Source organism: Macrococcus brunensis (assembly GCF_004359615.1).
GTDB lineage: Bacteria > Bacillota > Bacilli > Staphylococcales > Staphylococcaceae > Macrococcus > Macrococcus brunensis.
Window position 1 is genome coordinate 1 of the sequence record NZ_SCWA01000007.1, and the last position, 101,316, is coordinate 101,316.

Annotated in this window: 112 protein-coding genes, 1 tRNA gene, 1 rRNA gene, 4 pseudogenes and 2 riboswitches; of the genes and pseudogenes, 22 read left to right on the forward strand and 96 right to left on the reverse strand. The window is 41.8% G+C overall.

What is annotated here, in order from left to right:
* From ERX27_RS04830 to ERX27_RS04840, 3 genes are all read right to left on the reverse strand, one after another.
* Positions 1–198, reverse strand: a 16S ribosomal RNA gene (locus ERX27_RS04830); the annotation flags it as partial.
* A 439-nt stretch (positions 199–637) separates the two neighbouring features.
* The gene (locus tag ERX27_RS04835) at positions 638–1,303 is read right to left on the reverse strand and encodes a KinB-signaling pathway activation protein (protein WP_133431708.1); all 666 of its coding nucleotides are present in this window, start codon (positions 1,301–1,303) and stop codon (positions 638–640) included.
* Positions 1,304–1,315: 12 nt separating this feature from the next.
* Positions 1,316–2,344, reverse strand: a complete 1,029-nt coding sequence (locus ERX27_RS04840) for a P-loop NTPase (RefSeq protein WP_420844993.1) — start codon at positions 2,342–2,344, stop codon at positions 1,316–1,318.
* A 163-nt stretch (positions 2,345–2,507) separates the two neighbouring features.
* Between ERX27_RS04840 and ERX27_RS04845 the strand changes: the two genes are divergently transcribed.
* Entirely contained in the window at positions 2,508–3,968 is a 1,461-nt protein-coding gene (locus ERX27_RS04845) for an alpha-amylase (RefSeq protein WP_133431710.1), read from the forward strand.
* Between the two features lie 78 nt (positions 3,969–4,046).
* Here ERX27_RS04845 and ERX27_RS04850 read toward each other — a convergent pair whose 3' ends face one another.
* The 9 genes from ERX27_RS04850 to ERX27_RS04890 form a co-directional block, all read right to left on the reverse strand.
* Entirely contained in the window at positions 4,047–4,517 is a 471-nt protein-coding gene (locus tag ERX27_RS04850; RefSeq protein ID WP_133431711.1) for a SepA family multidrug efflux transporter, read from the reverse strand.
* Between the two features lie 12 nt (positions 4,518–4,529).
* Positions 4,530–6,059: an amidohydrolase gene (locus ERX27_RS04855; RefSeq protein WP_133431712.1), complete on the reverse strand. Its 1,530-nt coding sequence runs from the start codon at positions 6,057–6,059 to the stop codon at positions 4,530–4,532.
* Positions 6,060–6,124: 65 nt separating this feature from the next.
* Positions 6,125–7,006, reverse strand: coding sequence for a KPN_02809 family neutral zinc metallopeptidase (gene ypfJ, locus ERX27_RS04860; protein ID WP_133431713.1), 882 nt, complete (start codon positions 7,004–7,006; stop codon positions 6,125–6,127).
* Between the two features lie 94 nt (positions 7,007–7,100).
* Positions 7,101–8,162, reverse strand: a complete 1,062-nt coding sequence (locus tag ERX27_RS04865; protein WP_133431714.1) for an efflux RND transporter periplasmic adaptor subunit — start codon at positions 8,160–8,162, stop codon at positions 7,101–7,103.
* A 41-nt stretch (positions 8,163–8,203) separates the two neighbouring features.
* On the reverse strand, positions 8,204–8,434 hold the full coding sequence (locus tag ERX27_RS04870) for a hypothetical protein (protein WP_133431715.1): 231 nt from the start codon (positions 8,432–8,434) through the stop codon (positions 8,204–8,206).
* 8 nt (positions 8,435–8,442) lie between these two features.
* Positions 8,443–9,630: a UTP--glucose-1-phosphate uridylyltransferase gene (locus tag ERX27_RS04875; RefSeq protein ID WP_133431716.1), complete on the reverse strand. Its 1,188-nt coding sequence runs from the start codon at positions 9,628–9,630 to the stop codon at positions 8,443–8,445.
* Between the two features lie 31 nt (positions 9,631–9,661).
* Positions 9,662–10,165: a metal-dependent hydrolase gene (locus ERX27_RS04880; protein WP_133431717.1), complete on the reverse strand. Its 504-nt coding sequence runs from the start codon at positions 10,163–10,165 to the stop codon at positions 9,662–9,664.
* Positions 10,162–10,848 (reverse strand): DNA alkylation repair protein, encoded by a 687-nt coding sequence (locus tag ERX27_RS04885; protein WP_133431718.1) that lies wholly within the window; start codon positions 10,846–10,848, stop codon positions 10,162–10,164. Before ERX27_RS04885 ends, ERX27_RS04880 begins: the two co-directional genes overlap by 4 nt.
* Positions 10,845–11,438 carry a hypothetical protein gene (locus tag ERX27_RS04890; RefSeq protein WP_133431719.1) on the reverse strand — a complete coding sequence of 198 codons (594 nt, stop codon included), beginning with the start codon at positions 11,436–11,438 and terminating at the stop codon, positions 10,845–10,847. The genes ERX27_RS04885 and ERX27_RS04890 overlap by 4 nt, the downstream gene beginning before the upstream one ends.
* Positions 11,439–11,603: 165 nt before the next feature.
* On the opposite strand from ERX27_RS04890, the gene ERX27_RS04895 reads away from it, so the two are divergent.
* Genes ERX27_RS04895 through ERX27_RS04905 form a run of 3 tightly spaced genes read left to right on the forward strand, consistent with a single transcriptional unit; the run spans position 11,604 to position 12,954 of the window.
* Positions 11,604–11,864: a SunI/YnzG family protein gene (locus ERX27_RS04895; RefSeq protein ID WP_133431720.1), complete on the forward strand. Its 261-nt coding sequence runs from the start codon at positions 11,604–11,606 to the stop codon at positions 11,862–11,864.
* Positions 11,865–11,916: 52 nt separating this feature from the next.
* Positions 11,917–12,624: an SDR family NAD(P)-dependent oxidoreductase gene (locus tag ERX27_RS04900; protein ID WP_133431721.1), complete on the forward strand. Its 708-nt coding sequence runs from the start codon at positions 11,917–11,919 to the stop codon at positions 12,622–12,624.
* Positions 12,625–12,636: 12 nt separating this feature from the next.
* Positions 12,637–12,954, forward strand: a complete 318-nt coding sequence (locus ERX27_RS04905) for a heme oxygenase (protein ID WP_133431722.1) — start codon at positions 12,637–12,639, stop codon at positions 12,952–12,954.
* 36 nt (positions 12,955–12,990) lie between these two features.
* Here ERX27_RS04905 and ERX27_RS04910 read toward each other — a convergent pair whose 3' ends face one another.
* From ERX27_RS04910 to ERX27_RS04920, 3 genes are all read right to left on the reverse strand, one after another.
* On the reverse strand, positions 12,991–14,337 hold the full coding sequence (locus tag ERX27_RS04910; protein ID WP_133431723.1) for a YjiH family protein: 1,347 nt from the start codon (positions 14,335–14,337) through the stop codon (positions 12,991–12,993).
* Between the two features lie 115 nt (positions 14,338–14,452).
* Positions 14,453–15,928, reverse strand: a complete 1,476-nt coding sequence (locus tag ERX27_RS04915; protein WP_133431724.1) for a BCCT family transporter — start codon at positions 15,926–15,928, stop codon at positions 14,453–14,455.
* A gap of 83 nt (positions 15,929–16,011) precedes the next feature.
* Positions 16,012–16,623, reverse strand: a complete 612-nt coding sequence (locus tag ERX27_RS04920) for a tetratricopeptide repeat protein (RefSeq protein ID WP_133431725.1) — start codon at positions 16,621–16,623, stop codon at positions 16,012–16,014.
* A gap of 97 nt (positions 16,624–16,720) precedes the next feature.
* On the opposite strand from ERX27_RS04920, the gene ERX27_RS04925 reads away from it, so the two are divergent.
* Positions 16,721–17,848: an MFS transporter gene (locus ERX27_RS04925; protein ID WP_133431726.1), complete on the forward strand. Its 1,128-nt coding sequence runs from the start codon at positions 16,721–16,723 to the stop codon at positions 17,846–17,848.
* A 27-nt stretch (positions 17,849–17,875) separates the two neighbouring features.
* On the opposite strand, the gene ERX27_RS04930 is transcribed toward ERX27_RS04925, so the two are convergent.
* The 3 genes from ERX27_RS04930 to chrA form a co-directional block, all read right to left on the reverse strand.
* Positions 17,876–18,625 (reverse strand): class I SAM-dependent methyltransferase, encoded by a 750-nt coding sequence (locus tag ERX27_RS04930; protein ID WP_133431727.1) that lies wholly within the window; start codon positions 18,623–18,625, stop codon positions 17,876–17,878.
* 22 nt (positions 18,626–18,647) lie between these two features.
* On the reverse strand, positions 18,648–19,673 hold the full coding sequence (locus ERX27_RS04935) for a S66 family peptidase (protein WP_133431728.1): 1,026 nt from the start codon (positions 19,671–19,673) through the stop codon (positions 18,648–18,650).
* Between the two features lie 95 nt (positions 19,674–19,768).
* Positions 19,769–20,914, reverse strand: coding sequence for a chromate efflux transporter (gene chrA / locus ERX27_RS04940; RefSeq protein WP_133431729.1), 1,146 nt, complete (start codon positions 20,912–20,914; stop codon positions 19,769–19,771).
* A 162-nt stretch (positions 20,915–21,076) separates the two neighbouring features.
* Between chrA and ERX27_RS04945 the strand changes: the two genes are divergently transcribed.
* The gene (locus ERX27_RS04945) at positions 21,077–21,592 is read left to right on the forward strand and encodes a DUF402 domain-containing protein (RefSeq protein WP_165983088.1); all 516 of its coding nucleotides are present in this window, start codon (positions 21,077–21,079) and stop codon (positions 21,590–21,592) included.
* A gap of 34 nt (positions 21,593–21,626) precedes the next feature.
* Here the strand turns inward: ERX27_RS04945 and ERX27_RS04950 are convergent, their stop codons facing one another.
* The 4 genes from ERX27_RS04950 to ERX27_RS04965 all read right to left on the reverse strand — a co-directional run bounded on the left by ERX27_RS04950 (position 21,627) and on the right by ERX27_RS04965 (position 24,089).
* The gene (locus ERX27_RS04950; RefSeq protein WP_133431731.1) at positions 21,627–22,016 is read right to left on the reverse strand and encodes a hypothetical protein; all 390 of its coding nucleotides are present in this window, start codon (positions 22,014–22,016) and stop codon (positions 21,627–21,629) included.
* 28 nt (positions 22,017–22,044) lie between these two features.
* Entirely contained in the window at positions 22,045–23,277 is a 1,233-nt protein-coding gene (locus ERX27_RS04955) for an aminopeptidase (protein ID WP_133431732.1), read from the reverse strand.
* 86 nt (positions 23,278–23,363) lie between these two features.
* Positions 23,364–23,582, reverse strand: a complete 219-nt coding sequence (copZ, locus tag ERX27_RS04960; protein ID WP_133431733.1) for a copper chaperone CopZ — start codon at positions 23,580–23,582, stop codon at positions 23,364–23,366.
* A gap of 42 nt (positions 23,583–23,624) precedes the next feature.
* On the reverse strand, positions 23,625–24,089 hold the full coding sequence (locus ERX27_RS04965; protein ID WP_165983089.1) for a GyrI-like domain-containing protein: 465 nt from the start codon (positions 24,087–24,089) through the stop codon (positions 23,625–23,627).
* A 103-nt stretch (positions 24,090–24,192) separates the two neighbouring features.
* Between ERX27_RS04965 and ERX27_RS04970 the strand changes: the two genes are divergently transcribed.
* The 4 genes from ERX27_RS04970 (at position 24,193) to ERX27_RS04985 (ending at position 26,874) form a co-directional block, all read left to right on the forward strand.
* Positions 24,193–24,912 carry an ABC transporter ATP-binding protein gene (locus ERX27_RS04970; protein WP_133431735.1) on the forward strand — a complete coding sequence of 240 codons (720 nt, stop codon included), beginning with the start codon at positions 24,193–24,195 and terminating at the stop codon, positions 24,910–24,912.
* The gene (locus ERX27_RS04975; RefSeq protein ID WP_133431736.1) at positions 24,909–26,027 is read left to right on the forward strand and encodes an ABC transporter permease; all 1,119 of its coding nucleotides are present in this window, start codon (positions 24,909–24,911) and stop codon (positions 26,025–26,027) included. The genes ERX27_RS04970 and ERX27_RS04975 overlap by 4 nt, the downstream gene beginning before the upstream one ends.
* A 195-nt stretch (positions 26,028–26,222) precedes the next feature.
* Complete coding sequence (locus tag ERX27_RS04980; protein ID WP_133431737.1) at positions 26,223–26,453, forward strand: cold-shock protein; 231 nt, start codon at positions 26,223–26,225, stop codon at positions 26,451–26,453.
* A 220-nt stretch (positions 26,454–26,673) separates the two neighbouring features.
* Positions 26,674–26,874 (forward strand): cold-shock protein, encoded by a 201-nt coding sequence (locus tag ERX27_RS04985; RefSeq protein WP_133417978.1) that lies wholly within the window; start codon positions 26,674–26,676, stop codon positions 26,872–26,874.
* Between the two features lie 232 nt (positions 26,875–27,106).
* On the opposite strand, the gene ERX27_RS04990 is transcribed toward ERX27_RS04985, so the two are convergent.
* The 10 genes from ERX27_RS04990 to ERX27_RS05035 form a co-directional block, all read right to left on the reverse strand.
* Complete coding sequence (locus ERX27_RS04990; protein ID WP_133431738.1) at positions 27,107–28,234, reverse strand: MFS transporter; 1,128 nt, start codon at positions 28,232–28,234, stop codon at positions 27,107–27,109.
* Positions 28,235–28,317: 83 nt separating this feature from the next.
* Complete coding sequence (gene arsC / locus ERX27_RS04995; RefSeq protein ID WP_133431739.1) at positions 28,318–28,719, reverse strand: arsenate reductase (thioredoxin); 402 nt, start codon at positions 28,717–28,719, stop codon at positions 28,318–28,320.
* A 3-nt stretch (positions 28,720–28,722) separates the two neighbouring features.
* A complete protein-coding gene (locus tag ERX27_RS05000) occupies positions 28,723–30,015 on the reverse strand; it encodes an arsenic transporter (RefSeq protein ID WP_133431740.1) in 1,293 nt (430 codons plus the stop codon).
* Positions 30,012–30,332, reverse strand: coding sequence for an ArsR/SmtB family transcription factor (locus ERX27_RS05005; protein WP_133431741.1), 321 nt, complete (start codon positions 30,330–30,332; stop codon positions 30,012–30,014). Before ERX27_RS05005 ends, ERX27_RS05000 begins: the two co-directional genes overlap by 4 nt.
* A 99-nt stretch (positions 30,333–30,431) precedes the next feature.
* On the reverse strand, positions 30,432–31,031 hold the full coding sequence (locus tag ERX27_RS05010; RefSeq protein WP_133431742.1) for a response regulator transcription factor: 600 nt from the start codon (positions 31,029–31,031) through the stop codon (positions 30,432–30,434).
* A gap of 3 nt (positions 31,032–31,034) precedes the next feature.
* Entirely contained in the window at positions 31,035–32,096 is a 1,062-nt protein-coding gene (locus tag ERX27_RS05015) for a sensor histidine kinase (protein WP_133431743.1), read from the reverse strand.
* Positions 32,093–32,833 carry an ABC transporter permease gene (locus ERX27_RS05020; protein ID WP_239035207.1) on the reverse strand — a complete coding sequence of 247 codons (741 nt, stop codon included), beginning with the start codon at positions 32,831–32,833 and terminating at the stop codon, positions 32,093–32,095. The genes ERX27_RS05015 and ERX27_RS05020 overlap by 4 nt, the downstream gene beginning before the upstream one ends.
* Positions 32,820–33,677 (reverse strand): ABC transporter ATP-binding protein, encoded by an 858-nt coding sequence (locus ERX27_RS05025; RefSeq protein ID WP_133431745.1) that lies wholly within the window; start codon positions 33,675–33,677, stop codon positions 32,820–32,822. Before ERX27_RS05025 ends, ERX27_RS05020 begins: the two co-directional genes overlap by 14 nt.
* Positions 33,678–33,786: 109 nt before the next feature.
* Complete coding sequence (locus ERX27_RS05030) at positions 33,787–34,224, reverse strand: VOC family protein (protein WP_133431746.1); 438 nt, start codon at positions 34,222–34,224, stop codon at positions 33,787–33,789.
* Between the two features lie 59 nt (positions 34,225–34,283).
* Positions 34,284–34,661 (reverse strand): VOC family protein, encoded by a 378-nt coding sequence (locus tag ERX27_RS05035; RefSeq protein ID WP_165983090.1) that lies wholly within the window; start codon positions 34,659–34,661, stop codon positions 34,284–34,286.
* A 127-nt stretch (positions 34,662–34,788) separates the two neighbouring features.
* Between ERX27_RS05035 and ERX27_RS05040 the strand changes: the two genes are divergently transcribed.
* Positions 34,789–35,727, forward strand: a complete 939-nt coding sequence (locus tag ERX27_RS05040) for a DMT family transporter (RefSeq protein WP_165983091.1) — start codon at positions 34,789–34,791, stop codon at positions 35,725–35,727.
* A gap of 26 nt (positions 35,728–35,753) precedes the next feature.
* On the opposite strand, the gene lepB is transcribed toward ERX27_RS05040, so the two are convergent.
* The 4 genes from lepB to ERX27_RS05055 all read right to left on the reverse strand — a co-directional run bounded on the left by lepB (position 35,754) and on the right by ERX27_RS05055 (position 38,854).
* Positions 35,754–36,314, reverse strand: coding sequence for a signal peptidase I (lepB, locus tag ERX27_RS05045; RefSeq protein ID WP_239035655.1), 561 nt, complete (start codon positions 36,312–36,314; stop codon positions 35,754–35,756).
* Positions 36,315–36,419: 105 nt separating this feature from the next.
* Positions 36,420–36,992, reverse strand: coding sequence for an SDR family oxidoreductase (locus tag ERX27_RS05050; RefSeq protein ID WP_165983092.1), 573 nt, complete (start codon positions 36,990–36,992; stop codon positions 36,420–36,422).
* Positions 36,968–37,147, reverse strand: coding sequence for a hypothetical protein (locus ERX27_RS11385; RefSeq protein WP_165983093.1), 180 nt, complete (start codon positions 37,145–37,147; stop codon positions 36,968–36,970). Before ERX27_RS11385 ends, ERX27_RS05050 begins: the two co-directional genes overlap by 25 nt.
* A 66-nt stretch (positions 37,148–37,213) precedes the next feature.
* Positions 37,214–38,854: an alpha-keto acid decarboxylase family protein gene (locus ERX27_RS05055; protein WP_133431750.1), complete on the reverse strand. Its 1,641-nt coding sequence runs from the start codon at positions 38,852–38,854 to the stop codon at positions 37,214–37,216.
* Between the two features lie 136 nt (positions 38,855–38,990).
* Between ERX27_RS05055 and ERX27_RS05060 the strand changes: the two genes are divergently transcribed.
* Positions 38,991–39,437, forward strand: a complete 447-nt coding sequence (locus tag ERX27_RS05060; protein ID WP_133431751.1) for a MarR family winged helix-turn-helix transcriptional regulator — start codon at positions 38,991–38,993, stop codon at positions 39,435–39,437.
* Between the two features lie 163 nt (positions 39,438–39,600).
* Here ERX27_RS05060 and ERX27_RS05065 read toward each other — a convergent pair whose 3' ends face one another.
* The 6 genes from ERX27_RS05065 to ERX27_RS05090 all read right to left on the reverse strand — a co-directional run bounded on the left by ERX27_RS05065 (position 39,601) and on the right by ERX27_RS05090 (position 42,874).
* Entirely contained in the window at positions 39,601–40,029 is a 429-nt protein-coding gene (locus ERX27_RS05065) for a VOC family protein (protein ID WP_133431752.1), read from the reverse strand.
* A gap of 79 nt (positions 40,030–40,108) precedes the next feature.
* Positions 40,109–40,489 (reverse strand): VOC family protein, encoded by a 381-nt coding sequence (locus ERX27_RS05070; protein WP_133431753.1) that lies wholly within the window; start codon positions 40,487–40,489, stop codon positions 40,109–40,111.
* A 62-nt stretch (positions 40,490–40,551) separates the two neighbouring features.
* Positions 40,552–41,193, reverse strand: coding sequence for an endonuclease III domain-containing protein (locus ERX27_RS05075; protein WP_133431754.1), 642 nt, complete (start codon positions 41,191–41,193; stop codon positions 40,552–40,554).
* A complete protein-coding gene (locus tag ERX27_RS05080; RefSeq protein ID WP_208001756.1) occupies positions 41,190–41,714 on the reverse strand; it encodes a GNAT family N-acetyltransferase in 525 nt (174 codons plus the stop codon). Before ERX27_RS05080 ends, ERX27_RS05075 begins: the two co-directional genes overlap by 4 nt.
* A complete protein-coding gene (locus ERX27_RS05085) occupies positions 41,680–42,051 on the reverse strand; it encodes an NIPSNAP family protein (RefSeq protein ID WP_133431756.1) in 372 nt (123 codons plus the stop codon). The genes ERX27_RS05080 and ERX27_RS05085 overlap by 35 nt, the downstream gene beginning before the upstream one ends.
* Positions 42,052–42,112: 61 nt before the next feature.
* Positions 42,113–42,874, reverse strand: coding sequence for a MerR family transcriptional regulator (locus ERX27_RS05090; RefSeq protein WP_133431757.1), 762 nt, complete (start codon positions 42,872–42,874; stop codon positions 42,113–42,115).
* Positions 42,875–43,039: 165 nt separating this feature from the next.
* Here ERX27_RS05090 and ERX27_RS05095 point away from each other — a divergent pair, with 165 nt between their 5' ends.
* Positions 43,040–44,482 (forward strand): LPXTG cell wall anchor domain-containing protein, encoded by a 1,443-nt coding sequence (locus ERX27_RS05095; RefSeq protein ID WP_165983094.1) that lies wholly within the window; start codon positions 43,040–43,042, stop codon positions 44,480–44,482.
* Between the two features lie 45 nt (positions 44,483–44,527).
* On the opposite strand, the gene ERX27_RS05100 is transcribed toward ERX27_RS05095, so the two are convergent.
* Both ERX27_RS05100 and ERX27_RS05105 read right to left on the reverse strand, forming a co-directional pair.
* Positions 44,528–45,028, reverse strand: coding sequence for a GNAT family N-acetyltransferase (locus ERX27_RS05100; protein ID WP_165983095.1), 501 nt, complete (start codon positions 45,026–45,028; stop codon positions 44,528–44,530).
* 113 nt (positions 45,029–45,141) lie between these two features.
* On the reverse strand, positions 45,142–46,359 hold the full coding sequence (locus tag ERX27_RS05105) for an MDR family MFS transporter (protein ID WP_133431760.1): 1,218 nt from the start codon (positions 46,357–46,359) through the stop codon (positions 45,142–45,144).
* A gap of 92 nt (positions 46,360–46,451) precedes the next feature.
* Between ERX27_RS05105 and ERX27_RS05110 the strand changes: the two genes are divergently transcribed.
* Positions 46,452–48,053, forward strand: coding sequence for an ABC transporter substrate-binding protein (locus ERX27_RS05110; protein ID WP_133431761.1), 1,602 nt, complete (start codon positions 46,452–46,454; stop codon positions 48,051–48,053).
* Positions 48,054–48,081: 28 nt separating this feature from the next.
* Here the strand turns inward: ERX27_RS05110 and ERX27_RS05115 are convergent, their stop codons facing one another.
* From ERX27_RS05115 to ERX27_RS05170, 13 genes and pseudogenes are all read right to left on the reverse strand, one after another.
* A complete protein-coding gene (locus ERX27_RS05115) occupies positions 48,082–49,413 on the reverse strand; it encodes an APC family permease (RefSeq protein WP_133431762.1) in 1,332 nt (443 codons plus the stop codon).
* Between the two features lie 157 nt (positions 49,414–49,570).
* Positions 49,571–50,374, reverse strand: coding sequence for a pyruvate, water dikinase regulatory protein (locus ERX27_RS05120; protein WP_243715866.1), 804 nt, complete (start codon positions 50,372–50,374; stop codon positions 49,571–49,573).
* A gap of 11 nt (positions 50,375–50,385) precedes the next feature.
* Positions 50,386–52,977 carry a pyruvate, phosphate dikinase gene (ppdK, locus tag ERX27_RS05125; protein ID WP_133431763.1) on the reverse strand — a complete coding sequence of 864 codons (2,592 nt, stop codon included), beginning with the start codon at positions 52,975–52,977 and terminating at the stop codon, positions 50,386–50,388.
* A gap of 305 nt (positions 52,978–53,282) precedes the next feature.
* Positions 53,283–53,777, reverse strand: coding sequence for a kinase (locus ERX27_RS05130; RefSeq protein ID WP_133431764.1), 495 nt, complete (start codon positions 53,775–53,777; stop codon positions 53,283–53,285).
* A 2-nt stretch (positions 53,778–53,779) separates the two neighbouring features.
* On the reverse strand, positions 53,780–54,361 hold the full coding sequence (locus ERX27_RS05135; RefSeq protein ID WP_133431765.1) for a nucleotidyltransferase domain-containing protein: 582 nt from the start codon (positions 54,359–54,361) through the stop codon (positions 53,780–53,782).
* A 221-nt stretch (positions 54,362–54,582) separates the two neighbouring features.
* On the reverse strand, positions 54,583–54,771 hold the full coding sequence (locus ERX27_RS05140) for a hypothetical protein (RefSeq protein ID WP_133431766.1): 189 nt from the start codon (positions 54,769–54,771) through the stop codon (positions 54,583–54,585).
* 34 nt (positions 54,772–54,805) lie between these two features.
* Positions 54,806–55,207: a hypothetical protein gene (locus ERX27_RS05145; RefSeq protein WP_133431767.1), complete on the reverse strand. Its 402-nt coding sequence runs from the start codon at positions 55,205–55,207 to the stop codon at positions 54,806–54,808.
* A 76-nt stretch (positions 55,208–55,283) separates the two neighbouring features.
* On the reverse strand, positions 55,284–55,976 hold the full coding sequence (locus ERX27_RS05150; RefSeq protein ID WP_133431768.1) for a hypothetical protein: 693 nt from the start codon (positions 55,974–55,976) through the stop codon (positions 55,284–55,286).
* Entirely contained in the window at positions 55,969–56,844 is an 876-nt protein-coding gene (locus ERX27_RS05155; protein ID WP_133431769.1) for an ABC transporter ATP-binding protein, read from the reverse strand. Before ERX27_RS05155 ends, ERX27_RS05150 begins: the two co-directional genes overlap by 8 nt.
* The gene (locus ERX27_RS05160; RefSeq protein ID WP_133431770.1) at positions 56,844–57,218 is read right to left on the reverse strand and encodes a GntR family transcriptional regulator; all 375 of its coding nucleotides are present in this window, start codon (positions 57,216–57,218) and stop codon (positions 56,844–56,846) included. Before ERX27_RS05160 ends, ERX27_RS05155 begins: the two co-directional genes overlap by 1 nt.
* 98 nt (positions 57,219–57,316) lie before the next feature.
* A pseudogene (locus tag ERX27_RS11495) lies at positions 57,317–57,487 on the reverse strand (osmotically inducible protein C); the annotation flags it as partial.
* A 207-nt stretch (positions 57,488–57,694) separates the two neighbouring features.
* Positions 57,695–59,302, reverse strand: coding sequence for a MutS-related protein (locus tag ERX27_RS05165; protein ID WP_165983096.1), 1,608 nt, complete (start codon positions 59,300–59,302; stop codon positions 57,695–57,697).
* Positions 59,303–59,399: 97 nt separating this feature from the next.
* Positions 59,400–59,681, reverse strand: coding sequence for a GNAT family N-acetyltransferase (locus ERX27_RS05170; RefSeq protein ID WP_133431772.1), 282 nt, complete (start codon positions 59,679–59,681; stop codon positions 59,400–59,402).
* Between the two features lie 336 nt (positions 59,682–60,017).
* On the opposite strand from ERX27_RS05170, the gene ERX27_RS05175 reads away from it, so the two are divergent.
* Positions 60,018–60,782: a glucose 1-dehydrogenase gene (locus ERX27_RS05175; protein WP_133431773.1), complete on the forward strand. Its 765-nt coding sequence runs from the start codon at positions 60,018–60,020 to the stop codon at positions 60,780–60,782.
* A gap of 43 nt (positions 60,783–60,825) precedes the next feature.
* Here ERX27_RS05175 and ERX27_RS05180 read toward each other — a convergent pair whose 3' ends face one another.
* The 19 genes from ERX27_RS05180 to rpsN form a co-directional block, all read right to left on the reverse strand.
* A complete protein-coding gene (locus ERX27_RS05180; protein WP_208001757.1) occupies positions 60,826–61,494 on the reverse strand; it encodes an NAD(P)H-dependent oxidoreductase in 669 nt (222 codons plus the stop codon).
* Between the two features lie 83 nt (positions 61,495–61,577).
* Positions 61,578–62,417: a DegV family protein gene (locus ERX27_RS05185; RefSeq protein WP_133431775.1), complete on the reverse strand. Its 840-nt coding sequence runs from the start codon at positions 62,415–62,417 to the stop codon at positions 61,578–61,580.
* A gap of 324 nt (positions 62,418–62,741) precedes the next feature.
* Complete coding sequence (locus ERX27_RS05190; protein WP_133431776.1) at positions 62,742–63,089, reverse strand: SdpI family protein; 348 nt, start codon at positions 63,087–63,089, stop codon at positions 62,742–62,744.
* 11 nt (positions 63,090–63,100) lie between these two features.
* Complete coding sequence (locus ERX27_RS05195; RefSeq protein WP_341777585.1) at positions 63,101–63,532, reverse strand: GNAT family N-acetyltransferase; 432 nt, start codon at positions 63,530–63,532, stop codon at positions 63,101–63,103.
* 204 nt (positions 63,533–63,736) lie between these two features.
* On the reverse strand, positions 63,737–65,044 hold the full coding sequence (locus ERX27_RS05200) for a hemolysin family protein (protein WP_133431777.1): 1,308 nt from the start codon (positions 65,042–65,044) through the stop codon (positions 63,737–63,739).
* Between the two features lie 12 nt (positions 65,045–65,056).
* Entirely contained in the window at positions 65,057–65,437 is a 381-nt protein-coding gene (locus ERX27_RS05205; RefSeq protein WP_133431778.1) for a MerR family transcriptional regulator, read from the reverse strand.
* Positions 65,438–65,507: 70 nt separating this feature from the next.
* Positions 65,508–65,936, reverse strand: a complete 429-nt coding sequence (locus ERX27_RS05210) for a GNAT family N-acetyltransferase (RefSeq protein WP_133431779.1) — start codon at positions 65,934–65,936, stop codon at positions 65,508–65,510.
* Positions 65,937–66,033: 97 nt separating this feature from the next.
* Positions 66,034–68,115 carry an ATP-dependent Clp protease ATP-binding subunit gene (locus tag ERX27_RS05215; RefSeq protein WP_133431780.1) on the reverse strand — a complete coding sequence of 694 codons (2,082 nt, stop codon included), beginning with the start codon at positions 68,113–68,115 and terminating at the stop codon, positions 66,034–66,036.
* A 158-nt stretch (positions 68,116–68,273) separates the two neighbouring features.
* Positions 68,274–69,449, reverse strand: a complete 1,176-nt coding sequence (locus ERX27_RS05220) for an aminotransferase class I/II-fold pyridoxal phosphate-dependent enzyme (protein WP_133431781.1) — start codon at positions 69,447–69,449, stop codon at positions 68,274–68,276.
* A 15-nt stretch (positions 69,450–69,464) separates the two neighbouring features.
* Positions 69,465–70,727 carry a diaminopimelate decarboxylase gene (lysA, locus tag ERX27_RS05225; protein WP_133431782.1) on the reverse strand — a complete coding sequence of 421 codons (1,263 nt, stop codon included), beginning with the start codon at positions 70,725–70,727 and terminating at the stop codon, positions 69,465–69,467.
* Entirely contained in the window at positions 70,728–71,792 is a 1,065-nt protein-coding gene (locus ERX27_RS05230; protein WP_133431783.1) for an alanine racemase, read from the reverse strand.
* Positions 71,789–72,934: a M20 metallopeptidase family protein gene (locus ERX27_RS05235; RefSeq protein WP_133431784.1), complete on the reverse strand. Its 1,146-nt coding sequence runs from the start codon at positions 72,932–72,934 to the stop codon at positions 71,789–71,791. The genes ERX27_RS05230 and ERX27_RS05235 overlap by 4 nt, the downstream gene beginning before the upstream one ends.
* A 14-nt stretch (positions 72,935–72,948) precedes the next feature.
* Entirely contained in the window at positions 72,949–73,665 is a 717-nt protein-coding gene (gene dapD, locus ERX27_RS05240) for a 2,3,4,5-tetrahydropyridine-2,6-dicarboxylate N-acetyltransferase (RefSeq protein WP_424960612.1), read from the reverse strand.
* A 14-nt stretch (positions 73,666–73,679) separates the two neighbouring features.
* A complete protein-coding gene (gene dapB, locus ERX27_RS05245; RefSeq protein ID WP_133431786.1) occupies positions 73,680–74,399 on the reverse strand; it encodes a 4-hydroxy-tetrahydrodipicolinate reductase in 720 nt (239 codons plus the stop codon).
* The gene (dapA, locus tag ERX27_RS05250) at positions 74,399–75,277 is read right to left on the reverse strand and encodes a 4-hydroxy-tetrahydrodipicolinate synthase (protein WP_133431787.1); all 879 of its coding nucleotides are present in this window, start codon (positions 75,275–75,277) and stop codon (positions 74,399–74,401) included. The genes dapB and dapA overlap by 1 nt, the downstream gene beginning before the upstream one ends.
* The gene (locus ERX27_RS05255; RefSeq protein ID WP_133431788.1) at positions 75,277–76,266 is read right to left on the reverse strand and encodes an aspartate-semialdehyde dehydrogenase; all 990 of its coding nucleotides are present in this window, start codon (positions 76,264–76,266) and stop codon (positions 75,277–75,279) included. Before ERX27_RS05255 ends, dapA begins: the two co-directional genes overlap by 1 nt.
* 27 nt (positions 76,267–76,293) lie before the next feature.
* Entirely contained in the window at positions 76,294–77,496 is a 1,203-nt protein-coding gene (locus ERX27_RS05260; RefSeq protein ID WP_133431789.1) for an aspartate kinase, read from the reverse strand.
* A 70-nt stretch (positions 77,497–77,566) separates the two neighbouring features.
* Positions 77,567–77,743, reverse strand: a riboswitch (Lysine riboswitch).
* A 36-nt stretch (positions 77,744–77,779) separates the two neighbouring features.
* Positions 77,780–78,124 (reverse strand): hypothetical protein, encoded by a 345-nt coding sequence (locus ERX27_RS11390; protein ID WP_165983097.1) that lies wholly within the window; start codon positions 78,122–78,124, stop codon positions 77,780–77,782.
* The gene (gene rpsN / locus ERX27_RS05265; RefSeq protein WP_133431790.1) at positions 78,102–78,371 is read right to left on the reverse strand and encodes a 30S ribosomal protein S14; all 270 of its coding nucleotides are present in this window, start codon (positions 78,369–78,371) and stop codon (positions 78,102–78,104) included. The genes ERX27_RS11390 and rpsN overlap by 23 nt, the downstream gene beginning before the upstream one ends.
* 465 nt (positions 78,372–78,836) lie before the next feature.
* On the opposite strand from rpsN, the gene ERX27_RS05270 reads away from it, so the two are divergent.
* Positions 78,837–80,474 (forward strand): FAD-binding dehydrogenase, encoded by a 1,638-nt coding sequence (locus ERX27_RS05270; RefSeq protein ID WP_133431791.1) that lies wholly within the window; start codon positions 78,837–78,839, stop codon positions 80,472–80,474.
* 61 nt (positions 80,475–80,535) lie between these two features.
* Here the strand turns inward: ERX27_RS05270 and ERX27_RS05275 are convergent, their stop codons facing one another.
* The 6 genes from ERX27_RS05275 to ERX27_RS05300 all read right to left on the reverse strand — a co-directional run bounded on the left by ERX27_RS05275 (position 80,536) and on the right by ERX27_RS05300 (position 83,474).
* Positions 80,536–80,916, reverse strand: coding sequence for a hypothetical protein (locus ERX27_RS05275; protein WP_133431792.1), 381 nt, complete (start codon positions 80,914–80,916; stop codon positions 80,536–80,538).
* A complete protein-coding gene (locus tag ERX27_RS05280) occupies positions 80,906–81,307 on the reverse strand; it encodes an NUDIX hydrolase (RefSeq protein WP_165983098.1) in 402 nt (133 codons plus the stop codon). The genes ERX27_RS05275 and ERX27_RS05280 overlap by 11 nt, the downstream gene beginning before the upstream one ends.
* Positions 81,308–81,382: 75 nt before the next feature.
* Positions 81,383–81,453, reverse strand: a tRNA-Thr gene (locus ERX27_RS05285).
* A gap of 28 nt (positions 81,454–81,481) precedes the next feature.
* On the reverse strand, positions 81,482–81,781 hold the full coding sequence (locus ERX27_RS05290) for a DUF3784 domain-containing protein (RefSeq protein ID WP_133431794.1): 300 nt from the start codon (positions 81,779–81,781) through the stop codon (positions 81,482–81,484).
* Positions 81,778–82,263 carry a peptide-methionine (S)-S-oxide reductase gene (locus ERX27_RS05295; RefSeq protein ID WP_133431795.1) on the reverse strand — a complete coding sequence of 162 codons (486 nt, stop codon included), beginning with the start codon at positions 82,261–82,263 and terminating at the stop codon, positions 81,778–81,780. The genes ERX27_RS05290 and ERX27_RS05295 overlap by 4 nt, the downstream gene beginning before the upstream one ends.
* Before the next feature lie 68 nt (positions 82,264–82,331).
* Positions 82,332–83,474, reverse strand: coding sequence for a 5-methyltetrahydropteroyltriglutamate--homocysteine S-methyltransferase (locus tag ERX27_RS05300; RefSeq protein ID WP_133431796.1), 1,143 nt, complete (start codon positions 83,472–83,474; stop codon positions 82,332–82,334).
* Between the two features lie 489 nt (positions 83,475–83,963).
* Positions 83,964–84,059: riboswitch (SAM riboswitch) on the forward strand.
* A gap of 63 nt (positions 84,060–84,122) precedes the next feature.
* Here ERX27_RS05300 and ERX27_RS05305 point away from each other — a divergent pair.
* Positions 84,123–85,397, forward strand: a complete 1,275-nt coding sequence (locus tag ERX27_RS05305; protein WP_133431797.1) for an O-acetylhomoserine aminocarboxypropyltransferase/cysteine synthase family protein — start codon at positions 84,123–84,125, stop codon at positions 85,395–85,397.
* The gene (locus ERX27_RS05310) at positions 85,398–86,261 is read left to right on the forward strand and encodes a homoserine O-acetyltransferase/O-succinyltransferase family protein (RefSeq protein WP_133431798.1); all 864 of its coding nucleotides are present in this window, start codon (positions 85,398–85,400) and stop codon (positions 86,259–86,261) included.
* 40 nt (positions 86,262–86,301) lie between these two features.
* Here ERX27_RS05310 and ERX27_RS05315 read toward each other — a convergent pair whose 3' ends face one another.
* Entirely contained in the window at positions 86,302–87,510 is a 1,209-nt protein-coding gene (locus tag ERX27_RS05315) for an NADH:flavin oxidoreductase/NADH oxidase family protein (RefSeq protein WP_133431799.1), read from the reverse strand.
* Positions 87,511–87,719: 209 nt separating this feature from the next.
* Here ERX27_RS05315 and ERX27_RS05320 point away from each other — a divergent pair, with 209 nt between their 5' ends.
* On the forward strand, positions 87,720–88,010 hold the full coding sequence (locus ERX27_RS05320; RefSeq protein WP_133431800.1) for a PH domain-containing protein: 291 nt from the start codon (positions 87,720–87,722) through the stop codon (positions 88,008–88,010).
* A 55-nt stretch (positions 88,011–88,065) separates the two neighbouring features.
* On the opposite strand, the gene ERX27_RS05325 is transcribed toward ERX27_RS05320, so the two are convergent.
* From ERX27_RS05325 to ERX27_RS05355, 7 genes and pseudogenes are all read right to left on the reverse strand, one after another.
* Positions 88,066–89,094, reverse strand: coding sequence for a S66 family peptidase (locus tag ERX27_RS05325; protein WP_133431801.1), 1,029 nt, complete (start codon positions 89,092–89,094; stop codon positions 88,066–88,068).
* Positions 89,095–89,164: 70 nt separating this feature from the next.
* On the reverse strand, positions 89,165–91,552 hold the full coding sequence (locus tag ERX27_RS05330; protein WP_208001758.1) for a heavy metal translocating P-type ATPase: 2,388 nt from the start codon (positions 91,550–91,552) through the stop codon (positions 89,165–89,167).
* Positions 91,553–91,852, reverse strand: coding sequence for a metal-sensing transcriptional repressor (locus tag ERX27_RS05335; protein ID WP_133431803.1), 300 nt, complete (start codon positions 91,850–91,852; stop codon positions 91,553–91,555).
* Between the two features lie 86 nt (positions 91,853–91,938).
* The gene (locus ERX27_RS05340) at positions 91,939–92,430 is read right to left on the reverse strand and encodes a GNAT family N-acetyltransferase (RefSeq protein ID WP_133431804.1); all 492 of its coding nucleotides are present in this window, start codon (positions 92,428–92,430) and stop codon (positions 91,939–91,941) included.
* Between the two features lie 2 nt (positions 92,431–92,432).
* Positions 92,433–93,227, reverse strand: coding sequence for an alpha/beta hydrolase (locus ERX27_RS05345; RefSeq protein ID WP_243715867.1), 795 nt, complete (start codon positions 93,225–93,227; stop codon positions 92,433–92,435).
* Positions 93,178–93,303 (reverse strand): DUF2316 family protein, encoded by a 126-nt coding sequence (locus ERX27_RS11500; protein ID WP_133431806.1) that lies wholly within the window; start codon positions 93,301–93,303, stop codon positions 93,178–93,180. The genes ERX27_RS05345 and ERX27_RS11500 overlap by 50 nt, the downstream gene beginning before the upstream one ends.
* Positions 93,304–93,610: 307 nt before the next feature.
* Positions 93,611–94,741: pseudogene (locus ERX27_RS05355) on the reverse strand (SulP family inorganic anion transporter); the annotation flags it as partial.
* Between the two features lie 139 nt (positions 94,742–94,880).
* Between ERX27_RS05355 and brnQ the strand changes: the two are divergent.
* From brnQ to ERX27_RS05370, 3 genes are all read left to right on the forward strand, one after another.
* Positions 94,881–96,227 (forward strand): branched-chain amino acid transport system II carrier protein, encoded by a 1,347-nt coding sequence (gene brnQ / locus ERX27_RS05360; protein WP_481817043.1) that lies wholly within the window; start codon positions 94,881–94,883, stop codon positions 96,225–96,227.
* 76 nt (positions 96,228–96,303) lie between these two features.
* Positions 96,304–96,819, forward strand: a complete 516-nt coding sequence (locus ERX27_RS05365; RefSeq protein ID WP_133431809.1) for an NAD(P)H-dependent oxidoreductase — start codon at positions 96,304–96,306, stop codon at positions 96,817–96,819.
* 67 nt (positions 96,820–96,886) lie between these two features.
* A complete protein-coding gene (locus ERX27_RS05370; RefSeq protein ID WP_133431810.1) occupies positions 96,887–97,513 on the forward strand; it encodes an NAD(P)H-binding protein in 627 nt (208 codons plus the stop codon).
* Positions 97,514–97,557: 44 nt separating this feature from the next.
* On the opposite strand, the gene ERX27_RS05375 is transcribed toward ERX27_RS05370, so the two are convergent.
* The 6 genes and pseudogenes from ERX27_RS05375 to ERX27_RS11505 all read right to left on the reverse strand — a co-directional run.
* Entirely contained in the window at positions 97,558–98,259 is a 702-nt protein-coding gene (locus tag ERX27_RS05375) for an ABC transporter permease (protein WP_133431811.1), read from the reverse strand.
* 1 nt (position 98,260) lies between these two features.
* Positions 98,261–99,106, reverse strand: a complete 846-nt coding sequence (locus ERX27_RS05380) for an ABC transporter ATP-binding protein (protein WP_341777584.1) — start codon at positions 99,104–99,106, stop codon at positions 98,261–98,263.
* Positions 99,107–99,184: 78 nt separating this feature from the next.
* The gene (locus tag ERX27_RS05385) at positions 99,185–100,102 is read right to left on the reverse strand and encodes a LytTR family DNA-binding domain-containing protein (protein WP_133431813.1); all 918 of its coding nucleotides are present in this window, start codon (positions 100,100–100,102) and stop codon (positions 99,185–99,187) included.
* A gap of 15 nt (positions 100,103–100,117) precedes the next feature.
* Positions 100,118–100,780, reverse strand: coding sequence for a YjjG family noncanonical pyrimidine nucleotidase (locus tag ERX27_RS05390; RefSeq protein ID WP_133431814.1), 663 nt, complete (start codon positions 100,778–100,780; stop codon positions 100,118–100,120).
* Positions 100,781–100,874: 94 nt separating this feature from the next.
* Positions 100,875–101,123, reverse strand: a pseudogene (locus ERX27_RS05395) (iron chelate uptake ABC transporter family permease subunit); the annotation flags it as partial.
* A pseudogene (locus ERX27_RS11505) lies at positions 101,060–101,316 on the reverse strand (hypothetical protein); the annotation flags it as partial. The pseudogenes ERX27_RS05395 and ERX27_RS11505, both read right to left, overlap by 64 nt.

A 101,316-nucleotide genomic window follows, 5' to 3' on the forward strand; every position in this document is an offset into this window, starting at 1 on the left:
CCATGAGGTGGAAAATATTATCCGGTATTAGCTCCGGTTTCCCGAAGTTATCCCAGTCTTACAGGTAGGTTACCCACGTGTTACTCACCCGTCCGCCGCTGACTTCAGAGGTGCAAGCACCTCGTCTGTCCGCTCGACTTGCATGTATTAGGCACGCCGCCAGCGTTCATCCTGAGCCAGGATCAAACTCTCCATAAAAGTGTTTGATAAAGCTCTTTGATTGGTTGAGCCAATCACTCTTGAAAGTACTGTTAGTACTCAAATTATTGGAATTAACGTTGACATATTGTCATTCAGTTTTCAATGTTCATTTTTTGTCTCACAAGATTAAATTATATCAGCTTACCTTTCGCTTGGCAAGACTTTTATTTAAGAAGTTTTACACTTCGTATTAGTCAGTCAAGTTTAAGTGACTGTCTCTTTCAAGCTTGCATTAAAAATTTTACTCGAATCAATCACTCGTTTCAAGTATCACTTTTACACTTTCAAGACTTTTCACTTGCAATCTTGTTTTAAAGCATCTGTCGTTTTCAGCGACTTTAATATCATAACAAGAGGATATAAAACTGTCAACAACTTTAGCTAACTTTTTTCAAAAAATAAAAGAACCCCTTTATAAGGAGTTCTTTCAGGGGGTCTATGAACGCTTCTTCTTTGCTGCAGGTTGTGTAGATGCCATTCGCTTTTCTCTACGCTTTGCTCTTTCTACTTTTGAAGCTTCATTGTACTTCGGCATCATTAAAAGCTGAAAAGCATTGCATAGAAGTAATGGAAATATCGTTGTATATAGCCACGTTGTGTCTTCTACTTTTAAGAAAGGAATGAGTTCAACGGTGGTCATCACGATCATAAAGAACATTGCAGGTATCCAGACATTTGTCGCTGTCAGCTTAGACTTATACCAGCTGACGATAAGCGCACTGATCAGGACAAGTATCGGTATCCATATAAATTTTGCGACATCGCCGTGCTGTTCGCCAAATCTAAGAAAACGGAAATAGACAAGATCAAAGAATGCAAACAATATGATAACGACCTGAATCGGTTTCCAGACAGTTCTGAATATCCCGAGCCCCAGCTGATGAATAAAGAGATAACTGAAGTAAGCAAGCTGACTGATAGTAGCAATGAGCAAGCCATAACCCATAAACCAGACCAGTGCTGCCAGAAACTCACCTACCTGCCCATCCATCAGAAACGCAGTGAGCTTATCATATGCAAAAATCAGACTGACCAGAATAGTCGTTACAAGTCCAATCAGTAAAGTCGTACCATAAAACTTCAGTAAATTTCTAAGTGTCACTCTATTGCCTCTCTATCTATTAGTCTTACTAATAATTTTTTCTGCCATAGCTTGATAGATATAGCCCAGCTGATGGTTTTCATCATATATCGATGGCGCAAAGTCCGCTTCGTCCCATTCAGGCTGTGCAAGCGGTAATTGTCCTAACAGATCTGTATGAAGTTCTTCAGCTAGTTTGGCACCGCCACCTTGACCGAAGACATATTCACGGTTGCCTGTTTCTTTGCTTTCAAAATAAGACATATTTTCAACGACACCTAAGATTTCATGATCTGTCTGCAGTGCCATTGCACCTGCACGTGCCGCAACAAATGCTGCAGTCGGATGCGGTGTTGTGACAATAATCTCTTTGCTCTTCGGTAAAATAGTATGCACATCAAGTGCAACATCTCCTGTACCTGGTGGTAAATCAAGAAGGATATAATCCAGCTCGCCCCACTCTACTTCCTCAAAAAAGTTGTTGATCATCTTACCAAGCATCGGGCCACGCCAGATAACCGGTGCGTTCTCTTCTACAAAAAATGCCATTGAGATGACTTTCACACCGAAACGTTCAACAGGCACAATCATCTGGCCATTGATGCCTGGTCGTTCAGTGATACCCATCATATCAGGCACGCTGAACCCATAGATATCAGCATCTACCAGTCCGACGCGTTTACCTAATCTTGCAAGAGCAACAGCGAGGTTAACAGAGACTGTTGATTTACCTACGCCCCCTTTACCTGAAGCAATTGAGATAAACTCAACATTTTCAAGTTTACGTTCAACAGGTGATGCTGCTTCTCCGCGGTACTGTTCAAGCGTTGCAGCATCCAGTTCCTCAAAACGGATCCCCACTGTATTCGCACCATTCGTTTTAAGTGCTTCAACAACTTGCTGCTGCAGGTCAAGCTGTGGCTGACCCCCTAGTTTAGCAATCGCCAGTTTAACACTGACATGTTCTTTTTCTTCTTTAATAGTCAGTTCTTTGATCCCGCCTGTTTCTTTTAAAGGCTGGTCAATAACAGGGTCTTTCAATTGGCCGATTAATTCAATCATCAGTTCTCTACTTAACAATTTAAACGCTCCTTCTTCTTCTATTAGAACTAGTATAACAAAAAATTAATAAATCACATTATTATTCGTCCGAATTGTCTTACTTTTCAGCTACGGTGGTATACTGTATATATTCACAAACTAAAATGTAGAGGAATGAAACAAGATGATACAGAATCATACAATCATGCAGTACTTCGAATGGCATACGAACGGTGACGGCAATCACTGGAACCGTTTAAAAGAAGATGCACCTAATCTGAAAGAAAGAGGTATTGATGCAGTTTGGATTCCTCCAGTAACAAAAGCAGATAATGTCGCAAACCCAGGTTACAGCGTCTATGATGTCTATGATCTCGGGGAGTTCGACCAAAAAGGCGAAGTCCGAACTAAATATGGCACCAAAAAAGAACTGAAGGCGGCTATTAAGGCCTGTCATGACAATGACATCAAAGTTTATGTCGATATTGTCATGAATCATAAAGCAGGTGCTGATGAAACAGAAGTATTCAAAGTAGTTGAAGTCGATGCTGAAAACCGCATGAATGTCATCTCAGAACCATTTGATATTGAAGCTTATACCAAATTCACTTTCCCAGGTCGTAAAAATAAATACAGTAAATTCAAATGGAACTATAACCACTTCAACGGCACTGATTATGACCATAAGACAGGAAAAACAGGCATCTATAAAATTCTCGGTGAAAATAAAGACTGGAATGAAAATGTAGACGACGAAAAAGGGAACTTCGACTACTTGATGTTCTGTAATATTGATTACAAACACCCTGACGTCAGAAAAGAGATGATTGAATGGGGTAAATGGCTGATTGATGAACTAGATATTGATGGTATGCGATTAGATGCAATCAAGCATATCGAATCATACTTTATCCGTGATTTTGTTCATGCAATGAATGAACATTCTGAGAAGCCCTTCTACTTCGTCGGTGAATTCTGGCTGCCGGACCTTGAGACAAATGAGAATTTCCTGACAGATGCTGATTATGCGCTTGACCTCTTCGACGTTAAGCTTCATTACAATTTCAAAGAAGCGTCTGAAAGAGGACAAGGTTATGACCTCCGTCAACTGTTCGATAAAACGCTGGTCCAGGAAAATCCGCTTAATGCAGTCACTTTCGTGGATAATCATGATTCCCAGCCGGGCGAAGCGCTGGAGTCATTCGTCAAAGATTGGTTCAAACCCCTTGCCTATGCGTCAATTCTACTCAGATATGATGGTTTCCCGGTCATCTTCTATGGTGACTACTACGGCATCGGCGGTGAGATGCCGATAGACGGTAAACAGGCGATGATCGATACCTTGCTTTTCATCCGTAAAAATAAAGCTTATGGCCTGCAGGATGATTATTTCGACCATGAACATGTCATCGGCTGGGTACGCCGCGGTGCGAAAGAAGTTGAAAATTCGGGCTGTGCTGTCATCATGAACAGCAGTACAGAAGAAGCACAGAAACAGATGTTTGTCGGTAAAGAACGCCGCGGTCAAGTCTGGCTCGATTATAATAACATCCGCGAAGATGAAGTGATTATAGATGACGATGGTAACGGCTTGTTCAAAGTCAATCCGGGCAGCGTCTCAGTCTACTGTCAGAAAGACCTGTAAAAGGTATTCACTAGTTACGAGGAAAAAAGCCTGTATGTCTATTGGACATACAGGCTTTTTCTATCTATTGCCTTAATATTATTCATCATCTGACTGATTTAAATCTTCACTATTCGGATAGAAAATCTCAGTCAGCGCGTAAAGAACAGAAATAATGATGAAAATCACTAAAAAGTTGATGCGAATATACTGGTAATTGACATGTACAAAGAAATAGAAGATCAACGTTGCTGAGATAGTGATGACTCCGTGTACAAGAGGTGCCTTAAAATAAATATTATCTGGATAAATGCGTTTCAGATTATCAAAAACAAATTCCACTATGCGCAGTAGAAAAAATCCACCCGCTATATATGAACCGTAGTAAAAAAGGTTGTCCGCAAAACTTTGATTGTAAGTAAATTCGGCCAGGTGCCACGCAATCAGAATGCGGCTGAGACCGAACAGACCGAACGACACAAATATGAGAAATATCAAACCGGATACCAGAAAGATAGTCGTCATAAAAGCAAGTGTCATCATCTTGCTGACATCTATTTTGAATTTCATCCTGTGCCTCCTTTATTGGCGATATACAATATCTCCGTCTACGATGGTCATCTTGTTGCGAATGTCCGCAATATTCCCAGTAGTAAGTGGATCTCTTTCAAGTACTGTAAAGTCTGCTAAATAGCCTGCTTTAATCATTCCATTGTCCGGGCGATGTCCGACTACAGCAGCATTTACAGTAAAGAGCTTTAACGCTTCGTAAACAGATAGACATTCTTCAGTAAAATACTGTGTCTGACTACCGAACGGACGTCTGTTGACAGCTGCATCTATACTCTTCAGCGGATTAAATGATTCTATTGGTGAATCAGAACCACCGCCTATCATAATACCCGCTTCCACCAATGATTTCCAAGCGTATGCATAACGACTTCGCTTTTCACCGACACGGTCTATTGCCCACGGGAAGTCAGATGTCGCAAAAAGAGGCTGCACGTCACAGATCACAGGCATATTCTTCATACGTCCGATTAAATCCGGTGACAGAAAACTGACATGAATCAGTCTGTCATGACCTGATATCGGCGGATATTTCTCAATCGCATCCAGCACCATTTCGCAGGCTTTGTCACCGATGATATGAACTGCGACTGTAGCGTTGTGACGTCGTGCACGCTGTACCTGCTCTTCCAGTTCCTCTTGACTAAAGATTGCAAGACCATTCGTATCCGACTGATCACTGTATGGCTCACGGAACAAAGCAGTCCGGCCACCCAGTGCACCATCTGCATAAAACTTCATCGCGTCTTTTTTCAGCCAGTCAGTGAAAGGATAGTCTGCCAAGTCTTCAAAAACAGAATAATGACGCAGCAGATTGAGTCTCAGCTGTATTTTATTCTTGCCGAATACTTGAGTATAGGCAGTAAAAACATTGTCAGGACTATTATAGTACCCTAAGTCTTCTGTATGAATACCCGTCAGTCCGACTGCGTGCATTTCATAGGCTGCTCGTTCCATGTGACGTTTAAGTGAGTCAACCGTCTCATTCAGGCTGGCGTTCACGAATAGATCCATCGCATGATCATGTACCCAGCCATTTAGTCGACCCTCTATTTTTTCAAAATGTCCTGCGTCCATATCTTCTACATCATCCTGGATATTCATCGCCTTAAGTGCTGCACTATTGACAATAGCAGCGTGGCGACACACTCGTTTAATGATGACACGGCAATCCGCAAGCTCATCGATTTCATTTCTTGTCAGCCTGTAATTCAGCTGGTTATCATTATATCCTTCACAGACTAGCCAGCTTTCACTCGGTAGTTGACGTGCAGCATTCCGCAGTTGTTCTTTCACTTCTTCTATGGAAGTGTCATCTTTGAAATTAACGCTGCCAAGCGCCATTCCTGTTCCCACCAGATGGATATGCGTATCCACAAAGCCTGGAAACATGACTGCACCTTGAAGATCAAAATATTCCGCTTCAATCTCCGGAACTTCATCATATAACGCTTTAATCCGGTTACCCTCTACGAGAACTGCTTTTACCTTATGATCTTCTTGCTGCATCGTGTAAATCGTGCCGCCATAAAATAGTTTCATCTTTTACCCCCAAAAAAAGAAGATATACTTCTTTAAGTATATCTTCTCTTCGCTTCTATAATCAATTATAAGTCAAGGCCCATCGCACTGAATGTATCGCCGCCATTGACGTCACCCGTGTCAAAACCTTTTTTAAACCACTTCATACGTTGTTCACTTGTACCGTGTGTGAAGCTTTCCGGGTTGACTCGTCCAGTCGCATTTCTCTGAAGCGTGTCGTCACCGACTGCATGTGCCGCTTTAATTGCTTCTTCTACATCACCTTCATCAGTGATGCCTGCTTCTTTCTCATAGTGTGCATAGACACCTGCAAAGTAGTCGGCCTGAAGTTCAAGCGCAACTGAATATTTATTGAATTCTGCTTCACTTAACTGTTGTCTTAAACGATTAACTTTATCAGAAATACCGAGTTCATATTGAACATGGTGGCCCACTTCATGCGCAATTACATAAGCCATCGCAAAGTCACCAGGTGCATTTAACTGCTGCTCTAACTGATCCATGAATGTTAAATCGATATAAAGCTTCTGATCACCTGGGCAGTAGAAAGGCCCCATAGAAGAACTTGCGCTACCACAGGCTGTATTCACGCCATTAGAGAATAGAACCATTTTGGGTTCATGATAAGTACGATTATGTTCCTGGAAAATATTATTCCAGACATTTTCTGTATCTTTCAGAACAACAGAGGCAAACTGTTTACGTTCATCTGCTGAACCGTCTGTCTGTGTGGTCTGTTGCTGCTGTGTCTGTTGTTGCTGACCAGAACCCCCCCCTAAAATATCACCAGGGTTACCGCCCATCATCATATAGATAATTGCAATAATAATACCCAGACAGCCGATACCACCGCCGCCTGCTGCCATACCGCCACCAGGGAAGCCACTGCCTCCACCGCCACGTACATCTTCTACGTTTGAACTTCCTTGTCTACCTTGCCACTGCATAAGGTTACCTCCGCCATCTACTTAGTAATTTATTTTAGTTATACCCCTATTTCTAAGAAATTATCATACAAAAAAAATAAGCTGATCTCTCAGCTTACTTTTTATAGGCTTGCAGTTTATCGATAGCCGATAATCCTTTTGAAACGAGGACATACTGTTTTGCTTCTCGCTCTACTGTTACTTTAGTCTCACTCTTATCACTGCCATAAACTTTTTTGACATAATACTCTGGTTTATTGTTCTTCATCACTTTTTTAACATATTGTTCAGGCAACCAGACATGACCTTTCTTCGACGGATGAACCGCTATTGATAATCGGTCGCCTATATACAATCCGTCTGCTTTGTTCAAGCTGCCTTCAATAAGGAACCCCTGTACGCCCTGTGACTTACCGCGCAATTCATCCCGTGGTGTAAGAGCCACTTTAGTCAGTGAACCTTTAACAGGTTGATCACCAGTAGTTTCAAATGGCATGACAGGAGAGAGTAGTTCAACTTCACCACGACGAGCATAACCTTCAAAATATGGTTTCCCTGTACTCATCGTCAAGACAGGTTTATCTTGACGAATAGCTGTAAAAGATTGCAGCTGATCGTCATCGATATCAAGAATAGTGCCTGCCTGACTCGCCTTAATCGTCAGCGCTCCTAATTTATCTTCCTGCTTCTTCTGTTTTTCTTCAAGAATACTGATGTTATTTTCAGCTTTCGTCAACTCAGACTCGAGCCAGTTAATCTGCGCTTCAATGGAGGCGCTCTGTTCAGAAGTCGCTTCAGATAGCCGTTCCTCATAAGCAGATATCTGACCTTCAATCTGTTCCTTTTCCACGCGTTTATTATCTATCTGCAGGCTCAGTTCTGTATTCCCTTCCTGCCCCGCTGCTCTATATGTATAAAGTGGATTGCCTGCTGCCACTGTCTCGCCCTCTTTAACATGAACCTTTACCGGATCATTCTTAGCCGGTTTCAGATAATAAGTAGCCTGATGCTGAGCAACTTTACCCTCTATGATAATCGTCTGATTTTTGATGAAATCATCAACATAGATGGTGTTTTTAGCCTGATTGGACTGGTAAGCCATATAGATGGCACTGCCCACAATCAAAGCAAAGATAAGCAAAGTAAGTAACAGTGGCCATAGCCAATTTCTTTTCATTTTTTCCCTCATTCATTATGTCGTTCAGAACACGATTTGAATTATTTCAGCAGACGGTCATCATCTGATTTGATATGTGCATTGAAGTTCTTCATATTCTGGCGCTTCATCGCCTGATAGTAGCGGATAAGCAGATAAATAAATACAATCGCTACAAATAGAGAGACAAAGCCCATCCAAGTTAACTGGCCTCGTCCATCTGCCAGAATAAAATAATAGGCAAAATAAAGATTGATCAGTGCAATCGCACCAAAACCGATATAAGGTAACATACGTCCTCCTAGATAATATGATTATCGACCAGCGCTTGTCTCGCTGTCTCTATACTATCTTTCCCCTCTTTATTCTTAAGCGGACTGAATTCGGACTCCCGGTCTACTTGCAATGTCTTGAAAGTCTCTGCATAACGGAAAATATCGAAATAGAACTTTTCGAATTTTAATGTTTCTTTCTTCACGACAGCAAAATCTTCGTCCAGCTGTTCAAGGTTTTTCACGGCTAAATGATAAGGAAGAGCCTGAGTAGAAGCTTCTTCAAGAAAATCACGTCTGAAAATATGAATGCCGATATTACCATTTGTAAACTGATTCTCGAGTCCTTCCGGCAGTTCTGTATATTCCATAACCTGTTTCTTATCATCCGCCATAATAACACGTCCAACACTTTCACCATTCAGAGGTCGAATGGTTTTAGTAGTGACATCGGCGCCTGATTCAACAGCAAGTCCGCAGAAAACAGGATCCAGAACTTTTACGAGGACATTATCGATATTATTGAGATAGATATAATCGATACCTCGTTTATTCATCGTCTGATAGAGACCCGTTGCAGCAAGCGCCTCAAAAATACCGCCATTTCCGTTAGGCGATGTCAGGAGTTCGCCTTTCGTATTTAATAACAGCTGACCATCAGGTGATAAAGCCACGATATTAGGCTGTTTGAAGAACGTAATATTTTCCTCGTGGTAATTAAAGAAATGATGTTCCTTGAAGAATTCAAGTGTCTCTTCATGGTTGATATCACTTGTCATAATGAACCATGGAATCGTTGTATTACATTCAGCAGAAATCTTAAGGAGCTGCTTCGCCTGTAGTTCAAAGAGACTGATTTCATCGAAGCTGAATGTGCCTTTCGGTCCCGGGTGAGCAAGACGCGTGCCTTGTCCGCCTGCCATAAGCAGCGCTGCAAATCGTCCTTCTCGAATAGCTTGACGACCTAGCGTTTCAAGTTCACTAAGACGTTCTTCTGTCATTTCAGATTTTACTTCCGTCTCTACGTCCGTCAGCTGACCGGCCGGCGCTTCAACGTGGCGGTTAACATAGACATTTTCATAGAGTGCTGCCACTTCATCCAAATTCAGTGAACTTAAATCCTGCGTCAGTTTATTCTTTTCTTCTTCAGACATCATCGTCAGCATTTCAGACAGTGCATGGTGATTATAATTCGGTAAATCCTGCAAAGTAGCCATAATTTCTCCTTTAATAACCTGAGTTTTAGTATCAATTTAACCAGTTGATTGTACGATGAAACATTTCAACATAAACCAGATAGACGGTCAATAATGTAAATGTAGTTGCCAGAGACAGATCAACAACGCCTCCTGTCTTAAAGTTAATCGGAAGAACAACTTTATAGTCAAGAGGGAAAAAGAGGGCAACGCCTCTCGGTGTTAACATATCTAGTATAATATGGCTCGCGATGCCAAGTAAACTAGAGATGATATAAATGAAATCTATATTGAGAAGCGTCAGGATGACAGCTGTCAGACCCATAAAAAATAAGGAATGCGTCATAGTTCGGTGGCCGAAGAAAAAGCCAATGAGTAGGCTTAGTAATTTTAACTTGCGTCCGATCTTACTGCCTGCATGACAAATATCAGGAACCAGACTGAATGCTGCTGTTGTCGCAATGATTGCGACAGACTGTCCTAAATCAGTAGTCGTTTTAAGCGCATAACCTGTTCCGAGCAGAATACCGAAAGCGAGATGGGTTTTCCCTGTCATACATGCTCCCCCTTCGCTTTCAGCCATTTCAAAGCTTCTCGTTCACTTAGCTTTGATAATTCAGCTGTACTGACATAGCTGACAACAAAGTCAGGCGCTGTCTTTGAATATTCTCTCAGAATCCAGCCAATTGCTTTTCTGATAAAAAATTCTTTTTCATATTTTAGATGTTCAATCATTTTAATCAGTAAGTCCTCATTCATTGTACTCTTAAATTTCAGTTGATGCAGAAGTCCTGCACGTTGCAGCCAGAAATGATCTGACTGTACCCAGGCCATCATGCGGTCTAAGTCTGCCGGATGACCCTGTCTGATGATATGACCGACGATATTCGGACTTAAATCATCTATGGAATCCCACCAGCTATTCTGCAGCAGCAAGGACTCCACAAAAGGTAAATCGGCAGAGGTAAGTCCATTCTTCTTTTTTTCCAGCAGACGCATCGCGAAGTAATGATATTCTCGTTCCGGTTCTATAAAAAGTGCTTGCACTAGTTTTTTCAGTTCTTCCCCTTCAGGCAATGCGTACGATTTAAACAATTCGCGATTAATCGGTGCACTTTCTTTCTTTTTGATTCCTAAAAACGGGAACTGATTCTTCATATACCGGCTCATTGCAATACTGTTCTCTGCATCACTATAAGGTGCATACGTTTTTTTAATGATATCAAGCGTTAATATCATGATGGTTCTTCCGTCGCTTCAGTTGTTAAATTTTTTTCTATCTCTACTGCTTCCACAGTTGCCTCTTCAGTTGTCATCTGTTCAGTCGACGGCTGTTCTGTCATTGGCGCTTCAGTTGTCGGAGTCTCAGATGTCACTTGCTCTGTCGTCACACTTTCTGTCGCAGGCGGGACTATCTTGACCTCGGCCGTTGGATGTTCCGTCTTTCTGCAATGATGATTCTGGCAGAGATAGCCTTCAGTCGCAAGATTATTCCAGGCGCGCGAATATTCAGGCGTATCTGTATATTTAGTACAAGTGCCTGCTAAGAGACAGTTTCTCGCTTCATTGTAGACAGCTGTATCATACTGCTTTTCGGCCGGCATTTCTGTTGACGTATTCTCCGGTGATTTCACTCTAACTTTTACAGAAGGTTTCTTATCTTCATTATTTTCAGTGGATTGTTTTGTGTCTTTTTGTGTGGCTTTATGTGTATCTTTCGTCGCTTTTATGTTTTCTTTCTCTATTCGCGAGTCTTTTTCATCTGATGTCTGCTGACAGCCTGACAACATCACCAATAAGCCAAGAACTAGAACCATTTGCTGTTTCATGTTCTCTCTCCTTACCATTAGTATTTAACTATTATACTGGTTATTCATGAAAAAGGAATCTATTAATACTATGAAACGCTGTCAGTCTCTATCCGCATTATTTGTAAGCGTATGAAAAAAGGGGTATATTATAAGTAACAAAATATAAAAAGGATGTGTTTATCAATGGCAATGACAATCACTAAAAACGATAAAGAAGTTAACATTAAATGGCGTGTAGCGGATATTACAATCCCTAACGAAGATATCGTCAGCGTTAAAGAAGATACTAATATTTATGCTGCAACTGATGAAAACCAGGAGAACGTTGTACGTATTGGCTCTACTTTTGGTAAAACAAACCGTATTCTGTTAGAAACTAAAGATAAATCTTATATCATCTATACACACAATGATAAAAAAATCCTTAACGAATTAAATAAATAATATAAAGGGTCGCACTTCTGTGCGGCTTTTTCTGTCAAATGGAGGACTTTCAATGGAAAACTTAACAAATAAAGTGGCACTTGTGACAGGCGGTTCTCGAGGTATCGGACGCGCAACTGCAATAGCGCTTGCAAAAGAAGGCGTCAAAATAGCAATCACCGGCCGTCATTTTGAAGCACTGCAGGAAACACTTGATATGCTGGAAACAGACGCTACGGCTGTTGTCTGTGATATGCAGAAGGAAGAAGATATTAAAGCGGCAGTGGAACATACACTGGATACTTTCGGGCAGATTGATATTCTCGTCAACAACGCTGGTATTATGAAAACGAATCTTTTCCTTAAGACGTCTGCTGAAGAGATGCGTGAAATGCTTGAAACAAATGTCATGGGTACCTTCACTATGATGCAGCAAGTTCTGCCCCATATGATTGAACAGAAGTCGGGGGACGTTGTGAATATCGCTTCTATGTCAGCGATTAACGCGACAGCTAAATCGGCTGCCTATTCAGCTTCTAAGTTTGCAGTAGCAGGCATGACTGAAGGGGTAATGCGTGAAATGCGCGAACATAACATTCGTACCTTCACTATCAACCCTTCAGCTGTTCTGACAGATTTAATCGGCGAAACGTCGCTCGATCCTGAAACGATGACACACCCTGAAGACATTGCAGACGTCATCGTCAGTCAGCTTAAACTTAATCGTCGTACTTTTATTAAAACGAATCAGATCTGGGCGACTCATCCCGTTCAAAAATAAGGAGGATTTTTTATGTTTATCGTATCAAACCGTATAAAAATGAAATCAGGTTTTGCAGAAAAAATGGCACCACGCTTTACGCAAGGCGGGGGCATTGAAGAATTGAAAGGTTTCGTAAAAACTGAAGTTCTCGCTGTTCAAGGCAACGAAGAACATGATGAACTGCACGTCAACACTTACTGGGAGACATTAGAAGACTTTGAAGCATGGAAAACGTCAGATGCCTTCAAAAAAGCACACCAGCGTCCAGCAGGCGGCAATCAGGATGAATCTCCTATACTCGGCTCTGAACTCGTCATCTATGAGCTTAAATCACAACTTGAACGCTAAAAAAATAACGCCAGTCAGATGACTGGCGTTATTTTTTTAATAAATGAGATGAGCCATTGCAATGATAATCGGTAAGATGATGGCTGTCCGGATCAGGAAAATAGCAAATAATTTAGGCAGACTGACTGGAATCTTCGAGCCCAGTATAACGCCCCCTACTTCTGATAAGTAGATTAACTGCGAGATACTTAAGGCACCAATGACAAAGCGCGTCATTTCACTCGGTACATCTTGAATCAGAATAGCTGGCAGGAACATATCTGCGAAACCGATCAGAATAGTCTGAGACGCTTCAGCAGCATGGGGGACCTGCAGGAAGTCCAGGATAGGAACAAATGGTGCCCCTAAAATCTTAAAGAGCGGCGTGAACTCTGCGAGCATCGTCGCGATTGTACCGATTGCCATAACAACTGGCAGCACTGCAAACCACATATCCATCACTGTACGGAAGCCGAGTCCAAGGAAGTCGCTGAAATTACGTCCTCTATAGCCCCGATGTACCGCATTTTCAAAACCATAGCTGATGGCGTTGTAACCCGCTGGAATATCTTCTTTCAGTTTCTCAGCTGAACCATTTGAGTAAGTATCAGGTACTGATGATAGCGGCCAGATACGCGGTGTAATCATCGCAGCAATCAGACAGGACATAATCACCGTAAAATAAAAGAAGAAGAAATGATTCATGACTTCAACTTGCTTCGCTATAACAATCGCAAACGTAATCGATACGACCGAGAAGCTGGTCGCAATGATGGTCGCTTCTCTTCTTGTATAGAAACCTTCGTCATATTGTTTAGAGGCCATCATGACACCGACTGTACCGTCGCCGACAAATGAAGCGAGGTTCTCTACGGCAGAACGGCCAGGTAATGTGAAGAGCGGACGCATAACACGCGAGAACATCGGACCGATAAACTCGAATAATCCATAGTCCATCAGTAATGGCAGGAAGAGACCTGCGAACAGGAAGACTGTGACAAGTGTCGGCAGCAGATCGTTATAGATCAGACCGCCAGTCGCGTCTGTATTGACAAAAGGCACAGGCAATTTAAAATAAACAACAATTGCGAAGAATGTCCCTAACAGGCGAATAATCAGCCAGATGATATTGACTTCAAACAAATTCTTCATAAATGATGTCTTCGCATTCTTGAAGATTGAACAGTAAAGCGTCATCAGCATTGAGATGATAATGATGACGATGAGTAAAGTAGGCATTCCTTTACCCACAGTTTCTTTAAGCCAGCCTGCGAGAAGTGCAACCGGTAAAGTAGCTTCCCCGTTTACAGTGAGCGGCGTGACAAATAAGAACAATCCCAGGATTGAAGTCAGAATAAACTTCCACATCCCTATTTTATGTTGCTTCGGTGTTAACTTCTCCATCATATCCTCCATCCGAAAAAAGAGCGTAAAAGAATTTTTACGCTCTTTCCTGATTATTTATATGCTATACAGATATATGAAAAAGTATACACAATTCAGAAAACGTTTTCAATATCTAAAGATGTTCTTTTCGTAATGCTTTGATTAAAGAAATCATCATGAAAAAGATAACAACAGAGAATGGCAAAGCTGCAATAATCAGGATGTTCTGTAACCCTTGTGTACCCCCCGCATACATCACAATGCCGGCAATAATGGATAATAATAAACCCCATGTGACTTTAACAAGTGATGTCGGATTGATGTCTCCATCACTGCTGAGCATACCGAGAACATATGTCGCTGAGTCTGCTGAAGTGATAAAGAACAGCGCGATAACGAATAGTGTAATGAAACTCATTATTTTTCCTAGTGGATAATGCTGCAGCATAGCGAATGTCGTTGTTTCAACCGGGAATTGTGATAAATCGATTCCTCCGAGCTGCAGGTGAACAGCAGATGCACCGAAGACCGCAAAGAAAATAAAGCAGACTAGAGCAGGGACTAACAGTACACCCATGATAAATTCTTTGATTGTGCGACCTCTGGAAACACGAGCAATGAAGATACCGACAAACGGCGCCCATGCAATCCACCATGCCCAGTAGAATATCGTCCAGCTATCGATCCACTTACGTCTGCCATCTGCAAGTGGTTCAAGACGCAATGTCATCTCAACGAAATGGGCCACGTAGTTACCTAGTGTATCGGTGAAAGTATTCAGGATATAGACAGTCGGTCCGACGATAAACAGTAAGACCATCAAGGCAAATCCTAGCAGCATGTTGATGTTACTGAGTGTCTTGATACCTTTATCAATACCTGACCAAGCAGACCAGGTGAACAGGATAGTAGACACGACAAGAATAATCACCTGTACAGTGAAGTTACTTGGAATCTTAAACAAATAATTCAGACCTTCATTGATCTGCGCCGCACCAAAACCAAGTGTTGCTGCTACACCCATAACAGTCGCAATAATAGCAAGGACATCTATCGTCTTGCCGATAGGGCCTGCCATTTTTTCTTTGCCGAAAAGTGGCACAAGTGTCGCACTGATCAGGCCAGGATATCCTTTATAGAAACTGAAGTAAGCCAGGACAAGAGCGACTACTCCGTATACCGCCCAGGCATGAATTCCCCAGTGAAAGAAAGCATACTGGAACGCATCGCCAATCGCTTCATTCGAACCGGGCTTCGCTTTAGGTGTCTGTTTGAAAGCATGGCTGATAGGCTCAGCAGTCGTCCAGAAGACGAGACCCATACCCATACCTGCACTGAAGAGCATCGCAAACCAAGAAGGCAGAGAGAATTCCGCTTCTTCGTCAGGTGCCCCCAGTTTAATGCCACCAAACGGTGAAAAGAAGATGTAAAGACAGAAAATAAGAATAATCGCAATGGTAATCAGATAATACCAGCCGAAATTCTTGGTGATAAAAGCAGTCATCTGCTGCGTCAGATTCTGCATACCTGTAGGTGTTATAACACCCCATGCCGCGAATAGAATACAGATAATCGCTGAGATAATAAAGACAGGCGTATATTTTTTCATAATAACCTCCACATTAATTTACGCCTATTTATTCCCTATTAATTCTCCTTTAACCAAAAAAAGAGAAGCTGCTGCTTCTCTCGTTACTCAAATATAATAGATTCCAGCATCTCAATCTCAGCTGCGCCTACTTCATCACCCGCTGCACGGAAATGCTTCTTCGCCTTTGTAAAATAGCCTTTCGCTTCTGCCATCTGGCTCTGCGCAGCATAGAGTTCGCCGAGTGCTCGTTCTGCATGTGCTCGGCTCATATCATCCTGTGCCTGGTCTTGTGCTTTATTCAATATACTTAATGCGCTATCATAATCCCCGCTCAGCATCTTCGTATAACCTTGCGCATAATAATTAGCTGCCAGACTTTCCGCATCATTAGTGTCCAGCAGTTTCTCTTCTTGCTGGAAGTAAACTTCTGCCTGTTCGAATTCACTATCCAGCTGTTCGACAGTACCAAGCTGATGCAGAATCGCTGCTTCATCGTCAGAACCTGCCGCATCCAGCATTTCGAGATAGTGCTCTCTTGCCGCGTCAAATTTCTGCTCAGCAATATAAAGATAACCGAGTGCGTGCTGATAAGTCACATAATCCTCTGTACCTGGCGTCAGTTCGTTCTTCATTTCATCGAACAATCGATATGTTTCTTTGTCATCTCCCAGATCGTATGCATCAAAAGCTGCTTCTATCTTTTCATCTATCATGTGAATTCCTCCTTTTTCTTCATTGTAATGTGAGCAAAGAGCAATGTCTAATGAAGACATGTTATAATCGTCTTACCAATTATTGAGAGGAACTGCTATGTCTTATTTTAAACTTTTTACTTTTATTCTCAGCATCTTTGTGGTCGGTATGGTCGAGCTCGTCGTTGCAGGTGTTCTGACTCTTATCAGCGATGATTTAGATGTCTCCCCGGGTCTTGCGGGTCAGCTTGTAACGATTTACGCTCTGACCTTTGCTATCTCCGGCCCTATTCTTGTTAAGCTGACCGAGCGGTTCAACCCGAGAAATGTCCTGCTCGTCAGCCTGGCGATTTTTATGGCAGGGAATGCACTCAATGCATCCGGTCAGACCTTCACATTGATCGTTATCGGTCGTATCATCGCTTCAGCAGCCGCTTCTATCATCGTCGTTAAAATTCTCGCTCTGACAGTTGTACTGAGTAAACCGGAAACAAGAGGTAAAATGCTCGGACTCGTCTACGTAGGCTTTAGCGGCGCCAATGTATTCGGGGTCCCTATCGGTACGAAACTCGGAGAACTGCTCGGCTGGCGTGCAACATTCTGGATGATCGTTCTCTTCAGCTTTATTGCAGCCATTCTGCTATTCTTCCAGCTGCCTAAACACGTGCAGAGCGAGGACTCTGATTCCAGCCGTAATCAGCTGCTATATCCGAAAGAAGCAGCCAAATATATCAGCACCACCTTCATTCTGCTTGCTGCCAACTCAGCTGTCTTCACTTATATCAGTCCGATTATGATCGAACATGGCTACAACTTAACAGATGTATCTATCGCACTCTTTATTGCAGGGATCGGCAGCATGACAGGAACTAGTTTTGGTGGAACGATGACAGACCGCCTCGGCAGCCGTAAATGGCTACTTGTCAGTCTGACGCTCTTCATGCTGACGCTGCTGATTTTTAACTTTGTCCTGTCTTCATTTATTGTGCTGTTACTCGTCATTCTGATCTGGAACTTCTCTGAATGGAGCACCAATCCTGCTATCCAGATGGGCATTATCAAGCAGGTTGAAGGAGATACGAGTCAGATCATAGCATGGAATATGTCAGCTCTTAATGCAGGAATTGGCGCCGGAGCGCTTCTTGGCGGCATTTTACTCGAGAACTTCTCGCTCACGTACAGCCCTTATATGGCAGCCGGTCTGATTGTTATCTGTATCGGTATCGCTTTCTCAATCAAACGGTAAAAAAGAGGCCAGGTTACCCCTGGCCTCTTATATAATGCCGTAATAGCAGCGTGTCATATTAGGAACGATGACTTTACCTTCTTCTGCAAATGCCTGAAATAGTGATTTAAGCGCAGTTACAAAGGCATCGAAATCTTCGTCTGTCTCCTCCAGCGCATAACTTGCTGACAGACAGCGGTCAATGAATTGCTGCTCTTTATAACTCAGGTCTTGACGCGTTTCAAATAGTTCAAACTCTCCTTCAAAGAACTGGCGAATCGCATCATCATTATTCATGAGACCGTTGCTGCTTCCCTTGTAGGCAGGACAGTAAGCCTTAAAGATATCCGCTGTTCTGCGGTTGATGAGCGCTGCTTCATCTCTGACATTCCAGATCAGACAGACGGTCCCTCTTGGTTTAAGAATCCGGGTGCACTCTTCTTTAAACAGCTGCCAGTTGAACCAGTGAAACGACTGTGCTGCAACTACCAGATCAACCGTCCCTGCGTCTATCTCCGTATGTTCAGCAGGACGTTCGCTGACAATCAGCTGTTCACACATCAGACTATCTCGCAGACGATCTGCCATTGCCTGATTGGGCTCTACAGCGATAACCTTACATCCTAAATCAAGAAGTTTTTCGGTGAATTTACCGGTACCCGCACCGATATCAGCTATCAGCGTATCTTCTTTTATATTAAATTTCTGTTTTAGAAAAGTCAGCATTTCATCCGGATAAGATGGTCTGCTTTTTTCATATAGAAATGCTTTAGTCGTAAAAACATCCGTATGGTCCATACGTGATCCTCCCGTTAAAAGACTACTTAAACCGCTGTATCAGCTGTCCCTTATCTTCAATCATTTCTATCATACCATACGCTCCGTTAATAATCGCCATCTGTGGCGGTTTATGTCCAAAATCCACATCATAAATCACAGGTTTCCCAAGCTCCCGCGCTATATCCTGATACACATTTTTATAAGTATAGTCTTCCTTGACACTAGGTTTACCCACTCTGCCAAAAATAAGACCAGCTGTTGATTCAAACCATCCTGCGTATTTCATCTGAGTCAATGAGCGTTTCAAATCAACTGTATCCAGTTCGCTGACATCTATATACCATAGAACGTCTTCACCCTCTGTATGCTTTTCTCTAAAAGCAGGAATATCTCCATAAGAGGTGCCGATCAAGTGTCGCATCGTATCGATGCATCCACCGAGCACACGTCCTTCAAAACGAGCTTCTGATAAATCCTGTCCTTTTTCATCCACTGCCTTCCATTTCGTTTTCTCTGTCAGATTAAAAACAATATCAGTAGGATGCTCGTGGTCCCACTCGAGCTGATAGCGTTCAGAAGACGTCTGAATGATCTGGGCACCCTGCTGACAGCTCAGTACATCCAGCCAGCGTGCCGTAACTTTATCCATATGTCTGCCACGTAAATCTACTATATTCGCCATATGTGCTGTAGCAATTCCCGTCTTAAGGGTAATAGCGAGCAGGATAGTCGAAATATCAGAATAACCCGTTAGCCACTTCACTTGCAATGTATCAAAATCAAGATGCTCCAGTATTTCAAGAGCCAGATGTCCGCCCCATGGTGGCATGATAACATCTATATTCGGGTCAGCCATCATGTCCGCTAATCCTGCTGCCCGCTTCTCTGCTGAAGCAGCACGAGCTTTTTCCTGTCCCCAGATATCTTCATTTAAAACAATTTTGAAACCTCTTTCTTCCATTCGCTTAAAAGCCTGATTAAACATATCCTCTGCCTCAGAGAAAATGCCGTTAGATACAGGTGTGATTCCAATTGTACTGTCATCTAGTAATACCGGATATTTCATAGTCGTCATCCCATTCTTTTTTGTCGTGTTTCTCCATTATAAAGCAAAAAAGTGTTTTTCCATAAGGAAAAACACTTAATATGCATATAAATGACTTATCTGTAAAAGACAAGACCGATGACAAGACCCATCAAAACGATGATCCACGGGGCAAGTTTGAAATAATGGAGACAGCAGAATAGCAGGATAAATAAAAAATAATCTTTAATATCGAATAACGTATGACTAATGATGGGATGAATCCATGCAGCAGCGAGAATCCCGATGACTCCTGCATTGATACCGATCAAAGCTTTTCGCATCAAACTTTTCTCACGAATTTGCTGCCAGAACGGCAGACAGCCCGCTACGAGTAAAAAAGCCGGCAGGAAAATCGCTATCATGGCAAATAACCCGCCCCATAATCCGCCTATCACTGCACCAATATATGAAGCAAATGTAAACAAAGGACCCGGCACGGCTTGTGCAAGACCATAGCCTGCAAGAAAGTCATCAGGCTGTAAGAACATCGGTACAAATTCACGTTCAAGAAGTGGCAGTACTACATGGCCGCCCCCAAACACTAATAATCCTGAACGATAGAATTTATCAAAAATAGTTAACCAGTCATTGTGGAGAATATTGGTGAATACGGGTAAACCGATGAGTAAAATAAAGAGTAAACCAAGACAAATGGTACCTGTACGTCTGGAAACCGGTAGATTTAATACTTCGCCTGGTTGATGATTAGCCTTAAAAATCAGTATTCCGATGATGCCCGAAATCACAATAATGGCTATCTGTGTGATGGCAGATGGCACATATAGACAAGCGAGCAGCGCCAGCAGTGCAAGTCCGACTGTCTGCCATGAATTCAGACTTCCCTTCGCCATGCCAATCAATGCATGAAGCACAACAGCGACAGCCACAAGTTTCAGTCCTTGTATCCATTCGATGGAATCCGGCATCAGTCTGACCGCCAGAATCAGAATCAGTACAGAAGGCAGCGTAAAGCCGAGAAAAGCAGCGATTCCGCCCAGCATGCCGCCTCTCATCATACCGATAGCCATCCCCACCTGACTGCTGGCCGGGCCCGGCAGGAACTGACAGAGTGCGACTAGATCCTGATAGACTTTATCAGATAACCATTTTCTTTTCTCAACATATTCTTCTCTGAAATAACCGAGGTGGGCAGTCGGACCTCCAAAAGACGTGATACCTAATTTTAATGCAACGATGAAAATCTCCAGTATACGATTCATACGGCTCCCCAAATCATTTTCTTTTATCGTACTATGAAAATAGCTGTGAGAAATATTACAAGATTGTAAATTATAGAGTTTATTAAGATTTTGTGAAAACGTATACATTTATGACCCTACATGTTTATAATAAATAGACATCTTAAAGGGAGGATAGACTATATGACGAATACGATTACCATCCGTTCTTATAAATATCCTAATGTGCCTTACATTGAATATTCAGGAGAACTACTTGAAGAAACAAGCCATTACTGGTTTGTTAAATGTCCAGAAAACAATATACTGAAGCATCATATTAAAAATAAGGAAATCGTCTATCAGGAAGCATCCCTGCACTTTTTCTCTAAATATCATGGGTATACGGTCTCTATAGCTATCAATGAAAAAATGGAACCGATCAGTATGTTCTGTAATATCTCGACACCTTGTACCTATAAGGATGGTTATATCACCTACATCGATATTGATATGGATTACGTCAAGAGTAACCAGGAGTGGTATATCAAAAACAGTGATACTTATGTGACGAACAGTCGTACCTTCAATTATCCGATACAGCTGACTAACTTCGCTGTTGTCTCACTCCAGGAACTGAAAAACAATATCGCAGACAACGTCTTTCCGTTTGGCGTCACCAACTTCAGTTCAATCGAAAAATACTCCGCTAAACAATAAAAACCATTCAATCAGACGATTGAATGGTTTTTATTTATTTGAACCAGCCGCGAATCAGTTTTTCTACTTCTGCCGCTTCATCGATGACTTCTTTAATCATCTGTACGTTCTTCTGATCCGGAATCATTTCAGCAACGAATGGCATATCAATAACCGATTTAATCGCACCGGCGATAGATTCATCCGTCGTTTCGACTTTCGGTGCATCAGCAGGAGCTGAATGATGATGTTCCAGTTTCTGAGTGCCTGTAATCATATCGAGGACTTCAAACACTAGATTTCTTAAATCATCATAGTTTTCATGTCCAACGATGTCATTCATCAATGTATTTACATCATCATATTTAGATAATACTTTGCGTCCCGTTCTATAAGTGAGGTATGCTGCACCTGCACCCAGACCGATTTTTACCCATTTATTCATTTGACTGCCTCCTTTTTTCAATACAACTCTATTCTACCCAGTTTCCTTGTCTGAAAACAGGAATAACTTCTCCGTCACGTGTAATGCCGTCAATATCCAGTTCTTTAGAACCAATCATAAAGTCAACATGGATGACAGAATCATTCAGACCGACTGCATCCTGTTCTTCTTTTGACATCGCAGTCGCACCCGGCACTGGTCCAGGATAAGCTTTACCGATTGCAATATGACAAGAAGCATTTTCATCAAAGAGTGTATTATAATACAGAATCCCAGAATTCGAAATCGGTGAATCTACCGGTACTAGCGCCGCTTCTCCGAGTCTACGTGCTCCTTCATCTGATTCGAGCAACTCTTTTAAGACGTCGTAGCCCTTCGCCGCTTCAAAATCAGTGACAACGCCGTCTTTAAAGGTCAATTTAAAATCGTCGACAATCTGACCATTATAGCTAAGCGGCAGGGTATTAGAAACCACACCATTGACACGGCGGTAATCCGGAGAAGTAAAGACTTCCTCAGTCGGCATATTAACGCGAATATCCACCCCTTTCGCATTTTTATGGCCGCCACCTGTAAAACGTGCCCCATCAATCAGACCAATTTCAAGGTCAGTGCCAGGCGCTGTGTATTTCAAGCGGTCAAAATTATAATCTGATAACCATTTCGCACGGGATTTCAGGAACTTACTGTGTTCGTCCCAGGCTGCAACCGGATCCGGCTGATCTACTCGGACTGTCTTCAGAATATAATCCATCAGTTTCTCTTCCGCTTCTTCTACTGATAATTCCGGAAAGACAAGGGCTGCCCATTCCGGTGACGGATAACCGACGATACACCAGTTCTGGTCATAACGCATACGTGATGCACTTAAGTCAGCTGAAGCTGCACGTGCGGCGCGGTTTGCTGCCATCACTTTTTCAGTTTCAGCATCTTTCAAGGCTTCAGGTGAAGTCGCATGAATATAGAGCATAGATGCTTTCTCTGACAGGTAGTAAGCATTCTTCGCTTCAACCTGTGGCAGAATTTCTTCTAACGTCTGCACTGTCTGGTGTTTTGAATGTGTCAAAGTCAGCTGAATATCCGATAAATCAGTGATAACACGCTTAGCGCCTAACTCATAACATGCTTCAGTAACCGCGCGGACGAGATCAAGTGCCGCAATGTCCGATACAACTACAACAGTTTCTTCAGGCTGAACATTCAGCCCTACTTTCGCAATTGTTTCAGCATATTTTTTAATCTTCTCTTCAAATTTTTTCATTATTCATTCAACTCCTTTATCTCATTATATCGGATTCCGAATCAAAAAAAGTCTGATAAACAAAAAAGATGGACGAATTGTCCATCTTAAGCTTCTGTCGGGATGACTTCGTAACCTTGGTCTTCAATCGCATCGCGGATATTGTCAACCGTTGCCTTGCTGTCATCATAAGCTACTGCTACTTTCCCATTATCCAGATCAACATTAACTTGTTGAACTCCGTCTACTGCACCTACACTTTTTTCAACAGCATCAACGCAGTGCTGACAGGTCATACCTCTTACATCTAACGTCTGATTAGCCAAATCCATCACTCCTTATTCAATATACTTACTCATTATACCCCTTTATTCAACCGGAATCCAAATTTCCGAGAGATAATCGGCTGACTGGGTATCTCCAGAAGGATAGTGCTCCATGATAGGGGCCTCGCGAAGATTATAGGAAGATTTAGGCAGAAAATCATGATGAATTGCATCCATTACTTCTCTTAATTTAAAAGGCAGTGGACCTTCCGCCTCAAATATAAGATAACGGCCGGCCGGCAGTTTACGTGTTTCGAATTCAACAGGATCCTGGTCAGAAGAGACTGCAATCATATAATCTAGTCTGTCATTAGGCTTCGGTATCAATACACCAACAAAGCCATCAATCTGCTGATTCCGGTAGCTTTCAAGTGCTTCTGCTTTCCCTCGAGCTTTAAAATCCTGCCAGTAACTCTGAATACTGCGTCTTGCTTCTGATGCTGTTTCATAATGGACACATTCACCGACCAGTGTAATAGCCTCAACTGAGACTTCATGATAATTCACTATTCTTCCACCCCTTATCTACTTTTAAGTAGTTTATAATAAAGACATTGATTAGATACCCTTTTTTACACATTTCAAGCTATTAGAATAGGAGTCAACCTTCATGACAGAAATTATTATTAATGACGTCTCAAAATCATATCATCGGTCCGTACTGCATAATATTGACGTGGTTGTAGAAGCAGGCATGATTCATGGATTCATCGGTCCTTCCGGTTCAGGAAAAACAACGCTTACGCGTATGATTGCCGGTCTTGAATCACCTTCCAGCGGCTCTATCTATATCAACGATATCCGTGTACCGAATTTAAGCCTGCTTCCTTATATCGGATATATGGCACAGTCAGATGCGCTCTATATGGATTTATCTGGTTACGAAAACCTGAAGTTCTTCACTCAGCTCTTCAATATGAAAAAAGAAGCGGCAGAAAGCAGGATCATCTACGCAGCAGACCTCGTCAATCTGACAGCAGATCTGCAGAAGAAAGTCAGAAACTATTCAGGCGGCATGAAAAGAAGGTTAGCGCTTGCGACAGCTCTGCTGCATGAACCGGATATCTTAATACTGGATGAGCCGACAGTGGGCATTGATCCAGCACTGCGGTCAACTATCTGGTCTGAATTGCAGCAGATGAAAGCAGATGGTCGGACGATTCTGATGACCACTCACGTGATGGACGAAGCGACGCGCTGTGATGCTCTCTCCTTCATTAAAGACGGCACCATCATCGCTTCAGGCACACCCCATGCACTACTTAACAAATATAATGCGCAGACATTTGATGAAGTGTTTATTCGCGCCGGTCAAGGAGAACAATCATGAGAATATTCGGGCTGACAAAACGGCTATTATTAGAACAGCTACGTGATAAACGCACACTCGCGCTACTTATTATTGTGCCAATTTTCATACTGACCCTTTTTTATTTTATCTTTCAGAGCGATGAACCTAACGCGAAATTAGGCGCTGTGAATTTAGAGCCCTCTGTCATCGACACCATTGAAGCACAGAACATTGAAGTAACAGAGCTCAATCAAATGGAGCTGTCACGTCTAACGAGCGAAGAATTGGATGGAATTGCAGAGAAAAAAGAGGATAAAGTGACGTTAACGCTACTTAATAAAGATATCTCAGTTTCAAAAAAACTGGAACTTGTCATCAATCAGACCTATCAGCAGAAGGCACAAGTCACTGTTATAGAAGATATCAAAGCAAAATTCAAAGATCTGACTGAATTATTAAATAAGATTCCATTCAGCCCAACGAAAAATATTAAATTAGATGCACCGCAAAAGACCGCTATTAAGACTACCTATATTTACGGTGATGCTGACACTACGCTTTTCGATACTTTTGCACCGCTTCTGCTTGGTTTTTTTGTCTTTCTATTCGTCTTCTTACTCGCTGGAATGGGTTTCCTGAAAGAAAGAATGACTGGAACGCTCGAGCGTATGCTTACGACACCTATCAGACGCCATGAAATTGTACTTGGCTATGTCTGCGGCTTCGGACTTCTTGCTGTTGTTCAGACAGTTGTTATCGTTTACTATGCCGTCTATGTACTGAAGATCGGCCCTCCTGAATCAATAGGCACAGTGATTCTCATCAATATGACTGTTGCGCTTGTCGCATTATCCTTAGGTCTCCTGCTCTCTGCTTCTGCTAAGTCTGAGTTTCAGATGATGCAGTTCATACCGATTGTCATCGTACCGCAACTATTTTTATCCGGCATTTTTCCATTAGATGCGCTTGCCAGATGGATTCAGGTGCTCGCTTATTTAACGCCTCTCTATTATGCAGGTGATGCGTTAAAAGCAGTGATGTACAAAGAGCAGCCACTTAATCACATTGCATTTGATCTGACTATTTTACTGATTTTTGCTTTAGTATTTATCTCACTGAATATCATCACCTTGAAAAAATATCGCAGATTATAAAAAGAAAATAAGAACTTTCTATGGACAAATCTAAAAATCTGTCATATAATTAAAGAAATTAAATCGAACGTTAAAAAGGTAACACATTCACATGGTACAAGAGTAATCGTGGTTTGTTGATTCTTTTGTAACGTGTGAATTTTTCTTTTTAAAGAGGATTCTGATTTAGTAATAATTTATTGGAGGTCATTACACATGACACAAGGTACAGTTAAATGGTTTAACGCAGAAAAAGGTTTTGGTTTCATTTCAGTTGAAGGCGGAGACGATGTATTCGCTCACTTCAGTGCTATTCAAGGTGAAGGATACAAAACTTTAGAAGAAGGCCAGGCAGTTGAATTCGACATCGAAGAAGGCCAGGCAGTTGAATTCGACATCGAAGAAGGTCAGCGCGGACCACAAGCTGCTAACATCGTTAAATTATAATTACTAATTCAGAGGAGCTCCGCTCCTCTTTTATTATTTATCGAACATTTGTTTGACTTTTCGGATTTCCCGTTGTATACTTAAACAAATAACATCACACATAGTCGTCTTCACATATTACAAAAGTAATTGGGTTGATCAGTTACTTTTTGTAATATGTGAATTTTTCTTTGAACAGAGATTTTGATATTATTTAATAAATTAATGGAGGTCATTATACATGACACAAGGTACAGTTAAATGGTTTAACGCAGAAAAAGGTTTCGGTTTCATCTCAGTTGAAGGCGGAGACGATGTATTCGCTCACTTCAGTGCTATTCAAGGTGAAGGCTACAAATCTTTAGAAGAAGGCCAGGCAGTTGAATTCGATATCGAAGAAGGTCAGCGCGGACCACAAGCTGCTAACATCGTTAAATTATAATCTTAACGTACAAGAGACGACTCAATTGAGTCGTCTTTTTTTGTGTACTTTTTCAGGAGTTTTCGCGACTCTAATTTTGTATTGTGGGGCTCTGTACTGCGTAAAGTCTAGCTAAGCCCATTTGCTAGACTTTTCTACTCATATCCCCTAACTCCACTGCTCTTAAGTAAAAAAATAGCGATAGATTCTGAATTTAGTCAGAATCTATCGCTATTTTTACCTATATTACTCTTTAAATATCCGCCAGTTCTTCTGCAAGTGGTCTAAAAAAGATATTCAGGAAACTAAACGCACCGTATATGTAGAATAAACCTTGATAGCCAAATCGTTCAAGCAGGAAACCTGACAGGAAAGTTCCCAGGAACTGCCCTGCTGCTAAACTGACAAATGTCACAATGATGCCCATCGCTGGATACTCCGTATAACATCTAGCACACCAGAACGCATAAACGCCCATCGCAAAGACATAGACAAGGCCAAATAACGTTGTAGAGAAAATCATCAGGAAGAAATTTTCTGTAACTACAAGTGTGACGTTCGCAATCGCAAGTAATACGCACGTTAATATATGAACTTTGACAGTTCCCATTCTTTCATTCATATGCCCGGCAAAGCCACCAAGTACACCACCAACGCCCAGCATAATCCAGAACAGATTTTTTACATCATCATGCGGTGTCTGGAAGACGTATGACTGAAAATAGGTCCAGTATGCAGATGTTCCGATGCCTAATAAAACAGTCGAGATAATCATCTTACGGCCGACAAAAATATTTCTGAGATCAGTCTTATAGTTCAGGTGACTCATATCGACTTTTGGCAGCTTCTTATAACTGAAATACATGATGATTAAACTGATGACCAGGAAAATAGCGTAACTAATGCGCCATGCATCCCCGACAATCCAGACGATAATACCGACTAAAATCAAGCCGACGCCAATTCCGGTATTGATCCATGAATTACTTCTATCCTGATGACCGTAACTTACTTTCTCTTTGATAATCTGACCAAAAGGTGCTGTAGCAAGTCCTGCTGCATAACCTAATATAATAACACCAGCACCGAACAGCGGATATTCTTCAGCTACCATTAAATTATATAATCCATATAAAGACAACGAGCCGGATATGAGCAGAATAGCTCGCGGCTGATAGTTCTTAAAAATCGTGAACATGGACACAAGACCCAGACAATATGTCAAATATGAGATAGCCGAAATCATCCCGGATACTTGATTGGAAAGCTCAAGGTCATCACCAAAATAAGGTAAGAGCAAACCATAACTGAAACGGGAAATACCATATGCCATCGCAATGAAGACAATACCCGTAAAAACTATTTCATTCTGTTTATTCAACTTAAGTCTACTCCTTCATTTAAAATACTATTTCTTATACCCCAGAACATAAAAATAAACCTGTCATTAAATGACAGGTTCTTCTATTTGCCCGTTTCACTGAACAGTTTAATCCGTGCACCGATTTCGTCGCGCACGCGTTGAAAGACTGACCAGTCCTGACCAGCAGGATCTTCAAATCCCCAATGTTCTGTGCGGACGTGCGGGGGTGTAACAGGACAGACATCTTTAGCATGATCGCACAATGTCACTACTAGATCAGCATGGTTCAAAATAGCAAGATCAATTTTATCGGATGTCTGATTACTGATATCAATGCCGACTTCTTTCATCGCTTCAACCGCTTTTGGATTGACTCCATGCGTTTCAATACCAGCAGAATAGACTGTCCAGTTCGGCAGATACTTTTTACCAAAACCTTCTGCAATCTGACTGCGACATGAATTACCTGTACATAGGAAATAAATTGTTTTCATCTTACGCACTCCTTAATTAAATAATATCATCGAGAAATAGAGACCCACTAAAGTAAAGAAAAGCACCGGGATGGTAATGATGATACCCGTCTTGAAGTAAGTTCCCCAAGAAATCTTAACGCCTTTCTGGCTGAGGACATGTAACCAGAGCAAAGTTGCGAGTGAGCCAATCGGCGTTATCTTTGGACCTAAGTCACTGCCGATCACATTGGCAAAGACAAGCGCATGCTGCAGAACCCCTTGTGCCTGTGACTGGTCAATAGCAATTAAATCAATCAGCACGGTCGGCATGTTATTCATCACAGAAGATAGAAAGGCTGACATAAAGCCCATGCCCATAATAGAACCGAACAAACCTGTCGAACTGAACTGATTAATCGCATCTGCGAGCACATTTGTCAGACCGACATTACGCAGGCCGTAAACGACCACGTACATGCCGATCGAGAAGAAGACAATCGCCCACGGTGCTCCTTTAATGACTTTACCGGTGTGAACAGCAGGGCTCGTCCGTGCAAGTAATATAAAGACAATCGCTATTACCCCGGCAATAAGAGAGACAGGTACATGGATGACGTCACTGATGAGGTAGCCGACGAGCAGCAGGGCAAGCACTACCCATGATATCATGAACAGACGGAAATCTTTGATGGCTGACTTCGGTTCACGTATCATGGATTCATCATACCGTTTTGGGATATGTCTTCTGAAATAAAGCCATAGTACAGTGATGCTGGCGACTAAACTGAATAAGTTCGGCAGCAGCATGATTTTGGCATAATGCGCAAAACCAATGTCGAAGTAGTCGGCTGAAACGATATTCACGAGGTTGCTGACGACGAGCGGCAGACTCGTTGTATCCGCAATAAAACCGGACGCGATAATGAACGGAAATACTACTTTCTCGCTGAATTTTAAGTGACGTACCATAGCGAGTACGATCGGTGTCAGAATCAGTGCCGCCCCGTCATTCGCGAAGAAAGCTGCCACTAACGCACCGAGCACCGAGATGTAGATGAACATGCGCAGTGAACTGCCTTTAGCGAGACGCGTCATATGAAGTGCTGCCCATTCAAAGAAGCCGATTTCGTCCAGTATAAGAGAAATCAGAATCACCGCGATAAACGTAAACGTTGCATTCCAGACTATTCCCGTCACATCGAGGACATCATTGAAGTCAACCACTCCAAATAATAATGCAAGGATAGCCCCACCTACAGCGGAATAACCGATGGACAGACCTTTTGGCTGCCAGATGACCAGTGTAAGGGTCAAGAGAAAAATCAATATAGCAATGATTGTCATGATGCGTCACCACAGCAGTCGGCAGAATGACAGATACAACGTTCCTGCGCTGTGAACAACTGATCATGAACAGCACGCCAGTCCTCTACTTTTTCAGCGTTTAACTGGTACATCGTCTTTTTGCCGTCTTTCCAAGACTGTACGATACCGGCTGACACCAGCTGTTTCATATGATGACTAAGCGTCGGCTGCGATACTTTAAAATGCTCCAAAATATCGCAGGCACATAACGGACCGCAGGACAACAGGTCAATAATCTCAATTCTATTCTTATCAGACAGCACTTTAAAAACCTGTGCCATTTCTTCGTAATTCATCTCTTCACTTCCTTCATATAGATGTTTATCTATACATAATATAGTTTATATATAGATGAATGTCTATATGAAAAATAAAAAAAGAACGCTTACGCGTCCTTAGTAGTTGATAAATCCCATCTCTCTCGCGATTCTCCATGCATTGATTCTGTTCTCAGCACCTAACTTTTCAATGATTAATGACGTATAGTTCCTGACCGTTCCGTCACTTAAATAAAGCTGCTGACTAATTTCTTTACTAGTCAATCCTTTGCCAATTAAAACAAGGATCTCCTGTTCTTTGTCATTCAAAGGATTCTTCGTTAACATCAGTGGCATCAGTTCAGGACTGAATTCTTTCTGTCCTTTCGTCACTTTATCTACCGTTTCAATCAACTCATCGACTGAACGTTCTTTTAAAACATATGCGTCAACATCCAAGTTCAATGATTTCTCAAAATAGCCCGCTCTTTTAAAAGTGGTGACAATAATCACTTTACAGTCGAATTGTTTTTTCCTGATGTATGCGAGCAGCTCTATCCCATTCATAGTCGGCATCTCGATATCGGTAATCACAACATCATATGAATCATCCAGGAGTCGCACCGCTTCTTCCCCATTACCAGCACCTCTTACATCACTGAACCGTCCACTTATCTTCAGCAGCTGAATCATTGCCTCTCGGAGCATACTTTGGTCCTCTACAATTAATAACTTCATATGTCACCCCCACTCTATCTCGATTGACAGTCCAGGTTGCAAATTACTAAAGCTTAAATGACCATTCAACTTGTTCACCCGCGATTCAAGACTCCGTAAGCGAATCGACCGATCTTGAATACCAATGCCATTATCTCTGTAGATCATTTTATTCTGGCCGTTCTCATTACTCATTTTAATTTCTACAGCAGTCGCTCCGCTATGTTTATAAGCATTGTTAACTAACTCTTTTAGCAACATGACTACATCATGTTTTTCAAAGTTATCCGGCAAGTTCTTAACCTCGTACTGCATATCAATGCCGGCATTTTGTAGGAGAATCTGAGATTGTTTTAATTCAGTCGCTAATGATTCAGACTTAACGTCATCAACAATTTCTCTGACTTTAAGAAGCGAGGTTTTAGATAGATCATTTATCTCCCTCAGTTCTTTTTGGGCCGCTTCAGGCGAATGTTCCATCATTTTTAATGCGAGCTCTGATTTTATAGCTAGTATACTGAAGACCTGTCCTAGAGAATCATGCAAATCCTGTGAAATACGATGACGTTCAATATCTGTTGATAATCTGGCCAGCTGCTGATCTTTAAGCTGTCTTTCCTCTTTTAATCGGTTCTGATAAAAGCTTCGGTCATTAGCGAAAATAATAATGAGCAGAAAAATAATATAAGGTAACGCATACAGACTATTTTTTAAATCAATGATGATGACTGCCGCTAATATCAGGCCAAGCGTACCAATCATGATATATCCATGAATGGAGTTTAATCTTCCCTTTATTACAGATGGTAATGTATAGGCAGGAAACATAAAAAACATGATACAGCCGATATTCATCATGAATGTAAAATAGACCAGACAGAGCATTAAAATAATCCAGGGAATTAGATTAACAGGATGCTTATACTCGTAAAAATAGATCACAACCATACAATAAATGACGATTACTGCAATATCGGCTATGCGCAGAGCCATTGATGGCCGCTCTATCGCAAAAGCAATCGGTACGAATAAAAATAAATAAGCTAAACCATAATGCAGGAGTTTATTGATTAAAAACTTGGTCACTTCATCACTTCCGATTTATTTCGCAGCCACAGTGCAGCTAGTGTAAATATCAGACCATACACTATTAAGATCAGAATAGACTGATATGGATAACTGTCACTGAATAAGCCAGCTGCTAAGTTTTTAAAGTTATAAGTTGGTGAGAGATAGGCAATCTGTTTCAGCCAGTCAGGGAATAAGAATACCGGGAACCATAATCCACCTAACATTGCCAATCCTAAGTAGAGAATATTACTGACAGTGGACATGCGCTGCGCATCATTGAACTGGGATAAGAGTAGTCCAAATGTTAAGTAAATCATACCACCGAACAGTAGACTTAGACCACTAATCATCCATTCAAATGCAGTCATATTCACACCTTTAATGAAATGGCCGACTAAGAATACGATGATAATAGAAAGCATAAACATCACCATTATTTTAAGGACTTTGCACACGTAGTACAGTATAGGTGATAGGGGTGCTCTGAACAGCGTTTTACTCCATCCCTCTTTCTTATCGTTGATCATCTCGAGCGGGAAAGTAAACATCGCAAAGCTAGTCAGGCTGAATGTCGTCATAGAAAGCAAATAATCTCTTATTAATTGCTGTGTTTCAGCTGACGCATCTTTTTCGTTCAGCGAAGAGAAAATCAGGAAAAATATGACGGGCATCAATATAGACATAATGAAAATCCCTTTTCTGTTCTTAACATCAATCAGTTCATACTTCATCATCGCCTTAAACTGTTTCATGATTATCAACCTCCACTGCTTTAAATACGCTCTCAAGTAGCGATATATTCGTCATCTCAATTTCCGCAAATGAAACCTGTTCTTTTACTAAATACTGCATCACTTCATCAATTTTTTCAGTCTCATAATAAGAAAACTGTGAGTCTTCTTTAATTTTATGAGCATGGATGAGCTTAATTGATTTAGGCACAACGATTAATTTCTTTTTATCTTCAATTCTGATTAAACGCGGTGTGCTGTCTCTGATAATTTCTCCTTGATTTAGCAGGACAATGCGATCAGCCAGCGTTTCAACTTCTTCAATGTAATGTGATGTGAATAAAATCGTTTTCCCGTCTAATTTTAGTTCTTCAACCAGTTCGTAAAATCGTTTTCTTGTGTTCGTGTCCATACCGGCAGTGGGTTCATCCAGAATAATGAATTCGGGCTGTCCCATCAAGGTAAGAGCCACATCAAGAATTCGTTGCTGCCCTCCTGAAAGTTTTTGTGCGGGTCTGTTTAAAATGTCATCATCAAATAATGTAATCTGCTGGATTTGCTTGATAGATAAAGGCTTTTCATATAGATTCTGAAACAATTCAATGATCTGTCTGACTTTCATATGAGGGGTGTAGTAAGTGTGCTGATAGAGGACACTCGTAAAATGATGATCGAGCAAATACTTGCTCCCTATTATTTCTCCAGATGCTTTCTTATTCCCCAGTAAGACATCTATCAAGGTTGATTTACCTGCTCCATTCGGTCCGACTAAAGCAATAACATCTCCTTGATTAATCTCCAAGTTAATATTCTGCAGAATCGTTTTGTCTTTGATTTTTTTTGAAATATTGTTTAATTGAATCATAGTATCGCCTCCTTGATTCAATTAAACAATATTCCATACCTGTATCATATTCACATCCGTCACACTTTTCATATGACAAATGTCATAAAAAAAGAACGCTTACGCGTTCTTATAATGCACTGACCATCCATGTAATGCCGAATGGGTCTTTGAACATTCCATATAACTTTGTCCATTCTGTCGCCCCAAGAGGCATTGTTTCCTCACAGCCTGCAGCAATCGCCTGCTGGAAGAATGCCTCTGCTTTTTCTACAGCTTCTGCGTCATTACCGTCAAATGTAAAACAGACGTTAACGCCTTCATTATTGACTGGACGCTGCCCCATCGTGTCACTGACCATAAAACGTTCTCCAAGTAACTCAAATTCAGCATTCATCACAAATCGCTTTGCCACTTCATCCGGCATCTTATATTCTGCCGGCATATCTTTGAACATCTCATCGTCACCCATCGTCTGATTGATGATGCGTGCACCTAACTTGTTCTTATAAAAATCAAGTGCTTCAAGGGAATGTGCAAAATTGAAATACGTGACTGCTTTAAACATGGATAGCCTCCTTTTAATTAAGACATTTCCATTATATAAGATTGCACACAATTAATTGACTACATCACAATGATATTAAAAAGATGTCCGTCCGGATCCTGGAACATGATACCATAGTAGCCCATCCGTTCATGAGGTTCATTCAGTAACTTACCACCTAAGTCATTGATCTTACCGGCAATCTCGTCAACTTCTTCGTTCGTCTTCGCATCAAATGAAACGATAGTTTCATTTGCAGTGTGACCGTCTGTCAGTTCACGGCCGATATTACGTGCAATCGCATCTTTCTGAAAGAACATCAGAACCTGGTCGCCTATTTTAAATGCCACACGTCCATCAGCTGCACCGCCTCCACTATAAGTCATACCAATTCCTTCATAAAAACGGATAGTCTGGTCAATATCTGCAACAGGAAAGTTAAGCCAGTATGAGTTCATCGTCATTCTCCTTTTTAAGATAACTTTAAGATAAATTTACACTATTCCTTAACAGATTGGAACTAATAATCCCCACGCACACTCTATTAGTTCTATAATAGAACTATTGTGAGAAGGAGTGTTGTCATTGTTTTATTTATTAATCGCATTAGCTATCGGTTTCGGCATGCCGATTCAGACAGCGATCAATTCAAGGCTGCGGTCTTATGTGCTTTCACCATTTGTCGCTTCTTTCATTTCATTCTTAGTAGGCACGATTTTCCTGTCGGTCGTCACACTGCTGACTAAACACACGCTGCTCGTGCCATCTGAAATATTTACGTCCTCACCATGGTGGCTATGGATTGGCGGATTACTTGGTGTCATTGGTCTGACTGGTAATATTCTGCTCTTCCCAAAACTCGGCGGTGTTCAGACGGTTATCCTGCCTATTCTCGGCCAGATATTTGCCAGCATGATCATTGATCATTTCGGTTTCTTCGGGTCACCTGTTATTCCGTTTTCACTGATCAGAGCGCTTGGTGTCTTATTTCTTATTTTAGGTATTCTCGCCGTCATCGCTTTACCCGGATACTTGCGTAAACGAAAAGGACATGTGCCAGAGGTAACAGAAGGCGGGCGCTTACCGTTCCAGCTGTTCGGTATTTTAGCCGGCGCCATGATGGCGACACAGTCAGCGATTAACGGCCGGTTAGGCGCAGTATTAGAATCACCTGTTCATGCAGCTTTCATTTCATTCCTAGTAGGGCTTATCCTGCTGTTCATCACCATTACATTCTTCCTGCGCAAGCTGCAGAATGTTAAATTCGCAATGGGCAAAAGTAAACCTAAGTGGATCTGGCTCGGTGGTATAATCGGTTCATTCTTCGTTCTGACGATGGCAGCCCTTGTACCGATTCTCGGTACTGGGCTTGTCGTAGTCGCTGGTCTTTTCGGACAGCTCGTCTGTAGTATTCTGATTGACCAGTTCGGCTGGTTCGGTGCCCGTAAGTCACCCACAACAAGTATCCAGATACTCGGACTTGTGTTGATGGTCGCTGGTGTCATTCTTATTAAACTTGTATAAAACAAAAGAGAGGCTTTTGCCTCTCTTTATTTGTTGACGACATCAAATGTATCAGGATAAAAATCATAATGCATACGGTCAAAAGGAAAGACTCTGACGACTGCTTCTCCGACAACCTGGTCTTTCTTAATCAGTCCCAGCTCATAACGACTATCGCTACTATTGTCTCGGTTATCTCCTAGAACCATATAATAACCATCTGGTATCTTTGACTCTCCATTGGCATGCACCAGTTCTTTAACTGATATATTCTCAGTCAGAAACTCATTTTGTTTATGTTTCTTGTTTTCATCCAGATACGGCTCTGCTACTTCTTTACCGTTGATTAACAGCTGATCGTTGCGATATTCCACCGTATCACCCGGTACCCCGATTAAACGCTTAATATAGTCCTTCTCTTCATTCGCATGAAAAATCACGACATCGCCGCGCTGAATTTTATCCATTGATTTCGCGATCTTACTGACAATCAGGCGATCACCATCATGAAAAGTAGGCGACATAGACTCTCCACTAACCACGTACTGCGTGAATAAAAAAGTATTGACTATGAAATAGATGATCACCGCAGTAACAATCGCAATCAGTCATTCTCTGAGTTCTTTCTTCATCTTCATCTCTCCTCGAGATTTTTTCTTTCAATACTACCATGAAGGAAGAGAAAAATCTTGTTTGAACCTTTTTCATTCCAATCAATTAAACCGATTAAATCCGCCTTCACTACTGATGACTTCCCCGGTAATCCAGCTCCCTTTATCACTATGGAGGAATAAGACAAGATTAGCGATGTCATCCGGTGTGCCCCAACGTTTCTGATTGAATCGATCTGCTATATCCTGATAGATATCGCTCTCTTTGTCCATATAGCCTGTATCTGTCGGTCCTGGATTGACGACATTGACTCTTATATTCTTTTCACCTAAGACCAAGGCACTCTGTCTGCCTATTTCACTGATTGCTTCTTTAGACACTGCATAAGGTATTTCACCTGACATTGGTCCTTTGCTCTGTCCGGAAGTAAAAAGAGTAATACACCCGCCCGATGACTGTTTACTATATGCCTGAATGAAGAGCATGGATGCTGTGACGTTTGTAATCAGATGCCGATTAATCTCCTCATAAGTCCAGTCTCCTAATTCTTTCATTGTACTGTAGGCATGATTCAGCACAAGATGATCGATTTTACCTGCTTCTTCAAAAAGTTTTTCTACATTTCCTTCGACACTTAAATCACTATCTTTTAATCTGACGATATCATCAGACAAAGTTGCTTCCTGTCCTGCATCTTTATATCGCAGATCTTGATCGTACTGACTTGAGCCATGAACAGTACCTCGTACCCTTCTTCCGCGAATCTTCCAGCAAGTGTCGCACCGATTCCTGAAGGTCTGCTGACACCCGTTATTAATATTCTCTTCATTCAAAGTCCCCCTTTATGAATTATCGTAACACAAAAAAAGACCTCCCTTTCGGAAGGTCATGTTAACTATTTATTCTGGCTGGCAAATGCTTTACTGATTTGCTCTAATTTCTCTGGTGCATCCATCACATCCATCACAACTTCAACAAAGTGCATTTTGTCTTTATTGTCGTTGATGACGTCCATTGCTTTTTTCAGTTCATTTGCAGTTGTCGTTTTCTGCGCTATAACGTGGTCTTTACCGCCAAAGACTGCTGGCAGTGCTGTATAATCCCACATCTGAATGTCGTTGTAGACTTCTTCTTCACCATGAATTAATCGTTCAACTGTGTAGCCATCGTTATTGATTAAGAAGATAATCGGTTTTAACTGGTGACGTATCATTGTTGACATTTCCTGTACTGTCAGCTGGAATGAACCGTCCCCGATCAATAAGACATTACGACGGTTGACATCAGCCATCTGTGTACCCAGTAAAGATGACAGTGTATAACCGATTGAACCCCATAATGGCTGACCGATGAAGGTATTGCCGGCATGAAGCGGTAGATCGTAGGCACCGAAGAATGATGTCCCTTGTTCCGCGAGCAGGATATCATCTTTTTCAAGGAATGCCGTAATCAGTTTGAAGTAATTTTCCTGTTTAAGTGGCTCATCGTTCAGCTGATAATCTGCAGCCCCTTCACGGCTGAATTTAGGGAAGTCTGATTTGTTTTCATAGTCAATCTCAGCAAGGCCGTTTAATAAGTCACGCAGTGAAACATCCGTATCTAAAGTGTTATTCATTCTGAACTCATTGTCGTTCATGAAGATAACATCTTTTAAGTCGAATGTATAAGTGAAGCCACCTGTCGCTGAATCTGTCAGTTTAGCACCTAAATTAATGATGCAGTCGCTGCCATCAACGTACTCATTCACTTCTTTATTCGCAAATTTACCGTCATAAATACCGATGTAATAAGGATTTTCTTCATTGAACGCACCTTTACCCAGTGATAACTGCGCAACTGGGATATGTGTTTTATTGACGAACGCTTCCAGTTTATCATGCAGATTGAATGAATTGATTTCGTGTCCTACTAACAGAACCGGACGTTCTGACTGGTTAAGACGTGCTGCTACTTTTTCGATGTAACCTGTTACGTCCTGCGTGATCAGAGGTTTTACTTCCGCTTCTTCTACTTCAATTTCAGCCATCGCAACATCTATTGGCATATGAATATGAACCGGACGTTTAAAACGTACAGCTTTCGCGATGATACGTGGAATCTCTACTGCTGCATTTTCTTTTGTTAAGTACACTTGTCCACAAGTGATTGGTTCGAACATTTTACGGTAGTCATTGAATCGGCCTTCACCTAATGAATGGTGGATGTATTTCTCCGCTTTCTCAACAACTGTAGTCGGTGCGCCTGTAATCGCAACAACCGGTACACGTTCTGCATATGAACCTGCGATACCATTAACTGCACTGAGTTCCCCTACCCCGAAAGTCGTCACGAGTGCACCGAGTCCTTTCAGACGGGCGTAACCATCTGCCGCATAGCTGCCGTTAAGTTCATTTGTATTACCCACCCATTCTACTTTTTCGTGGCTCGTAATATCATCTAAGAATGCTAAATTAAAGTCGCCAGGTACACCAAAAATCTTATCTACACCGTATACGCTGATTTGATCGATTAAATATTGTCCTACTCTTCTTTTCATATTATCCATCCTTTTCCTTATTCAATACACCAAATATAAAACTGATATGATAATAAGTCAACTAACTTGACCTATTATCATTCGTCAGCCGACTTAAAATGTTTTATAATAGGATTAAGACTAAAGAGGTGACGCTATGAAAATGACCGATTATGATTTAATGCTTTTTTACTTTGGCTATCAGACGTTCATAAAGACTGCTGATGATATTATCGAGCAGTACGGCATGAACCGTCAGCACCACCGCTTTCTTTTCTTTATCAGTAAACTGCCGGGTATCACTGTGAAAGAACTCCTGCAGCTGATGGAGATCTCCAAGCAAGGCTCTCATGAAACGCTGAAGACTTTAAAGGCTAAAGGGCTGATTGATGAAGAGCCGGCAGAGCACGACCGCAGACTGAAACAACTCTATCCGACGTCAAAGGGAGAGGCATTAATTCAGAAACTGAACAAAGCGCAGATTGACCTCTTCCAGCAGATTTTTCAGAGTGAAGGTGAAGACTGGCATGCTGTGACAGAGGCTTTTGCCGCGAAAAGACCAGGTTATGATATCATCAAGCAGTTTAAAGATAAAACAAACTAAACGACTATCAATTCGATTTGAAAAGATTTTCTAATTGATAAAGACCGTACGCTTTTACGCGTACGGTCTTTAATTTGGAGAGTATATTGAGAGGTTACGAGCGATATTTACTGTTTATCGCTCATAACTCACTCAGACTACTATAATCATTCAATCCGATATTTTAGTTGCCGTTAAACATCCAGTGCACACCATATTTATCAGTCAAAGCGCCCATCATACCACCCCAGAACTGTTTGCCAAGCGGCATATCTACTGTGGTATCAGGATGTTCTGCGATTTTTGAGAAGATTTCATCAAAACGTTTCACTTCTTCAGCATTCTGCTGATCAAAGTTAATTGAAAGAGAAATGCTACGGTTAAAATCGCCCGTATCATTGAAACGATCAGCTGCATACAGTTTGAGTCCACCTACTTCAAACTCAGCGTGCATTGTCATGTTGTCAGCCTGAGCGGCATCAACACCAAAATTAGCTGCTTGCTCCTGGCCAACAGGCAGGCGATGAATATTTTCAGCACCAAACACTTCTTCGTAATATGACAATGCTTCTTTCGTGTTGTTAAATGCAAGATATGGAATTAAACTTGGCATGATGAAACCTCCTAATCTAAGATGTCATTAATATAGCACAACTTAATTTAAGTTTTGTATCATCCGTATAAATCTTCTGTTAAAGCTGTTCCATAACGGCAAAGTAATTATCATCCGGATCTGAAAAATTAAATACTTTCATACCTGGCATCTCTGTCAGCTCTCCAACATTGATTCCTTTTGCTTTGTATTCATTATGTAATGCTTCAGCATCATTGACATTAAACATAAGTGAAGGTGTTTCAAGGCTGACCATCGGGCTGTATTTCTTAATGAATGCTTTGTCAAATAGGACAAGAGAAGTTTCTGCATCCTGGTGAGGTGCTATTTCGACTGACTTAAAATTCTCTGGAAGTGAATTTTCAGCAATGACCTTAAAGCCAACTTTGTCTGTCCAGAACTGGATAACTTCCTCTTGATGATCCACATACAGCATCACCTGATGTAAACTTTGAATCATTATTCCACCTTCTTTTCTTTAGTTAAGTAAAGGATACTATAACTCTATATTAAATGTAAATTCTATTTTTCAGATAATTTAAAAAACGATTTTAAGAAATGATCATGGTCGGTCACTTTTGTAGATAAGTATTTCTTACCGAATTCATCCAAAAGACCGTGAAATTCTTTCGCCTCGTTATTTGTAAAATCATCAATTCTGACTTCCTTCTTAAATGCATTATAGCTATCTGTGTTCGCATAACCTAGTTGCTTGTAAAGTCTTCTCGTGTAACTATCCGGGATAAACTCAACACGGCCAAATAAATAGACGAGCAAAACATCGGCTGTTTCAGGTCCGACGCCATGAAGTTTCAGCAGTTCACTGCGTAAAGAAGCGCCAAAGTGTTCATTTATGCTGTCATAATCATAATTAAACTGTTTCAGCCATTCAAATAATCCTATCAACGCTTTAGACTTATTCTTAAAGTAGCCACTGGGTCTGATGAGTTCCTGCAGTTCTTCAGGCGTAAGTGCTGCAAGCTGTTCTGGATTGAACTGTGTCGCATTTTTTAGTCTTATTAAGGATTTTTCTACATTAGTCCAGCTGGTATTCTGAACTAATATAGCGCCGATCATCATCTCAATCTCGTCATCTGCCGGCCACCAGCCCTGCGGTCCCATCTCCTGAAACATCAGTTCATAGAGTTCACGTGACGTCATCATAGTGTCTTCTCATAAATATAGTCTGTCTGCGCATCATCACCCATCATAAAGACATGCTCACCTGTCTTAACGAAACCTTGTGCTTCATAAAAAGCACGAGCTTTGTGATTATGTTCCCAGACGCCCAGCCAGACTTTAGATTTCTCTTTCTCTACAGCAACGTCGTACGCTTTCTTCATCAATACTTTGCCTATGCCCTGACGATGAAAGGCTGAGCGCACATAAATCCGCTCCACTTCAAGTGCATCTGATCCCATATCTTCAGATTGAGCATCCAGCTTATTCAATTTAAGATAGCCGGCAGTCCCGTCCTTCGTCTCAGCGAAGTAAAAATAAGAATCTCTGTTATTCAGTTCAGCGGTCAGTTTATCCAGATCATAAGCCGTTCTTAAATAATCCACCATATGCTCTTCTGAATTATCCGCTTCGAACGTTTCTTTAAATGTCTCGATGCTGATAGTCTGTAACTCCTGGACATCTTGACTGTTAAGTCTTCTTATTAATATCTCCAAACGTATCATCCTCCAATGTAGAAATCAGCTCTTCATTTCTGACATCAAGTATATAGTCATTAAATACTTTTCGTCGTCCCCCTTGTGCATCATACCAAGCCTCAATTTTCAGGCGGTGTGACTGGTCACTTCTGACTGCTGTTTCTATTTCTTTATATGTTTCGATACTATCATATTCCCAAATTGCAAAGATTTCATGTGTCCCGTCACCCTTATTATTCATCCATCTTCCAATGAGTCTTGCACCGTTCTTGATTTGATTAGGAAGATTGGTCTGATTAAAATGCAGATTAAAAGTTTCTACGAAATGGTCCTTAACAATATAATATTTTCTTCTGTAAAACAATGTCATCCCTCCCTACGGCAATCATAGTTTAATAGCAGACATAAAAAAACGGACAGATTTTTTAATCTGTCCATTTATCGATGATCGCTTTTAAGAGTGCGACTGATGGTTGTTCCGTCTTGTGATTATAATATTCTCCAAAACGTTCATCTGCTAGATACATCTCACCTAAATTGCGATGATATTCTTTACTGTAGAATGGCGCCATGATTTCCAGCCATTCCTGATGCGATTTAAAAACTATTTCTGATTCTGAACTTGATAGATCAGGCCGCGACTGCTTCAACAGAATATTTAAATTTTCAATCAGTCTGTCTTCAGCAGCCTGTGCCTTAAGATAGTCTTGTTCTGATAAGTGCTGCCAGTTCTGATTCGCTTTTTCTACAGTTTCTTCTCCATATTTTTCTCTGATTTCTTTACCATAACGTTGTTCATTTTCTTCCAGCTGTTTCTTTTTGAATCCTTCAAATTTGTCTTGGTCTGTCATGTCTATCTCCCCTTTATGATGCTGTATCGTCTGTTCAATATTATGGATGAGCCGGTTCATCCGGTTCCATTTCTCAAGCAGTTTCTCATACTGTTGTTCCAGTGCCTGAATAACTGCCGTGTCCTCATGTATTAATATATTTTTGATATCATTCAGACTAAAATCCAGTTCGCGGTAAAATAAAATCCGTTGCAGCAAGTCAACTTCATCTGTCCCGTATTCTCTATAGCCTGCTTCTGTCACATGGACGGGTTTCAGCAAATCAATTTCATCATAATACCTAAGTGTTCTTGTACTTATCCCTGATAATGCGGCCAGTTCACTAATGGTATACATTTTGTCACCTCCTTGAAACCATCATATTGCCTGACGTTACGTCAAGGTCAACAGGTAATGACAACTTTACAAAATTTACAATTATTTTTATTACATTTTGATGACATAACATGTCAAATACATTACAATGAAGATAATAAAACCAAATACAGGAAGGTAATGAATATGTCACAAAAAATTTTATTTAAAACAATTTTAGGGACGACTGTGTTATTAACAACGGGGTTCTCACAAAGTTTTGCTGCAACAATTGAAACGCAGACGATTCAATCAGCAGAAACACAAACTGCAACCGAACAACCGACAACAGAAACTATTTCAACTGAAGTGACATCAACCGAGAATCCTACTACCGAAGTTCCAACAACAGAAGCAGCGACATCTGAAGCAGCTACGACTGAAAATCCTACATCTGAAAAAATGACAACTGAAGCCGTAACGACTGAAAAAGCCGTAACAAATAAAGCAACGGTCAAAACTGAAAAGATGCCTTCAACTGAAGAAAATAATCAATCACAAGCTGGCAATGAAGTTCCTGGCATGAATGAACAGTATGTTCCTATCGCTGATATCAGTAAAGAGATGGGTACTTACTTTGATATTCATTGGTTAAATCCTGTTTACCAACAGAAGGCATATTATTTACTTGGTCAGATGCAACAAGGAAAAATCAGTCAGTCTGATTTCCAATCACAAGTGACAAATATGCTGAACGCTCAAATCGAAGAATACGAAAAGAATTTAGCTGCAACAGGCGGTAAAATTGATTTAAATCAATCGCCTTATACTGAGTTCAATGCTGACTGGCTGACACGTGACCGACAAAATGAAATCAGAGAATTATATCGCGATAAAACGGTCGGTAATATCACTCATACTGAATACAATGCTAAAGTATCTGAACTGATGAATGCCGAATATAATGAAATGAAACAGACACTCAGTCAGCTGCAGAATCATCAGTTACCTGACTATGGTTATGTTAATACAAACTGGTTAAATGATACTTATCAATCACAAGCGAATGATGCCCTTCAGCAATATAAGAATGGCCAGCTGACTGAGCAGCAATATTTAACTCAAGTTGCTGATATCATGACTCAGCAATTAGGGGACTTTGATCAGTGGCTGGCTAGTATGGGCGGTAAAGTCGACCTCAACAAATTACCAGCAGGTGATTTTGATGCGAGCTGGTTATCACCTGAAAGAATGCGTCAACTTGAGGATCTAGCTTATCAGAAGGATTTCGGCAACCTGTCTCAAAGTGACTTTAACGATAAAGTATCAGCTTTAATGAATGACCAGTTAGATGAGTTCAGAGCTTATTTAGCTGATACAAAGTCAAAAATCCAGACGTCTCAACAACCTGGTTCACAAGGTCAGCAAGCAGTAACTCAACCAGCAACTGAAGAAAAAGTAAATCATAATCAAATGAATCAAAGTCAGGTGAATCAACCTCAGGCCGACGATAAAGTGAAAAGTGAAAATAAAGATCAGGATTTACCAGATACAGGAGAAAAACAAAGCTATCTGCCATTAGTAGCAGGTGTCATCTTATTAGCAGGCGCATCACTGTTATTCTTTACAAGAAGACGTGCACAAAAATAGAAATATAAATAAACCTCGACAGAACTCGATTCTGTCGAGGTTTATTTATATATGAATCCAGAAACGCCGCACTTTCATCCCATCATCCTGTATAAAAGATTCGTCTTCTATACCGCCATTTTTAATAATGACATTAGCTGATGCAGGATTATTATCATCACAAGTCAGTAGTGCTTTTTCAACACCTAACGTCTCCAGATACTGTAGTGAGTGCTGAAGAATGGCGGACGCATAACCTTTGTTTCTGGCGCTTGGTCTTACACCGTAACCGATGTGCCCGCCTGTTTCAAGTAACGCGTCGTTCAGATGATGCCGGATATTCCCTGCACCTACTATACGCCCATTATCAAAATAAAAATAAGTGGTATTCCTGACCCAGTCATCCCCCGATTCCCTGTGATCCAGGCCTTCCAGCAACTGTTCAAAATGATCATAACGACTGAAGTTCGTTGAAGAAGGTACAATCTCATCGGGCACCGGCCACTCATTATAATAATCAAAAAATGCCGCTTCATCCTCTTTTTCCAGCTTGCGAAACTCAAACACCTGCTTCACCCCTTTGTATGAGATTATTATATGAATTTTCCCGTTCGGCTGATGTTAAAACTTCTAATCTTCATCACACTGATCCATATAGTCTACGTCCATTCAAACTGTCTCTAAGCAATATTTTTATGGTCAAACAGACTGTATAGCATAAAAAATGCGCCTAATGATACAATAATCGCCATCACAGCACTCATCGCCAGAGGGTGTAAATAAGCCCCTAAAATAATACCTGCCTTACTAAGTAAGTCCGCTCCATTAAAGCCAAGATTGCTGAACGCGCCGTAAGCTCCTCTTTTATCAGGCGGAATCAAATCAAGTTCTTCTGCATTTTTGATAGGCGCATAAATCAACTCTCCTATTGTTGCCAGTAGAATGGCAGCTACGATGAGCCACCATACATTTGCAGCTACCAGCACCGTATAACCGATACCGTATATTGTAAGACCGAATATCATTATGTTTTTCAATGAATTTTTAGCTACGATTTTAGACACTAAAAACGTACACGACACAACGGTCAGCGTATTGATAATATTAATCAGCGAAAACATGCGGACACCTGTCACTTGGAAATGGAACAACGTCACTGGCTGGAATGTCTCTGCTAAGCGGACGGCAATATAACTGCTGGTCGAAAACTCTGCACACATAATAAAGATACTACCAAGTACTAATATAACAAACGGCTTATTCTTAGAAACTTCTGTATAGGAGTGCAGTAAATCTCTGAAAATATTTTGATGGACTTTTTCACGGATAAATTCCCGCGTTTCTTTTATAAAGATGTGATAAACGATAGCTACGAGAAATGTAGTTATACCTAAAGCAGTGAAGAGCAGTCCCTTATGATTGTGATAAAGTAAGCCACCTATTGCCGCGCCTAGCGCCATAGATAAATTAATCAGCCAGTAATCCAGCTGGTAGATGAGCTTTCTGTTTTCAGGTGTCGCTGAATCCTGAACAAGTGCTCGCATTGCAGGTCTCTTCAATGTTGTCGCTGTCAGACTACCTAGAAAGCTAGCGATAAACAGCACGATTTCATCTAAAATGACACCTACTGCCATCAAACACAAGAAAACACTATCTAAATATGAAAGTGAAACCAGCAGCTTCTTGCGGGGCAGTCTATCACATATATAGCCTGCAATGATATTCAAGATAAATGATATTAAAACAGTAAATGACAAGAATAAACCAGCAAAGGTTTTGCTGATTGTTTCAGTTAAATATAAAGCTATAAATGGAAACACAGCACTTGCTGCTATACGGCTGATAAAAGAACCCCAGAGTCTGACATGAACATTGACAGGTAACTCGCTGATACGCATTGCCGCCACCTCCTTTGTGTTATAAGCTTATTACAGACACTAACAAATAAAAATAGACATATTATTTAATATGTCTACTTATTGGAGGAAATATGGAAAAACATCTGCTTGCCCTCTATCAGTATAAAAATCAGCGTATCCCCCAGAGTCAACTAGCAGCTCATATCGGCTTGAGCCAAAAACAACTTTCCCGTAACCTGGCACGCTGGCAGTCAGAAGGCATTCTAGATTATGTGAGCGGTAAAGGCAGAAGCCGATATACAGTCATTACCTGGCATGTAGATATTGAAGCCAGCTATTACCGCCAAATTAAGTTATTACTCAATAAAGGATACCTGGAAGATGCACTTCCTTATTTATCATGGTCATGGAGTACACTTACCCATCAGAAGTTACTAACAAAATCAAATAAGTTACTAGGTTTTACTAAAACGCCGCAGAATGAAGACAAACTGACTATCACTAAGAGACACAGCCTGCTTTCCACACGACCTTTTGAAGTGCTTGAAGCAAAGAATGCCAGTGTTCTGATGAGTGTTTTCGATACACTATTTAAAGTGAAAGAAGACCAGACAGTCGAATATCATCTAGCCCATCACTATGAGTGTCATGAACAGGCTATCGATATTTATTTAAGACCCCACGTTAAGTTTCACGACGGCTCTTACCTGTCTTCTGTAGACGTTAAACGCAGTCTGGAGCACGCCCGTTCACATCAGCATACAGCAGATTTACTTGAGCAGATCACTCGTATTGAACTGATAGATGAATTAGCGTTAAGGATTCATCTTAATAAGTGTCCGCAGATTGTCGCCTTACTGAGCCATTTATCTCTCGCCATCTACAAAGAGACAGAGGGCAGACATATCGGGACAGGTCCTTATTTTATTAAACGTGATAATCAGTATACAACTATTCTTAAACGATTTAATGATTACTATGGACACGCTGCATTCATAGATGAAATAGAGCTTGTCTATATACCAGAAGTCAGGAAACCTGTCATTGGTGACTCAGATGAGCCAATGACCACACTGACAAAAAATATCGGCTTTTATTATATGTGTCAGCATCCTGACAGCACACTGACTTCTGATCAAAAACAATACATCAAATCAATCTTAAAAAATGAGTATCATCTAACAGTGGACCGGCAAGCTCCTAAGATATTAGGCAACTCCAACTATTTGAAACAAAAAGAGATACTTAGACCCGCTTTTGATGAACCCATCCGAATTGATTGTATTGAAATTAATGACGCTGGTCGACAGGCTTTCGACACCATTTTCAGTCGCCACCAAATAGCATATGAGCTTATTAATCATACCTTTGATGATTCAATTGGCGGAACTATTCAATTATGTGGTGACTATTATTTCTTCGGTGAGTATTTGGATATACCTGAAACACTTGCCTATCACCATTTTATTTTTGGTTCGTCATCCAGTATTCACCGGCTGATGTCACAATACAGCTGGTTTTATCTTGTAAAATCTTTTTATCAGATGATTCCGTATAATAGCTGGGATCGCCTGAATCGTCTTATAGACCGTAAACTTGATCAGCATGCGATTCTTTATCCCCTCTATATCGTTGAAGATAGCATTACTTTTGCTCGTTCATTACACGGCGTATCACTTAACCAGTATGGTTTTATTAACTTCAATCAAATATGGCGCAAAAAAAGCGATTAATCCGAAGATTAATCGCTTTGCTTAGTTTTTAGATGCGATGTGCGCGGTTCTGATTACGTTTGTAGAAGTAGATTGGTACCCCGATTAATGTAATACCGATACCGATTAATGCAAGTACAGGTTGTGTGAATAAAGTATTTGCAAGAACGAACAGACCTGAGATTAATGCGATAAGTGGAATGATTGGGTAAAGCGGTACTCTGTATGGACGTTCCATGTTTGGTTGTTTCTTTCTAAGTACCATTACTGCTACGAATGTCATGCAGTAGAAGAACCAGATAACAAAGATTAACATGTTAGTAATTGTTTCGAAAGCACCCATTAATACCATTGCCATTGCGATGATGAATAATACGAGACCACTGAACCATGGTGCACCTGATTTAGTTAATTTAAGGAACTGATTGCTGAACGGTAACATACCGTTTTCAGCCATTGCGTAAGGTACACGCATACCAGTCATTGTGTAACCATTCATTGAACCGTAGATTGAAATCATGATACCGATTGTGATTAATTTACCACCTTGGTCACCGAATAATTTCATCGCTGTTTCTGCTGCTGCGTTTTCGTTACCAGCTAATGCTGAGATTGGTAATGAGAACATGAATGCTGCGTTGACTAATAAGTAGATTGCCATTACAAGACCGATACCGATTGAGATAGCAAGTGGCAGGTCTTTCTTAGGATTTTTCATTTCCCCTGCGATGTTACCTACGTGCATCCAGCCGTCATATGCGAACATTGTTGCCAGTAAGCCAGTACCAATGATTGAGAATAAGCTGCCGTTGCCGCCTTCCATTGGTGGGAATAATGAGAAGTCTACTTTATCTGTTTGTAATAAACCGAAGATAATGATCAGTGCAAGTGGAATCAACTTAATGACAAGAGTGACAGACTGTAACATACCGCCTGCTTTTGATCCCATGAAGTTAATAAGTAATACAGATAATGCTGCGATAAATGCGATTGGAATCAATAAACCTTTGTCTAAATGGAATAAGTTGATTAACTGTGTTGAGAAAATGATTGCTTGTGCTGCTACGTTTGCTGGGAAGTAAATAAATGCAAGTGCCCAACCTGATAAGAAGCCCCAGAAGTCGCCGAATGTGTATTCAAGATACTTTGTCATACCACCTGTCTGCGGGATTGCTGCTGCAAGTTCTGCTGCTGTTAAACCACCACAGATTGTCATGATACCACCGAGAATCCAAACTAAGAACGTTAAGCCTACTGAATGTGTTGCATCGGTGATTGCGGCTACTTTAAAGAATACACCTGATCCGATAACAGTACCCATAACGAGCGCGAGCGCCGGGAATAGGCCGATATCTTTTTTTAACTCTGTTTGTGCTGCCATTGTTGTTTCCTCTCCTTTTATATATTTTCTTCCTTGAAAGCAATTACATTATATAATAAATAAACGCGTTAAAGTACTTAAATTTTATTAATATTTAACACATTTATGAACATTGTTATAAAACAGAAAACACACTTGACAAGTCAAGTGTGTTTATCTATTTTCCAAGGTACTTCTCAATATAGAAAGCTGATTCTTCGATTGATTTGTACTCTGTATTAATAACAGTTGCATTGAGTCGCTGGAAGACTTCCTCTGCATAGCTCAGCTCCTGCTTAATTCGTTTTAAATTATTGTAGTTTGATTCCTGACGCAAACCGAGCACTTTGACACGTTCTGTTCGGATGTTAGCGATATAGTCCGGGCTTGCGGTCAGTCCAAAGACACGCAGCCCTTTCTGACGGTATACCTCTTCCGGGATAGGTGATTCCGGTACGAGCGGAATGTTCGCAATCTTGTAGCCTTTATTCGCCAGATACATGCTGAGCGGTGTCTTGGAGGTACGGGACACCCCGACAATGACAGCATCTGCTTCCTGCAGATTGGTGAAGTTCTTGCCATCGTCATACTTCACTGAGTATTCCATCGCTTCTATACGCTTAAAATACTTCTCATCTAATTTACGGAAAGCACCGCGCTCCATTAATGGATCAAGTCCGGTATGTTCCTGAATGACATGAATCAGGCTCGTCATGTAGTCGATATATGAGACGCCTTCACGCCCACAGAATTCACGCGCAAATGCATTGAATTCTTCATCGACAATCGTCGTGACAATGATCGCATGATTCTTTTTAGCGAGATTGAGGATGTTGACGAAGCTGTCTTTATCATGGATAAAAGAAAATTTCTTGATTTCAATCGTCTCGATCGTCGGGAACTGTGTCAGCGTCGCTTGAATCATGCGCTGCGCAGTCTCACCGATCGAATCAGAAATTACATATATTTTTAAATCGTCCAAACGATTCCCTCCTATTTGCTCTGAGCAGCAGCAAGACGAGCACCTGGCACACGGTAAGGTGAACAAGAAACATAGTCAATTGCAAGCGTATTGAAGTAGTTGATTGATTTCGGGTCTCCCCCAAGCTCTCCGCAGACCCCAATCTTGATTTCAGGTTTAACTGATTTAGCCTGTTCCACTGCAATTTTAATCAAACGACCGATGCCGTCAACATCTAAAGTCTGGAATGGGTCAATCGCTAAAATATCATCATTCATATAGGCGTTGATAAATTTACCAGCGTCGTCACGTGAGAAACCATAAGTCAGCTGTGTTAAGTCATTTGTTCCAAAGCTGAAGAAGTCACATTCTTCTGCGAGCTCTCCTGCAATGAGACAGGCACGTGGTGTTTCAATCATGGTACCGATTTTGTAGTCCACAGTAATATTCAGTTCATTGATTTTATTCTTAATGACTTCTTTTAAGTTTGTAAACTCTTTAATGGTTGAAACAAGCGGAATCATAATTTCAGGCTGACAGTTGATGCCTTCTTCTTTTAATTTCTGAACACTTATCATCATCGCTTCTACTTGCATTTCGTAGAGCTCCGGATAAGTAATCGCTAAACGACAGCCACGGTGACCGAGCATCGGGTTGACTTCCTGCAGTTCTAAAATACGACGCTCTAGCTTTTCAACAGATAAATGAAGCTGAGCTGCTACCGTTTCTACTTCTTCACGTTCTCTAGGGACGAACTCGTGTAAAGGTGGATCTAACAGACGAACAATAGCCGGTCTTTCTCCTGACAGACGGAAAATTTTCTCGAAGTCTTCTGCCTGGTATTTCTTCAGTTCATCAAGTGCTGCTACGCGCTCATCGTGATTAGAGGCGATGATAAAACGACGCATCTGAATCAGACGCTCCTCACCGAAGAACATATGCTCTGTACGTACCAAGCCAATACCTACTGCGCCGAAGTCATAGCCTGCTGCGATATCCTGTTCTGTCTCAGCATTCATCCGGACTTTAAGACGAGCGATTTCATCTGTCCATGTCATAAACTGTTCGAACTCAGTGCTATGTTCAGCATGCGTCGTCTGCACTTCACTATGATAGATATGACCCGTCGAACCATCCACAGAAATGATATCACCTTCAGCCAGTTCTCCTGCCGGGAATTTAACTGTTTTATTCTTTGTATCGATATCAAGATCTGAACAACCTGTTACACAGCATTTGCCCATACCACGTGCCACTACAGCTGCGTGTGACGTCATACCGCCGTGCGTTGTCACGATTGCTTCACTGGCAATCATCCCCTCGATATCTTCAGGAGATGTTTCCGGACGAACTAAAATCACTTTCTCGCCTGCTTCGGCCTGTGCTTTAGCGTCAGCTGCTGAGAAGACCACCTTACCTGTTGCAGCACCCGGGCTTGCCGGCAGACCGATATGAGAAATCACTTCTGCTTCTTCCAGTGCCTTAGCATCAAATGCTGGATGCAGCAGCTGATCGATTGATTTAGATTCGACTTTTAAAATTGCTTCCTCTTTAGAAAGAACACCTTCTTCAACCATATCAACCGCAATCTTCATCGCTGCTTTAGCGGTACGTTTACCGTTACGCGTCTGAAGAATAAAGAGTTTCTCGTCTTCAATCGTGAATTCGATATCCTGCATATCATGATAATGCTCTTCCAGCTTATGTGTGACATCAACAAATGCCTGATAAACAGCCGGCATCTGTGTATTTAATGTCTCGATTTCTTTTGGTGTACGAATACCCGCTACGACGTCTTCGCCTTGTGCATTCAGTAAGTACTCACCATATAATTTATTCTCACCAGTAGACGGGTTACGCGTGAAGGCCACACCTGTCCCTGATTTTTCGCCGCTGTTACCGAAGACCATCTCCTGGACGTTAACCGCAGTTCCGATATCGTGTGGAATCTCATTGAGTTCACGGTAGATACGCGCACGGTCATTATTCCATGATTTGAATACCGCCTCAATTGCTTCATTCAACTGATCAAGCGGCTCCTGCGGGAACGGTTTGTAGACTTCTTCTGTATAGATATCTTTGAAACGTTCACAGATTGCCTTCAGATCTTCAGCAGGTATATCAGCATCAGTTGTGTAGCCTTTCTGTTTCTTGAAGTCATTGAAATAAGACTCAAATGCATGCATCGGAATCTCATAAACGACCTGCCCGAACATCTGTAAAAGTCGGCGGTAGCAGTCATAAGCAAAGCGTGCATCATTTGTATTGTTTGCAAGTTTTTCTACATTTTTATCATTCAATCCTAGATTAAGAATGGTGTCCATCATACCTGGCATGGAAATTTTAGCACCACTACGAACAGAGACAAGAAGCAATGAATCATCAGAGAATTTTTTAGCTGTCTTTGCATAAAGCGCTTCTAACTGTTCCTGCAGTTCGGACTTCACCTCATCAGAAAGACCACCCTTTTCAAGGTATTCGATACATGCTTCAGTTGTGATCGTGAAGCCATTAGGAACAGGAAGACCGAGTCTCATCATCTCTGATAAATTCGCACCCTTACCACCTAGTAAATCCTTCATCGATTGCTGACCTTCTTCAAATGCATAAATAAACTTGCTCATCAATTTCACCTCATATTATAATATGTTATACTATTTTATTATTAGTATGTCATATTAAAAAATAAATAACAATGATTAAAACATGAAAATGTAAAATAGCCCATTCCGAAAAATGAGCTACCTTGATATTGTCGCGCATATTGGTGAGATGGTTCTGCGCGTGAGAGACCTGTCGCGCTGAACCGTAAAGTCGTTCGGCGTGAGAGTGGGCTGTCACGCTTAACGAGAAAGTCGTTCGGCGTTTTAAATTAATAAGACTAATCACAATAAAAGATTTCTGTCTTTTCAATCTGAGTCTAACCTTACTATTTTATGATATTTATTGAATTCATCATTTCTTTTACTACGTCTTCCTGGGTCATTTCATCCGTAATAATTCGTTCACCTTCAACTTCTAAAAAATCTTTTTCAAGATACCATTTCTCCATTTCATCTTCTCCAAAATCTACATCTTTATATTGATGACGTTTTAAAGTCTCTTCAAATGAAATATCAAAATAATAGACCAGGACATCCGGACTATAGCGATCCGCTATTTCTTTCAGCATTTTACCATGTTTACGTTTAGTCAAAATGCCTTCAAGAATAACGTACCTGCAATTCTGCATTCCGAAATCCACCAATGTCTCCAGCAAATCGGTAGAAACAGAACCGACCTTATCATTCACTCTCAGCATCTGTCTTCTGACCATATCCTGAGAGATAAGTATTGTGCCTTCACCTAACCGCTTCTGCAGTAACTGAGCCGTAGACGTTTTACCGCTTCCTGAATTTCCTCTTAAGATAAGAAGTTGTGCCATTATCAATCTCCTCGGTGACTGTAGTTAAAACTTAAATAATTCATCAACCAGTTTTTTTGTCTCACATTCAGATGATCTTTTATAGCTTTAAAATCTTCAAGGTCTTTAGGCCGAACACAATTAGAGTCCAATTTATATAACATCTGTATTTCAGGTGATATGATTGGTATCTCTTCAACTGATTTAATAAATAAACTATTCAAATTACATTGGATTTCATTATTTCTTTTATATAACCACTTGTCTTCATTAACTTCTATCAGCATAATCTGAAACCTGAAGGGAGAATTATCCCTTTCACTTACCCATAAACTATAACTATCATCTAATCTCTGACCATCCCAGATTGAAAGCTCACCATCTTTAGCTGTATAAATAGTGAATCTACGTAAATAAGCAAATATTTTTTGAAAATCACAGTTTAAAACCATGATATCTATATCATCATGTTGGCGCGTCTGCCTTCCAATATATAAATCAATCGCCCATCCACCTGCTATCCCCCAAGGAAAATCAGCTTCTTTAAAAATCTTGTGTAATTGTTCGACTGAATAAGGCTGCCAGTTGTTATAATCTGTTCTCATAACACCCCTACTTCCTATTCATTTCATCCCATTCCCAGACATCGCTTCGCTTTCGTATTAGTGTTTCAATCACAAAACTGCTCACAAATAAAATCAAGATAATAAGGATGCCTACCATCAGAAATGATTGACTGAATTCCATCACTCTAGCCACTCCCGTAAGTATGGTCGCGACACTCGCTAGTTTATTATAAGTCAGCAAATATATATCTGTCTCTCTGCTAATCAGAAAGTCTCCTTGAAGAGGAAATAGCTTCAGGCTCCTCTTTCACCTGTTTTATTAATACAACTAAATGATAAATAAAAATAACCATTATTATCATCCATTTTAACCAATCAATATCCAAGCTGACTGCTGTCAGTACTAACATGAATATGACAACCAACTTAATATCCTGCTGACTATCCATAACTCTCCTTCGTCAAACGAATAATGACCAGCTTTCACTCTTCCCATTTCAATATATCGCTTCGACCTTTTGAGTGATACTCAATCGCATAAGCCAGTCCTATTAAAATAATTCCGAAATCGATGACTAGCCACTTCCATGGCATTTCAAGTAAAAGACCACCTATCGGTATAATGTATAAACCTAATAACATGAGTGTATTTCTTAAATGATATAAGTAAATATCTTTTTTACGACTAAATAAGTACTTACCTTGTGTTGAAGATTCCTCCAACTTCTTTTTCATCTCAGACATTATCTTTATTAAATGATAAAGAACGAATACTGAGATTACAGCAAAGAGTGTCCAGTTAACTGTCGATCTATCAAATGTGTCGTATGCAAAAAAGAGAATAATATACATAATAAACATCCAGAAAAAACTCTTATCTTTCATATCAACCACCTCCCATAATTTATTACCATGGTATAGTTCTTCCATTAAAAAGAAAAGCCATCTCATAGAAGATAGCTTATGCCAAGTGATGCCGTTTATTAAATTGATGACGTGCCAGAAAGTATGCGCCTATTAACAAGACGATGCTAGCTGCTAAAGTGAGATATGGCAATTGGTAGAGATAAAAATTCCAGCCCGCCATTCGACTTAAGTTCAGACTCATTTCAAGATCGTTTCTCATAATAAAGGCGTGAAAGCCGAGAGTAATTAAAAGTATCACGGTATAAATAATTGAATATATTGTATTAAAGTGGTTATGCCCTTTATATATCATAAACAGGTATATTGAATGAAGCATTAAACTCACTGCTATTACCATCAATAACATGTTCGTCTTTTCTGGTGTTTGATTCACTAAATTAAATACAATCCAGTAAATATAACTTAACAAGTGAGTTATTATAATGAAAAGCAAGTCCCCCAGAATTAAACTTTTTAGACTAGATGGCTGAATATAATACCATTCACTCACTTTATATCTCGTTATATTATGCTGTTTAGTAAAGAAGAGGGTCAGTAACAGGAAAAATGTAACCAGTGCAGCTGTTTCGGCAAATGACATCGATATAATCGTATCCTGATTTCTTTCTATCGGTACCTGTTGATTCATGAAACTTAAAGCAGCTAATAATAAAGACATTACTATTAGTAAAAGATAAATGTATTTTTCTTTGATTAACACTAAACCCGTCATCAGTTGCTTATACATGCGCTCTCCCTCCTACTCTCTCTTTTTTCTTGTAATACATAAATTCATCTATTGTGACATTTCGCATGCTTACTTTATCCCCGAATAACTCCTTAAAGACTTGCCCGTGCTCTGTCATACCAGTGAATCCGCCCTCATGTATTTCACAGCCTATAAGCAGTTGATCTAGTTCATCGTCCAGCAGAATGTCCCGCCCTCTGATAAGCTGATATTGACTGACCAGTCGTTCTTTTTCATCCATCGCGGTGACGCTGCCGTTCTCCATAAAGACAATATAATCTGCGATGTTCTCAAGGTCGGATGTGATATGTGTACTAAATAAAATTGTTCTATCTTCATTTAGCATCAGCTCCTGAAAAATATGCAGCAACTCAAGTCTGAAGGTCGGATCAAGGTTAGAAGTCGGTTCATCGAGTATGAGTAATCTGGCGTTATAGCTTAAGGCGGTCGCAAGATTAAGTTTCACTTTCATCCCCTGTGAAAAGTGCTTGATTTTCTGCGTGTACGGAACTTCGAATCGCTCCAGATAACTGACAAATGTCTCATGATTCCACTCGCTGTAGTTCATCTTCAATATAGCTTCCAACTTTTTCGGGCTCATCCCTTCCGGGAAATGGTTCTCGCTGAAGACAATGCCAATATCAGATAGAATCTGTTCGCGTTCACTTATATAGTCTTTCCCCAGAATTTGAATATCCCCTTGTCGCGGTGTCCGTAAATTCAGCAGCTGATAAATCAAACTCGTCTTACCGGCACCGTTCTCACCGATTAATCCTGTAATGTAACCCATCGGAACGTCCAGTTCATCAATCACCAGTTCAAAGCGTCCTTGTCTGACTCTTAAATCTCGAATTTCAATGGCGTTCATTATGATTCCTCCCAAAGGATATCGACAATATCATTATATTCCGTACGGTCGATATTCAGTTCTCTTGATAGTTCAATCGTTCGTCTCAGCTGAGTTTCCAGCTGCTTCAACGACTGCTCTCTGATCATCGTCTGGTTTCCTTCTGCTACAAATGTCCCTTTACCTGGCACCGAATTAATATAGCCGAGGTCTTCAAGATCCTTATATGCTCGCTTCGTTGTGATAACACTGATACCTAAATCCTTAGCAAGCGCACGCATGGATAACAGTGCTTCGCCTTCCCGTAATTCCCGGGACATAATCAATCTGATGATTTCTGACTTCAACTGTTCATAAATCGGCTTATCACTTTTCTGATTTAATTGGATATTCATAGGAATCTCCTTTGTTATAATGTATATATACAATATATACATTATTAACAGTTAAGTCAATAAAAAAAGAGACCTGACTTTCGTCTGGTCTACTATGGTTAATAAGTATTGACATCTATCTCGATATCAATCGTATTTTTCAGCGCTTTAAAATAAGGGAAGTAGTTATGAGCATGTTCTCCATATTTCTCCGTTTCTTCCTGCGTCATGTTATACAGTGTCACTTCGAGTACTGCAGCTAATTTAACGTCACCATCTGACTTATCCGGCTACAAGGATACTGTCACCTTTTGGGAAAAGGATGATCAAACACTACACGAAATCGACCAGACACTCAGTCTGGCAAGCAATACTCTGACGCCTCTTCTGAAATATATGGAATAAAGCGATTGGATTGAACGTAAACAAATAGCGGATGACAAACGTCAGCCGCTCGTCTTACTCATCGACAGAGGACCGAAATAATCCGGTCCTCTTTATTTATGCCATTCTTTCAGTTGTCTAACGCTCTCCTGCGCTTTGCTATAGACCTCATCCGGATAGTCGTAGATGCGCATCAGTTCAATCGCATTGGATGTCTTCGTGATGCCTTTTTTGAGCTTATAGTCAAAGGTGACATCATTATTTTCAGTTAAGGTTTCAGAAAAATAATAGAAATCAAACTCGTCTTTAAGCATGGATGTCAGTTCGATATCATGCGTCGCTGTAATCAGTGTGACGTTATCATTATCATTGAGATGGCAGAGAATCGCTTCTGCGGACGCTACCCGTTCTTTCGTATTCGTACCACGTAAAATCTCGTCGATAAAAATATAGACAGGACGGTCAATATGCTGAAGGATTCGTTTCAGCGATTTGATCTCGCTGATAAAGTAACTGTCACCTTCCATAATACTGTCTTCCAGATTCATGGACGTATAGAGTTCTCCAGGTGACATGGAAAACCTTTCAGCCGTTGCTGTATGAAGTCCTTTCGCAAGGACGATATTCAATGCCAACGTCTTCATGAAAGTCGACTTCCCTGATGCGTTTGAACCTGTCAGAATGATATTTTTATCAACTGTCAGGTCATTCGCCACAAATTCCTTGAGCAGCGGATGATAGCCTTCTTCTATCCTCAATGTTTCTCCCGCTTGTGGCTCTGTATAATAGGCAAGGGTCTCACGCCAGAGTGCTGTTGCATAGCTCAGGTCATGTAATCCGATCGTATGGAAGCAAGCTTCGTATGTATCATGATTACGGTGCATCACACTGACTGCATAATGGTAGAGATGATAGTCAAGATTGAACACCGACTTCAGTGCATTTAGAAGCTGCAAGAAAAAATTCTGGTCATTCTGCTTATCATTCAATATAAAATAACTGAGGAATTCCACATTTCTCAATCTTCCCTGCTTGATTCTAAAGAACGGACTGACTTTGGATAGGTGATCTGCACTTCTGATTAATTGAACAGCATAAAATAATTCGCTATACTGTGCTTCGTTCTTTGAGGTAAACGTAAAATTCTGTATCATATTGAATCCAATAGAAATGACCAATGCCGTCATTCCAGCAGTCACAGAAGCTGAGAACAGGAATAGACTGATAAAGGGCATTAAACTCATCAGAATATAAATCTTATTATAATGATTCCTTCTAATGTCTTTAAAAATAAACTGCGACGGGTCACTGTTCGCGTTCTTACCGAGATCAGCGAGCGCCACTGAGATGTCTTCTCTGAACGTACGGTCCGTCCGAATGCGCTCTATCAGTTCTCTGTTCACTTTCGGGAGCATACCGACATTTCTTAAGGCCGCATATAAATACTCCTCTCCAACTGTTGTGAAGTTATAATTAATCTGTCTGAAGACCGTCTCCATATTCAAGTCGTTCCAGGTGATGTCGTCAATTCCCTCATCCTTGTTTCGGATATTATTGTAATAACCATCATACCGGATATATTCACCTTTCTGGACTTTGAACACAGCTTTCTTATCCCATAACCCTTTAATGCGTGTATTCATCTTTCGTTTATCATAGATCATCATGCCGATACCCAGGACCAGAAAGCCTAACGTTATCCAAATATAATTCAGCAGCATCTCATATCCCCTCATCATTTTTCTTCATTTTCTCATAAAAAATTCATTATGTAAAAAATATCCATAAAAAAACCTCCTTTTCAGGAGGGGTCAACTATTATTCAGTTACCCGTACATCCTGGTAACCTTTATTTTCTTCTAATACTTTCTTAGCGTACGAACAGACAGGCACAATCTTCTTATTGTTGTCACGCGCATATTTGACCGCCGCTTCAACCAGCTTCCGGCCGATGCCCTGCCCTTGTAATTCGTCTGATACTTCTGTATGGTCAATGACAATCTTGTCGTCTCCGTTTGGTACATAAGTCATCATGGCATCAGGTTTTGTTTTTAAATCCCCGATGTAAAACATCTTATCACTGTGTTTGACATGATTCATGTTAAGCACTCCTTTTATTCTGATACCTCTCTATACCCTTTTTCACTCCGTTCAATTGATCAGATGCATCCCTTATCTATCCGATATTCCTAAAATAAACAGGCGAACTGCGGTTAAGGCAGCGAAGCAATAAAAGGGGCCCTGTGCACCGAAGTATCTGCATTATCACCGGATTGAACGTCAGTCAACAGATGTTCTATCAAGATTGCGGAGAATGCCTGCATGCAGTTCATCCAGGAAGGAAAATGGCTGGACTGATAAACGTATTTATTATATAAACTTCCCTTAATTTGATACAATCATAGTGGATTAAATCAATAAAGGGGGGGCTTTAAGATGAAATTAGAGAATAAAGTGGCTGTTGTTACAGGGGCTGCTTCCGGTATGGGTAAAGCTATCGCTGAACTTTATGCAAAAGAAGGCGCAAAGGTGCTTGTTGCTGACTTTAATATCGAAGGTGCAGAACAAGTCGTTCAGACCATACAGGAAAGAGGCGGAGAGGCTACTGCTTTTAAAGTCGATGTTTCTTCAAAAGAACAAGTGGAACAAATGATTGACCAGGTCATCAGTGAATTCGGCAAGTTGGATATCCTTGTGAACAATGCGGGTATCATGGATAAATTTGAACCTGTAGCAGACGTCACGGATGAATCGTGGGAAAAAATATTCAGTGTCAATACAAACAGCGTTCTCTATGGTATGCGTAAAGCCATCAACTACTGGCTTGAGAAAGATATGCCGGGTGTTATCGTCAACACCATCTCGACAGGCGGCTTAAACGGGGCACATGCCGGAGCTGCGTACGGTGCTTCAAAGCATGCAGTTGTCGGGCTCACAAAGAACAGTGCCTTTATGTACGCACAGAAGAACATTCGTATTAATGGTATCGCACCTGGTGCGATTCAGACGAACATTTCTAATTCACTGACGAATATCAACGAATTCGGTATCAGTCGTGCTGGAATGGCACACGCGTTGACACCACGTATGGGAGAATCGGATGAAGTGGCGGCGGCTGCTCTATTCCTCGCATCAGATGAAGCAAGTTTTGTAAATGGAATCGTCATGCCGGTAGACGGCGGCTGGACAGCAGCGTTTTAAAATATATGCAAGCCAGGTGAATGAATCATTCACCTGGCTTTTTCTATCTGAAGTAAGTAATGACTTCTTCTTCAGCTTTACGACTCTGCGGACGTTTCGGATCATGATCACGATAACCAAGTGACAGCATAACAGAAATACCTTCATCGTCTCGAATAACGCCTGCTTCATGCAAGATATCATTGACTTGACCGTAATGAAAACCTTCAATCGGACATGAATCGATACCAATCATCGCAGCCGCTGTCATCATATTGCCGAGTGCAATATAAGTCTGTTTGCTTGTCCAGTCAAACAGTCCTTTCTCAGAATCTGCAATCTCAAGATGATCGACCTGAAAATCTCTGTAAAGCTTTAATACTGTCTCTGTCTGTTCAGGCGTCATACCACGCCCTTTAATCAAGTCCTCGAATATCGGCGAATCATAACGTGCATTTCTGCGCGCAGCAATGAGAATAAAATGACTCGACGTTTCAAGCTGCTTCTTCGCACCCCAACTGATATCATACAGCGCTTCCTTGATCTTATCATTTTCCAGCACGATAAAACGCCACGGCTCAAGTCCGACAGAACTTGGACTCAGACGACCCGCTTCCAGAATATAATCAAGATCAGCCTGCTCAATTTTCTTATCAGCATCATAAGACTTGATTGCACGCCGAAACTCAAATGCCGATAACACCTGTTGTTTGACTTCTTCTTTATTCATCATCCTACCTCCTTACCGGCATCATAGCATAATCGGTAGAGACAGCACAAAAAAACACTCCATTTCTGAAGTGTAATCAAACTAATTTATGCACGTACCCAGCCAACTGCAATCGTACCATAACCTGTATGAACACCTGCGACATGAACAAGAGGATACTTATCTATCGTTTTATCAGGATACTGTTCATTCAGCCATGCAACCATCAGATCAGCTTCTTCTTCCTCACCCGCATAAGATACACCGATTCTGGAAGGATTGTCCTGAGCAATTTCTTCAGCGATATGTTCATGGATGAATTTCAGTGCTTTTTTCTTTGAACGGATTTTTTCAATCGGATAAAGTTTGCCGCCTTCAAATTCGATGATTAACTGGATATTGAGAAGACCGGCGATAATACCTTGAGAACGACTGACACGTCCACTATTCTTCAGCTGATTCAGATCTTTCGGATAAAGAATCAGATAAGGATCGTCAGCCAGTTCTCTGATCTTACTGACAATCGCTTCGTAAGACTCACCCGCTTCACTGGCTTTTACGCCTTCTTCTACCATACGGCGCAGTGGATAATCACCGACATTTGAGTTGATAACAGTAGATTCAATATTGAACTCACGACTTGTCATCTCAGAACTCTGATAAGTTCCTGTCAGCTCCTTCGTCGCATGTATAGCAATAATATGAGTGTAGCCTTGATCCACTGCTTTCTGATACGTATCATGGAATGACTGAGGAGATGGCTGAAATGTCTTAGCACCATTACCATAATCCTTCAGTAAATCATAGAATTCTTCTGTCTGGATATCAATATAATCAATATATTGTTTTTCATTAACGATAACACCCATCGGTACTACAAAAACATCTGGATGTTCATCTATGCCAAAGCCGGATGCAGAGTCCGTAATAAATGCAATTTTAGTCACTTTAAAACCTCCTCGTTTTCCATATCATAGCATAACGACAGGTTCTATTACTATCAATAAATAATAATTTCACATGTAAAATATTGTATAAATAATATTAGATGCTGCTCAATATTTATTTATTATTATTATAAAATAGAATAAGCATAATGAAAATATATTGAATATGATATAACCGGTAGAATGGACAATGATGAACAGGAGATTAAGAACAAATATCTTCATCATAAGAACTTTAAACCAGAAATTCCTCAATAATCATCCTGTAAAATTATAAATTGTCATTGAGAAATCTTGCTAGCTCTTTTAATTGAGCTCCTACCCTCAAGAATCCCTCTTTTCTTTCAATCTATCTTCTGTTTTCTTAAATACCAAATAAAGTAAGTACATTAACACAGCTGTTTGCACGGTGATGCTTATAAGAAACTGATTTTCTGAGCGATTGATTAAGAAAATATCTATTCCGATTAATATAATTGATATCAGAAATGATCGATAAAATAAATTTTTCATTATTTTCATCGAGTAAATCTGTGCGATATCCCAGTTCTTCTGTGAAGCCATTGACTGTCTGCTTCTATAACCCATCCAATGATTGATTTCTTTTTCCGGGCTATGTTCCATCATTCTGGCAATAAGAAACAGCATAAGACTTGATAGACATAGAATCATCGTTATCCTCCTTAACTGAATCTGTCGTTCCACTCACTTCGCAGTATCCCCATCTTGATAGCATCACAGTACTGTCCATCTACCTGCCTGGCCTGACGGATTCTCGCTTCTCCCTGCATGCCGATATGTTTTGCGACTTTCATCATGCGGTAGTTTCCTGACCAGGTTGACATCCCTAACCGATGTAGCGCGGTATGGTCAAAGAGATAATCTATCCAGAGTTTATAGGCTTCTGTCCCGTAACCGCCGTTCCAGTAGGTTGGGTCATAGATGACGATACCTGTTTCCAGCCAGTCGGTATTTTTGTCAATCCAGTAGCAGCCGACTGTCCCGATGAATGTTCCGTCAACTGTGATCATCAGCTGCTGGTAGACATCATAAAAGAGAAACTGGTTGTCCTGCTGCTGTTTAAATTCATCCCATGTCAGATGAATTTTAGGGATATAAGGTCCGTTCCATTTATCCGCTTCTTGCTTGTCCTCTTCATATTTCTAGTAATACAGTACTTTTAACAGCTTGTCATTCGCTGCTCTTAGCTCTACTTTATCACCAATAATCACTATAATATTCCCTCTTAACCGTTTTATTGATATTTTACCATTAAAGATGTCATAAAAAAATCCTCCTCTATATGAGGAGAATGATTTTTATTCAATGACTATATTCTGAGGTTCATATATTTCAATCGAATTAATCTGGTGATTTTCTCTGTCCAGCACACGGAACATATAACCTTCATGGAAGATCTCATCTACTTTGTCGGCATGTGTCGCCATCCAGCCGCCCATCGTATCGATGGAGTTACGTTCAATGGTGATATTCAGTAATCTCTCAATATCATTGATTGCCGCACTTGAATGAACTTTATAGTGATTGTCTGCTATTTGAACGATTCGTTCTGGTTCTTCTTCATCATGTTCATCACGGATTTCGCCGACCAGTTCCTCTATGATATCTTCAATCGTCACAATCCCGCTCGTCCCGCCGTACTCATCCATCAGTACAGCCAGATGGATGCTTTTCTGACGCATCTTCTGCAGCAGACTGTTCAGCGAGACGGACTCAATATCACGGATTACTGGATTAATATAATCGCTCAGTCTGCATTTCATGACACTTTCCTTGTCCATCATCGTGAACTTGATGAAGTCCTTCATATGAATAAAGCCGACAATCTGGTCTTTATCCCCTTCATAGACAGGATAACGGGAATAGCGTTCTTCAGCTACTGTTCTGAGCACTTCTGCCATGCTCGTTGCAGCATCAAAAGCGATTATTTCATTACGTGGTGTCATAATTTCCCGGGCAACTTTGTCATCAAATTCAAAGACATTATTGATGACATTCAGTTCTTCGATATCAATTTCACCTGACTGATAGCTGTCAGATAACAAGAGACGCAGTTCTTCTTCACTGTGCGTCATCTCATGCTCGCTGACCGGCTTGATACCGATAAGTCTGATAAGCAAACGCGCTGAACCATTCAATATCCAGATGAACGGGTACAGAATGCGGTAGAAGAACATAATCGGTTTGCTGAACATCAGTGTGACCGCTTCTGCTTTCTGAATCGCTATCGTTTTAGGCGCAAGTTCACCGACTACGACGTGCAGGAATGTCGCAATAACAAATGCGCCGGCAATTGTAAAAGCATGTATCCAGCCGTGAGGAATACCGAGTGCTGTGAAGAAAGGATTCAGTATAAATTCGAAGGTCTTCTCACCCACCATACCGATACCTAATGCCGTGATAGTTATACCTAGCTGACAAGCACTTAAATATTCATCAAGCTGGTTGACCACTTTCTGTGCAGTCTGTGACCCCGGCTTTCCTTCAGCGACAAGCTGACTCAGACGCGAATGTCTGACTTTAACGATAGCGAACTCTGTCGCCACAAAAAAGGCCGTCAGTATGATGAGTATTGTAAATATTATTAAGTTTATAAACGTTTCCAAATAAATCCTCCGTTAATGTAATAATAATAGCAGTGCTTTCACGACTGCCAGGTCTTTCATTGCGAGCTGCTTAATCTGTTCCAGATTATCAGATTCTATGATGTGCTTGATATCCTGTTCAAGTGTTTTGATCTGCGACTGTACATCGCTACCTTCAGGTATAATGATCTGACGGATTTCATTGAGATGCTTACCTCGTGCTTTCAGTTCTTCAATCTGATGAACACGCTCTACCATCGTGACGTCATACATTCTGTAATTCGATGCAGTACGCTCAAATTCGAGTATTTGCATGTTTGTATAATAATCAATCGTCCGATTCGTCACGCCTGTAAGACGTGCAAGTTCACCGATTTTCAGTAAGTCCTTCCCAATCTCATCCCTCCAAACCATTACGTGATGGTTTAACTATACCATGTGATATCAGCATATACAAAAAAACAGTCTGCCTGTCAGGAGACTGTTATAACTGCATATCAATATGCGGGATATTATGATGCTCATAGACTTCTGACTGAGCCACAAATCCAAATGATTCATAGAATTCTTTCAGATAAGCCTGAGCAATAATCTTAATGGTTTTACCAGGATAGCGTTTCTTAATCTCTTCAATCGTCAGAGTCACAATCTTACGTCCCAGCTTCTGCTTACGATACTGTTTGACGACGAGCACACGCCCGAACCTGACACAGTCCTCCTCTTCAATAATACGCGTGTAAGCTTTGATATGATTGTCTTCCTCCAGATAAAGATGCAGACAAGTACGATCGTGCTGATCGACGTCGCCATAATGCCCCCCTTGTTCTACGATGAAAGTATTCACTCGTGCTTCAATGATTGAGAGGACCTCTTGCGGCGAGAGTTCCTGCAGTGTCTTGATCTTCAGTTCCATCATATCCCTCCTCTAATATCTATATTATAAATATTTTTTCAACGATTAACTACTTTTTATATGCATCAAAAAAGCAGCCTTAGTGAGCTGCCTTTGATTACACATTGATTTCTAGTTTTCCATCTTTATCATCAATATTCACTTCGCCGACTTCCGGATTATCCAGATAATAGTCTGTAATCATATCTCTGATGTGCTGTTCAACGACGCGGCGTAGTGGTCTTGCGCCAAGTTTTTCGTCGTATCCTTGTTCAATGAGCCAGTTTTTCGCTTCGTCCGTGATGTTCATCGTAATTTCTTTTTTATCCAGCGTATGCTGCACGTCCGTAAGCATCAATTCGACAATCTTTTTCAAGTCTTCTTTATTCAAGTGCTTGAATTCAACAATCGCATTAAAGCGGTTGAGGAATTCCGGACGGAAGAAGTGCTTCAGGTCGTCGAAGATACTTTCTCTGTCTGCTTCCTGTCCATCACCGAATCCAGCGTTGGAGGTCGCAATGATGATGGTGTTCTTGAAGTTGACGACATTACCTTGACCATCAGTCAGTTTACCGTCATCTAACACTTGCAGCAGCAGTGTCAGAATCTGCGGATTTGCTTTCTCGATTTCATCCAACAGAATGACTGAGTATGGATTTCGTCTGACTTTTTCAGTAAGTGTATTTGAGTTGTCATCATAGCCGACATAACCTGCTGTTGTCCCAATCATCTTAGAGACAGCTGTCTGGTCCATATATTCACTCATATCCAGTCTAATGAGTGAATCTTTGTGACCGAATAGGTCAACTGCAAGCTGTTTCGCCAGTTCTGTCTTACCGACGCCGGTCGGTCCGACGAATAAGAAGCTGTCGATCGGGCGATTACCTTCATCAAAGCCGGCGCGGTTCCGTCTGATAGCGCGAGCTACTGCTTTCACTGCATCATCCTGACCGATGATTTTCTCCTCCAAACGTGACTGAATGTTTTTCAGACGTTCAAGGTCATCACTATCCATCTTAGAGACCGGAATTCCTGTCAGACGTTCAATAGTTGCAGCGACTTCATCAACTGTCACTGAATTCTTGTTATTATCATGCGCAGCATCGATTTTATCGTTCAGATCTTTAATCTGTGATTGAATGCTGCTTGCTTTTTCGTAATCTTCTTTTTGTACTGCTTCTTCTTTTTGTTTCGTTAATTCTTCGATTTCTTTCTCAGCTTCCACTTTATCTACTGCGGTATAAGCTGCAGAGACGTGAGCAGCTGTGATATCCATTAAATCAATCGCTTTATCCGGTAATGTACGCTGCGGGATATATTGCACCGATAAATCAATCGCTGCTTTTAATGCTTCGTCCGGAATGTCAACATTGTGGTGTTTCTCGTAGTTTTCTTTAATTCCTTTTAAGATTTCAAGCGCATCTTCTCTAGAAGGCTCGTTGACCACCACTTCATTGAACCGACGTGATAACGCCGCGTCTTTTAGGATGGTGTTGCGGTATTCATCCTGAGTTGTCGCACCAATGACTGAAATTTCACCGCGGCTGAGTGCCGGTTTGATGATATCTGACAGACCTTTACTGCCTGAGTCACCGCCAGTTGAACCTGCACCGATCATCTGATGAATCTCATCCAGGAATAAGACGATGTTACCATGTGATTTCACTTCATCCAGTAATTTCTGGACGTTTTCCTCGAATGCACCGCGGTACTGTGTTCCTGCTTCAAGTGCTGAGATATCAAGCGAGAAGATTTCCTTATCCTTTATAGAAGCAGGCACATTTCCTTTTACAATCTCCTGTGCCAGCCCTTCGACGATAGCTGTCTTACCGACCCCTGCTTCACCGACCAGAATTGGATTGTTCTTGATACGGCGGCTTAATACTTCGGCTGTATCCTGGATTTCTTTATCACGGCCAATAACTGGATCAAGCTTGCCTTGTCTTGCTTCTGCTGTTAAATTGCGACCGAGTCTGCCTAAAATACCATCTGCTGACAGCTGTTGTGCTGATTGCTGTTTCCCATCTTCTGTGAACGGGTAGCCTTGCTGCTGAAGAGCTGCAAGTTGCTCAGGAGTCACTTCCTGACCATTAATATAATAACGTTTCTTCGTATATGGATTAGATTTTATAGGGTTCATATCGTTGAACATACTGTTAAATAATGCATCAAAATCATTGTTGAAAAATGAGTTATTCATAACTTATTCCTCCTAATATTCAGTTGTAATTGTTTCTTCAAAGGTTCCTATTACCTTTGATATACTTATTATATAAAAAAGGTCAAAAAAGGTCAAAAATTTTATTGACCTTTTTTGACTATTAATTTAAATAAAAAAGTCTCCACAAAGGGAGACAATTAATTGCTTTTCGTTATGCAGTTCCTCAGAAACCTCTCCAGTCGCGCGCAGCCTTCTTCGATTTCTTCCATTGTACTCGCAAATGACAATCGGATGTGGCCTTCACCGTATGGGGTAAAAGCTGCGCCAGGTACAACTGCGACTTGCTCCGCTTCCAGTAAGTCAGTCGCAAACTGGAACGAATCTTTATTATATGCAGAAATATCCGGTAAGATGTAGAACGCACCTGTCGGCAGTTCGACGGGCAGTCCCATTTCTGTCAGACGTTTATAGAGATAATCACGTCTTTCAATATAGGCTCTGTTCATTTTTTCAAGCATGGCTGGTGTTTCCGGATGTGTCAATGCAGCAATGGCGCCGTACTGTGAAGGAGTTGCTGCGCAGATAGTGTTATAGAGATGGACTTTCGTCACCTGCTCAGTCGCAAATGGCGGTGCTAAGATATAGCCGATACGCGCACCTGTGATCGCATGCGATTTAGAGAGGCCATTGATGACAAAGAGCTGATCACGTACTTCAGGAAACTCCATAAAAGAGTGATGCTTCCCTGAATAAACGTTCTCAGAATAGATCTCATCTGTAATGATGAAGATATCCTTGTCTTTCAGCAGGCTGACCAGTTCTGCAATCTGTGCCTGTGTCATGGTTGTGCCTGTCGGATTGCTCGGATAGTTGAAGAGTACTGCTTTCGTGCGATCAGTAATTGCTGCTTCAATTGCTGCTTTCGTCGGTACAAAATGCGTCTTAGTTGTATCGACATAAACAGCTTTCGCCCCGAGCAGATGGATAATCGGTTCGTATCCAGCATATGCCGGCGCCGGAATAATGACTTCATCGCCAGGCGCCACTATCGCTCTGAAGACACTATCGATAGCTTCAGATCCGCCGTTTGTCACAATGATTTCTGTCTCAGGATCATAACTGACGCTGAATCGCTTTTTCGTATAGTCTGCTATCGCTCTACGGAGTTCAATCAGACCTTTATTATGCGTATATCGTAACTTGCCATCATCAATCACCTCTGTCATCGCCTGTCTGATAAAGTCAGGTGCATCGAAACCGGACTGGCCAAGTGTCAGATTGATACCATTATCATATTCGCTTACTTTATTTGAAAACTGGCGTGTACCCGGGATTTTCAGATCCGTCACCCGCTCATTAAATCGGTGTTCCATTTAATCATAACCTTCCTAGATGATATCGTTCTGAACGAGCTGCTCAAGTGTCTGACGACGGATGACCGGTCTGACACCTTCCTCTGACACGAAGACGACAGCAGGTTTCAGCATCTGGTTATAGTTAGAGCTCATACTGTAGTGATAAGCACCCGTAGAAAGTACCGTCAGCAGGTCACCTGTCTGGATACTAGATGGCAGCCTGATATCTCGACGGATAATATCACCTGATTCACAGAGCTTACCGGCGATTGTCATCATCTTATCATGTGCTTCCTCACGGTTGACGAGGCGCAGTTCGTATTTCGCATCATACAACGCTGTACGGATATGATCACTCATGCCGCCGTCAATTGAGACATAATAATTCGTATCAGGAATTTCCTTGATATTGCCGACTTCGTACAACGTGATACCTGCTTCACCGACAATAGAACGCCCAGGCTCCAGTGACAGTTCCGGCACGTGATAATCGAAGGTCTCGCAAGCTGTTTTCAGCGCATCGGTGATTGTCTGGATTCCTTCTTCAATCGGATAGCTGACGTCTTCATCCGTATATTTGATACTGAAGCCGCCACCGATATTCAGCACTTGAATTTCAATGTCATTCTCTTTCAGCCACTCAATAACCAGCTTGACGGTCTCGACTGTCCCTGTAGATTCAAATATCTGTGAACCGATATGGAAATGAACACCCATAAAGTCGATATTCTCGGCCGCTTCAATTTTGCGTACGCCTTCCAGTGCTAGCCCTTTCTTGATACTGAGGCCGAACTTACTGTCTTCCTGACCTGTCTGAATGAACTCATGTGTATGAGCTTCAACACCTGGATTGATGCGCAGGACCGCTTTCACTTGTTTCGTCGCCAGTCTGTCGATGCGCTCAATCTCATCAAGACTATCAATGACAAAGTATTCAACACCTGACTCAATGGCGTAACGGATTTCCTGATCAGTCTTATTATTGCCGTGGAAATGAATACGCGCCGGGTCAACCTGTGACTTAAGAGCTGTATAGAGTTCCCCTTCACTGACAACATCGAGACCCATATTTTCTTCAGCCATCAGATTGAAAAGCTGAATAGCTGAGAATGCTTTTGAGGCGTAAGATATCGTGTAGTTCAGTCTTGACTTCGCTAGAGCAGAGTGGAATCTTCTGCACTGCTCGCAGATCATCGTTTCATCATAGACGAAAAGAGGAGTGCCATATTCTTTTGCGATGTCTGTCAGTTTATGACCATGCATCGTCAGTTCGTTATTAATATATTGTAATGTCATTTAAATAATCTCCTTTTTCAGTGAATGATGATTCAGCGCACTGAGCTGTTCTGAGTTCGCGCCGACACCCTTAAATGTATGTTCATCAATCCGGATATCGTTGCTGTAGAGAATGACCGTGTCTCCTGGCTTCACTGCTTCGTCCACTTCGACAAATAAGTGGCTCATCATCAGTGCACGGATTGGGTAACGTCTGCCATTGATGACACAGTCATGTTTACTGCGCGTTCTTAAGATGCCGTCTCCGTAGCCGATATCAATGACGGCAATACGTGACCTTTTATCTGCTGTATAAGCAAAGCTGTAGCCGGCAGATTCACCCGCTTCGAGCGTACGGATCTGAATGACATTCGCGCTGACAGTCAGTGATTGAACCGTCACATCAGTGCTCAGACTTGAATAAGGTCTGCTGCCATATAGAATGATGCCAGGACGCGCATGTGTATGCTGATCAAAAAGACCATCGCGGACAAAGCTCGCACTGTTCTGCGCATGGATATAGTCAAAATGATAAAGCGTAAGCATATCTTCAAGACCATTCAGCCACGCCTCTTTCTCAATATCATAATCAGGGACTTCAAACTCATCAGCGTAACCGAAGTGGGTCCAGATACCGACTATCTTCATCTGATGTTCTTCTCCCTGCTCTTGATTCAGTTCAATGACCTGCTTCATCTCATCGAATGTCTTAAAACCAGAACGGTGCAGCAGATTCTCAAATTCCAGATGAACGTTGATGCCTGCAAGGTCTTTCTGGTGAGTCATATAGAAGTCAAGTGAAGGCAGTGTCATATGAATACTGTTTGCTTTCAGCACGTCAAATTCTGTTGACGGATTCATCAGAAAGACAGTCGCGTCTGGCGCAAGTTCACGCACGCGGACTGCTTCATGCAGCACCGTCGTACTGAACGTATCAATGCCTGCTGACATGAAAGCTTCTACAGCAAAGTCCAGTCCATAATGATAGGCATTATTCTTAACAACTGCCATCACCGGCTGTCCTTGCATAACGTGCTTAATATTGTCTTTGAATACTTGAGAATCAAGTGTCCAGGTTGCCGTCATTGTACCGCCTCAAATCTTGTTAAAATTGCACTGAAGAGATCAATGCCTCCTAGTAGCACCTGTTCGTCAAAGTTTAATGTTGGAGTATGGAGACCCGTGACAAAATGCTTATCGACATTACGACAGCCTAGAAAGGCAAAAGCTGTTGGTGCTACATCACCATAGAAGGCAAAGTCTTCACCGAAAAGATAAGGTTCGTCCTTTTCAATGAACTGGAGCGACGTGTCTTCACTCGCTGACTTCATAAAGGCATAGGCTTCTTCATGATTATATGTGGATGGATAGCCGTCAGAGAATTTCACTTCTACCTGAGCACCTGTCAGGGTTGTACATGCTTCAGCTATCTTCATCATCTGTTCTTTGACGACTGCCAGGTCATCTGCATGATATGTGCGGATAGTCCCTTCAAGATAACCGTTTGACGGTACTGTGTTAATGGCTTCCCCAGCATGAAACTGACCGATATGAACGATATTATGTCTAAGACCCGGCAGATGGAACTGCTGAATCTGTGCGACCTGCGTCAGTACAAATGTCAGTGCCTCACCCGCTGAATGACCTTGTTCCTTATTCGCAACGTGGGCTGACAAACCTTTAATAAAGAAGCGATATTCTGTTGCACTCGCTGTAATCGGTCCAGGCTTTGATAGTATTTCTCCCTCTGCATTGTCCGGCATCATATGAAAACCAAATATATAGGAAGGTTTCTTCTTGAACGTATAAGCTTTCAGCAGCTGATTGGCACCTGCTTCTGTTTCTTCTGAAGGCTGGAAGATGAAATAGACAGTAGACGCTAACTGACCGGCATCATACAGTTTCTTGACACGTCCTGCAAATGCGAGCAGCATCGTTGTATGACCATCATGACCACAGGCATGCATGACATTGTCCACTTCAGAACGATAGTCGACTTCGTTCTCCTCGTGGATCGGCAGTGCATCGATATCTGCGCGGAAAGCAATTGCTCGCTCTGCCGTTCCTTCGAGATAAGCGACTACACCTGTCGCAAGTGGCGTATCATAGGGGATGCCTAATACGTCCAGTTCACGCTTGATAAATGCGGTCGTCTCAAACTCCTGCATGCTTAGTTCCGGATGCTGATGCAGCCAGCGTCTCGTCTTCTTGACATATTCATGTTCCATTACCTTCACCTCGTTTAGTCGTTCAGTTTTCTTAATGCCTGTACAATCTCAATTTTAGAGCTTTCCACTTCGTGCGCCTGTTTGATGACGCGCGCAGGAGTGCCTGCCACAACAGCACCGGCCGGTACATCTTCAGTGACAATCGCACCTGCTGCGACGACTGCACCTTTGCCGACACGTACACCTTCAAGAATGACAGCATTCGCGCCAATCAGTACGTCATCTTCAATGACGACAGGGTCCGCGCTCGGCGGCTCAATAACACCTGCCAGCACTGCACCTGCACCGACGTGGACATTCTTACCAGTCGTCGCACGGCCGCCAAGTGTCGCATTCATATCGATCATTGTACCTGCGCCGACAACGGCACCGATATTAATCGTCGCACCCATCATCACGACTGCACCATCATGAATCTCCGCATGTTCGCGGATAAAGGCACCTGGTTCAATACGTGCATTGATCTTCGTCTGATCAATCAGCGGAATCGCTGAATTGCGGCGGTCATATTCCACTTCTACTTCTGTAACAAGTTGTTTATTCTCTTCATAGAATGCTTCCCAGTCTTTCAGGTCAGCGAAAATCGTTTTTGAAGACTTACAGCCAAATACTTTTAAAGATTCCGGGAATGTTACCGCTGAAAAATCTCCGTTCACATAAACCTTAACAGGTGTTTTCTTTTCACTGTCGCTGATATATTGAATAATTTCCTGTGCTGATTGTAATGTCATAATCATTCCCCTTTTTATAAGTTATCGAATGTATAGTAACCTGGTTCTTTGTTCACTAACTGCTCTGCAACATCAATGCTGCCTGACGCAAAAATATCTTTACTCTGAGCGCGATGTATAATCTGAATCGTTTCATCATGACCGGCGAACAGCACTTCATGCTCGCCGACGATTGTGCCGCCACGTACCACACTGATACCAACTTCTTCATCAGTTCGCGCTGTGTCCTCTTTTGTACGGTCATAGACTGGCGTGGTTGCCCCACGTTTTTCTTTGATAGCGTCATAGAGTTTCACTAGAGTACCGCTCGGTGCATCTACTTTCTTACGATGATGTTTCTCAGTCAGTTCAATATCGAAATTCTGCAGGAGCGGTACACTGTATTTGATGATTTCAGTAAGAATATGGACGCCGTAGCTCATATTGGCGCTGAAAAAGACGGGTTTTGTCTGACTAGCTGCTTCTAGTGCCGCAATGATTTCTTCTTTACGCCCTGTTGTCGCCATAACTATCGGCATAGAATGCTCTTTTTCAATCACTGGCAGTGACAATGCCGGATTTGAGAAGTCGATGATGACATCTGCTGCCGGCCATTCTGCATCTACCTGGTATGACGGATAAGGATATGATTTATCCGACAACGTGATCACTCCTGCGATTTCATGTCCCCGTTCTTCAGCAATCCGTGCCACCCGTTCGTTCATCGCACCGTAACCGACAAGTAATATCTTCATTACGCTTCACCTTTATAAGCTTTGTACGCTTCATGAATCACTTTACTGTCAGCTGCTTCAAGAGGAACAAGCGGTAATCTGACTTCTCCGTTTGCGTAACCCAGTTCAGTGACGAGCGCTTTAATCGGCATCGGGTTGACATCTATGCCGAGTGCATCAATAAGCGGACTGACTTTATCGAAAAGTCGCTGTGCTTCCGCAGGATCAGATGCATACGTTTCATATATCGCCTGGAATTCAGCAGGCACAGCATTCGCTACTACCGAGATAACACCATCACCGCCACGTTCGTAGAAAGGAATGATGGAGTCGTCATTACCGCTGTAAAGTGCAAAATCTTCCATACCGAGCTCTTTGACCTGCTCCAGATAATTCATATCGCCTGTTGCATCTTTTAATGCAACGATATATTTGTTCTCTCCTAATATCTTCACTGTCTCAGGTTCAATCGTCATATTGGTACGTGCAGGTACATTATAGAGCACGACCGGCAGTTCAACCGCATCTGCAATCGCTGTGAAGTGAGCAATCAGACCGCGCTGATTGGTCTTGTTATAGTAAGGGGTGATCAGCATAATCGCATCGGCACCCGCTTCTTTTACTTTGAGAGAATGTTCAATCGTTGCCGCTGTGTTATTGGACCCTGTACCGACGATAATCGGTACACGTCCATCTGATACTTTGACAGCCAGTTCGACCAGCTTAAGTTTCTCTTCTTCATTCAAGGTTGAACCTTCGCCTGTCGTGCCGTTGACAAAAATGGACTGCATGCCGTTATCGATGAGAAATTCTACATGGCGCTCAAACGTTTCATAGTCCACAGCACCTTCCTTGAAAGGCGTGGTAATCGCAACTGCTGTTCCTCTGAATAATGTCATTACGCTTCACCTCTTTCTGCTAGTAATACTTCTAAGATCTGTACCGCATTCAGTGCTGCCCCTTTTAAGAGGTTATCAGCTGTACACCAGATATGGAAAGTGTTATCCAGTGATTCGTCCTCGCGGATACGGCCAACGAACACTTCGTCACGTCCTGTTGAATCAATAGCGAGTGGATACTGATTGTTCTCTACATCATCAATCAGTACTACACCTTGCTGGTTCTTAAGTACTTCCCTTAGCTCTTCAACTGTTGCGGGTTTTTCAAGCGTGACATTGATCGCCACACTATGGCTGTCTTCAACCGGAACACGTACACATGTCGCTGTCACGCGAAGATCCGGTAAGTTCAGGATTTTTTTCGTCTCTTCAATCATTTTCACTTCTTCTTTTGTATATCCATCTTCCCCGAAGACATCGATATGAGGCAGCACATTATTATGAATCGGATGCGGATAGTTTACTGGTGCCGCGCCTTTCGCACCTTCACGGAGATCATTCAGACCAGCAAGACCTGAACCGGATACTGCCTGGTAAGTCGTGTAAGCGACACGTGTTAAACCGAATTGATCTGCGAGCGGTTTAAGCGGTACAACGGATTGAATCGTTGAACAGTTCGGATTTGCAATGATGGTGCGGTTCAGTACCGGCCGGTTCACTTCAGGAACAATGAGGTCGATATCTTCCTGTATACGGAAAGCACTGGAGTTATCAATGACAACTGCACCCGCTTGCTCAAAAACCGGTGAGAATCTGAGGGAAGTGCTTCCTCCTGCACTCATCAGTACATAATCGAAGTGTTCTGCTGCACGTTCTTCTGTCAGCTCCTGCACTTCATATGTCTGTCCTTTGAAAGTGATGAGCTGGCCAGCTGATTTCCTGGAAGAGAATAATGTCAGTTCATCAAAAGGGATATTTCTGTGTTCCACAACTTCCATCATTTTTGTGCCGACAAGTCCTGTTGCACCTACGATTGCTAATTTCATTATCCATTCCTCCTATATAATAGCCGTTATTTACAGTTCAAAGACTGCACATAATTGTTTGACAGCTTCCTGACCATTCGCCTGATCGACCACATATGAGATGCTGATTTCCGAAGTGGTGACCTGATAGAATGGAATATTGTGATTCAAGAGTGTCATGAAGACCTTACTTGCGACCCCTGACATGTCACGCATGCCTGAACCAATGACTGATACTTTGACATAATCTTCTTGGATAACGAAATTCAGCGACGGATATTCCTCTTTTAATACAGAGAAGATTTTATCGATCTGCTGCGCATCCGTATCTTTCATCGTAAAGGAAATCTGCAGACCATCCATATTGACAATCTGTGAAATCATATCGATATTGACTTCTTCCTTCTCAAGTAACTCGAATAGTTTCTTTAATAGCTCACTATCGTTCATTGGATAGCTGACCGTCACATAATCCATATCTTTATCTAGAGCCACACCTGTGACTGCTTTTTTCTCGAGAATCTCTTCCTGTGCCATAATCCATGTCCCCTTCTCATCTGATAAAGTCTGTCCTAAATAAATCGGAATGTTATAGTTCTTCGCAATCTCGACGCTTCGAGTTTCCAGTACACCCGCTCCGAGTGCGCTCATTTCCATCATCTCTTCATAGCTGACGTAATCTAGGCGCTTTGCCGGGAAGATACGAGGATCCGTTCCGTAAACACCAGCCACATCTGTGTAGATTTCACATGAAACATCGAGTGCAGAGGCAATAGCAACCGCTGTCGTATCACTGCCCCCGCGTCCAAGCGTTGTGATTTCACCCAGTTCATTCATCCCCTGGAAACCTGCGACAACTATGACATCATGGCTGCTGAATGTCTCTTCAAATTTCTGTTCCTTGATATTGAGTATCTTACTTTTCAGATGATGACCCTTTGTTCTGATACCTGCCTGAAAACCAGTCAGTGCCTGTGTCCGGACATCGAGCTCTTTCAGGATGATCGACAGATAGGAAATGGTCTGCTGCTCACCTGTCGTCAAGAGCAGTGCTAAGTCCTGCTCGTTCGGAGCAGATGATAATAAATCTACATTCCGCAGCAGTTCATCAGTCGTCTTACCCATTGCAGAAACAACGACGACCAGCTGCTCATCCTGCTCTGTCCGCTTCTTCAGATATCCTGCAATATTCTTCAGCTTCGTAAAATCCGCCACTGAAGTCCCACCAAACTTAATTACACTACGCTTTGTCACATTAAATCCTCCCACGGCATCTGAAAACAAAAAAACAAGTTCATAATGGCATGAACTTGTTTACTCTATTTACAAGTGATGCACTCCATTATTTTTCAAATAATGACAAACCAAGAGCTCTTAACTCAATGATCCAACATATCAATCCCTGCAAGAACTGATACATTTCGGCATCTCACCCTTTCAGTAAAGTATTTGCAGATTCCAGACTTTACTTACTGATGATCGATGCGCCTCATCTCTATCTATTAAATTGTTATACATAAATTATACATGACCATTCTTAAAATGTACAGAAAATTGCCAACATATTATTTTTTGCAAGCTGACTATAAATTTCCTTATAATGCTCATCTAGAAAATAAGTCCATTTATACCAGTCTCCCTTATAATAAATAGCTAATGTTTCATTCAACAATGACTTAGACAGTTCTACTTTCTCTATTTTATCGATTTCAAATGACTCCGTAATATCATCCAGTTCTTCGGATTCAAAAATTAGGATACCTGTCTGATCATTCAACGTTAAAGTGCCTGGGATTGCCACAAAACGATATTGAAAAGTCTTGTACGAACAGTATGTTTTAATATTAATACGAGAAAATCTACCAGCTTGATTTCTTAACACCGGGAATCTGGCCTTTATGTGCCAGCTCACGGAAGGCGATACGTGACAGCTTGAATTTACGATAGACACCTCTAGGTCGGCCTGTTAATTCACAGCGTCTTGTTAGTCTTGTCGGTGATGAATCTCTCGGTAGTTTTGCGAGCGCTGCGTAGTTTCCTTCATGTTTCAGCTGCTCGCGTTTTTCTCGGTACTGCTCAACTAATGCTTGTCTTTTCTTCTCTTTTGCGATTTTTGATTTTTTAGCCATAATAACTCCTTTGTATTTACAAATCGTAATAATTACGTTTTATAAATATAGCACAGCTCTCTTTTTTACGCAAACGAAGAAGCAATCTTTTAACAATGAAATTCATCGTCTTGCAAAACAAATCTATCTGATAGAATCCAAATGTAAGTTCAAGGCCGGTCTATTCTGTATACTAGATAAAATAGGGCAGACAACGCGGTGCAGATCAAGCCGGAATTAATCCGCACGCTTGTCGGCATCAATAGAGAGAGAACCAGATAAATGATGGCGATGCCTATCATAATGATAGATAACAGCAAGTAAGCTTTCATATATGATTAACCTCTTCCAGCTCTATAGTATATAATTTTTATTATAATGAACTCTTATGATCAACACTAATGCCAGCTACTTTGACTTAAACATTACTTCTATACGAATATTTGACTTATACTAACTATAAAGAAAAGAAAAAGGAGCTTCATTATGATGAAAACAGTAACGATTATTGGTGCAGGCTTAAGCGGGCTGGTTGCTGCAGCTGAACTTCTAAAACGAGGTCATCAAGTCACGATGCTTGATCAGGAACCGGCTCAAGCAATAGGGGGACAGGCATTCTGGTCATTCGGCGGTCTCTTTCTCGTAAATTCGGGGCTGCAGCGCAAGTTCCAGGTCAAAGATTCATATGAACTTGCCCTTAATGACTGGATGGGAACAGCACGCTTTGACAGATTAGATGATGAAGATAAATGGGCTGTGAAATGGGCTGAAGCTTATATCCGCTTTGCAAGCTTTGAGAAAGAAAAGTATCTGAAATCGATGGGCATTAAATTCGCACCTGTTCTCGGCTGGGCTGAACGCGGCGGCTCAAGTGCTGAGGGTCACGGCAATTCAGTACCTCGTTTCCATATCACCTGGGGGACAGGCCCCGGCCTGATTGAACCTTTCGTCAACTACTGCCTTGCACATAAGTCGTTTAAATTTCTGCCGAGACATCAGGTCACAGATCTGGTTATTGCAAATAATAAAGTGCAGGGAATCTCAGGGAATATTTTAGAACCGAGTGATGTAGAACGTGGCGCCCCGTCTTCGCGCATAGTGATTGATACATTCGAGATGCCTGTTGAGCACTTAATTATAACGACGGGCGGAATCGGTGCGAATCATGAACTCATCAAACAGAACTGGCCGAAGAGACTGGGAAAAGCACCGGCACATATGATTCAAGGTGTACCCGATTCAACAGACGGCAAAATGCTGAAAATCAGTGAGGATGCCGGCGTCCGTCTGGTGAATAAAGACCGTATGTGGCATTATACAGAAGGCATTCAGAATCACAGCCCCATCTGGAAGCAGCACGGTATCCGTATTATTCCTGGCCCTTCTTCTATGTGGTTTGACGCGACAGGTAGACGATTCTCAGCTCCTGATTACCCTGGCTTTGATACCCTCCATACACTGGAATCAATCACTAAAACAGGTTATGACTACTCCTGGTTTATCCTGACTGAGGATATCATTAAAAAAGAGTTCGTCTTATCAGGTTCTGAGCAGAACCCTGACTTAACCGGCAAAGACTACAGACAGATTCTGAAAGAACGTCTATCGAGTCATGCAACTGGTCCTGTTGAGAAATTCCGGACAGACGGCGCGGACTTTGTTGAAGCAGATAACTTAAGAGATTTAGTCTCAGAGATGAACAGCCTCGCTGGGAATAATTTACTGGATTATGAGACAATCAAGAAACAGATTGAGCTGCGTGATCTGCAGGTTGATAATCCTTTCAGTAAAGACCCACAGATTACGTTCATTAACGGTGCTAGACATTTTCTGGGAGATAAGCTGATCAGGACAGCAAAGCCGCACAAGTTTCTGGACGGCCGCAAACTGATCGCCGTTAAACTGCATATCATCAGTCGTAAAACCCTCGGCGGTATTCAGACAGACTTGAACAGCCAGGTCTTCAATCAGCACGAAGAACTGATAGAGGGTCTCTATGCTGCCGGAGAAGTCGCAGGCTTCGGCGGCGGAGGTGTACATGGTTACGGTGCACTGGAAGGCACTTTCCTGGGAGGATGTATCTTCAGCGGGTTACGCGCGGCTATCGGTATTGATTCAAAGTAAGATTTCTAGAAAGTATGATTTTTTATCAATAAAGAGCCATTGGATTCTCTCCAACGGCTCTTTATTTTATCTTATCTTCTATATAGTGATAATAACTCGCTGGAATGATATCAAAATCAGGATGCTCTTTATTCTCAAGAAAATTCTCCATCATCTTTCTATCACTAAAATCAGTTAACTCCAGTGCACGCCATTCATGAAAGAAGGCCAGTTCAAATGCATCATCGAGATAAGGCAGACACAGGCTGTACACTTCAGCAGCAACGAGGTGCAAGTTTGCCTCCTCAGCAGTAATCGCATAACGTGACAGCGCATCAGCAATACGACGTTCTTCAATATCATACTCAAAGAAATAACCAATTATTTTTTCAACATCTTGTCTTTCAACTAGCCCCCTTAATTCCTCTGGTAGCTGTTGCAATAAAATTTCTTCACTTCTCATATATAAGCTCCTGACTGTTCAGTTTATCAATAAGCACAAGAACAGCGGGCGCAATCATTTCACTGTGTGCAAGATCAAAATAGCGTAATCCAGTAATTTCGTTATGCTCTACTGCTTGAGCTAGTGAGCCCTTATACGTAAAACATTCGAGTGATACAGTGGCATTCTGAGGATAAGCAGGGCCTTCAACACAGCCGAGATAATGGACTTTATCCTGCTCAAGCTCTACATTCAGCTCTTCTTGAACTTCACGTAATACAGCAGCCAGTGGTTCTTCTCCGTCCTCAATCTTACCGCCGGGTAAATAATATTTCTCGAGTTCTCTTACTTTAACTAACAACAGCTGCTCATCTTTGATATAGACTAAAGCTGCACATTTAATATCCGCCATATGCTTCATCCTTTCTCTTCTATTACAGCGATGCCATAAAAAAACACCAAAGCCTGATCAGACTTCGGTGCACTATGCCTCCACCCAGAATCGAACTGAGGATTCATCATTACCATTGATGTGTTATACCACTTAACTATGGAGGCGCGACTATCTACTAGTCTAATCAAAAACTCATTGATTTTCAATATGATTTTTAAAAAAAGGATGTCTATTGATCAAAACAGCGTACAGGAGAATAACAATGACAAATCCTGCAGTCAGCCAGTTTGAATTAATATGCAGAGACTCAATCATCATCATGTAGACACTTGATAATATAGCAATAACACCTGTTGCCTGTGTGATACGTCTACCGTTATATTTCGCTTTCTGTTCGTCAGACATCGTATTGTAGCCGGCCACAAGAAAACTGCCTTTACCCGCCAGCATAAAGAGACCGACGATGAAAAATAAGAGTGCTATTCCAATCATTTCTTTTCCTCCCTTTTATATAAGTTCAGCAGCTCAGAAGGAATATGACAGTAATCATTCGGATACTTATCCAGATGATCCTGATGTTCTTCTGCACTCGGAATATAATGAGTGAGCGGTCTGACTTCAACAGCTATCCGGTCGCTGTCTCTTCTCTCCTTTATAAATGCAGCCGCTATCTTAAGATGCCTGTTATCTTCACTATAGACACCTGTCCGGTACTTCTCTCCGACATCGATTCCCTGCTGATTGACACTGTAAGGATCAATGATCAGAAATAGGTTTTCAAGCAGTGTCTCTACTGTTACTTCTTCAGGATTAAATATTGTCTTTACACACTCTGCATAGCCATCGTATGGCCCATCCAGCACATCACTCGTTCCGTTCGCACGGCCCGCTTCTGTCGTGATAACACCCAGTATTGTTTTAATAAAAGCCTGTACCCCCCAAAGACAGCCGCCTGCCAGATAAATTATTTCCACGCACACCACTCCCTTATCAAAATTATACAGTAAACATAATAGAAGGGCACCTATAGATGCCCTCTGTCTTATTTCCCCGCTTCTGTAAAGTATTCTTCCGCAATCTCCTTAACCCATCTGAGTTTTGCCCACTGCTCTTCTTCTGACAGCAGATTACCTTCTTCTGTTGAAGCGAAGCCGCACTGCGGGCTGATGCTCAGTCGTTCGACAGGTACATACTTTGCTGCTTCATCAATACGTGCTTTGACCTCTTCCTTGTCTTCAAGAGCCGGAAACTTGGAGGTGATGAGCCCAAGGACTACGTGTTTACCACCAGTGACTTTCTCAAGGGGTTCAAAGCCGCCTGCACGTTCTGTATCATACTCAAGATAGTAAGCATGTACATCCTCCCTGCCGAACAGTTCTTCAGCTACTTTTGTATACGGTCCTTCACTTGCCCAGTCTGACTGATAATTTCCCCGGCAGACGTGTGTGTTGATGATAAGGTCACTCGGTGCCTGATGAATGACGCGGTTATTGATGTCAAGCAGTTCTGCTTTCAGTTCATCGAGCGGAATGGAAGTGCCGTTTCCTTCACCATGAATTTTTTTCGCTGTCTCCTCAGAAAGATGAATGCCCCACGAACAGTCATCCAGCTGCAGAACTTTGAGGCCTGCGTTATACAGATCATCAATCACCTGCTTATAAGTCTTGATAATATCTTCTTTCACTGCTTCTCGTGAATCGTAAATGGCTTCTACTGACTCCTTGACACCTGGGCGTGTCAGTTCAACGAGCAGCTGTGCAGGGGCCGGAATTGTCTGTCTAACGGTTACATGGCTGGATGCATGGTCCCGGACAAACTTGAAGTGTTCGACGAATGGATGATTCTCACCTGAAATCTTGCTGACAAATTTGATGCTGTCTTTTCTCGTCTCAACATTATGGAACTGATAGCCCTGCTCCAGCAGCTGGCGTTCAATCCCATTAAAACCGAAGAAGAAATCCAGGTGCCAGTAGCTTCTTCTGAACTCTCCGTCAGTCACTGTTGTATAGCCTAGCTCTTCAAGCTTGCTGATCAGTGTGATGATTTCCTGATTTTCAACTTCAGTCAGCTGTTGCTGTGTGATTTCACCCTGTTCAAATTGACTGCGTGCTTTTTTCAGATTCTCCGGTCTCAGGAAGCTGCCCACATAATCAAATTTCGGTTGTACTGTCTTATCTGCTGTCATTGTTCATTCCTCCGTTATTTTTAATTGTCTCTGTACTGAGTTCTATATCTAAATTCAACATGTCATATTCCATAGCAAATTAAAAAACCCCACACTCCTTTACTTATTAGTAAAGGGTGAGGGATTGCCCACGGTACCACCTTTATTCGCGCAGCCATCACTGACTGAGCCTCAGTAAGTACACAGAAGTATACTTTGACGTTGATAACGAGCGCCAACTCTCGGACATCACTTACTTGTTCACACTTTCAGCTTGCAGCAAAGAGGCCATTTTTCATCACAAGTCTTTTGCTTCATTTCACCTACAGAAGCTCGCTGTTGAAAAGAACTTGTCATTACTATTTCTCTTTTTCGCTTTCAGAATATTAAATTAACGCTAGTATATAAAGACCATTCAGTCTCGTCAACAAGAAATCAGAAAATTTTATATTGTCAAAAAGTGATTGACATTCAATTGCTGACTGTATAAGATAGTGATTAATTAAATACTGCTTATCCAGAGTGGTGGAGGGACTGGCCCTATGAAACCCGGCAACCTTTTCAGTAAGGTGCTAATTCCAGCAGGTATATCCTGAGAGATGAGTCTGTGCGTATGCACTTATCCCCTCCTGGATAAGTGTATTTTTTATTTCAAGGAGGTTTTCAGTTATGACAAATTATCAGTTCGAAACTTTACAGCTACATGCCGGTCTACCTGAGAAAAATGATGCGAATGCTAGAGCACTGCCTATCTATCAGACGACTTCCTTCACTTTTGATGATACTGAGCATGCGGCTAATCTGTTCGGCTTAAAGGAAGCAGGGAATATCTACTCACGACTGACCAATCCGACGACAGCCGCTTTTGAAAGCCGTGTCGCTGCACTTGAAGGAGGGACTGCGGGACTTGCTGTTGCTTCAGGTATGGCAGCGGTCACCTATGCCCTGCAGGCACTGGCAGAAAGCGGTGATCATATTGTCGCTTCAAGCAGTCTGTACGGTGGTACTCATACATTACTGACGCATACTTTCCGTAAATACGGTATCAACGTCTCGCTTGTGGATACTAAATGTCCTGAACAAGTTGAGGCTTCAATCCTGCCGCAGACAAAAGCAGTTTTCGTTGAGACTATCGGCAATCCTGAGGGGCATATTGAAGATATCGAGACTCTCGCTGCAATCGCCAAAAAACATGATATTCCACTCGTTGTAGATAATACATTCGCTTCCCCCTATCTTTGCAGACCATTTGATCATGGTGCTAATATCGTTGTCCATTCAGCGACCAAGTTTCTCGGCGGCCACGGGACATCTATCGGCGGTGTCATTGTAGAAGGTGGCAATTTCAACTGGGGCAACGGTAAATTCAAGGGACTGAGCGACCCTGATCCTTCCTACCATGGCCTGAAGTTCTACGAAACATTCGGTGACGTCGCCTTCACTGCGAAAATCAGAACGACTCTTCTGCGTGATACAGGCGCTGCGCTTTCACCATTCAATGCTTTCCTGCTGGCACAAGGGCTGGAGACCCTCTCACTCCGTGTGGAACGTCACGTTTCAAACGCAGAGAAAGTGGCAGCATTTCTGCAGCAGCATCCACAAGTTGAATGGGTCGACTATGCAGGTCTGTCAGGCAGTCCTTACTATGCACTGAAAGAGAAATATCTGCCAAAAGGTGCCGGCTCTATTTTCACGTTCGGCTTGAAAGGCGGCTATGAAGCCGGTCGTAAGTTTATCGAAGCGCTCGAGCTGTTTTCGCTGCTGGCCAATGTCGGTGATGCCAAGTCACTGATCATTCATCCAGCTTCAACAACTCATGCACAGCTCACGCCGGAGGAACAACTCGCAAGTGGCGTCAGACCTGAAACCATCCGTATCTCTATCGGCATCGAGCATATTGATGACATCCTCCAAGACCTAGAGAAAGGCTTCAGTGCCGTTTAAATGACGATCACGCATACTAACTGCCATCCAGAAACACTGAGTGACCTGCAGCTGGATGAATCATCAGGGAATAATAGCGATATCCGCCTCTTAGTCATCAATCTGATGCCGAACAAACAACGTGCTGAACAGCAGCTGCTGCAGATATTTCACAGTCTCCCTGTCGATATCAGGGTCACGTTCGCTTATATCGATAACCCAGAGTCTGTTAATCCTGCTTATTATGCCTGCCAGTCTTATTATGTACCGGCAGATAACGTCAATCCTGAGCAGTTTGATGGTCTGATTATCACAGGCGCACCGCTCGAACACCTTGATTACGAAGAAGTCCGTTATATCAGCACACTTCGTCGACTGACTGACCGGCTGCAGGCAATACCTTACCGTCTTTTTATATGCTGGGGGGCTCTCTTCGCGCTTCATCACTATTATGGCATCGAAAAAAAACTGCTGCCGCAGAAATTATCAGGTATCTATCCATATTATATAACCCAGGAGCATCCGCTGACAGAAGGCCTGGTGCCTTTCTATCAAGTGCCTCAGTCCAGACATGCTACTGTTGAACTGGATACTCAGTCAGAAGTCATAGTTCTGTCCTTTAATGATGAGCTGGGCCCTGATATCATCTCAACCTCTGATTCACATGACACTTTTCTGCTCGGGCATCTGGAATACGACACTGACACACTGAAAGAAGAATATAGCCGGGACTCACAGAAAAATAATGCCTATATTCCCGCCCATTATTTCCCGGATAATCTACCCTCGAATCAACCCGTCAATCAGTGGTCACATCACGCCAGACAGTTTTATATGAACTGGCTCACCTTAATAGTGAAACATAAAAATGAGCAAACCGGATAAAAAAGACGCGCAAATTAACTTTGCGCGTCTTGTCATATGACTAGCGTCGTCTAGGTGATAAAGCAGCGGGTCCATGTGTTCTGATCAGATGGAAAATCGGTGACCAGGCATTGGTATGCTTCAGTGGCGGCAGCCCTCGACCGAGACGGCTGATCTGCTGTTCATAATAAGTCAGACCTGAGAAACCGCCAAGTGTCTGATCGAGTAACTTGATACCTGTTGTCAGACGCGGAAGCTCTATATCTCGATAAGTGCCGTTGGCCAGACGATTGGGCAAATCCGGACGCAGCACGAGCGGTCTAGCGATACCGATCATGGCCACATCAGTCTGTGCAAGTGCATCTACCATACTTGTCTTCTTACGGAAGCCCCCGATGACTGCTATCGGGACATCAACTTCTTGACTGATTTTCTGTGCATAATCCAGAAAATAGACTTCACCGTCACTCATCATTTTCGGTTTCTCATAGTCCCCACCTGAGATTTCGACTAAATCAATACCGAGTTCTGCCATCTGTCTGATGACTGCAGTTGATTCTTCTTCAGTGAAACTGCCTTCCCTGAAGTCAGTGGAATTGATTTTCAGACTGATCGGATAATCTTTGCCAAGTGCAGCACGCATTCCTTCGTAGACTTCTACTAGAAACCGCATACGGTTCTCTAAAGTTCCGCCGTACTCATCTGTGCGCTGATTATCACGCGGTGAAAGAAACTGGCTCACTAGATAGCCATGTGCACCATGAATTTGTACACCTGTAAAACCTGCTTTCTTCGCTACTTCAGCAGTTGTGACAAAACGCTGCACAGTATCCTTGATTTCTTCTATCGTCATCGCCCGTGGTGCATTGAAACCACTGCCGGCCGGTCCTGTAATCGGCACTGCACTTGGTGCCACAGGTTTCTTAGTCATCGACTTCGGACTTTGTTTACCCGGATGGTTAATCTGCATCCAGATATGACTGTCATCTTCAGTGCCGGCTTCTGCCCATTTCTTCAACATCTCTAAATGTCTTTCATCTTCAATGACGACATTGCCCGGTTCTCCTAAATAGCGGCTGTCGACCATGACATTGCCGGTGAGCGACATACCGATACCGCCATGCGCCCAGCGACGATAGACATGAATGAGCTCTTCTGTAGGACCATAATCCTTTGTCCCAAGTGCCTCGCTCATCGCTCCTTTATAGAGACGATTCTTAATCGTAATCCCGTTCTTCAATGTCAGGGGCTCAAATAACTGTTTTGTCATATCACTCACTCCTTTTGACTTAATTGTACCCGTTAAAGTCTTATAACCAAACAAAACTGCACGCCTTGACATACAGTTACGATTATTCAGATATATTTTACCACTATGATTTTTAATTTTATGGTAGTAATATTATTATCATGAATATGTTATAGTTAATTTACACTATGATATTAAATCTATATATTCTATCAAGGGAGGCATGTCTCATGAACTATGTAGGTCAATCTGTAAAAGCCAACTATATCAAAGGATTCGAAAGTATCGGCGGCAACTTACATTTCTACGATGACGGCTTTGAATTTAAACCACATGCACTTAATATCCAGAAGCACAATCCATTCATTTATTACAACGACATTTCATCTGTCTCTAAACGTAATACATTAGGTCTTGTTCCTAACGGGATTCTTGTAAGCACTAAAGACGGTACTGAGCATAAACTTGTGGTTTTCAATCGTCAACACATCATGCGTTTTCTTGATGAAGTTAGATCTTAACAGCAAATTGACCCAAACGGTGACTGTTTGGGTCAATTTGCTGTTAAGACTTTTTTTATCTGATTGCGGATTCAAGTACCTTAAATGTCAATGTTTCTGTATCTATCTCCGCCTGCAGACCATAAGGCAGTATGCATTTCGGCTCATTATGACCAAAGCTCGCGTTATAAAGAATAGGCAGATTTTCATGACCGTATTCCTGCATAATCTTCTGCCAGGATAGTTTGTATTCATCGTAGTAAACATTATTCTGCGGTTTACCGACTATCACACCATTCACGGCATCAAATATACCCATTGCAGCAAAAGAACGCAGCTCTTCTTCTAGTTCATGCGGCTTAATATAGACTTCTGAGGTCTCTACAAAAAAGATAGCCCCTTTAAACTGATCAACTGTCGGAAAGATGGATACACCTCTTAGTTTTGCCAGACTTTCCAGACAGCCACCGATTAAATGTCCCTGCACTTTACCGCTCCCGTTCAAAATTTCATAGCCACTATTTAACATTCTATCACGTGCTATAAATTGATTCTCCGGCTCCCATTTAAGTCCATACTGTCTCATCTGTGCTGCCGGCTTTATTTCTCCTATCACTTCACTACTGAACCAAGTCTTTTTAATGTTATCAACTGTATAATCATCCATCTCAACATTCTCCGCAAAATCAGTGAGGAGTGCCGGACCATAACTGCTTGAGATGCCTGCCTGGTAAAACATCAGATGCTGAACCGTTGTATCAGAATAACCTGAGAATACTTTCGGATTTTTTCTAAGAATGTCAAAATCGATATAAGGTAGCAATCTAATCGATTCATATCCACCGATTGCACAGATAATCCCTTTTACTTCTTTGTCCTGCAAAGCTTGGTGCAAGTCCTGTGCACGTTTTTCAGGATGCTGATAGAGATATTCAATTCCTTTCAATGCATGCGGCATTACTTTCACATGTAGTCCAAATACTTTCTCCAGCCGCTCAATCCCTTGTTCTGTCCGCCATCTGAGGTTCTCCTCTCCTGCCAGGCCGCTGGATAATGACACTAAAGCTACTGTATCTCCTTTTTTTAATTTTACCGGCTTGATCATCTTAACATCCCCTTTATTTGTTTCATTACATTATACAAAAAAACGCATGCTGTATCAGCACGCGTTGATATTATCTAATATTAATTGTTTTCAGTCTCAGCGCATTCGTCACAACACTGACTGAGGACAGCGCCATTGCAGCCCCTGCTATCCACGGTGCCAGCAGACCAAGTGCTGCTACCGGGATACCGAGCACATTATAACCGAATGCAAAGCCTAAGTTCTGTTTGATATTGCGAATCGTCGCATGGCTGATTTTAATCGCTTCTGGTATCAGTGTCAGTTCACCGCCCAGTATCGTTACATCTGCTGCTTCAATTGCCACTTCTGTCCCTGTACCGATGGCAATACCAATATCAGCTAATGCAAGGGCTGGTGCATCATTGATACCATCACCGACCATCGCGACTTTTCGTCCTGCTGCCTGCAGCTGTCTGATTTTCTCTGCTTTGTCTTCAGGCAGTACCTGGGCAATGACGTTATCAATACCGACAGACTGAGCAATGGCTTTCGCTGTGCGTTCGTTATCACCTGTCAGCATGATGACATCAATCCCCATGTCCTGCATGTCATGAATCGCAGCTGCAGCTGATGCTTTCACTGTATCCTGCACCGCAACGATGCCTCGGATCTGGCCATCAACCGCAATAAGCATAGCCGTCTTGCCTTGCTGTTCATAACGAGCCATCTCATCAACCACATGCGACACAGCAATATTTTGCTCTGCTATCAGTTTGCAGTTACCAATCAGGATACGATGTCCGTCAATCTGTGTTTCAATACCGTGACCCGGTATCGCTTCAAAATACTCCGGTTCTTTTAAAGCGAGCTGCTGTTCTTTTGCATAATCGACGATGGCTGTTGCCAAAGGGTGTTCAGACGCTTTTTCACTGGCTGCCAGGTACTGCAGGGTTTCAGTGTCACCTGTAAAGTCCGTCACTTCTGGTTTCCCTTTTGTCACCGTCCCTGTCTTGTCTAAGACAATCGTATCAATCGCATGTGTCCGTTCTAAATGTTCGCCGCCTTTAAAGAGGATACCTTGTTCAGCTGCACGGCCAGTACCGACCATAATCGAAGTCGGTGTAGCCAGTCCGAGTGCACAAGGGCAGGCAATCACAAGAACAGCGATGGCCGCAACAAGGGCGGGTTCAAATGAAGCAGGGGTCACAAACAGTATCCAGACCAGGAATGTCAGTACTGCAAGGCCGATGACAAGCGGGACGAAATAACCTGAGATCATATCTGCCATACGTTGAATCGGTGCTTTAGATCCCTGCGCCTGTTCAACGACTTTGACGATAGACTGCAGCGCCGTATCCCGACCTACTTTCGTCGCACGCATGGTTATATGCCCGTTCTTATTAAGGGTGGCACCTATCACTGTATCAGTGACTGTTTTCTCTGCAGGAATCGATTCACCTGTCAGCATCGACTCATCAATCGCTGTGTATCCTTTAACAATCACACCGTCTACAGGTACTTTCTCACCCGGCTTAACAATGAGTGTGTCCCCCACTTTCACTGCTTCGACCGGCATCATCACTTCTTCATTATTACGGATGATTCTCGCTTCTTTGGCCTGCAGACTCAGCAGTGAAGATAATGCACGGGTGGTCTGTGATTTAGCGCGTGCTTCTAAATATTTCCCGAAGAGAATTAGTGTGATCAGTACAGCACTTGTCTCAAAATAGAGATGCGGTTGATACGCTGGCTGCCGAACAGTTTTCACGGCTTCATAGAGACTATAGAAAAAAGCAGCACTTGTGCCGAGTGCGACAAGTACATCCATATTTGCACCACCGCTTCTTAAGTTCTTATAGGCACCGACATAAAACTGCCAGCCGATAATGAACTGCACCGGCACTGCAAGCGCAAACTGAAACCACGGATTCATCATGATGTGTGGCAAATGAATGCCAAAAATGTGCGTCAGCATTGTCAGAAAGAGCGGTAAAGATAAAAGAGCTGAAATAATAAGTTTATATTTTTTCTTTTTCAGCGCCTCTTCTTTTTCATCTGCTTTTTCTGCATTGCCTGATTTTGCTTTCGCATCATAACCGAGCTTCTGTATGCGCTGGATGATAGCTGCGTCATCCATATTACCCGGATAATATTCTACGACTGCACTTTCAGTCGTCAGATTGACCGTCGCTGATTTAATTTCCGGCTGTTTATTCAGGACTCTCTCAATACGGCTAGAACATGCGGCGCACGTCATACCCATGACATCAAATTCACTTTGTGTCGCTTTGACATGATAGCCCAGTTTCTCGACTCTCTCAGTCAAATCGTCCACCGTTACTTTGTCACTATCGTAATCAATGGCTGCCTGTTCAGTTGTCAGATTCACTTTGGCATCGACACCGTCCATTTTGTTCAGCACTTTCTCAATTCGTGTTGAACATGCGGCGCACGTCATGCCTTCAATAGGTAAGTTCACTTGTTTCATTATTGACACCTACTTTCCGAATTGTCGTAATACCTTCATCAGTTCATCTATGGATGCTTCTCCTTCACCTTTACGAATCGCATCTGCCACACAATGGTTCATATGACGTTCAGTCACTGAAAAACCGACTTGTTTGAGAGCCGACTCAATCGCACTAATCTGGATTAGAATATCGACGCAGTAACGATCCTCTTCTATCATCTTCTGGATACCGCGTACTTGTCCTTCAATACGTTTCAGTCGCTTCAGCATCTTGTCTTTTTCTTCTGTATTTCTTGGCGTTACAGCATGTTTATGCTCTGCAGTCATCTCAACACTCCTTTATACGGATGGGGGGTATATTTTTCTTCAAAAAAATATAAGATGGAACTTTTCTACAGTTCCATCTTATACCCCTATGTGGTATATATCAAATCAGATGTCTTGATGCGCTTCTTCATCGTATACCCCGGGTAACGGGGACCTTGGATAGCATCTCCCAGTTCAAACCCTTCCTTGAGATAAAGTTCCTTCGCACCTGGATTCGGTTCATCAACGATTAGCGTGATGTATTCTATCTCCGGATAATGAGTTCTCACAAAATCCGGCAGGGCTTTTAAAGCCGCTGTTGCGTATCCTTGCCTGGCATAATCAGGCGCCACAGCAAATGAACGTATATAAATACTATGACAGACATTAAACTTCTCTTTATATTCGCTGTCCGTGTCGAGGACAAAGAAAACAACTGCATTTTCCCTGTCAAACCCGAACACCGGTTTTCTTGATGGCATTTTCTCTGCTTCTTTAACATTCAGCTGAGGTGACTTGACGAAGCGTAACTGTTCATCTGTCAGCTGAAATGACTGGAGTGTCTGTGACATAGTTTCATCATAAAATTCGAGCTGCATGATTATTTCTCAAGCCAGATAGATTGAATCACTTCTGCAAAACCTGCCGGCTTCTGCACATAGCCTAAATGTCCGCCTGGAATGTCGATAATGTTAATGCCCAGTTCCTTAGAAATATAGGCATTGACGTCCTGCGGAAATGAACCTTTAGAATCTGTGCCGTTCAGTAAAGTAATCTTATCTAAATATGGACGGAATTCATCTAGATTGATATCAGACGTTGTATATTGTCTGATTTCGTATTTAAACCAGTTCTGCATTTCAGTGAAACGCTGCTCGTCTACGCCACCTTCTCCTGGTTCAGCTGCTTTTTTCATACCTTCTGCATCAATAGCTGCGACATTGAGTGTTTCACTGAATAACTTCATCGCTTGCGGCATCCCTTCTGTCAGCGCAAGATCGACGATTTCATTATTCTTTTCCTGCCAGTAATCAGCATCCGGTAAAAATGTGTTGATCGGCGGTTCGTGGAACGCAATTTTCTCCACGACTTCCGGATGCTCTTTCAGGACATGCATCGCTACAATCGCACCGGAACTTGATCCGATGATATAGACCGGCTCATCACTTAAATGTTTTGCGAGTTCCGCAATATCCTTCGCATCACGTTTCACACGGTACAAGCTGTCCGGCGCTGAAGCTTCTTCCGGCAGTGGTTCCGTCAGCGTGCTCGCACCGAAACCTCTACGGTCTACGGCAACAACAGTAAAATGCTCAGCCATTTCTTTAGCAAACGGCATATAAATATCACCTGTGCCATTTGCGCCAGGTATACAGATTAAGACTGGGTGATTCAAGTGTAAAAGATGATGCTTCGAAATGGGATTTCAGTTCCTGGCTGGTCACTGCCCGCTGTTCTTTGTTTAATGACATCTCACCACTCCTTTGGTTATAAGTTACTATTTTCTTTCTATCTTGTCATCTGACAGCCGGTTATTTTCTTTCTTATAGATTGGTCCATTGGTGCATCTTCTACTCTTAATATAAAATGAGTCTCGTTTCAGAAAATCAAAACAGCGATATACCTGATAAAAACCAGAGTATATCGCTGTTTTTCTTTATTTAATTTACTGAATAGAAGAGTAAAGTCCAGCTAATCGCTTTTGCGGGACTTTACTTGGCATCAGGGCACACTGCATCCTTACTCCAACTTTTATAAAGTAACTTCTTTTCGTTTCAACAACAGATTCAGCACGCTGCCGACAATCACACCTGCTGCCAGATTATGCGTCAATAATACAAGTATAATGGTCACTAGTATTACAAGGACATCTGCTTTCGGTGCCCGCTTCATGAAACGGAACGTCTTGAATTCAAATGTACTGAAAGCAACGACCACCATGATACCCGCTAATATCGCCATGGGTATCTGAACAAGAAAATCACCGAGCACCATAATCATAAACATCAGAAATATACCTGCTGTTAATGAAGAAAGTCTTGATGTCCCGCCTGACTTCAAGTTCATCACAGATTGACCAATCATGGCGCAGCCCCCGATACCGCCAAAGAAGCCTGATATAACATTGGCGATACCCTGTCCCCCTGCTTCACGGTTTTTATCACTATCAGAATCTAGTGTTTCATCAACGATACGCGCAGTTAAAAGGCTTTCTATCAGACCAACGACTGCCATCGAAAGAGAATACGGCAGAATAATTCGTAACGTCTCCATATTGAAAGGCACATCTGGCACGAAGAAATGAGGCAGCGTGCGTTTAATGTCCCCTAAGTCGCCGACTGTCCTTACATCAGCCCCTGTCATCATAGAAGCAGTGGTCAGCAGAACGACTGCGATTAGCGGCGCGGGTATTCTTGTAAAAAACTTTGGGACGAAGTAGACAATCAAAATGGTCACTGCAGTGAAAAGATACGTCTCCCACGATAAACCGAATATATGCTGCTGCTGAGAATGAAAGATCAGGATAGCCAGAGAATCCACAAAACCAATCATCACCGTATTCGGAATATACTTCATCAGACGGCCTACTTTCAGCAGGCTTAAGACAATCTGTATGACGCCCATCAGAATCGTCGCCGCAAACAGGTAGTTCACACCGTGATCACGTACGAGAGAAAAGACGAGTAGAGCGATAGCCCCTGCTGCTGCAGATATCATAGCAGGTCTGCCCCCTGTAAATGCAATGGTCAGCGCAATGACAAATGAAGCATATAAACCAACCATGGGATCTACACCCGCAATCACCGAAAAAGCAATCACTTCAGGAATCAGTGCAAGTGAGACCACGATGCCTGCTAATATATTGGCTCCTGGACGTGCGAGCCATTCTTTTTTTATCGAATTATTCATCATAACCTCCGTTAAAATATCAGGTTAGAGTATAGCATAATAAAGGTCTTTAAGTTGTCAGAAAATAAGAAAAACATCGCTAGTTAATCGCACTTTAAAGTGTTATAATGCTAGAGGCTTTAAAATCAGTAAAAAGGAAATGACTATGAAAAAACAATTAAGTATCGGTTTTATGTTATTCGCCATGTTCTTTGGTGCTGGAAATCTCATCTTCCCGCCGAAGTTAGGTTTAGAAAGCGGCCACTTTTTCTGGCCCGTTATGACAGGATTTGTTCTGACAGGAGTGGGTCTCCCTTTACTCGGTGTTATCGTCGGTGCAATCGATAAGCGTGGATACGAAGGTGCACTTAATGAAATCAGTCCGATTTATTCTATCTTATTGCTTTCTACTATATATATTGTCATCGGTCCCTTGTTCTCTATTCCGAGAACCGGAACAACAGCGTATGAACTGACGGTCGGTTCAGCAATCAAGAATCCTGGCGCAGTCAGTCTGGCACTCTTTTCACTCATCTACTTCGCCGTCGTGACTTATATTTCACTTAATCCGAATAAACTCGTCGACCGCATCGGTTCTTTACTGACACCGATTCTTCTCATCATCATTACAGCGATCGTCATCAGAGGATTCTTCATATTAGGTCACGCACCTCAGACAGCGGGGAATAAAGAGATGTTCCCAACACTGCCTGCCAGCTTTTCAAACGGTTTATCTGAAGGCTACCTGACAATGGATGCTCTAGCTGCCATCACTTTTTCTATTTTAATTATCAATGCCATCAAGCTCAGTGGTGTTTTTGATAAAAAGAAACTCTTCAAGTCCGTTGCCATAGCCGCTGTTTCAGCGGGTGCACTTCTGGCACTTGTCTATATCTCTCTTGCGTTCATCGGCAATCACGTGAACTTAAGCACAGCAGAAATGGCAGATATCACGAAGAATGATAAGAATCTAGGCGTCTACCTTTTATCTCATATCTCGCAGCTCGGTTACGGCAGATTCGGAGCGATTTTACTTGGCCTTGCTGTTACCATCGCCTGCTTGACGACAGCGATCGGATTGATTGTCGCAGTCAGCACGTATTTTCATTCTGTTGTGCCGAAAGTACCTTACAAGACATTTGTCTACGGTTTCTCGTTCATCAGTTTCGTCCTGTCGAACTTAGGACTTAACCAGGTCATCAGCATGTCAGTACCAGTTCTCTCTCTGATCTATCCTATAGCAATCACTACGATGCTGCTGATATTACTTGCTTCTATCATCCCGATGAAGCCGATTGTCCAACGAATCACAGTGATCTGTATGGTCATCTTTTCTATTATCGACATGATGCATCGTAATGACTTATTATCTATATCAGGATTTGAAAAACTGCCTTTCTACAGTATTTCACTGGAATGGTTACCCATTGCGCTGTTTGTCATCATTATCAGCTATCTGATTAGTTTAATGACCAGACAGGTGCCGATTAAGTATCAGAATGACTAATAAGCAATGAGCCTCGTGCTCATTGCTTATTTTTGTTGAGGTCAGTTAAAATAAAAGAAAAAGTAAGGAGATGTTTATGTCTACACTTGTCATCCTGGCTCATCCCAATATGAAGGAATCCATCGTTAATCACCTATGGAAAAGAGAACTTGAACAAGAAAATATTTATGTTCATGACCTTTACGAGACTTATCCAGACGAAAAACTAGACGTGATGCATGAACAGAAACTCATCGAACAGCATGATACTATTGTTTTCCAGTTTCCATTCTACTGGTACAGCTCTCCTCCGCTACTTAAAAAATGGCTGGATGAAGTTCTTGAAGAAGGATGGGCGCATGGTTCTCGTTTTAGTTTAGAAGGCAAAAAGATAGCACTCGCTATCTCAATTGGAGACAAACAATATAACTATGAGAAGACTGGCAAAGTCACATTTAGTCTAGATGAACTCATTTCTCCTTATATCGCAACAGCTATCTATATCAAAGCACACTACGCAGGATATCACGCTATGTTTAATGTGGCCAGCGCAACAGAAAATCAAATCACAGCAGATGCTAAAGAGTTAGCTGCCTTTATCAAAAGCCTGTAATTCAAATAGTTGCTTCCCTGATTCCTAAATTATACAATAGCCCTAATTCAGAAAGGATGTTGATATCATGGATATATTTATCGTAGGTGGCAGCGGCCGAGTAGGACTGGAATTAGCAAAATCACTTAGAGATAAAAATCATAACGTTGTAGTGGGTAGCCGTTCACCTGAGAAAATAGATGCAGATGGATTTCAGACAGTTAAGCTTGATTTAACTGAATCAGTAAGCGATATTGCAGAAGCAATCGGTAAAGTAGATATTGTTTACTTCACTGCAGGCTCACGCGGCAAAGATTTATTACAGATAGACGCTTTCGGCGCAGTACGCACGATGCTTGCTGCAGAGAAAAATAATATTAAACGTTACATCATGTTGAGTGCTTATGAATCACTTAACCCGGATGCATGGGACGAGAAGCCTTATAGTGACTTAAGAGAATATTATGAAGCAAAATTTCTGGCGGATAAATATTTAATGGACAGCACACAACTGGCCTATACGATCCTGCAAGCTGTGGCACTTGAAGAAGAAGCCGGTAATGGTAAAGGCGATCATGCGACCGAACAAACTGTGGCAATACCAGACGTCGGACTTGCTCTAGCAGAACTTGCAGAACAAGATAACGCAATCGGTAAAGTGGTGACAATCAGCAACGGCGATAAAGATATCACTACACTCATGAAAGAAGTATAAAAAAAGCACACTGACAAAAAAATCAGTGTGCTTTCTTTGTGTGATTATTGATCCAAGCTTGCTTTTCTGAATAAGAACGAAACGAAAAGGAAAGCGACTAAGACCCAGATAAATAGTACTAAGATCGGCATCCATTCACTGTTCTCTGCTAAGTTCATATATTGTTTAACAGGTAGATAGTCAACTATTTTGATAAAGATGTTTTTCTGATCAAATCCCATCGAACTAACCAACGGACTCATCACGAAAATAACTAAAATAGGAAAGAGATAAAGGCTCGTTTCTGAAACAGATTTGACCATCAATCCTACTCCAATACCGAGTAATAAGAAGAAAAGATAAAGTTCAAAAAATCCTATTACCATGTAGAAATTAGTAAAGATATTGATCTGAAGAATAATCAGCGCAATAAGGATTGAAATAAAAGTCATGATAGTAACGACCAGACTTTTCCCAAGTAATATATCTAACATTGAAGCTGGCGAATTAATGAGTCCTCTTAATGTGTGCTTCTCATTCTCTTCCGCCAGCATCGTCATCATAGATGATGTAATGACCATACCCAGTGCCATCCCCACTACGAGAACAGCAATCATCATCTTGCCACCAGGCATTTCGTCAAACGGTAATCTAGTATAAAAAGCAGCGAGAAGTATTGGTATAAGCGGCATTGTCAGCAGCATGGCATTTCTCATAAATTCTTTGAAGTCTTTTTCTGCTATAGCCATTATTCGGTTCATATTCATCTTAGTTCAGCTCCTTGCCGGTCAATTTGATAAATACATCTGATAAAGTCGGTTCATTGGTATGCAGTCGCTTGATCTGTCCTGCTTTCATCCACTCGCTTACTTGGTCTGCGCCTGATGCATCAAGTCCGATTGTCGTTGAACTGCCGTCTTTCATTTCCACGGTCATCGTGTCGTTTGAATGTTTGTATTTCAGCTCTGCCGGTTCGTCTAATGCAATGAGTTTCCCTTCATTGATAAGGGCTATTCGGTCACACAGTGTTTCCGCTTCCGTCATATCATGTGTCGTCAGGAAGATGGTGACGCCCTGCTGTTTTAAATTAAGCAGCCCTTTATGGATATGCATGGTGGTCACAGGGTCAAGCGCTGATGTGGGTTCATCTAGAAATAACAGTTGCGGCTGATGGATCAGCGCTTTAGCCAGCAGGATTCTCTGGCGCATCCCTTTGGACAGTTTTTTTACGATGGTTTTCTTCTCTTCAACTAGTCCTACAAATTGAAGGACTTCATCTATTCTGCTGCTGGATACTTCATATAACCCCGCAAACATTTTCAAATTATCATAGACTGTTAAGCGTTCATATAAGGCACTGTTATCTGACAGAATACCAATTTGCTTGCGATAGCTGGAGGCTTGTAACTCTTTGTCTCTAACATCCATCGACTGGATATGTCCTTCCGTAATCGCTGTTTCGCCTGTCAGCATCTTAATCGTCGTGGTCTTGCCTGAACCACTTGGACCGAGCAGGCCAAATATCTCTCCTGACTGAACACTAAATGATAAATGATCGACTGCATGTTTAGTGCCGTATACTTTTGACACCTGCTGTACTTGAATGACCGTCATAATAAAACCTCCTTAGCAATATACTTAAATTGTAGAGGAGTCTTATGTTTTATTCGATTGAACGATCGTGAACTGTAGCTATTTTTCAGTGAATGGTACCGTGGTACCATTGAAATAAGTCTGAAATTCCTTCAGTTTCGCTCGCGAAAGTGGTACAAAATTCTCATTGGAAGAGTCCAGTTTAATCGAGTAGGAATTCTTTGACCAGGTGATCATTTCCTTCACCTTCTGAAGGTTGACGATATACGAACGGTGACAACGATAAAACCCATATGGCTGGAGTTTTTCTTCTAGTTCAGTCAGAGAATAGTCAGCGAGAAAACTTTCGTTGTTCAGATGAATATTCACCTTACCGTCAGACCCTTCTATAAAATCAATGGCCTCCGGATTCAGGAATAACGTTTTATCCTCTGATTTGACCGCGAGTTTAAAGACGTTAAAGACCTGCATTTCCTGAGCGGTTTCCTCTTTTTCACGGGTTTCAATGTCGAGTTTCTTGATGACATCATTTTTCACCTGATAGATGGTGTCAGTAAGCAGCATCGCATGGTCGATATGTGCGAGCAGGTGAATGACCTGAAATCCCTTCTCTTCAAAATTCGGCATAATCTGACGTATTTTATTGATTGTCTCTATATGGAGGTTGTGCAGGATTTCATGGAATATGATGCCACTACACGGCTGAATCAATGCGACACATAGCTTGATGAGCACATAGTCATCATGAGAGATGTGCTTAATCCGCGCTTTCTGAACATTTTCAAGATAGAACATCTGCATTAACTGGTCGACTGTATAAGCACTGCCGTACCACTTCACATAAAACTTGATTGCTTCCTTTACCGTCAGTCGCTCATGGAGGGGCTCGGTGAAACTTTCAATCCACCACCCTTTAGTTCGGTAGTCTTCTGATAATGTCTGACGCGCTTCTTTTTGCGCAACAATACTTAGCTGCTGATTATTTTCCAGTTGTCTGACCGATTCCAGTAATGTCACTTCATTCACCTCACCTTATTTTATGATGTCTGTCAGCTCCATGAGATGGCTGATTGAATAGGTAGCGTCTACTTTCTCACTCCCAATATAACAGGTATCTATGCCCGCTGCTTTAGCACCTGCAATATCAGATGTGATGGAATCTCCTACCATCAGTACTTCTTCTGGTTTAGCATTTGCGTTCTTAAGTGCATAGGCAAAAAATTCAGGCTGCGGTTTTGAATAACCTATTTCCTCGGAAATAAAATGATGACTGAAATAAGGATAAATCCCTGCATCTTTCATCCGTTTCATCTGAGTGGTATACACACCGTTCGTTGCTGATGATAATGTGACGGGTTTATTCTTCAGGTAATCCAGTATGTCTATAGCGCCCGGTAATAAGTGATGGCTGTCATTGATCGCTGTTCTGAAAATCTGTTCCTTTAAGGACCCGTCCACTGTGATAGCCTGCAACTGAAAGAAATCGCTGAAACGCTTTGTCAGGACTTCATCTTTCTTTATTTCGCCGCGTTCAAGCGCCTGCCAGAGATTTTTATTGATAGACTGATACTGCTCGAATAGTTCAGTCGTCATCACCAGTCCTTCAGATTCAAACACTTGTGTAATAGCAATATGTTCTCCTGCCGCAAAATCCAGCAGCGTGTGGTCTAAGTCGAAAAAAATATGTTTATACATGAGTCTCTCTCATTTCTGTTTACGTCTATTATAACTAATATCAAGCGCCATGTTGTCTGTAAAAGCAAAAAAGCATCTCTCATCTGAGAGATGCTTATACAGTCTGTCTTTTCTTGAATAAGAGATACATAAAAAACGGCGCACCGATAGCAGCTGTGAAAACGCCTGCCGGTACTTCCAGTGGCAGAAAAAGTGTCCTGCCGAGCAGGTCACTCAAGACTACGATGATACTGCCGATCACGCTGCTCATCAGTACATGCTGATAGAACTTAGAGCCTGCTAAGATTCTAGCGAGCTGCGGGGCAAGCAGACCGACAAACTGAATACCACCGACAAAGCTGACCGTAAAGAGTCTGGGACATAAATAGTTCTGGGTAGTAAAAAAAGACGAAGAAAATGTGATTTCAATATTTTTTTCGTCTTTTTATGATTTTTACAGATAATCTGACCGCCTACGGCAGCCATTTTTCTTATATTTACTGCCATTAAGGCGATACCAATTTCTTTTTTTACTTTGGCAGTTCCTCGAACTGACA

Bases quoted from the DNA above. Each gene is read 5' to 3' on its own strand.
- ERX27_RS04840 (WP_420844993.1), bottom strand. From the start codon at position 2,344: ATGATTGAATTAATCGGCCAATTGAAAGACCCTGTTATTGACCAGCCT.
- ERX27_RS04845 (WP_133431710.1), top strand. From the start codon at position 2,508: ATGATACAGAATCATACAATCATGCAGTACTTCGAATGGCATACGAAC.
- ERX27_RS04850 (WP_133431711.1), bottom strand. From the start codon at position 4,517: ATGAAATTCAAAATAGATGTCAGCAAGATGATGACACTTGCTTTTATG.
- ERX27_RS04855 (WP_133431712.1), bottom strand. From the start codon at position 6,059: ATGAAACTATTTTATGGCGGCACGATTTACACGATGCAGCAAGAAGAT.
- ypfJ (WP_133431713.1), bottom strand. From the start codon at position 7,006: ATGCAGTGGCAAGGTAGACAAGGAAGTTCAAACGTAGAAGATGTACGT.
- ERX27_RS04865 (WP_133431714.1), bottom strand. From the start codon at position 8,162: ATGAAAAGAAATTGGCTATGGCCACTGTTACTTACTTTGCTTATCTTT.
- ERX27_RS04870 (WP_133431715.1), bottom strand. From the start codon at position 8,434: ATGTTACCTTATATCGGTTTTGGTGCGATTGCACTGATCAATCTTTAT.
- ERX27_RS04875 (WP_133431716.1), bottom strand. From the start codon at position 9,630: ATGGCTACTTTGCAGGATTTACCGAATTATAATCACCATGCACTGTCT.
- ERX27_RS04880 (WP_133431717.1), bottom strand. From the start codon at position 10,165: ATGACAGGGAAAACCCATCTCGCTTTCGGTATTCTGCTCGGAACAGGT.
- ERX27_RS04885 (WP_133431718.1), bottom strand. From the start codon at position 10,848: ATGATATTAACGCTTGATATCATTAAAAAAACGTATGCACCTTATAGT.
- ERX27_RS04890 (WP_133431719.1), bottom strand. From the start codon at position 11,438: ATGAAACAGCAAATGGTTCTAGTTCTTGGCTTATTGGTGATGTTGTCA.
- ERX27_RS04895 (WP_133431720.1), top strand. From the start codon at position 11,604: ATGGCAATGACAATCACTAAAAACGATAAAGAAGTTAACATTAAATGG.
- ERX27_RS04900 (WP_133431721.1), top strand. From the start codon at position 11,917: ATGGAAAACTTAACAAATAAAGTGGCACTTGTGACAGGCGGTTCTCGA.
- ERX27_RS04905 (WP_133431722.1), top strand. From the start codon at position 12,637: ATGTTTATCGTATCAAACCGTATAAAAATGAAATCAGGTTTTGCAGAA.
- ERX27_RS04910 (WP_133431723.1), bottom strand. From the start codon at position 14,337: ATGGAGAAGTTAACACCGAAGCAACATAAAATAGGGATGTGGAAGTTT.
- ERX27_RS04915 (WP_133431724.1), bottom strand. From the start codon at position 15,928: ATGAAAAAATATACGCCTGTCTTTATTATCTCAGCGATTATCTGTATT.
- ERX27_RS04920 (WP_133431725.1), bottom strand. From the start codon at position 16,623: ATGATAGATGAAAAGATAGAAGCAGCTTTTGATGCATACGATCTGGGA.
- ERX27_RS04925 (WP_133431726.1), top strand. From the start codon at position 16,721: ATGTCTTATTTTAAACTTTTTACTTTTATTCTCAGCATCTTTGTGGTC.
- ERX27_RS04930 (WP_133431727.1), bottom strand. From the start codon at position 18,625: ATGGACCATACGGATGTTTTTACGACTAAAGCATTTCTATATGAAAAA.
- ERX27_RS04935 (WP_133431728.1), bottom strand. From the start codon at position 19,673: ATGAAATATCCGGTATTACTAGATGACAGTACAATTGGAATCACACCT.
- chrA (WP_133431729.1), bottom strand. From the start codon at position 20,914: ATGAATCGTATACTGGAGATTTTCATCGTTGCATTAAAATTAGGTATC.
- ERX27_RS04945 (WP_165983088.1), top strand. From the start codon at position 21,077: ATGACGAATACGATTACCATCCGTTCTTATAAATATCCTAATGTGCCT.
- ERX27_RS04950 (WP_133431731.1), bottom strand. From the start codon at position 22,016: ATGAATAAATGGGTAAAAATCGGTCTGGGTGCAGGTGCAGCATACCTC.
- ERX27_RS04955 (WP_133431732.1), bottom strand. From the start codon at position 23,277: ATGAAAAAATTTGAAGAGAAGATTAAAAAATATGCTGAAACAATTGCG.
- ERX27_RS04970 (WP_133431735.1), top strand. From the start codon at position 24,193: ATGACAGAAATTATTATTAATGACGTCTCAAAATCATATCATCGGTCC.
- ERX27_RS04975 (WP_133431736.1), top strand. From the start codon at position 24,909: ATGAGAATATTCGGGCTGACAAAACGGCTATTATTAGAACAGCTACGT.
- ERX27_RS04980 (WP_133431737.1), top strand. From the start codon at position 26,223: ATGACACAAGGTACAGTTAAATGGTTTAACGCAGAAAAAGGTTTTGGT.
- ERX27_RS04985 (WP_133417978.1), top strand. From the start codon at position 26,674: ATGACACAAGGTACAGTTAAATGGTTTAACGCAGAAAAAGGTTTCGGT.
- ERX27_RS05000 (WP_133431740.1), bottom strand. From the start codon at position 30,015: ATGACAATCATTGCTATATTGATTTTTCTCTTGACCCTTACACTGGTC.
- ERX27_RS05005 (WP_133431741.1), bottom strand. From the start codon at position 30,332: ATGAATTACGAAGAAATGGCACAGGTTTTTAAAGTGCTGTCTGATAAG.
- ERX27_RS05010 (WP_133431742.1), bottom strand. From the start codon at position 31,031: ATGAAGTTATTAATTGTAGAGGACCAAAGTATGCTCCGAGAGGCAATG.
- ERX27_RS05020 (WP_239035207.1), bottom strand. From the start codon at position 32,833: ATGAAACAGTTTAAGGCGATGATGAAGTATGAACTGATTGATGTTAAG.
- ERX27_RS05025 (WP_133431745.1), bottom strand. From the start codon at position 33,677: ATGATTCAATTAAACAATATTTCAAAAAAAATCAAAGACAAAACGATT.
- ERX27_RS05030 (WP_133431746.1), bottom strand. From the start codon at position 34,224: ATGTTTAAAGCAGTCACGTATTTCAATTTTGCACATTCCCTTGAAGCA.
- ERX27_RS05035 (WP_165983090.1), bottom strand. From the start codon at position 34,661: ATGAACTCATACTGGCTTAACTTTCCTGTTGCAGATATTGACCAGACT.
- ERX27_RS11385 (WP_165983093.1), bottom strand. From the start codon at position 37,147: ATGAAGAGAATATTAATAACGGGTGTCAGCAGACCTTCAGGAATCGGT.
- ERX27_RS05055 (WP_133431750.1), bottom strand. From the start codon at position 38,854: ATGAAAAGAAGAGTAGGACAATATTTAATCGATCAAATCAGCGTATAC.
- ERX27_RS05060 (WP_133431751.1), top strand. From the start codon at position 38,991: ATGAAAATGACCGATTATGATTTAATGCTTTTTTACTTTGGCTATCAG.
- ERX27_RS05065 (WP_133431752.1), bottom strand. From the start codon at position 40,029: ATGCCAAGTTTAATTCCATATCTTGCATTTAACAACACGAAAGAAGCA.
- ERX27_RS05070 (WP_133431753.1), bottom strand. From the start codon at position 40,489: ATGATTCAAAGTTTACATCAGGTGATGCTGTATGTGGATCATCAAGAG.
- ERX27_RS05075 (WP_133431754.1), bottom strand. From the start codon at position 41,193: ATGATGACGTCACGTGAACTCTATGAACTGATGTTTCAGGAGATGGGA.
- ERX27_RS05080 (WP_208001756.1), bottom strand. From the start codon at position 41,714: ATGATACGTTTGGAGATATTAATAAGAAGACTTAACAGTCAAGATGTC.
- ERX27_RS05090 (WP_133431757.1), bottom strand. From the start codon at position 42,874: ATGTATACCATTAGTGAACTGGCCGCATTATCAGGGATAAGTACAAGA.
- ERX27_RS05095 (WP_165983094.1), top strand. From the start codon at position 43,040: ATGTCACAAAAAATTTTATTTAAAACAATTTTAGGGACGACTGTGTTA.
- ERX27_RS05105 (WP_133431760.1), bottom strand. From the start codon at position 46,359: ATGCGTATCAGCGAGTTACCTGTCAATGTTCATGTCAGACTCTGGGGT.
- ERX27_RS05110 (WP_133431761.1), top strand. From the start codon at position 46,452: ATGGAAAAACATCTGCTTGCCCTCTATCAGTATAAAAATCAGCGTATC.
- ERX27_RS05115 (WP_133431762.1), bottom strand. From the start codon at position 49,413: ATGGCAGCACAAACAGAGTTAAAAAAAGATATCGGCCTATTCCCGGCG.
- ppdK (WP_133431763.1), bottom strand. From the start codon at position 52,977: ATGAGCAAGTTTATTTATGCATTTGAAGAAGGTCAGCAATCGATGAAG.
- ERX27_RS05130 (WP_133431764.1), bottom strand. From the start codon at position 53,777: ATGGCACAACTTCTTATCTTAAGAGGAAATTCAGGAAGCGGTAAAACG.
- ERX27_RS05135 (WP_133431765.1), bottom strand. From the start codon at position 54,361: ATGAGAACAGATTATAACAACTGGCAGCCTTATTCAGTCGAACAATTA.
- ERX27_RS05140 (WP_133431766.1), bottom strand. From the start codon at position 54,771: ATGGATAGTCAGCAGGATATTAAGTTGGTTGTCATATTCATGTTAGTA.
- ERX27_RS05145 (WP_133431767.1), bottom strand. From the start codon at position 55,207: ATGAAAGATAAGAGTTTTTTCTGGATGTTTATTATGTATATTATTCTC.
- ERX27_RS05150 (WP_133431768.1), bottom strand. From the start codon at position 55,976: ATGTATAAGCAACTGATGACGGGTTTAGTGTTAATCAAAGAAAAATAC.
- ERX27_RS05155 (WP_133431769.1), bottom strand. From the start codon at position 56,844: ATGAACGCCATTGAAATTCGAGATTTAAGAGTCAGACAAGGACGCTTT.
- ERX27_RS05160 (WP_133431770.1), bottom strand. From the start codon at position 57,218: ATGAATATCCAATTAAATCAGAAAAGTGATAAGCCGATTTATGAACAG.
- ERX27_RS05165 (WP_165983096.1), bottom strand. From the start codon at position 59,302: ATGCTGCTGAATTATATTTGGATAACGTTAGGCTTTCTGGTCCTGGGT.
- ERX27_RS05170 (WP_133431772.1), bottom strand. From the start codon at position 59,681: ATGAATCATGTCAAACACAGTGATAAGATGTTTTACATCGGGGATTTA.
- ERX27_RS05175 (WP_133431773.1), top strand. From the start codon at position 60,018: ATGAAATTAGAGAATAAAGTGGCTGTTGTTACAGGGGCTGCTTCCGGT.
- ERX27_RS05180 (WP_208001757.1), bottom strand. From the start codon at position 61,494: ATGATGAATAAAGAAGAAGTCAAACAACAGGTGTTATCGGCATTTGAG.
- ERX27_RS05190 (WP_133431776.1), bottom strand. From the start codon at position 63,089: ATGATTCTATGTCTATCAAGTCTTATGCTGTTTCTTATTGCCAGAATG.
- ERX27_RS05205 (WP_133431778.1), bottom strand. From the start codon at position 65,437: ATGGTTTGGAGGGATGAGATTGGGAAGGACTTACTGAAAATCGGTGAA.
- ERX27_RS05210 (WP_133431779.1), bottom strand. From the start codon at position 65,936: ATGGAACTGAAGATCAAGACACTGCAGGAACTCTCGCCGCAAGAGGTC.
- ERX27_RS05215 (WP_133431780.1), bottom strand. From the start codon at position 68,115: ATGAATAACTCATTTTTCAACAATGATTTTGATGCATTATTTAACAGT.
- ERX27_RS05220 (WP_133431781.1), bottom strand. From the start codon at position 69,449: ATGGAACACCGATTTAATGAGCGGGTGACGGATCTGAAAATCCCGGGT.
- lysA (WP_133431782.1), bottom strand. From the start codon at position 70,727: ATGACATTACAATATATTAATAACGAACTGACGATGCATGGTCATAAA.
- ERX27_RS05230 (WP_133431783.1), bottom strand. From the start codon at position 71,792: ATGACGGCAACCTGGACACTTGATTCTCAAGTATTCAAAGACAATATT.
- ERX27_RS05235 (WP_133431784.1), bottom strand. From the start codon at position 72,934: ATGGAACATGAATATGTCAAGAAGACGAGACGCTGGCTGCATCAGCAT.
- dapD (WP_424960612.1), bottom strand. From the start codon at position 73,665: ATGACATTACAATCAGCACAGGAAATTATTCAATATATCAGCGACAGT.
- dapB (WP_133431786.1), bottom strand. From the start codon at position 74,399: ATGAAGATATTACTTGTCGGTTACGGTGCGATGAACGAACGGGTGGCA.
- dapA (WP_133431787.1), bottom strand. From the start codon at position 75,277: ATGACATTATTCAGAGGAACAGCAGTTGCGATTACCACGCCTTTCAAG.
- rpsN (WP_133431790.1), bottom strand. From the start codon at position 78,371: ATGGCTAAAAAATCAAAAATCGCAAAAGAGAAGAAAAGACAAGCATTA.
- ERX27_RS05270 (WP_133431791.1), top strand. From the start codon at position 78,837: ATGATGAAAACAGTAACGATTATTGGTGCAGGCTTAAGCGGGCTGGTT.
- ERX27_RS05275 (WP_133431792.1), bottom strand. From the start codon at position 80,916: ATGAGAAGTGAAGAAATTTTATTGCAACAGCTACCAGAGGAATTAAGG.
- ERX27_RS05280 (WP_165983098.1), bottom strand. From the start codon at position 81,307: ATGGCGGATATTAAATGTGCAGCTTTAGTCTATATCAAAGATGAGCAG.
- ERX27_RS05290 (WP_133431794.1), bottom strand. From the start codon at position 81,781: ATGATTGGAATAGCACTCTTATTTTTCATCGTCGGTCTCTTTATGCTG.
- ERX27_RS05300 (WP_133431796.1), bottom strand. From the start codon at position 83,474: ATGACAGCAGATAAGACAGTACAACCGAAATTTGATTATGTGGGCAGC.
- ERX27_RS05305 (WP_133431797.1), top strand. From the start codon at position 84,123: ATGACAAATTATCAGTTCGAAACTTTACAGCTACATGCCGGTCTACCT.
- ERX27_RS05310 (WP_133431798.1), top strand. From the start codon at position 85,398: ATGACGATCACGCATACTAACTGCCATCCAGAAACACTGAGTGACCTG.
- ERX27_RS05315 (WP_133431799.1), bottom strand. From the start codon at position 87,510: ATGACAAAACAGTTATTTGAGCCCCTGACATTGAAGAACGGGATTACG.
- ERX27_RS05320 (WP_133431800.1), top strand. From the start codon at position 87,720: ATGAACTATGTAGGTCAATCTGTAAAAGCCAACTATATCAAAGGATTC.
- ERX27_RS05325 (WP_133431801.1), bottom strand. From the start codon at position 89,094: ATGATCAAGCCGGTAAAATTAAAAAAAGGAGATACAGTAGCTTTAGTG.
- ERX27_RS05335 (WP_133431803.1), bottom strand. From the start codon at position 91,852: ATGACTGCAGAGCATAAACATGCTGTAACGCCAAGAAATACAGAAGAA.
- ERX27_RS05340 (WP_133431804.1), bottom strand. From the start codon at position 92,430: ATGCAGCTCGAATTTTATGATGAAACTATGTCACAGACACTCCAGTCA.
- ERX27_RS11500 (WP_133431806.1), bottom strand. From the start codon at position 93,303: ATGTCATTAAACAAAGAACAGCGGGCAGTGACCAGCCAGGAACTGAAA.
- brnQ (WP_481817043.1), top strand. From the start codon at position 94,881: ATGACTATGAAAAAACAATTAAGTATCGGTTTTATGTTATTCGCCATG.
- ERX27_RS05365 (WP_133431809.1), top strand. From the start codon at position 96,304: ATGTCTACACTTGTCATCCTGGCTCATCCCAATATGAAGGAATCCATC.
- ERX27_RS05370 (WP_133431810.1), top strand. From the start codon at position 96,887: ATGGATATATTTATCGTAGGTGGCAGCGGCCGAGTAGGACTGGAATTA.
- ERX27_RS05375 (WP_133431811.1), bottom strand. From the start codon at position 98,259: ATGAATATGAACCGAATAATGGCTATAGCAGAAAAAGACTTCAAAGAA.
- ERX27_RS05380 (WP_341777584.1), bottom strand. From the start codon at position 99,106: ATGACGGTCATTCAAGTACAGCAGGTGTCAAAAGTATACGGCACTAAA.
- ERX27_RS05390 (WP_133431814.1), bottom strand. From the start codon at position 100,780: ATGTATAAACATATTTTTTTCGACTTAGACCACACGCTGCTGGATTTT.